The sequence below is a fragment of the Bradyrhizobium tropiciagri genome, from assembly GCF_018130505.1.
In the GTDB taxonomy this organism is placed as follows: domain Bacteria; phylum Pseudomonadota; class Alphaproteobacteria; order Rhizobiales; family Xanthobacteraceae; genus Bradyrhizobium; species Bradyrhizobium tropiciagri_B.
Genome location: NZ_JAFCKH010000006.1, coordinates 1 through 115,343 on the forward strand (window position 1 = coordinate 1; position 115,343 = coordinate 115,343).

A 115,343-nucleotide genomic window follows, 5' to 3' on the forward strand; every position below is an offset into this window, starting at 1 on the left:
GTCCCCCTTGTTCCGGGGCACCGAAAACACGACACTTCACGAGCTACAAACAGGCGACAGATCACGAGCTACTGACACCGCTCGGCCAGGCCACTTGACACGTCGGGCAACTCAGCGATACACTTCCAATATTCCGAAATTGTGCCGGGCTGACCCATCCGGTTCCATTGCATCTTGAGATGCATGGGCTGAATTGCTGCATTGCGTTGAGATCAGAAGAAATCGCGGGGTCCGTGCGTTAGCGGCCGGCAATGCTGGAGCAGGCGGATTCATGCAAGAGTTTATCGATGGGTTGGAACACAGTCTTCGTTGGGTCCCGGACTGGGTTGTCGGCCTTGGCCTGATTACGGGCGCGCTCCTCATCGCGCTCCTGATCCATTCCGTTGCGCGGCGACTGGTGCGCCGCGTCCTGGTTCCGAGAAGTCCGGTCGCGACGATGCTGCTCGACCGCACCGCGGGGCCGACGCGGCTGGCGTTGTGTCTCGCCGCGGTTGCGCTGGTGTTGCCGCTGGCGCCGCTCAGCGATGTGCTGCGTCTGACACTCAGCCATTTCTTCGGCGTCGCCGTGATCGCGCTGGTCGGCTGGATTTCGATCCGTGCCGTCGACATGGCCTCGACGAGATATGTCGACAAATTTCGCCACGACGTCGCCGAGAATTTTCTGGCGCGCAAGCACGTCACCCAGGTTCGTGTCTTCAAGCGGGTGACCGATACGCTGATCGTCATCATCGCGGTGTCGACCGCGCTGATGACGTTCGACTCGGTCCGGCAATATGGCGTCAGCCTGTTCGCCTCCGCCGGTGCCGCCGGCCTCATTCTCGGTCTCGCCGCAAGGCCGCTGCTCAGCAATCTGATCGCCGGCGTGCAGATCGCGGTCACCCAGCCGATCCGCATCGAGGACGCCGTTCTCATCGAGAACGAATGGGGTTGGGTCGAAGACATCGCCTCGACCTATGTCGTGATCCGGCTCTGGGACTGGCGGCGCATGGTGGTGCCGCTGGCCTATTTTATCGAGCGCCCATTCCAGAACTGGACCCGCGACGCGCAATCGCTGATCGGCGCGATCGCGCTGCATGTCGACTACAGCGCCGACGTGCCGGGCATCCGCAAGCGCCTGGAGCAGGTGGCGAAGGAGTCGAAGCTGTGGGACGGCGCGGTGGTCAATCTGCAGGTGATCGACACCCACCCGCGCACCATCGAGCTGCGCGCGCTGGTCAGCGCGCGAAACGCGCCGCAGTCGTGGGACCTGCGTTGCGAGATCCGCGAGAAGCTGCTGGCGTTCATTCGCGACGAGATGCCGGATGCGCTGCCGCGCGACCGGGCGATCCTGGCGCCCGCGGATCATGACGGCTTAGGCCGGAATTTCCTGCGCCGCGCGCCGGCCCGCGATCGCCCGGTTGCGCCGTCGCCCAACTGAGACGAGGCCGCTACGATCGGCGGCCTCGTTCATTATCAAAGAAAAGGCGGAGCCCGTTGCGGACTCCGCCTAGGTTCCAGATTAGCTTACGCAGCACGTTCCTTGCTTGCCTGCTCCTCGACGGTGGTCGCGGTTTCTTCGACGCCCTTTTCGACATTGCCCGCAAGCCTCTCGATGCTGTCGGCCCACATTCTCAGCATGGTGACCTGAAGGTGCATGATTGGCCTCAAGGCGCTCATGCCCATCGCCGTCGTTGCGACCATGCGCCCTTGGGTGTTGCGCATGAATTGGTTCGTGTAATCGATCTTGTCCGTCATGCTGTTCGCTCCTTCGATCTGAAGTTATGGCCGCGATTGTCGGGTCGTGCCGTGCGTGCTTCCAGGCACTGGGCCAACGCGTGATCTGCCGCTAGTCTCGCACTTCGCTCGTCATGCATTTCGTCCAGGCTTTTCAAGTAAGCGACTGCCGCAATCTGCAAGAGATCGAAGTCGAATTGGCCGGCATCACAAAGGTTGTTGACGTAGCGGCGGAGGGCAGAACGCCTGTTATCGTTCTCGCTGACACCGCTGTGGAGCAGCAAATAGTTCCGCCAAGCGAACGCGCACGCACCTTCTCTTGCCTGGGCATTCATGGGCACCTCCCTTAAGGTCAGAGAAGGACCGACCGGCCCTTTTCGTTCCTCAATTTTTAGACGTGTTGTTCTTCCGAGGCCGCGCTGCCGGCGCGGGAACGAGTCGGCGCGGTCATAAAGACACGGTGCGATTCCAGGACATTACGTCCAGCCGCGATGGTTTCCTGTCGTCTATTTATGCCTTGCGATCGATCGAAGATACGCCCGAGCGTCCATCTCCTTGAACCGATCCAGCTTCGCTCGCAGGTGGGACGGCAAAGGCGATTGATCCCGATCGAGGATAAGGCGAAGCCTTTCGCCTATCTCATGGCAGATGGCCCGGTAGTGTGCTGTGTTGAGCTGCGCATGCGGCTCTACCAATGGGACACCTCTCATATCAGTCCCAATGCAACCGCAACGAATATTTCCGCGAGGAACGCAGAGCCGGAGAGGGCGATAATGATGACTGCTTCTACGAGCGACAAGTGCATGGCTCACCTCGCAGTTTCTGCGAAGCCCCATTGGTAAATTCGCATATGTTAAGTTGGTTTCGGTGCCGACGGGATTTTTCCGTGCAGATGGAACTCTGTCCATTCTCGTTTCGCTGCTACGCCACCCACGGCGTCGTCCCGGCGAAAGCCGGGACCCATAACCAAGGAAGGTCATTGTTGCGCGACGCTGGGGCCACAGCTCGTTTCAACAACCCCACCCTGTGGTTATGGGTCCCGGCTTTCGCCGGGACGACGCATGGGGGGATGTCGCAGATTCAAGCGATCTCAATGCCCGGCCATGTGCCGGCCGATCTCGGTGAGATCCGCCTCGCTGGCGCGGGCCTCGTGGACGAACTCGCCGTGGAACATCACGACCAGGCGATCCGACAGTTCCAGCAGTTCGTCGAGGTCCTCACTGACGAGCAGCACCGCGGCGCCGCGGTTGCGCGCGGCCATGATCTCGGCGTGGATCTGCGCCACCGCGGCGAAGTCGAGCCCGAAGCAGGGGTTGGCAGCGATCAGCACTTCGACATCGCCGGACAACTCGCGCGCCAGCACCGCGCGCTGCACATTGCCGCCCGACAGCGCGGCGATCGGCGTCTCCGGCGTGCGGGTCTTGATCTTGTATCGGTTGATCTTGCGCGTCGCATCGCTGCGGAAGGCCGACCGGTTCAGCCACCAGCCGCCGCGCGCAAACGGGGCGCGGTCGAACTCGCGGAACGCGATGTTGTCGGCGACGCTCATGCCGCCGACGCAGGCGTTCTTCAGCGGTTCCTCCGGCAGCAGCGACATCCGGTGCCGGCGCATCTCCTCGCGGCTCGCCGAGTAACTCTCGCCCTGGACGCGGATCACGCCGCTCTCGGCCTCGCGCTGGCCGGCCAGCACCTCGACGAGCTGGCGCTGGCCGTTGCCGGAGACGCCGGCGATGCCGACGATCTCGCCGCTCTTCACGGTCAGCGACACGCCGTGCACTGCGATCGCGCCGGCATCGTCGCGCGCGGTGAGGCGGTCGAGCTCGAGCCGCGGCGCGCCGGTCTCGCCGGTGCGCGGCGGCTGCACGGTCAACTGCTCGGCGCCGATCATGGTGCGCGCCATCTCGTCCGGCGTGAGGTCGGCGACGCGGCCGGTCCCGGCAAGCTTGCCGCGGCGCAGGATCGTCACGTCATCGGCAAAGGCCATCACTTCGCGGAACTTGTGCGTGATCATCAGGATGGTCAGCTCGCCCGCGACCACCATGGCGCGCAGCATGCCGAGCACCTCGTCGGCTTCGCCCGGCGTCAGCACCGAGGTCGGCTCGTCCAGGATCAGGAAGCGGCGCTTCAGATAGAGCTGCTTGAGGATCTCGCATTTCTGCCGCTCGCCGGCGGAGATGTCGGCCACCTTGGCGTCGAGCGGCACCTTGAACGGCATCCGCGAAAGGAACGCTTCGAGCGCCTTCTTCTCCTTGCGCCAGTCGACCACGGCGGGGACGTCGTCGCGCGCGAGCACCAAATTCTCGGCGACGGTCATCGCCGGCACCAGCGTGAAGTGCTGGTAGACCATGCCAAGCCCGAGCGCATGGGCGTCCTTCGGGTTGGCGATGGCCTGCTCGCGGCCGCCGACCAGGATGTCGCCCTCGGTGGCGTGGTAATAGCCCATGATGCATTTGACGAGCGTGCTCTTGCCCGCGCCGTTCTCGCCGAGCAGCGCGTGGAACGAGCCGGGCCGCACCTTCAGCTCGACATTGTCGAGTGCGAGGAAATCGCCGAACCGCATCGTCATGGCGATGGCGTCGACGCCGAACGCGCCTGCGGGTAGCGGCGGCTCGCCGATGATCACGACAGCGCTCCAATCAGATCGGTGGATGTCGTCACCGCGCCGAACACGCCGCCCTGCATCTTGATCATCTTCAGCGCGTGGTCGTGATTGCCCTTGTCGGTGGCGCCGCAGCAGTCCTCGACCAGCACGCATTCGAAGCCGCGGTCGTTGGCCTCGCGCATCGTGGTGTGGACGCAGACATCGGTGGTGATGCCGGTCAGCACGATGTTCTCGATGCCGCGCACCCGCAGCATCAGTTCGAGGTCGGTGGCGCAGAACGAGCCCTTGCCGGGCTTGTCGATGATGGGCTCGCCCGGCAGCGGCGCGAGATCGGGAATGATCTCCCAGCCGGGCTCGCCGCGCACCAGGATGCGGCCGCAGGGACCGGGATCGCCGATGCCGGCGCCGATCTGCCGCGAGCGCCAGCGCTTGTTGGCGGGCAGGTCGGTGAGGTCGGGCCGGTGGCCTTCGCGGGTGTGGATGATGTGAAAGCCCTGCGCGCGCATTACCGCGAGCAATTTCTTGATCGGCTCGATCGGCGCGCGGGTCAGCGACAGGTCGTAGCCCATCTTGTCGACATAGCCGCCGACGCCGCAGAAATCGGTCTGCATATCGATGATGACGAGCGCGGTGTTTTGCGGGCGCAGGTCGCCATTGTAGGGCCAGGCATAGGGCTCGGACTTGATGAAGCGCTCGGGCATTTGGCGATCTCGCAAGACTATCTTGTGATGGACAATTCGGCCGGCGCGCCGGTCAGCGTGCGCTTCGGCGAGCAGGTGATGATCATGATCGCCAGCGTCAGGATGTAGGGCGCGGCGTTGAACAAGTGATAGCCGGAGGTGATGCCGACCGATTGCAGCGCCGGCCCGAGCGCCGCGGCGCCGCCGAACGCGAGCGAGGCCCACAGGCAGAGCAGCGGGTCCCAGCGCGCGAAGATCACCAGCGCCACCGCCGTGATGCCCTGTCCCGAGGAGAGGCCTTCGTTCCAGCTGCCGGGATAGAACAGCGACAGGAACGAGCCGCCGATCCCTGCGAGGAAGCCGCCGACCATGGTGGCGCGCAGGCGTATCAGCAGCACCGAATGACCCATCGCGCGCGCCGCGTCGGCGCTTTCGCCGGCAGTGCGGATCAACAGGCCCCAGCGCGTGGTCTTGAACGCCCAGTACAGCAACGGCGCGGTGGCGACGCCGATCAGGAACAGCGCGTTGATGCGCAGCGCCGCGCGTACCTGCGGCACGTCGCTCCACCAGCCGAAATCGATCGCCGGCAGCCGTGCCGCGGTCGGCTCGATCAGCGGCTTGCCGAGAAAGAAAGCGAGGCCGGTGCCGAGCAGCATCAGGGCGATGCCGACGGCGATGTCGTTGACGCGCGGCAGCGAGCAGATGCCGGCATGCAGCGCGCCGAACAGGGCGCCGGTGATGCCGGCGGCGAGCACGCCGAGCCACGGCGAGCCGGACAGATAGGAGATGCCGTAGGCGCTCATCGCGCCCATCACCAGCGTGCCCTCGAGGCCGAGATTGATGCGGCCGCTTCGCTCGGTGATGCATTCGCCGAGGCTGACGAACAGAAACGGCGTCGAGACGCGGATGGCACCGCCGAGCACGGCGAGCGGAACGGTCCAGAGCCCGAGCGAGGTATCAGCCATGTCAGGACTTTCCCTTCAGGAAGCCGATGCGTCCGTAGAGCGCGTCGCTCGCCAGCACGAACACGAAGATGATGCCCTGCAGCACCAGCACCGATGCGTCGGGCAGACCGAGCCGGCGCTGCAGCAGGCCGCCGGAGGCGCTGATGCCGCCGAGCAGGATCGCTACCGGAATGATCGCAAGCGGATTCTGCCGCGCCAGGAACGCGACGAGGATGCCGGTGAAACCGTAACCGGCCGCGAGGTTGGCGTTGGTGCGGCCCTGCACGGCGGCGACCTCGATCATGCCGGCGAGCCCGGCGCAGCCGCCGGCAAGGAAGCAGACGGTCAGGATCAGCTTGCCGACGCCGAGGCCCACGATCTTCGCGGCGCGGATGTTGCCGCCGGCAACGCGCGCGGCGAAGCCGAAGGTGGTGTGATAGATCAGGATGTAGGCGGCAACCGCCGCGACGAGGCCGAACACCAGGCCCCAATGCACGTCGGTGCCGGGAATGCTGCCGATCATGTTGGCGGCGCCGATCTCGCGGGTCGACGGCTTGTTGAGGCTGGCCGGATCGCGCAGCGGACCCTCGACCAGGTGGTTGAGGATCGCGAGCGCGATATAGACCAGCAGCAGGCTCGAGATCGTCTCGTTGACGCCGCGGTACTGCCGCAAGCCGCCTGACAGCGTGATCCAGAGGCCGCCGCCGATCACGCCCGCGATCACCATCGCAATCTGCACGACGATCGGTGCCGCGCCTTGCAGCGCCAGCGCCGCCGATGTCGCCGACAGCGCGCCGATCAACAGCGCGCCTTCGCCGCCGATGATCACCATGCCGAGCTGCGCCGGCAGCGCCGTGCACAATGCGGTGAGGATCAAGGGGGCGGCGCGGGTCAGCGTGTTCTGCCAAGAGAACCACGTGCCGAACGCGCCGTAATACATGTAGAAATACAGATCGAGCGGGTTCTTGCCGTAGAGCGCGACGAAGCCGCCGAACACCGCGAGCGCGCCGATCAGTGCGGCGCATGGAATCAGGACGTACTCGATGCTGGTGCCGTAGCGCTGGAGGAATCCGGGATCGGCGGCCGGAGCAACTCCGGCCGCGTCCACCGTTTCCGCCGTCTCCGCCGTCACGCGGTGGCTCCGATCACGCCCTCGACGAGGTAATCCATCTTCTCGAGCTCGGGATCCTGCTGGCCGCGGTCGGTGCCGGCGGCGATCACGGTCTTGCCCTTGTTGTCGGCGATCGGGCCCTTGAAGATCGCGAAGTCGCCGGCCATGAACTTGGCCTTGACGTCGTCGGCACGCTTGCGCGCTTCCGCCGACACCGCCTCGCCATAGGGCGAGACCTTGACGATCTCCTCCTTCAATCCGCCGCGATAGAAGTTCGGGATCGGCTGGCCCGATGTGATCATCTTGACGAACTTCGGATACAGCGCCTCCCAATTCCATTCGGCGCCGGTGAGATAGGCCTTCGGCGCCAGCGGAGACTGGTTGACGTGATAGCCGCACACCATCGCGCCGCGCCGCGCGGCGTTCTCGACCATCGTCTTCGGTCCGTCGACATGGCAGGTCAGCACGTCGACGCCCTGGTCGATCAGGCTGTTGGTGGCCTCGGCTTCCTTGACCGGCATCGACCAGTCGCCGGTGAAGATCACCTGCGTGGTCGCCTTCGGATTGGCGAGGCGTGCGCCCAGCGTGAAGGCGTTGATGTTGCGCAAGACCTGCGGGATCGGCTTGGCGGCGACGAAGCCGAGCTTGCCGCTCTTGGTCGAATAGCCGGCGACGATGCCTGAGATGAACTGCGCCTCGTCGATATAGCCGAAATAGCTGCCGGCGTTCTTGGGGTCCTTGTCGGACCACAATCCGCCGCAGTGCTCGAAATGCAGCTTCGGAAACTTGCTCGCCATCTTGACGACATGCGGGTTGTAGTAGCCGAACGAGGTCGGAAACAGCAGCGTGGCGCCGTCGAGGTTGATCATGGACTCGATGGTCTTCTCGACCGCATCGGTCTCCGCGACCTTCTCTTCCTCGATCACCTTGACGCCGGGCAGTTTCTTCACCGCCGCGGCGCCCTGTGCGTGGGCCTGGTTGTAGCCGTAGTCGTCGCGCGACCCGACATAGATGAAGCCGATCGTGGTCTCGGCGGCGGCCGCGCCGCGGACACCCAGCGCGCTGCCGAATGCCAGCGCCGCGCTTCCCTGCAACAAATGCCGACGTGAAATCCTGCCAAAATCCATTTGCCTGCTCCCCTCCGGCGGTCTGCCGCCTGTCCTTGTCGCAGCCGCCTGAAACGACGGAGCCGATGGGAGGTGTCGCAAGCTTCGTGCCAGAGCACGTCCAGCGATCATGGCGAGCTAACGCTTTGAAATTGATGGGGATCGGGTGCGGGTCCCGGACGGTCGACAGCCCGCCTTGCCACCGTTTGCTTATATCTTAGGCGATCAATCGCCGTTGTATGCAATGCCGTTAAGCAGCCGCTAACCGGGATGGCACCGCTGGAGCCTCGATCGGAAGCCGGCGCGCAACCTGCCATTTGCCGGCTGGTGAATCGGATCGGGCCTGCTACGAGTGGGCGATTGTGCGACGGGGTGGGACTGAAAGAGCATGACCGAGATGAAACCGTCATCCCTTCGCGAATCCCTTGGTGTCTCACTTGGCGATGAGATCGTGGCGCGGATCGATCAGCTCGCGGCGATTTCCGAGACACCGGAGCACCTGGCGCGGATCTTCCTCACCCCCGAGCACCGCAAGGCCGCCGACGTGATCCTGTCCTGGATGCGCGAGGCCGGCATGAGCGCGCATCTCGACGCGATCGGCAATGTCTGCGGCCGCTACGAAGGCGAGCGGCCGGGCCTGCCATGCCTGATGCTCGGCTCGCATTACGACACGGTGCGCGACGCCGGCAAATGGGACGGGCCGCTCGGCGTCATCACCGCGATCGCCTGCGTCGCCGATCTCAACCGGCGCGGCAAGCGGCTGCCGTTTGCGATCGAGATCGTTGGATTTGCCGATGAGGAGGGCGTACGCTTTGCCTCGACGCTGCTCGGCAGCCGCGCGCTGGCCGGAACGTTCGATGCGGCCGCGCTCGATGCGCGCGATCGCGCCGGCCTGTCGATGCGCGAGGCCATGGTGCAGTTCGGGCTCGATCCCGATCGCATCGGCATCGCGGCTCGCGCCCGCCGCGAACTGCTCGGCTATGTCGAGCTGCATATCGAGCAGGGGCCGGTGCTGGAGGAGAAGGGCCTGCCGGTCGGCGTCGTCACGGCGATTGCGGGCGCAACGCGGCTCGCAGCCAGTCTCGTCGGCACGGCCGGCCATGCCGGCACGGTGCCGATGCCGCTGCGCCGCGATGCGCTGGCGGGCGCCGCCGAATGCATCGTCGCGATCGAGGAGTTTTGCCGCAGCGATCAAGCTGGCCTCGTCGGCACCGTCGGCGTCATCAACGCCTTGCCCGGCGCCACCAACGTGATCCCGGGCAAGGTGTCGTTCACGATGGACATCCGTTCGCAGGACGACGCGCATCGCAAGCGCGCGGTGGCCGATATCGTGCGGCAGGTCGAGGCGATCGCGCAGCGGCGCGAGCTGGCGCTGCAGATCGACGTCACCCACGAGAACCGCAGCGTGCCGTGCGCGCCGTGGCTGCAGGCGCAGCTCGCGGACGCTGTCGCCGCCGAGGAATTTGCAACCTTCGAGCTGCCGAGCGGGGCGGGGCATGACGGCATGGCGATGGTCGACGTCGCCGACATCGCCATGCTCTTCGTGCGCTGCCGCGGCGGGGTCAGCCACAATCCGGCCGAGCATGTCGAACTCGCCGACGCCGACACCGGCGCGCGCGTGCTGTTGCGCTTCATCGAGAATTTCCGGCCGGGCGGCGTGGCCGACACCTGAAGCGATCGGCAGGCGGCGCTGCGACCGCATCGTGCCGGGCGCAACGCTGATACCGCGCGCGCGGCCTTGATCTGCATCAAGGTTTGCCGTGCCAAATCCGGACGGCTCCGGCCGCATCCGGCTTGGCTCGGGCTATTGCGGGCCGGTCGTGAGGCGCTAGACTTGCCCCCAGGGGGAAGGACATGCGGTCATCCGTCGTCCAGGACGTTCAGTTCCCAAAACAACCGGCGCTGCAGTTGATCTACGACACTGCGCCGATCGGCCTTGCCTACCTTTCTCCCGACTGCCGCTATCTGCAGATCAACCAGCGTCTCACCGAGATCTGCGGCATCTCGGTCGAGGGCCATCTCGGCCGCTCGGTGCGCGATTGCGTACCTGCACTGGCCGGCGCGGTCGAGGATATCGTTCGCTCGATCATGGAGACCGGACAGCCCGTGACCGGCGTCGAGGTCTACGGCCAGCGTCCGGGCCACAATGACGAGCGCTGCTGGATCACGCATTGGCATCCGCAACTCGGGCCGAACGGCAACATCGTCGGCGTCAACGTCGCGGCCGAGGAGATCACCGAGCGCAAGCGGAACGAACGCGAGCTCCGCGCCGCGCGGGACGCCGCCGAGCGGGCCTTGCATCATCTGCAGGAGACCCAGGCGTCGCTGATCGAGGCGGAGAAGCTCGCGGCGCTCGGCCGGCTGGTGGCCGGTGTCGCGCACGAGATCAACAGTCCGGTCGGCACCAGCCTCACGGTGGCCTCGGTGCTGGAGCAGAAATGCGCCGACTTCGCCGCCGAGGCGGCGCGCGGCAGGCTGATGCGGTCGAGTCTCAGCGATTTCATCGAAGTGGTCGAAAGCGCATCATCGCTGCTGGTCGGCAATCTCAAGCGCGCGGCCGACCTGGTGCAATCGTTCAAGCAGGTGGCGGTCGATCGCAGCTATTTCGACCGGCGCGAGTTCGATCTCGGCGAGGTGACCGAGCAGGTTCTCTCCGGCCTGCGTCCGGCGCTGCCGAAGAACAACCTCGCGCTCGAGGTCGATTTTGCGCGCGGCCTTGCGATGAACAGCTATCCCGGCCCCTACGGTCAGGTGCTGACCAATCTGTTCGTCAATGCGGTCGCGCACGCGTTTCCGGACGGCAAGGGCGGCACCATCACGATCCGGCTGCGCGCGTCGGGCCGGGACCGCGTCGAGGTGCTGTTCGCCGACGATGGCTGCGGGATGGACTGCGAGGTGAGGCGGCAGGCCTTCGACCCATTCTTCACCACGCGCCGCGACAACGGCCGGATCGGGCTCGGCCTGCATATCGTCCACAACATCGTCACCAACCGGCTCGGCGGCGAGCTCCATCTCGACAGCACGGCGGGTGTCGGGACGACCATGCGGATCACGCTGCCGCGCCTGGCGCCGCAGCGCGCAACCGGCGCCTGACGGGCCCAATTCGGGGGTCCAAGAAGAAAATACTCTCCGGCTTTTGCGCCGGAAAACGTCCTTCCAGGGAGCTGCCGCAAAAGGCACGGCGCTTCCCTTGCTTCCGCGCCAAATGTCGCGACATTTAGGGGCGTCAGCAACGGTTACGTCCCATGAGCCAATCCGCATTCGATCCCTTCGGCGAGCCGGTCCCCGCGATCGATCAATCGGTCGCCAGCACCCGTGCGTCGCAATGGCTGAAGACCGCCGGTACCAGTGTTTTCTGGGTGCTGGTCGTGGGCATCGTGCTGGCCCGCGCCGCCTATTTCGAGCCCGGCGTGTTCAGCTTCGACAACGCGCTCGCCTGGGCGCAGGGCCTGTTCGCGGCACTCTGAGGGCCGAGAACCACCCGCGGCGATGCGGGGAATGGCACCACGCCGTCAATTCCGGGGATAGAACTTCCATGCATCCGGCCAATCCGAAAATGGATTGGTCAACGGGCGCAATCTGGCGCATAAAATCTTCTCCGAAGAAGAGGATTTCGTGCCGGACCCATCGAAAAGTCAGGGGAAGCAGCCAACTGCGCTGAAGCGGGTGGTCCTGCTCATTCCCGGTATCCTGCTCTGCGGGGTGATCACGGTCATATCGCTCGGCATCCAGACCGCCGAAGAGCACGTTTTCGACCATCCCTATATCGAGGCGCTGGTGGTTGCGATCCTGCTCGGGATGGCGGTGCGCACCGCCTGGCAGCCGTCCGAGCGCTGGCGCTCCGGCATCGCCTTCAGCGCCAAGCAACTGCTCGAGGTCGCCGTGATGCTGCTCGGCGCCTCCATCAGCTTTGCGGCGATCGTGGCCTCGGGCTGGCTGCTGATCGGCGCCATCGCGGTGACCGTGGCCATCATGCTCGCGGTGAGTTTCGGGCTCAGCCGGATGCTCGGGCTGAAGACCAAGCTCGCGATCCTGATCGCCTGCGGCAATTCGATCTGCGGCAATTCGGCGATCGCGGCGGTGGCGCCGGTGATCGAGGCCGACGGCGACGACATCGCCTCGTCGATCTCGTTCACCGCGATCCTCGGCGTGCTGATGGTGCTCGGCCTGCCGCTGTTGATTCCACTGCTCAAACTGTCGGCCACGCAATACGGCATCCTCGCCGGGCTCACGGTCTATGCCGTGCCGCAGGTGCTGGCCGCGACGGTGCCGGCCGGCATCGTCTCGACCCAGATCGGCACGCTGGTGAAGCTGGTGCGCGTCCTGATGCTAGGCCCGATCGTGGTCGGCCTCTCGCTGTTCGTCGCGCGGCGCAAGCGCAAGGCGGGCAACGCCAAGACGGTGGCGATCAGCCCGTTCAAGCTGGTGCCCTGGTTCATCATCGGCTTTTTGGTGCTGGCCGCGCTGCGCTCGCTGCAACTGGTGCCGGACATCGTCATCGCGCCGGTGACCAAGACCGCGGCGATCCTCACCGTGCTGTCCATGGCCGCGCTCGGGCTCGGCGTCGACGTGCGCGTGCTCTCGACCGTCGGCGGCCGGGTGACGGCCGCAGTGACGCTGTCGCTGATGCTGCTGCTCGGCCTCAGCATCGGGCTGGTGCATTTCTTCAAGTAGGTTCGTAGGGTGGGCAAAGCGCGAGCGTGCCCACCATCACGAGCAGGTCGTGGATGGTGGGCACGTCGCTACGCTCCTTTGCCCACCCTACGGACTATGGCCCGGATTGTACGCTGGCACATCGCTTGCTTTACTGACCCCGCAGCGCGCAGGGGACATCATGGCGAACACAGGCACGATCGCGGCGGAGCCGGAGCCGATCACGCTCGACTGGAGCCGGACCGCGCTCGTCATCATCGACATGCAGCGCGATTTCCTCGAGCCCGGCGGCTTCGGCGAGACGCTCGGCAATGACGTGAGCCAGCTCGCCCGGGCGGTGCAGCCGATCGCTGCGGTGCTCGCGGCGGTGCGCGACGCCGGGCTGCTCGTGATCCACACCCGCGAGGGCCATCTGCCCGATCTCTCCGACGCGCCGCCCGCAAAAGTCGAACGCGGCGCGCCGTCGCTTCGGATCGGCGATCCCGGGCCGATGGGACGGATCCTGATCCGCGGCGAGGCGGGGCACGACATCGTCCCCGCGCTCTACCCGCTCGAGAGCGAGATCGTGATCGACAAGCCCGGCAAGGGCGCGTTCTACGCCACCGAATTCGGCGACATCCTGCAAAAATACGGCATCGAGAACCTGCTGGTGTGCGGCGTCACCACCGAGGTCTGCGTCAACACCACGGTGCGCGAGGCCAACGACCGCGGCTATCGCTGCGTCGTGATCGGCGACGGCTGCGCCTCCTACTTTCCGGAATTCCACGAGATGGGCCTGAAGATGATCAAGGCCCAGGGCGGCATTTTCGGCTGGGTCACCGATTCAGCCGCGGTGCTGAAGGCGCTCGGCGCCTAACCGCCCTTCACCGCGCCCGCCGTCAGTCCCGCCACGATCTGCCGCTGCGCCAGCACGGTGAGCAGCAGCACCGGCGCGGTCACGATCAGCGCGGCGGCGGCGAGGGGGCCCCAGCTCAGCTGGTCGAATGAGATCATGTTGTAGACCGCGACCGGCAGCGTGCGGGTCTCGCGTCCGGCCAGCACGATGCCGAACACGAAATTATTCCAGGAGAAGATCACCGCGAGGATGAGCGCGACCGCGAGGCCCGGCTTGGCGATCGGCAGCGCGACATGGCGGAACACCTGCCAGCGCGTTGCGCCGTCGATCAGCGCGGCTTCCTCCAGCTCCAGCGGCGTGGTCTCGAAATAGCCGATCATGATCCAGATCACGATCGGCACCGTGACCACGAGATGGATGATGATCTGCGGCACCAGGGTGCCGAGCAGGCCGAGCCACTGGAACAGCAGGAACAGCGGGATCAAATACGACAGGCCCGGCGTGATGCGCGCGATCAGGATCACCACCGCGGATTTATGCGCCGCCATCCGTGCGATGCCGTAGCCGGCGGGCACGCCGACAAGCATGGCGAGGCCGGTGGCAGCACCGGTGACGATCAGGCTGTTGGTGAAGTATGTCAGGAAGCGGTTGGACGCGAACACGTCGGCATAGTTCTTCCAGGCGATGTGCTCGGGGAAAAACACCGGCGGGTAGGCGGCATTGTCGATCTCGAACTTGAGCGACAGCGAGGCCATCCAGAGGAAGAACAGGATCGCCGGCGAAACGATGACCAGCACCGACAGCCACAGCCCGATCTGGCCGAGAATCTGACGCGGATTCATGCGCCACCTCCGAGCTCGGAGGTCCACAGCATCCGCTTGCGCATGTAGAGCAGCAGCGCGGCGAGCGCGACGATCAGGAGGAAGAACACCACCGCGATCGCCGAGCCGTAGCCGAGGTCGTAATAGACGAAGGCGACGCTGTAGAGATAGACGTTGATGGTCTCCGACGCCGAACCCGGTCCGCCTTGCGTGATCGCGAAGATGATGTCGAAGCTCTTCACCGCGTCGATCATCCGGATCATGCCGGCGATGAACAGGAACGGCATGATCAGCGGCAGCGTGATGAAGCGGAACACCTGCCAGAAATTGGCGCCGTCGATCTGCGCGCTCTCATAGGGCTCGGTCGGAATCGCAGCCAGGCCGCCGAGCACGATCAGCATCACCAGCGGCGTCCACTGCCAGGTCTCGACCAGCACCAGCGAGGGGATGACGGTGGTCGGGTTGAACACCCAGAGCTGCGGCGGCAGGCCGACCAGCGACAACAGATAGTTCAGCACGCCGAGCTGCGGGTGGAACATCATGGTCCACACCAGCGCGATCGCGACGGGCGTTGCCATCATCGGCATGATGAAGATGCCGCGCAGGAATCCGCGCGCGGCGAACTTCTGGTGAAACACCACCGCCGCCAGCGTGCCGAACACCAGCGGCAGCACCACCGACAGCGCGGTGTAGGACAAGGTATGCCCGACCGCCTCGACGAAACGCGGGTCGGTCGGCAGCCGCAGATAATTGGCGAGGCCGACGAAGGTGGTGGGCGAACCCACCTTCCATTCGTTGAAGCTCATCCAGATCGTGAACACCCACGGGAAGATGATCACGGCCAGCACCACGACGAGCGCCGGGATCACGAACGGCCAGTAGGACGGCGGACGCCATTCACGCTCCGGCGCGGCGTCTTGCGCCGTCACCGGAGAGGCTTCGGTTACTGCGCTCACGCTTTTTCGCTACGCTCCAGGATCGGGCGGAACTGCTCGTGCGCCTTCTTCAGCTCGGTGGCGGGATCGGCGCCGGAGAGCGTCGCGGTCAGCGCCGCACCGACGATGTCGCGGAATTCGGCAACCGGGATAATGACGGGCAGGCCGAGCTTGGAGATCTTCGCGGAGTCGATGACCGATTGCAGCCATTCCTGGGTCTTCACGCCCTTCTTGATCTCGGCATCGTCGACCACCGAGTTGCGGAACGGCACGCCGCCGCCGGCCTGCAGCAGCCGTCCGCCCTGGCCCTTCGAAACCACCCATTGGCAGAGCAGATAGGCGGCCTCCTTGTTCTTGCTCGCGGCGGCGATGCCGATGCCGTCGCCATAGGTCGAGGAGAATTTGCCCTTGGGGCCGGCCGGCACCAGCGTGTAGCCGACCTTGCCGACGATGCGCGAGGCGTTCGGGTCTTCCAGCGGCGGCGCCCAGCCGTCGGCATCGATCCACATCGCGGACCGTCCTTGCGTGAAGGAGGCCATCGATTCCATCCAGTTGAAGCCGGCGACGCCGGGCGGCGCGCACTTGGTCAAGAGGCGCTGGTACAGCTTGGTCGCTTCGACCGCCTCGGGGCCGTCGGTGAGGATGTTGCCCTTGGCATCGAGGAATTCGCCGCCGTAGTTGAGGTAGAAGTTGGTCCACATCGCCATATTGGCGTTGCGCAGGCCACGGCCGACGAAGCCGTAGATGCCTTCCTTCGGATCGGTCAGCTTCTCGGCGGCGACCGCCATTTCGTCCAGCGTCTTGGGCACCTCGACGCCCTTCTTCTGGAACAGCTCCTTGTTGTAGTAGAGGATGAAATAGTCGACCGACCACGGCAGCGACAGCATCTGGCCCTTGTCGTTGCGCGCATATTGCAGGCCGGCTGCCGAGAAATCATTCTCGACGAGGTCAGGCAGCGTCATGCTCGGGTCCTTGAGAAAACCCGACATGTCGGCGAGCCAGCCCGCCTTCTCGAACTGCCGCTTCTGCACGTGGTAGCTGAGATGGACGACGTCGAAGCTCGGCTTGCCCGACGACAGCTCGATCACGCATTTCTGCCGCTGCTGCTGCTCCGGGACCTGCTCCGACTCGACCTTGATGCCGGTCAGTTCGGTGAATTCCTTGATGTATTTTTGCAGGTTGTCGCCGCGTGGTCCCTTGGCGAGGCTGACCTCGAGCGTGGTGCCGGAATATTTCTTCCAGTTCACCTCGGCGCGGGCCGGAAATCCGCTCAATGCGACCGCGCCGGCGGCCGCCGTGCCGGCCAGCATCTGGCGGCGCGAGATCAGGTGATGCGACATATTTCTCTCCCTGGGACGGTTTTTGTTTGGGAGAGATACTAGCGTTTGAACTCCGTCTGCCTAGTCCCAACCTGCGCGGCGCCGCTGCATAACGCGGAGCCGCGCAGAATGGCAGCTATGCCTTGACGAAGGCGAGCAGGGTGCCGTTGCCGGCGGCCGGCGGCACGCAGATGCTGCTGCCGCTCTTCACGCCGGTCGCACCCAGCGCCTGCTCGCTCTTGGCGAGATCGGCGGCAATCACGAGGCCGGCGCCGCCGCGCTCCGGCAGGCCTGCCAGCGACACGCCCGGGTAGCGCTTGCCGAGCTGATCCCTGCTCAGGAAGACGAAGTCGGCGCGGTCACCGCCTGACGGCACCGCAATAGCGCCGTCTGCCTCGTTCCGAACGGCGACGTCGATCATCTTCGACAGATGCGCGGCGTCGGTTGCCGGATCAGGCGAGACGATCAGCACCTGCCTGAGGCGTTTTGCCCCATTGGCGTGCGTCATCAGCTCGGGGATCCACACCGTCTCGCGCGTCTTGTGCTGGCAGGCGAAGATACGGACGCCGCCCGGCGCCTCGGCGGTCGGCCACTGGAAGGTGCGGAATTTTGCCGCGGAGATCGTGCCGTCGGGCATCGTGACCGGGCGCTCGAAGTCCGTCGGCCCAATCGGCGTGTAGCCGCGGGCGCTGATCTCTTCAGCACCTTTAGCGGAATCCACCGCAGTGAACGCAATCCGCTCGATGCCTTCGCCGCGCTTCTCCAGGAAGGCGCGCGCCGGAGCATTATGTTCTGTCGGCGTCAGCACGCCGAGCAATTCCATGTAGTCCGGGTCGAACATGATGGTGTAGTTGCCCGAACCCATATGCGCGCTGTGGGTGCCGCGCGGCGACACCGTGAAGCCGAGCCGCTTGTAGTTCTCGGCGGCCTTGTCGAGGTCCTTCACCATGACCACGGCGTGGTCGATTCCGATGACGTTCTTGAGTGCCACTTCTTGTCTTCCCGGCTGGAATAAGGGAGTAAAGCTAACCAGATCGATCAGCTGCCCGCAAGAAAGGAACATGATGGACAGCAATGCCGTACGCTGGCCTCCTTCGCTCTGGGCGGCTGTGACGCCTAAAGGCCCCGATTGCCCCGAGCTGACCGGCGCGCAGCAGGCCGATGTCGTCATCATCGGCGGCGGCTTCACCGGGCTGTCGACCGCGCTGCATCTGCGCGAGGCCAATGTCGATGTCGCGATCGTCGAGGCTGCCGAGCCGGGCTGGGGCGCGTCGGGCCGCAACAACGGGCAGGTGATCCCGACGCTGTCGCGGCCGGATCCGGAGGACATCATCGCGAAGCACGGCGCGGCCGGCGAGCGCTTCGTGGCGATGCTGCGCGACAGCGCCTCGTATCTGTTCGACGTCGTCAGGCGCTACAACATCGACGCCGAGCACGAGCAGGCCGGCTGGGTGCAGCCGGTGCATTCGCCGGGCCGCATCAAGATCGCGGAGCGACGGGTGCGGCAATGGTCGAAATTCGGCGCACCGGTGGAGCTGCTGTCGCGCGAGCAGGTCGGCGACATGCTCGGCTCGGACGCCTGGTACGGCGGCTTCTGGAACAGCACCGGCGGCCACATCAACCCGCTGGCGCTGGCGCGCGGTCTTGCGCGCACCGTGCTCGGTCTCGGCGCGCGCATCTACGGGCGCTCGCCCGCGCTGAGTTTCGAGCGTCGCGGCGACAGATGGGTGGTGAAGACGGAGAAGGGCGAGATCTCCGGCCGCGCGCTGGTGGTGGCGACCAATGCCTATAGCGGCGAGTTCGCGAAATCGCTGGTGCCGGAGATCGCGACCGAGGTGATGCCGGTGCTGTCGTGGCAGATGTCGACGCAGCCGCTGTCGGACAATGTCCGCAAGACCATCATCCCCGGCCGGCAGGCGATGTCGGACACCCATGGCGAGCTGTATTTCGCGCGCTACGACGCCCGCAATCGTCTGGTCACCGGCGGCGCCGTGCTCGGCCCCGGCAACAAGGTCGGACGGATCAAGGCGAGCGTGACCGAGCGTTTGCAGCGGCTTTGGCCGCAGATCGGCGACGTTCAGTTCGACTATGTCTGGAACGGCTATGTCGGGATGACGGCGGATTTCCTGCCGCGCATCCACCTGCTGGGGCCGAACGCCTACGGCTGGACCGGCTGCAACGGCCGCGCCGTCGCGCTGACCATGCCACTCGGCCGCGAACTCGCCAGGGCAGTGCAGGGCGTGCCGGAGAGCGAGCTGGCGCTGCCGTTCAGCGCGCCGGTGCAGTACATGGCGCACGGTCTGTTGCGCAAGCTCGCGCCGTGGATGCTCGTGCTGTACCGCCGCCGCGACGCGCAGGAGCTTTCCGGCGGCGATAATTTCGAGCTGCTGCGCTGGGCCGAGCGTCTGCTCGCTTCGCGTCGCTAGCGCTTCTTGCAGGCAGGCGAGATTGTGAGCGCAGTGCTCTCATCCATCATCTCGCCCGGAGCCTACCTCTCTCCCCAACCCTGTCCCGCAAGGGAGAGGGAGCCTGACTAGGGCGGGTACTCATAAAACGGCATTCGCGGCAGGACAGGTGATGTTCGGTTAGGCTTCGAAAACGGACATCAGACGCGGATCAAGGCATGTCCGCTAAGGCCCACAAGCGGACACCATACGGATCATTTGCGCTGCGCGCTCTCCGTGTGTGCCTTGGCTCGTGCTGCGAAATCCAGGCACCGCACGCTCCCAAACAATGTGTCTGGTCTTCGGAGACAGGCTTGCTCAAGCCGCGCGTTGAATTCCGGCGTGTAATGCCACTCGTAATAAACGATGCGTCCGTTCTTGACCAAAGTCGAACTGTCCCATTCGCCGGGTTCGACGCCCAGATCGACGTATGGGACATAGCCCCAGGTCTTGCCGTGAGCAACTACCCTGTCGCCGTCCAGCCGCACTTCATACTCACGATTCTGCAAACCCTTAAGACGACCAATAACTTGGCGCACCGACACCTCGTCAGCATACTTCGCTCCGCTGCTGCCCACCACGACCGCGTCTTTGGCCATAAACCCCATAAGGTCATCTACGCTACTTGCAGCCCAAGCTCCCAAAAACGCTCTCGTAACTTCGACAGGATCGCTCTCGCGTGCATCTTCCGCATGCGATGCTGTCAAACTGCACAAGGCAACAATCGCGCCCATCAGGGTAATGCCGTGTTTCATGTCGCGCTCCTCCTCATCGCACTGCCGCAATCGTACGCAGGGAGCAGTCCGGCGTTCCGCTCTCAGCAGCCTTCCACGTTGGGGTTCTGGTTGCAACGTCCGCTTAGGGTCATTTGCAGACGTTCCCGGCCGGTGAGAAGCATGTCTGCGCTAGCCCAGGGAGCGGACGATTCCGGATTTATGAGTACACGCCCTAGCGTGCTCGCCTCACGGCGACGACACACAGTTGAAGCATTGCACCGTCATGGAGCCACCGACGGATGAGTTCCCTCTCCCCTTGCGGGGGAGGGATAGGGAGAGGGGTGGCCACACGGCGTGCGCTCTCAAATATGTGTCGATGACGTGGGTGCCGCGTCGCGCTTGCGGGTGAAGTCGCCGCCGGGGATCGCTGCCAGCAGCGCCTGCGTGTAGGGATGCTGCGGGTTGCCGAACACCTCGGCTGTGATGCCTTGCTCGACCACGACGCCATCCTTCATTACGGCGACGAGGTCGCAGATCTGCGCGGCGACGCGCAGATCGTGGGTGATGAAGATGATGGAGAGGCCAAGCTGCTGCCGCAGCCCGGCCAGCAACTTCAACACCTGTGCCTGCACCGAAACGTCGAGTGCCGAGACCGGCTCGTCGGCGACCAGCACGTCAGGCTTCAGCGCCAGCGCGCGGGCGAGGCCGATACGCTGGCGCTGGCCGCCGGAGAATTCGTGCGGGTAGCGATCGCCGGCGGAAGGGTCGAGGCCGACCAGTTCGAACAGCTTTCGCGCCTCCGCGACGGCTTCCGCGCGCTCGGTGCCGTGCACGATCGGCCCCTGCGCGACCAGCTCGGCGGCCTTACGGCGCGGGTTGAGCGAGGCGAACGGATCCTGGAACACCATCTGGATATGGCGGGTCTCGCGCCTGACGTCGTCGCGCGACAGCTTCGCCCAATCCTTGCCGTCGAGCAGGATCGAGCCGGTGTCGGGATCGATCAGCCGGACGATGCAGCGCGCCAGCGTCGATTTGCCCGAACCTGACTCGCCGACGATGCCGAGTGTCGCGCCGCGCGGCAGATGCAGCGAGACGTTCTTCACCGCCTCCGTCACGCGCGCGCCGCGGCCGAGGAAACCGCCGGTGCGGTAGGTCTTCGAGACACCGTCGATGGTCAGGATGTCCTTGCCGGACAGCAGGCGCGGCGGCGGTGCCTTCAGCGGTGGCACGGCAGCGATCAGCTGTTTGGTGTAAGCGTGCTGCGGATCGTTCAGCACCTTGTCGGCCGCGCCCTGCTCGACGATCGCGCCGTGCTGCATCACCACGACGCGGTCGGCGATCTCGGCGACCACGCCGAAATCATGGGTGATGAACAGCACCGCGGTCTTCTTGCGCTGCTGCAGGTCGCGGATCAGTTTCAGGATCTGCGCCTGCGTGGTGACGTCGAGCGCAGTCGTCGGCTCGTCCGCGATCAGCAGTTTTGGATCGAGCGCCAGCGCCATCGCGATCATGGCGCGCTGGCGCTGGCCGCCGGAGAGCTCGTGCGGATAGGCCTTTGCGGCGGATTTGGGATCGGGAATGCGGACGTCCTCGAGCAGGGCCTGCACCCGTGCTGCGATCTCGGCCTTCGAGAGCTTTGTGTGGATCGCAAACATCTCGCCGATCTGGTCGCCGATGGTGCGCAGCGGATTGAGCGCGGTCATCGGCTCCTGGAAGATCATCGCGATGCCGGCGCCGCGCACCTCGCGCATCTCGGCCGGATCGGCGGCGCAGAGGTCGCGGCCGTCGAACATCATCCGGCCGCGTTCGATGCTGACCTCGTTCGGCAGCAGCCGCATGATGGCGTTGGCCATCATCGACTTGCCGGAGCCGGATTCGCCGACAACGCAGAGGATCTCATTGGAGGCAACCGACAGCGAGACATCGGCCAGCGCATGCGGCCGGTCCGCGCCTCGGGGCAGGCGCACGGTCAGGCCGTCGAGCGAAAGGACGGTCTCGTTCATCGGCTCTTCAGCCTCGGATTGAGCGCGTCGTTCAGCCCCTGGCCGACCAGCGACACCGCGAGCACGGTGACGAGGATCGCAATGCCAGGGATCGCCGAGACGTACCACTGCACCCGCAGCACATCGCGGCCGAGCCCGATCAGGTTGCCCCAGGAGGCGACGTTGGGATCGGACAGGCGCAGGAAGGCGAGCGCGCTTTCCAGCAGGATCGCGACGGCCATCACCACGCTGGCATAGACGATCACGGGCGGCAGCGCGTTGGGCAGGATTTCGCCGAGGATGAGCTGGATGTCCTTCATGCCGAGCGTCTTGCCGGCCTGGACGAATTCGCGGTTGCGCAGCGACAGGAACTCGGCGCGGGTCAGCCGCGCCGGCGCCGGCCATGACACGACGCCGACCGCGATCGTCACCGTGGTCAGCGTCGAGCCGAATACCGCGACCAGAACGAGCAGCAGCACGAAGTTCGGCAGTGTCTGGAACGCCTCGGTGATCCTCATCAGGACATTGTCGACCCAGCCGCCGTAATAGCCGGCGAAGGCGCCGACCAGGATGCCGATCAGGATCGCGATCGCGGTGGCGACGCCGCCGATCAGGAGCGAGATCCGCGCGCCGTAGAAGATCTGGGCGGCGATGTCGCGTCCGGAATTGTCGGTGCCGAGCAGGAAGCGCGGGTTGGAGAACGGCCAGATCAGCGGCCGGCCCGCCAGTGCCAGCGGATCGCGCGGATAGAGCAGGCCGGCGCTGATCGCCATCGCGATCACGAGCAGCAGCAGGATCAGGCCGATCACCGCGGCAGGGCTGCGGAAGTAGCGTTTCACCGCGTCCATCGTCAGCCCTCCGCCGCGATGCGCGGGTCGAGCCGCGCGTAGAGCAGGTCGACGACGAAGTTCACGGTGATGACGAGCAGGGCGGAGACGAACACGATGCCGAGCAGGGTGTTGAGGTCGCGCTGCACCACCGATTCATAGGCGAGGCGGCCGAGGCCGGGCAGCGAGAACACGCTCTCGACCACGACCGAGCCGCCGAGCATGGTGCCGGCCTGCAAGCCGATCAGCGTCACCATCGGCAGCAGCGCATTGCGCAGTACGTGGCGGGTGATGACGTGGGTCTCGTCGAGTCCCTTGGCGCGGGCGGTGCGGACGAAATCGAGGTTCAGCACCTCCAGCATCGAGGCGCGCATGATGCGCAGGTAAATCGCAAGGAAGATCAGCCCGAGCGTCAGCGTCGGCAGCACGAGGTGCGCCGCGATGTCGAGCACGCGCCAGATCCCGGTCTGCACTCTTCCGATGTCCTCGAAGCCGCCCGGCGGCAGCCATTGCAGATAGACCGAGAACACCACGATCGCCATCAGGCCGAACCAGAACGACGGCGTGGCGTAGAAGATCAGGCCGAGCGTCGAGATCATCGTATCCGGCCAGCGATTGACGCCGCGCGCGGCGATCACGCCGAACACCAGGCCGAAGAAGAACGCGAATGACAGCGAGGCGGTCATCAGCAGGATGGTCGGCGGCAGCCGCTCCAGGATCACGGTCGCCACCGGCTTGCCGTAGATCGAGGAGAAGCCGAGATCGAGCCGCACCAGCCGCCACAGATAATTGGCGAGCTGCGCCGGAACCGAGAGGTCGAGGCCGTAGAACTCGCGCAGCTGCTTGGCGGTCGCCGCATCGCCGCCACCCATTTGCGCCATCAGCGCATCGACGGTGTCGCCCGGCGCGAGCTGCAGCAGCAGGAATACGCCGATCAGGATCAGGAACAGGGTCGGGATCGAGGCGGCCAGCCGCCGCCCCGCAAGGCTCAGGATGCGCATGGGGTATCTATAGCGGTTTCAGGCGAGGTGGACACGGGGGCGTGTCGCGCCGGCTTCTCTTCACCTCGCCCCGCTTGCGGGGAGAGGTCGGATCGCATCGCCAGATGCGATCCGGGTGAGGGGGTACAGGTCTATCGATGGAGCGCCGTGGCGGAGAGAGCCCCTCACCCCGACCCTCTCCCCGTGAAGAACGGGGAGAGGGGGAAGTCAGCAGCGCCGCACCTCACGCCGTCAGCCAGAGATCGTGCCAGCTGGTCGAGCCCCAGCGCGGGGTGTTGGAGTGGTTGCGCGCTTTCGCGGTGATCACCGTGACGAAGATCTGCTCGATCGGCATCCAGACCGGCAGCTCGGTGTTTACCTCCTTGACGAACTGGGCATAGAGCGCCTTGCGCTTGGCCGGGTCGAGCTCGGTCAGGGCGTTGTCGATGGTGCCGTCGACGGTCTTGTCCTCCCAGCCCCATTGGTTGGTCCACGGCGCGCCCTTTGGCTGGCCGGAGCGGTACCACACCGTGGTCGAGACCGCGGGGTCGTTGCGGTACTGGTGCCAGCCGGTAGCGAGGTCGAAGGCGTGCTCGTCATAGACCTGCTTGAGGAAGCCACCGCCGTCGTTGCGCACGATGTCGACCTGGATGCCGACTTCTCCCAGCGACTGCTGGATGAAGGTCGACCACAGCGAGATGTCCTCGCCCCACGGCGCCGGCAAGAGCTTCAGCGAGAAGCGGTTGCCGCCGGAGGCCTTGAAGCCGGCCTCGTCGAGCAGCGCGATCGCCTTGGCCTTGTCATAAGGATATTGCGGCGTGTTTGGCCCTGGATAGAAGTCGGTCGAGGTCGAGGGGATCGGCCCGGTGCCGAGTTTTGCAAAGTCGCCGAGGAAGTTGTCGATGAAGAACGGCACGTTGATCGCGTGAGCGATGGCGCGGCGGACGCGGATGTCCGACAGCTCCTTGCGGCGGAAGTTGAACTCGATGGTGTTGGTGCGGGCGTTGCCCTCATTGCCCTTGGTCGAGACGATGAAGCGCTTGTCCTTGCCGAGCCGCGCCATGTCCGAGATGGTCAGCCCCGAGAACGGGCTGTAATGCAGCTCGCCGGCCTCCATCTGCGCCGCGGCGGCGGCGCGGTCGGTGATCACCTTCCAGACGATGCGGTCGAGATAGGGCGCGTTCGGCCGCCAATAGTCGGCGTTGCGGTCGGCGATGATGTATTGGCCGCGCTCATATTTGACGAACTTGAACGGGCCGGTGCCCACCGGCGCGAGGTTGGTCGGGTTCTGCCTGATGTCGCCGCTCTCATAGAGATGTTTTGCGGAGACGTAGCCAAGGTCGGGCAGGGCGCGCAGCAGGAGGCTCAGCGGCATCGGCCGCTCGTAGCGGAAGATCGCGGTCTGCGGATCGGGGGTGTCGACCGCGGTCAGGAACAGCTGCAGCGTCGAGCCGTAGTTGAGGATCTTCTTCCACATGTTCATCGCGGTGAAGGCGACGTCGTCCGACGTGAACGGCTTGCCGTCGTGCCAGGTGACGCCCTTGCGCAGCTTGAAGGTGACGGTCTTGCCGTCAGGCGTCGCCTCCCAGCTCTCGGCGAGCACGCCGACCGGCTGGCCGTTGGCGTCGAGGTCGACGAGGTTCTCCTGGATCTTGCCGCCGATGATGTAGACGCCCGTGGAAGCCTGGATGCTCGGATTGAGCTGGCGCTGCTCGGCACCGTAATGGACGTTGAAGACGCCGCCCTTGCGCGGGGTCTCCTGCGCGAAGGCCCGCATCGGATTGATGACGTTGGCCGCGATCGCGGCCGAGGTCAGAAGGGCCGTGCGGCGGTTGATCTCGAGGCGGGGCAGATCCATACGCGGGTCTCCAAAGCTTACTGGAACGAGGCTCATATAAAGGCCCGCCGGCTGGCGCGGCGGGCTTTGGCCGATGTTACCTTGGAATGCGAACCCAAGTCATTTTCAAATGGCGCGGCGTTTTGGACGATCATTTTCGAAACCTGAAGTGGCGCCGCTCCGCCGCGCAACTCGCCGCTACGCGGCTCGATGGTGCGCGTGACGCATTCTGATTCGGCTAAAAGCGCATCTCCTGCGCGCCTCGAAGGCGCGCAAACCCTGTAATTTCAGGGGTCGGAAGTGCCTTGACTTGGGAAAACCCGGTAAAAATCGCTGATTCGGAGGCTGTCCACAGCGATATTGCTGTGGGGAGTGCAGAAAACCCTGTTTTTTTCGGCGTTTTCCGCCATATCGTGCGAACTCCAGAATCAATGGAGCAACCATGGCTACCCAATTGTCGAAGTCGCAAGTGATCGAGAAGATCGCGACCACCACCGAACTCTCCAAGCGCGACGTCAAGAACGTCTTGGACTCACTGGTCGATGTCGGCCACAAGGAGCTGAAGAAGAGCGGGGTGTTCCTCGTTCCCGGCTTCGCCAAGTTCGTCGTGGTCAAGAAGCCTGCGACCAAGGCGCGCAAGGGCACCAACCCCTTCACGGGCGAAGAGATGATGTTCAAGGCCAAGCCGGCCCGGAAGATCGTCCGCGCACGGCCGGTCAAGGCCGCCAAGGACGCGGTTTAAGATAGAAAGGCCTCCGGTGACGGAGGCCTTTTGCTTTTGAGCCTGTTTGCTTTTGAGCCTGGCTTCCCGCCGAAGGTTGCCTGCCCGCGAGCGCGTCTTCGGGCGCAGTGGACAGCGGTTCGTGTGAAGCCACGCGCCGAAGCAGGATCTGGAGCTCCGGTTCCGGCGGACCGGAGCCGGAGCTCTAGACCACCGGCGACCGGCCGCCATCGACATTGATCGCGGTGCCGGTGATGTAGGAGCCCTGCTCGGAAGCGAGCAGGCAGGCGAGGTTGGCGAACTCCTCCGCCGTGCCGATGCGGCCGAGCGGCGTGCCCTTGGCGAGACCCTTCGCGAATTCCTCGAAATCCATGTTCGGCGACTGCGCGGCGTGGCGCTTGACCCATTGGTCGCTCATGATCAGGCCGACCAGCAGCGCATTGACCAGGATGTTGTGCTCGCCGCCCTCGTTCGCCATCACCTTGGTCAGCGCCATGCCGGCCGCGCGCGACACCGAGGTCGGCGCCGAATTGCCCGCCGGCGCCTTCGCAAAGGTGTTGAGCACGTTGATGATGCGGCCCCATTTGCGCTGCTTCATCCCGCCCCAGACCAGCCGGCTGAAGCGGATCGCCGCGAACAGCTTCAGGTCGAGATCCTCCTGCCAGGCTTCGTCGCTGATGCTCTCGAACGCCAGCGTGCGTGCCGTGCCGGCGTTGTTGACGAGGACGTCGATCTTGCCGAAATCGGCGATGATCCGGTCGTGCGCCGCCTTGATGTCGGCGGCCTTCGCGACGTCGCAGACGTAATCGCGCACCGCGAGCCCGTCCCTGGCGAGCGCCTCGCGCGCCGCGGCGAGGTCGGCCGCGCCGCGAGCGAGGATCGCGACCTTGGCGCCGGATTCCGCAAAGCGCCGCGCCACCGCGATGCCGATGCCCTTGCTGCCGCCGGTCACCACGGCGACGCGGTCCTTCATGGATAGTTGCATGCTTCTCTCCCTGTTGTCGTTGCGGGCGGCGTCAAAGAAATTCTTCCGCGCCGATGCTGCGTGAAAGGCTTGAGCCGGAAACGAACGATCTTTGAAATTGCTGCGATCTGCAAAATCTAACACGCTCTGCGCTCCGATATGGTCCTCAGAACGGGAAGGCGCGCATGCGAAAATTGCTGGGTCGAACTCTTGCGCTGGCGATCGCCGGCGTGCTCGTGGGCTGGAATGCGCTGCCGCCGGCGCAGGCGAGAGACAAGGTGTTTCGCGTCGCGTACCAGAAGGGCGGCGGCAACCTGATCTTCCTGAAAGAGCGCGGCATCCTCGAGCAGAAGCTGGCGCCGCTCGGCTGGACCGTGAGCTGGAACGAATTCCAGGCCGGTCCGCAGCTGCTCGAATCCCTCAACATCGGCGCTGCGGATTTCGGCCCCGTCGGCGAGGCACCGCCGATCTTCGCGCAGGCGGCCGGCGCCAGCATCGTCTATGCCGGATACGAGCCGGCCTCGCCGCGCAACGAGGCGATCATCGTTGCCAAGGACAGCCCGATCAAGACGATTGCCGACCTGCGCAGGAAGCGCGTCGCCCTGAACAAGGGATCGAACGTCAACTACTTCCTGGTGCGTGCGCTGGAAGCCAACGGGCTGACCTATCAGGACATCGAGCCGGTCTATCTCGCGCCGGCGGATGCGCGGGCGGCGTTCGAGCGCGGCGCGGTCGACGCCTGGGTGATCTGGGATCCCTATTACGCCGCGGCCGAGACCAGCCTCGGCGCGCGCAGCGTTGCGGACGCGACCGGGCTTGCGGCCAACGTATCCTTCTACATCGCCTCGCGCGCCATCGCCGAGGAGAACCCGAAAGTGCTGACGACGGTGCTGGCCGCGATCGACGAGGTCGATGTCTGGATCAGGGACAACCGCAAGCAATATGCCGCCGAGCTCAGTCCGAAGATCGGGCTTCCCGCCGAGATCATCGAGCGCTCGGTCAACCGCGCCGAGCTCGGCGCCCGGCGGGTCGACAGTGCCGTGCTCGCCGAGCAGCAGAAGATCGCCGACGTCTTCACCCGCCTCAAGCTGATCCCGAAGGCGATCAACGTGTTCGATGCCGAATGGAAGACGGAGTGATTGGCGAGGCGCGCCAGAACATCCCGCGTCGTCCTGGCGAAGGCCAGGACCCATTACCCTACTTGGCTGTTGTTGTACGACGCCAGCGGCCACGATCTCGCTCACGATCAAGATTGGTGGTTATGGGTCCTGGCGTTCGCCAGGACGACGGGCGTGGAGAGGGCGCGCACATCGCTGACGAAGTCGTGATCTCCAAAACATCCATTCGTCGGCTGGCCGAAGCCCGGCAAGGATTTTCTCCGTTCCCGGCCATCCAAAACCGCAACGTTGCTATTTTCGCCGCGGCCTTGCCGCGTCCTCTCGCGCTGCCAAGATCAAACAGACGAACAATCGAGTCCGGGAGATCACCATGGGCCTTCAAGAAACTCGCATCGAGTCGCTGCCGTTTGTTACCGCTGAAGTCAACTACCTCGCGCCGACACCGGGCAAGCCGCGCACCTACGCCTTCGATCCGCCGCCCGGCGAACCCAAATCCACCGCGCTGCCCGAGCCGCACAACGTTCCGATCTTCGACGGCCGCCTGATCGCCGACAGCTTCTCGCTCGATCGCGAAGGCTTTGCGCTCGTCAAGCATCCGACCTTCATCAAGGATTTCTACGACGACAACGAAGTTCGCAAGGTCTACTATCCGGCCGTCGAGGCCTTCCTGAAGGCGACGCTGAAGGCCGATCGCGTCCTGATCTTCGACCACACCGTGCGCCGGCGCGTCGATGGCGCCGCCGATGTCAGGGGCGCCGGTCCGCGGCAGCCCGCCACCCGCGTCCATGTCGACCAGACCGATATCTCCGGCCGCAACCGGGTGTTCGAACATCTGCCCGATGAGGCCGAGGAGCTGCTGAAGGGCCGCGTCCAGGTCATCAATCTGTGGCGGCCGATCCGTGGGCCTTTGCGCGATTCACCGCTGGCGATGGCCGACGGCACCACGATCGCGCCGGAGGATCTGATCGCCTCCGACCTAATCTATCCGAACCGCAGCGGCGAGACCTATTCGGTGAAGTACAATCCGAACCACCGCTGGTTCTACATTCCCGAGATGACGCCGGATGAGGCGATCCTGCTGAAGTGCTACGACTCGGCCACCGACGGCCGCACGCGGTTTGGACCGCACACGGCGTTCGTCGATCCGACCACGCCGGCCGATGCCGCGCCGCGCGAGAGCATCGAGCTGCGCACGCTGGTGTTTCATAGGGAGTAGAAGTCACCTCGCCCCGCTTGCGGGAAGAGGTCGGATCGCATCGGAGATGCGATCCGGGTGAGGGGGAGTCTCCGCGCGTATGACTGTCGCCATTTATGAGGAGACAGCCCCTCACCCCAACCCTCTAAGAGCGAGCCTCGCTCGTCTCGACCCCGCAAGAGCGGGGAGAGGGAGCTAACGAGTTGGCACCGTCAGCCGAATAATGTTACGCCGTTCCCGAGACGCTCGGGGAACGGACGATTCATGGACGGCGCGGTGACGACGGAAGAGGCGGGGATCGGTTTCCGCGCCTTGGTGTTTGCTCTTCTGGCATTGGCCTGCGGCCACATGCTGTCGACGCTGTTGCGCACCATTCCGGCGATCAGCCTCGATCTGATGGCGTCCGATTTCGGCACCTCGCCGCAGGCGCTGGCGAGCCTCACCTCGGTCTATCATTTCGCGTTTGCCGCCTCGCAGGTGCCGGTCGGCGCGGCGATGGACCGTTTTGGCGTGCGTCCGGTGGCGCTGAGCCTGCTCGCCGGCACCGTGGTCGGAACGGTGGTTTCTGCACTCGCCACCGGCCCTGCCAGCTTCGTGCTCGGGCAGCTGATGCTCGGCGTCGCCACCTCGGGCATGCTGATGTGCCCGATGACGCTGGCGGCCAAGCAGATGTCGGCGGCGAAATTCGGCCTGTGGTCCGGCCTGATCCTGTCGATCGGCAATATCGGCATGCTGCTGTCGGCGAGCCCGCTCGCCTTCGTGGTCGATCAGTTCGGCTGGCGCGCCGGCTTCTGGGTCTCGGTCGGCTTCGGCGTCGCCGTGCTGATCGCGGTGTTCGCGCTGGTGCCGCGGCAGCCGGCCGCGCATGCCGACGATTCATCGCCGTTGCATCAGATGGCCGAGGTCCTGCGGCTCGGCCTGTCGCGCGGCCTGCGCGGCTTGATCGCGCTGTCGCTGGTCTCGCTCGGCGCCTCGCTGGCGCTCCGCGGCCTGTGGGGCGGGCCGTGGCTGATGGATGTCAAAGCGCTAAACCGGATCGAGGCCGGCAACGTCCTCGGCCTGTTCACGCTGGCGATGATCGTCGGCCCGATCTGCATCGGCGCCTTCGATCGCAAGTTCGACCACCGCCGCACCATGATAGCGGTCTGCCACGCCATCGCCGCGCTGCTGCTCGCGCTGCTGGCGGCGGGCGCGCCGCATTTCCCGGTCTCGGACCTGTTCGGCGTCGCCGTGATGCCGTCGCAATATGATCTCGTGCTGCTGGTCCTGATCGGGCTGGCGACCTCGGCGCAGCCGTTGATCTTCGGCATGACGCGGCAGCTGGTCGATGCGCAGAATACCGGCAAGGCGCTGTCGGCGGTCAATCTCGCCTTCTTCCTCGGCGCCGCGCTGATGCAATCGATCACCGCGGGCGTTGCCGCGTTGTTCGGGCTGGCTGCGGTGCTGCTCTACATGGCGGGCGCGCTGGTGATCGGGGTCGTGCTGTTTCTCGTCTTTACCAAGGCCTAGAGCGCGACGAGTTTTGGTCGAATCGTCATCGCGCTCTAGCTCTTTGTTTGAGCATGATCTTTTCGGAAAACCGCTTCGCACTTTTCCGGATCATGCTCTAGATCGACCGCGCCTGTTTGCGGATCTCGTTGGCGAGTGGCCGCAATGTTTCGGCGCTGCCCGGGCCGACGAGACTGTAGCCCATGCCGTCGTCCGCCCAGGAGAAGCCGCCGACATTGCCGCTCGCATGCGGGGCCATCGGCGCGTTCTGGTCCGACGTCATCGGACGCGTCAGCACCACAAGCCGGTCGCCGCGGTCGTCGTCGTACATGTACATCGCCGCGGGACCGTGCGCGGTCGGCACCACGCGTCCGCCCATGAAGCGATAGCCCGACTTCGACAGGTCCGGCAGCTTGACCGGCTGGCGCAATCGGCTGGAGACCCACGCCGCGAGCTCGGTGCTGTCGCGCAGTTCGACCGGCCGGGTGCGATCGGAGGCGTAGACCTGGTAGGAATCGCTGGCCTCCTGGCTGAGTGCGGCGATGCCGCCAGCCGGCAACTGGGTCGCGCCACGGATCACCCAGCCACCGATGCCGCCGATCGCGAGCATCAGCATCGCCGCGATCGCCCAGCGGAACGACGAGGGGCGGCGGTGCTGGCCCTGGATAATCCGGGACAGATTGAGTTGCGGCGGCAGCGGCTCCTCCGCGAAGGGGGCCAGGGCAGAACGCAGCCAGCAGCGCTGGTCCGAGTAATTGGCAACGCGCTTCGCCACATCCGGATGGTCTTTCAGATAGGCGGCGACCTCGGCTTCGCGCTCGGGCTCGAGGGCCCGGTCGACATAGGCGTGCAGATCGTCTTCCGCGATAGGGCGTTGGCTCATGGGCTGCTCCGCAACTGCACGACGTTGCTTGAGGGAATGTCGGCGGGCCGGTCGAGTTCCTGCTGCAGCCGCTCGCGCGCCCGCGACAGGCGCGACATCACGGTGCCGATCGGAATGTTGAGCACGTTGGCGGCCTCGGCGTAAGAGAGGTCCTCGACGGCGATCAGCAGCAGCACGGCGCGCTGCTCATCGGGCAGCTTCGCGAGCTTGCCGAGCACATCCTGATAGATCAGTTTCTGCTCCTGCGCCGCTTGCTGCCCGATCTCGTGCTCGCCGGCCTCATCAATCGTGACGTGTTTGCCGCGCGTCGCCGCGCGGCGGAACTGGTTGACGGCGAGGTTATGAAGGATCGCGAACAGCCATGGCCGTGGGTTGCCGTCGTCGCGGCGCTGCTGCCAGTGCCGGACGGCGCGCTCCAGGCAGTCCTGCACCAGATCGTCCGCGGCCGCGCGATTGCGGACCAGCGCGCGCGCGTAGCGGCGGAGCGCTGGAATCACCGGTTCGATCTGGCGCAGCATGTCGCTCATGGTGTCTGCACCTGCACCACCGCACCAGGCTTCGAGGGCTCGCCGGTTGATATCACGAGGTAGCGCCGCTCGGCCTTGCCGGAGGTTTGCACGATCTGCCTGATCGGACCAGTGGCATTGACGATCGCGGAACCGGCGGGATTGGTCATGAAGGCCGCCAGCGGCTCCAGCGTGCCGCTGCCGTCGGCGTGCTCGGCCAGCCCCAGCACGTAATGCTGCTTCGGCTCGAGGCCGGTGACGGAAGCCTGCAGGATCTGGATCAGGCCCTGGTCGAACAGCGAAACGCTGGTCGGCGGCTTTTCGCCCTTGGCTTCCTTTTTCGGTCCGAGCGTGAGATGCGCGGCCTGGCCGGCGACGCCGAGGCCCTGCAGGTTCTGCCGGTCGTCCGGATTCGGCGCAGCGTTCGGCACATAGGCGATCGCCTGCGGCGCCTGGCCGATCGGGATATTGGCAATCACCTTGTTGGTCGCGGTGTCGATCGCGGCGAGCGCATCGGCATTCTCGAGGCCGACATAGATCCGCGTGCCGTCGCCGGACGGCCAGACGCCGTGCGGCAGATTGCCGACCGGAATGGTCGCGACTTGCGTGAAATCGCTGGTGTTGAACACCTTGACTTCGTTGGTGCCGCCGATCGTCACATAGGCGAAGGTGCCCTTGGGCGTCTTGGCAAAATTGACGTGGTTGGTGATCGGTCCGGTGTCGATGGTCTTGATCGGATTGAAGGGCGGTTTGGCGTTGAACACCTGGGTCTTGCCGATGTCCTTCAGCGTGAACCAGACCTGATCGCCATCCGGCGAGGCCGCGATGTTGGGGCAGAACGGGCTCTCCTGCTTCACCTTGGCGACGATCTTGTGGTCGGCGACCTCGACCACGTCGGTCTCCGGATTGAACGACGAGCAGATGTAGCCGTACTTGCCGTCGGGCGAGAAGATCTGCATGCCCGGCCCGGGCGGCACCTCGATGCGCGTCGTCTCCTTGAACGTCACGGGGTCGATCACCGAGATGTAGTTCTCGCCGCGGACGGTGACCCACACCTCCTTGCCGTCGGGCGTGAAGAACGCCTCATGCGGCGAGCGCCCGACATAGGTGATGTGCTTGACCGTGTTGGTCGCGGTGTCGATGAAGGTCACCGAGTTCGAGCCGATCGACACGACGGCGAGGGTGCGGTGGTCGGGCGAATAGCCCATGCCGTGCACCAGCACCTGGCCCTTGTAGAGCGGGCTGAAATTGCCCGGCTGCGGATCGCCGAGCCGGATGACGCCGAGCAGCTTGTTGTCGACGGGATCGGTGACCGAGACCGTGTTGGAGAACTGCTCGGCGGCGTAGACGCGATCGTGATGGCTGACCGGGACGTCGGGCGCGGACGCCGCGCCCGGCGCCTGTCCGGCGAAGGCGGCAGTCGACATCAGGGCGACGGTCGAGGCCAACAGGGTCGTGAGGAATTGACGGTTCATTGGTCGTGCTCCTGCTACTTCATCTCGTGGGACATGTTCATGTGATCGTGCGCGGCCGGCGGCGTCGCCGGGCTCGGCTGCGTCGGGGCTGGCGCGGATGGCGTGACCGGCTCGCCGATCGCGAGCTTCATGGCGTCGATCTCCTGCTGCTGCTCGACGATGATCTCCTGCGCGATGCGGCGCAGCTGTTCGTTCTTGCCGTAGCGGAGCTCGATCACCGCCATGTCGATCGCGCCCTGGTGATGCGGCATCATCATCTGGACGAAGTCGCGATCGATGTCGCCGGTCGGCCTTGCCGCCATGTCGTTCATCATCTTGGTCATCGCGGCCTCGTTCTCGGCGAGGAACATGCTTTCGTCTGATGATGCCGGCATGGTCTCGGCCAGCTGATGCGCCTCATGCGCGAGCACGACGGGAGAGACGGCAAGGGCAAACAGCACGCGCGCGCCGAACAGCGCGGCACCGATGCCGGGTTTTAGGAATCGCAGGTTCATCGCTTTTCATCCTGAAAGTCAGCGCGCCGCCGGGGCTGGTGCGCGCGAGCCGCCTTGCGGCCATTGGCTTGCATGGGTGGGACGCGGCGCGGCGTCTTCTATTCCGCCGCAGCATCGCAGAATCGCGCCGATCACGAATTACTGAACGACGCGGCTCATCCGCGGCTCCCGCGGCGCCGGTTTGCGCTTCCGAAGCCGCTGGTTATAAAGGGGGAATCCCGGCTCCGATCGGCCGCTTCCGCGGCCGCCATCAGCGCAATCGCGGCGCCAGCAAGGCAAAGATGTCCAGCAAGATCGATCCGATCACCCGTTCCGTCGTCCAGCACCGTCTGTCCTCGATCGTGAGGGAGATGGGCGAGGCGATGCTGCGCACCTCCTATTCGCAGATCCTCAATTCCAGCCGCGATTTCTCGCTCGGCATCTGCGACACGCGCGGGCGGCTGATCGCGCAGGCCGATCACATCCCCGTGCATGTCGGTGCGCTGCCCTGGGCGACGCTCGCGGTCGAGGAGCGTTTCAAGGACGTCGCGCCCGGCGACGTCATCCTGCTCAACGATCCCTATCAGGGCGGCGGCAGCCATCTGCCCGACCTCACCGCCTTCGTGCCGGTGTTCGACGGCGGCAAGCGGCTGCTCTGGACCATCGTGCGCGCGCATCAGAGCGACATCGGCGGCGCCACCCACGGCGCCTACAATCCCGGCGCCACCGAGATCTATCAGGAAGGCATCCGCATTCCGCCGATCAAGCTCTATGAAGCCGGCAAGCCGCGCGAGGACCTGCTCGACCTGCTGGCGCTGAACATCCGCAACCCCCGTGAATTCCGCGGCGACCTCGCGGCGATGCTGGGCGCGGCGCATCTCGGCGAGCGCCGGGTTGCGAAACTGTTCAGCGAGTTCGGCGCCGATACTGTCGAAGCTGCGATCGAAGCCATTCTCGATGCCACCGAGCAGCAGACGCGCGCGGTGGTGTCAACGTGGAAGGACGGTGTGTTTCACGGCGAAGCATTCCTCGACGATGACGGCCACGGCCGTACCGACATCAAGATCGCGGCCAAGGTGACGAAAAAGGGCAGCGACATCGAGGTCGATCTCACAGGCTCCGATCCGCAGTCGACCAGCTTCGTCAACTCGTCGCATGCCAACATGCAAGCCGCGGTCGCGATGGCGTTCGCCTATCTGATCGACGCCGACATTCCGAAGAACACCGGCGCGCTGCGGCCGCTGAAGGTGATCGCAAAACAAGGCACCATCGTCTGGGCCGATCCGGGCCGGCCCGTGACGCTCTGCACCAGCCATCCCTCCAACGAGATCGTCGAAGCCATCATCAAGGCGATGTCGGCATCCTGTCCGGACCGCGTGATGGGCGGATGGGGCCGTCGGTTCCGCATCGCCATCCAGGGCGAGGATCCGCGCAATGGGCGCAACTTCATCTGGCACATGTTCCAGGCGCGGCCCGGCGGCGGCGCCTCGATCGGCGGCGACGGCTATTCGTCGATCGGTGAGTGGCACACCGTCGGCGGTCTGAAGTTCGGCAGCATCGAGGTCGCCGAGGTGCGTTTTCCGCTGCATTTCCGCCAGCACGAATTCCGGCCGGATTCCGGCGGCGACGGCCAGCATCGCGGCGGTCTCGGCGTTTCGCTCGACATGGTGCTGGAGACGGCAAAGCCGGCCAAGGGCAACACTGCCGGCGACGGCGCGCGTCACGGTCCCTGCGGCATGCTCGGCGGCGAGGACGGCGAGCCGCACCGCTACCGCCTGCTGTCCGAAGGTCGCGCGCCGCGGGTGGTGAAGACCAAGGAGGTCGGCATCGAGCTCAACCCCGGCGACTGCCTTGAGGTTCGCTCCTCCGGCGGTGGCGGCTGGGGCTCGCCGGAGAAGCGATCTGCGGAGGCGCGGGCGCGCGACGTCGCGCAGGGTCTGGTTTCGAAAGCGGTGTAGGCGAGCGATGTATACGATTGGGATAGATGTCGGCGGCACCTACACCGACCTGGTTGCATCAGATCAGTCCGGGCGCACCGTGTTCGCGAAATCGCCGTCCACGCCGGCCGATCAGTCGATCGGCGTCATGGCGGGCCTGGAAGAGCTGGCACGCCGCCTCGGCGTGACGCGCGCGGCGCTGCTCGGCGCCACCGATCGCCTGGTGCATGGCACCACCGTTGCGACCAACGCGCTGCTGGAGCGCAAGGGCGCGAAGGTCGCGCTGCTCACCACCGAGGGCCATCGCGACGTCGTCGAGATGCGCGAGGGACTGAAGCCGGACCGCTACGATCTGCGCACGCCGCCGCCCGAGCCGCTGGTGCCGCGCGAGCGCCGCTTTGGCGTGCGCGAGCGGCTGAAGGCCGACGGCAGCGCGGCCGTTGCGCTCGATGCTATGGCGCTCGGCGATGTCATCGCCGAGGTGAAACGGTCGGGCGCGAGTTCGGTCGCGGTCTGTTTCCTGCACGCCTATCTCAATCCGGAGCACGAGCTTGCCGCGGTCGAGCGCCTCGCGAAGGAATTGCCCGATGTCAGCGTGTCGCGTTCCAGCGACGTGCTGCCGCAGATCAAGGAATATGAGCGCGTCTCGACGACCATTGTGAACGCCTATGTCGCGCCGACGGTGCGGCGCTATCTCACCAATCTGGAGACGAGCCTCGGCGAGGCCGGCTTCAAGGGCTCGCTGTTCGTGGTGCTGTCGCATGGCGGCATGGCGCCGGTGGAGGAGGCCTCGCGGCTTGCCGCGGGCACCGTGCTGTCCGGTCCGGCCGGCGGCATCTCCGGCAGCCGCCGCTGCGCCGAGATGCTCGGCATTCCCGATCTCGTGCCGTTCGACATGGGCGGCACCTCGACCGACATCTCCCTGATTGCCGACGGTGCGGCCTCGCTCTCCGCCGACGGCATGCTCGCCGGCCAGCGCATCGCGCTGCGCAGCCTCGACATCGCCAGCATCGCGGCCGGCGGCGGCTCGATCGCGAGCGTCGACGGCGGCCGCACGCTGCGGGTCGGCCCGGAGAGCGCGGGCTCGGTGCCGGGCCCGGCCTGCTACGGCAATGGGGGCACGGCTGCCACCGTCACCGATGCCAATGTCGTGCTCGGCTATCTCGATGCCGCCGCCTTCATGGGCGGCGCGCGGCCACTCGATCGCGCGGCCTCGGATGCCGCGGTGGATCGCATCGCCGAGGCGCTCGGCCTGTCGCGCATCGAGGCGGCGGCCGGCATCTACAAGATGATCAACCTGAAGATGGCCGACGGCATCCGCCTGATGACTTTGCGCCGCGGCGTCGATCCGCGCAAGTTCGCGCTGCTCAGTTTCGGCGGCGCCGCCGGCATGCATGCGGCGGAAGTCGCGCGCGAGCTCGAGATCAGGCGCATCATCGTGCCGACGGTGGCCTCCGTGCTGTCGGCCTGGGGCATGCTGACCAGCGATCTGCGCTACGAGGTCAGCCGCACCCATTACGGCACGGGCCGGATTTCCGCGGGCGAGGTGCGCAGCCTGTTCGCCGCGCTGGAGGAGCAGGCCGCCGGCCGGCTGCGCTCCTGGTTCAAGGGCGACATCGCGATCGAGCGCTCGGCCGAGATGCGCTATGGCGAGCAGGTGTTCGAGATCGACGTGCCGTTCGGCGAGCTCGATCTCGACGCTGCCGATCTGGTGGCGCAGATCGAGGACCGCTTCCACCGCCGCCACGAGGAACTCTACACCTATGCCTCGCGCGGGCAGGAGGTGGTGTTCGTCAACGCCCGAGTCGCCGCGGTCGGCAAGGTGGCGCCCGCTGGCCGCGATGTCGGCGAAGCCACGTCCGCGACAGGCTGCACGCCGCGCGGCAAGCGGCAGGCCTGGCTCGGCGCCTGGCGCGAGGTGCCGGTCTATGCGCTCGACGATCTCGGGCCCGGCCACACGCTCACAGGTCCCGCGATCATCGAGGCCGAGACCACGACGGTATTGGTCGATACAGATGACCGCGTGACCGTCAATCCGCTGGGCTGGCTCGATATAACATTGCGCTGAGGCGGGCCGCCGCCATCAACATTTCATTTTTCCGACGTTGGCTTGGGCGATAAGGTTGGATCGCTCGGGAGGAGCGCCGGCAGCGCCGGCGTTTTGGCGATGTTGATGCAAACAAGACGACAAACCTTGTTTTCGACCCTTCTTGTCGGCGTCTCGCTGCTGCTCGCTGCGCCGTTGCACGCACAGCAGGCGCAGAGCCCGGCCGACACCGACATCCGCATCGGCAATGTCATGCCCTACACCGGGCCGCTGGCGGCGTTTGCGACCATCGGGCGGGCCGAGTCGGCCTATTTCGACATGGTCAACGAGCGCGGCGGCATCAACGGCCGCAAGGTCAAATTCATCTCGGTCGACGACAGCTCCAATCCGAAGACCGCGCTGGAGCAGACCCGCGATCTCGTCGAGCAGCAGAACGTGCTGATGATGTTCGGCTCGTTCGGCACGCCGGGCAATCTGGCGGTGCGCAAATATCTCAACGAGAAGAACGTCCCGCAGCTGTTCGTCGCGTCCGGCGACGAGGAGTGGGCGCACCCCAAGGCCTGGCCGTGGACCATGGGCTGGCAGCCGACCTTCCGTGCCGAGGGGCGGATCTACGCCAACTACATCCAGGCGGCCTATCCCAATCGCAAGATCGCGGTGCTGTGGCAGAACGACCAGTTCGGCCGCGACCTGTTCCGCGGCTTGCAGGAAGGGCTCGGCGACACCGCCGGCATGATCGTCGCCGATCTCGCATTCGACGCCACGGAGACGCGGATCGAGAACCAGCTCGGCATCCTGAAGGCCTCCGGCGCTGACATCCTGGTATTCGACGGCGCCCCGGCGATCGCCGCCCGCGCGATCCGGGTCGTGGCCGGGATGGACTGGCATCCGGTGTTCATCCTCGACAATGCCTCGGCCTCGATCGCCAGCGCCCTGCAGCCGGCCGGGCTGCAGAACTCGCTCGGCGTGATCTCGACCTCGTTCCTGAAGGACGCCGGCGATGCTGCCTGGAAGGACGATCCGCACATCAAGGCGTGGGACGCCTTCATGGACAGATATTTCCCCGATGGCGACAAGGACGACATCTACGCCGTGTTCGGCTACGCCGCCGCCGACACGCTGCTCCAGGTGCTGCGCCAATGCGGCGACGATTTCTCGCGCGAGAACATCATGCGGCAGGCTGCCTCGCTGAAGAATTTTCAGAGCCCGATCGCGCTGCCGGGGATCGTGATCAACACCGGGCCGAACGATTTCCGCCCGATCAAGCAGATGCGCCTCGTACAGTTCGACGGCAACGCCTGGCAACCGATCGGCGACGTGATCGAGAGCGCGTTCACGACCGTGCGCGAGGATAATTAGCTTCCGTCGTCCCGGCGAAGGCCGGGACCCATTACCCCAACTGTCAGTTGGTGTGCCTCGCTGGGGCAACGATTTGCTTTTCACACCACGCAGCGGTGGTTATGGGTCCCGGCCTTCGCCGGGACGACGATGTTGTGGGAGTGGGCTCAACAACCGCCTACTTCTTCAGTCCGTAGTTCAGCAGCCCGCCCTTGTTCTTCGGCGGATGGGCACGCAGGCCTTCCTCGTTCGGCTCGGTGCCCCAGCCCGGGCGATCCGGAATCACCAGATGGCCGTCGACGAATTCCGGCACGTGCGTGAACAACTCGTGGTCCCAGGCCAGGCGGTCGATATCCGTCTCCATGATCCGCAAATTCGGCACCGCCGCGCAGAAATGCGCGTTCATCATGGTGCAGAGGTGGCCATAGAAATTATGCGGCGCGACGTTGACCTCGAAATGCTCGGCGGCGGCCGCGATCTTCATCGACTGCCAGACCCCGTTCCACGGCGTATCGATGATCGCGACGTCCATCGCCTGCTCGGTGAAATAGGGCAGGAATTCGCGCAGGCCCAAGAGCGTCTCGCAGGATGAGATCGGATGCGGGCTCTGGCGGCGGATATAGCCGAGTGCCTGCGGGTTGAAGGTGTCGATCTCGACCCAGAACATGTCCATCTTCTCGATGGCGCGCAGGATCTTCAGGTAACCCTCGGTCTTGGCGTTGAAGTTGAGGTCGAGTAGCAGGTCGACATCCGGCCCGGCGCCGTCGCGGATGGCTTCCAGGTGCATGCAGAGATTGCGCAGCACATCGCGGTCGACGTTGATCTCGGGCTGGAACGGCGAGCCGAAGCCGGGGCGCCAGCCCTGCGGCTTGCCGTCGGTGTAGAGGAAGATGTTGGTCTTCATCGCCGAGAATTTCTTCTCGCGCACCTCGGCCCCGATCGCCTTGACGCCGTCGAGATCGGTAATGGCCGGCTTGTACCAGTCGGGATGATTGATGCGCCAGGTCGCGCAATGCGACCAGTAGACCCGGATGCGGTCGCGGATCTTGCCGCCGAGCAGATCGTAGCAGGGTACGCCAAGCGCCTTGGCCTTGACGTCGAGCAGCGCGTTCTCGATCGCGCCTAACGCCAGCGCCACCACGCCGCCGGCGGCCGGACGCGTCGCGGCGAACAGGTCGACGTAGATCCGCTCATGCTGGAATGCGTTCTTGCCGACCACCCGTGCCGACAGGCGTTCGATTGCCGCGGTCACGCCGGGCGCGCCGAAGCCCTCGTCATACTCGCTCCAGCCGACCAGCCCGTCCTCAGTCGTCACCTTGACGAAATGATAATTCCGCCAGCCGGCATCGCAGGCGAGCGTTTCGACGGACTTGATTGTGGTAGCCTTGCTCATGTGTTCCCCCGACGCGCAGTGTTGTTTGTTGAGGGATACAATAGCGCATCGAGCAATGCATCATCCGCACGGCGCCAGACCGCCAGCGCAGATGAGCGGGACGCGCGGTACAATTGGTCATGCTCACGACCTCCCGACCGTCGCCGTGAGGAGCGCGCTCTTGCGCGCGTCTCGAAGGGTCGACGGCCCGGCATTCTCCACGCGGATATGGACTTTCTCCGCGCGGACGCAGCACGGCCGTGCATCCTTCGAGACGGCCGCGTTGCGGCCTCCTCAGGATGAGGGGAGGAGAGCGTAGTCTCCATTTCGCGTATTCCGTCGAGCGGAAGAAATTTCCACTTGCATCACACTGTCAGCGCGGCTTCAAGTTCAGGCAACAAGAAACTGAATCAGCCATCGTCATCGGCTGGTCATTTTGTCGCGAGGGAACGTGATGGGCGCGTTGTCGCATCTGCGGATCATCGAGGTCGGAAGTGCGGCCGCGACCAGCTATTGCGCGCGGCTGTTCGCCGATTTCGGCGCCAACGTGCAGAAGGTCGAGCCGCCGCACGGCGATCCGTTGCGCCGCACCGCGCCGCTGACGCCGAAGGGGCAGAGCGCGTGGTTCGCGTTCCTCAACTTCAACAAGTCGAGCGTCGTGCTCGGCAAGGATGACGCAGCGCGTCTGCACGAGCTGATCGCCGGCTGCGATATCCTGCTCGACGGGCGCGGCATCGATGCGGCGGATTGTCCCGCGATCGATCTCGATGCGATCAAGCGAGACAATCCCGGCCTGATCCATCTCGATCTTTCCTGGTTCGGCGATCGCGGCCCCTACGCCAATTTCGCTGCGACCGACTCCACGATCCGCGCGTTGACCGGGCTGATAAAACTGGTCGGACCTGAAGAGGGGCCGCCGATGCACGCGCCGGATTTCCAGACCGGCATCCTGGGCGGGCTGTGGGGCTTCATTGCCGCGGGCTCCTCGGTGCTCGGCCGCATGCAGGATGGGCGCGGGCGAACCAGCCATCTCAGCCTGTTCGAGGCCAGCATCGCCGTCACCGAATACATCATGTTCGAGGCGTTCCAGCGCGGCGACATCATGCGGCGGATCGGCGTCAACCGGTTCTGGCCGACTTTCCCAGTCGGTATCTATGAGACGAAGCAGGGCTGGCTCGGCGTCACCACGGTGACCCCGGCGCAGTGGCGCGCGTTCTGCGAGATGCTCGGGCTCGCCGAGCTGGGCAGCGATCCTTCGCTGGTCATGGGCGTCGACCGGCTCAAGCATGTCGCCGAGATCGAAGCGAAAATCCTGCCGAGGCTGAAGCAGCGCACCGCGCAGGAATGGTTCGCCGAGGGGTTGAAGCGCAAGATCCCGATCGTGCCGGTGCCGGAGATATCCGATCTCATCGCCGACGAGGAGAAGCGTGCCCGCGGCGCCATCGTGCCGGTTTCGATCGGCGAAGAGACCGGTTTCAGCGCCGGTACCATGCAGCGGCTGACGGCAACGCCGCCGCTGCGCGGCGGGCGCGTTCCCACCATCGGCGAGCAGCAAGCTAAGCGCGAGGTCACACCGCGTGCGCCGATGCCGAAGCCGGCCGCAACCAGCCGCCTGCCGCTCGAAGGTGTTCGTGTCGTCGATTTCTCGATGGGCTGGGCCGGGCCGATCTGCACCCGCACGCTGGCCGATCTCGGCGCCGACGTCATCAAGATCGAGGCGATCCAGTATCCGGACTGGTGGCGCGGCGTCGACCGCCGGCCGGCCTATGTGCTGGAGCAGATGTACGAGAAGTCGGTGCGTTACTGCATCATGAACCGCAACAAGCGCGGCATCACGCTCGACCTGACCCGGCCGAAGGGTCTCGCGCTGGCGAAGCGCCTGCTCGCCGATGCCGACCTCGTGGTCGACAATTATTCGGTCGAGGTGCTGCCGAAGCTCGGCCTCGGCTATGAGGTGCTGAGCAAGATCAATCCGAAGCTGGTGATGATGTCGATGTCGGCGTTCGGCGCCGGCAGCGTGCATCGCGACTGCCGCGCCTATGGCTCGACGCTGGAGCAGGGCTCGGGCCTGCCGAGCGTGGTCGGCGACCCCAGTGGGCCGCCGGTGATGAGCCACACCGCCTTTGGCGATGCTGTCGGAGGCCTCAACGGCTGTACGGCGGTGCTCACCGCGCTGATCCACGCCAGGCTCACCGGGCAGGGCCAGTTCATCGATCTCGCGCAGATCGAATGCATGATGCCGTTCGCCGCGCCCTGGATCGTGGCGCATTCGATCGACGGCAAGCCGCCGGCGAAATACGGCAACCGCCATCCGGATCTGGTTCCACATGGCTGTTTCCGCTGCGCCGGCGAGGACAACTGGATCGTGGTCGCGGCCTCCGATGACGCGATGTGGCCGCAGTTGGCGCGGCTGCTCGGCCGCGCCGACTGGGCGGCCGACGGCGCGCTTGCGACGGCCGCAGGCCGCCGCGCGATCGAGTCCGAGATCGAGGCCGCGATCACCGCCTGGACTTCGGCGTGCGATCCTGACGATGCGATGGCCGCGCTGCAGGCCGCCGGTGTCGCGGCCGGCGTGGCACGGCTGCCGATCGAACTGTTGGATGACCCGCAGCTGCGTGCGCGCGGCTTCATCCAGGAGGTCGACCGCGCCTTCATCGGACCGCATCCGCAACCGTCGGTGCCGTTCCGCGAGGGCGTCGCGCCGTTCGCGATCCGCTCGGTGCCGCCGACGCTCGGCGAGCACAATCGCGAGATCCTCGGCGGCATGCTCGGCCTCTCCGACGCCGAGCTTGCAGAGCTGGCGCAAGAGGGCATCATCGGCACCGAGATGCTGATGGAGGAGCAGCTGGTGAGAGAGAAGCAGCGGGCGGCAGGCTGATGGGGATAGGCCAGCCGGCACAGCGTGGGGCGGAGGGTGCGCGCGACGGCGCGCGGCCGCTCATGTCGGTGCGCGGGCTCGGCATCCGCTTCAAGACCGCGCAGGGTGTCTGGCAGGCGACCCGCAAGATCGACTTCGACATCGCGCCCGGCGAGCGGGTCGGCATCGTCGGCGAGAGCGGCTGCGGCAAGACCATCACGGGTCTGTCGATCCTGCGGCTGTTGCCGGGCAATTTCGCCGGCCTCGACGGCAAGATCCTGTTCGACGGCATCGATCTCGCCTCCTGCAGCGCGCGGCAGATGCGCGCCATCCGGGGAAAACGGATCGCGATGATCTTCCAGGAGCCGATGAGCGCGCTCGATCCCGTCTTCACCGTCGGTCACCAGATCGCCGAGACGCTGCGCGTTCACACCGATATCAGCTACGATGAGGCGCGGGCGAAGACGCTGGAGATGCTGCGCCGGGTCGGCATCGCCTCGCCGGAGCGACGGATCGACGACTATCCGCACCAGCTCTCCGGCGGCATGCGCCAGCGTGTGATGATCGCCGCCAGCCTGATCTGCGGGCCGCAGTTGCTGATCGCCGACGAGCCGACCACGGCGCTCGATGTCACGGTGCAGGCACAGATCCTCGAACTGCTGCGCGATATCAGCCAGACCTCGCACACCGCGTTGATGCTGATCACGCACGATCTCGGCGTCGTCGCCGAGATCTGCACGCGGATGATCACGATGTATGCCGGCGAGGTGATCGAGGATGCCTCGGTGGATGAAGCGCTGGTGCGGCCGCTGCATCCCTACACGTCGGGGCTGCTGCGCTCGCTGCCGCATTTGTCGCCGCGGCACGGCCGGCTGCCGTCGATCCCGGGCCGGGTGCCGTCGATCGCCGAGATGCCGAATGGTTGCCGCTTCCGCGCCCGCTGCTCGCATGCCGTGAAGGGCTGCGAGGCCGAGCAGCCGTTGCAGGAGGCCGGCGGCGGCCGCCGCGTGCGCTGCTGGCGCTTTGCCGAGCTCAATCTGCCCGGTGCGCTGCATCCGCCCGAGAGCGCGGCCCCCGCGATGGTCGCGCGACAATGACCGCAGCACCCGCCGAGCCCCGCCGCGAGCCCATCGTCTCGGTGCGCGACCTCCAGGTCCGCTTCCAGACCACGGACCGCCGCGCCACCGTGAAGGCGGTCGACGGCGTCAATTTCGACGTCCGCCGCGGCGAGACGTTCGGCATCATCGGCGAGTCAGGCTCCGGCAAGACCACGATCGGCCGCGCGCTGGTGTTTCTCTTGAAGCCGAGCGCCGGGGCGATCCTGCATGACGGCATCGATCCGACGGCATTGTCGCGCAGCGCGTTCCAGAGCCACCGCCGCGACTACCAGATCATCTTCCAGGATCCCAACGCCGCGCTGAATCCGCGCATGACCATCCTGGCCTCGGTGCTGGAACCGCTGGAGCTTGCCCGCGTCGGCAGCCGCGCTGAGCGCGAGCGGCAGGCGAGGGAGGCGCTGGAGCGCGTCGGCCTGCCGCAAGAGTTCGGCGAGCGCTATCCGCACCAACTCTCCGGCGGCCAGAAGCAACGCGTCGTGATCGCCCGCGCGCTGACCTTGCGGCCGAAGCTGATCGTGTGCGACGAGGTGGTGGCGGCGCTCGACATGTCGATCCGCGGCGACGTGCTCAACCTGTTCGCCGATCTGCAGCGCGACCTCGGCCTGACTTACGTGTTCATCACCCATGATCTCGCCGTGGTCTCGCATATCAGTGAGCGCGTCGCGGTGATGTATCTTGGGCAGTTCGTCGAGCTCGGCCCGACCGAGGCGGTCGCCGAGCGGCCGCTGCACCCCTACACCATCGCGCTGTTGTCGGCCGAACCACGACCATTGCCATCATCGATGCGGACCGATGCGCGCATCGTGCTGCAAGGCGAGGTGCCGAGTCCCATCGATCCGCCGTCAGGTTGTCGCTTCCGGACCCGCTGCCCGCATGCGCAAGCACTCTGCGCCGAGCGCGCGCCGGACTGGCGCGAGCTGAAACCCGATCACTGGGTGGCCTGCCACTTCGCCGACCGTCCGAATTTTTCGCCGAACTGACAACATTGGAGAACACGCCATGACGATGACGACACGACGCGAGGCCATGGCGCTGATCTCGGGTGCGCTGGCCAGCACCACGCTCGGCAGCCGCGCCTTCGCGGAAGGCGCGCCGAAGAAGGGCGGCATCTTGCGCATCTCCGCGCCCGCCAACCCGTCGAGCCTCGACCCCGCGACCGGCGGCGCCGGCTCCGATCACGCGTTTCTGTTCACGATGTACGACACGCTGACCGAGTGGGAATTCGACACGCTGAAGCCGAAGCCGGGGCTAGCCGAAAGCTGGAAGTTCACCGATCCGACCACGCTGGTGCTCAACATCCGCGCCGGGGTGACCTTCCATGACGGCACGCCGCTCGACGCGGAGGCGGTGAAGTTCAACCTCGAGCGCAACCGGAGCGACGCGAAGTCGAACATCAAGGCCGATCTGTTGTCGGTGTCCTCGGTCGAGGTCACCGGACCTCAACAGGTGACGCTGAAACTGAAGCAGCCGGACACCGCGCTGCCCGGCATCCTCTCCGACCGCGCCGGCATGATGGTGTCGCCGACGGCGCTGAAGGCGGCCGAGGGCGGCGTCGTGACGCGCAAGCCGGTCGGCGCCGGTGCCTATGCGTTCGTCAGCTGGGCCGACGGCGAGAAGATCGTGGTCAAGCGCAACGAGAAATACTGGAAGCCGAACCGGCCCTATCCTGATGGCATCGAGCTTTCGATCATCCCCGAGCTCACCACCGGCGCACGCTCGGTGACGGCCGGGCAGAACGATTTGATCTACCAGCTGCCGCCGCGGCAGAAGGCGATCATCGAGCGCGCCTCGAGCGTCAAGACCGTGAACGGCCCGACGCTCTACGTGTTCCAGATCTTCCTCAACTGGGCCAAGCCGCCGTTCGACAATCTCAAGGTCCGCCAAGCCTTCAACTATGCGATCGACCGCGAGTCGTTCGTCAAGGCCGCGCTCGCCGGCCTCGCCGAGCCCGCCTACATGAACCTGCCGAAGGCGCACTGGGCTCACGATGCCGAGGTAGCAAAGCTTTATCCTTATGATCCCGCCAAGGCGCGCGCGCTGCTCGCCGAGGCCGGCTTCAAGGAGGGCACCACGATCGAGCTCGGCGGCTATCCGGATCAGGATTCGGTGCAGCGCCAGGAGATCCTGATCGAGCAGTTCCGCAAGGCCGGAATGAACGTGCGCTTCGTCAACGCGCCGATTGCCGAAGCTTCCGCCTCGTTCTTCGGCCCGGAAAAGAAAGGTTCCGGCCTGCTCGCGGCCTGGACCGGGCGGCCGGATCCGAGCCTGACCTACTCGCTGATGTTCACCAAGGACGCCTATTACAATGGCGGCCGCGCGCCGGTGCCGCCGGAGCTGGAAGCCGCGATCAAGGAGTCGCGCGCCTCGGAGGACATCGAGACCAGGCGCAAGGCGTTCTCCACCGTGCAGCGGCTGGTGATGGAAAACGCTTTCGTCGCGCCGCTGGCGTTCCAGTTCGAGCTGGTCGCGATGAACAAGAAGGTGCAGGGCTATCGCCCGAACCTGCTCGGCAAGCCGAAATACGACGACGTCTGGCTGGAGAGCTGAGCAAATGGCGCGACGGTCACCGGTCAAGGTCATCGGCAGTCGCCTGCTGCAGGCGCTGCCGGTGATCCTGCTCGCGACCTTCATGGTGTTTGCGCTGCTCAAGCTGGTGCCCGGCGACATTGCCGTGACGCTCGCCGGCGACAACGCCACCGATGCGCGGATCGCCGAGATCAAGAACATCTACGGTCTCGACCGTCCGTTCCTGGTGCAATACGGCGCCTGGCTCGGCCATGTCGTGCAGGGCGATCTCTCGCAGTCGTTGCTGTCGGGCGAGAAGGTCGCGGATTCCATCGGCCGCGCGTTCCCGAACACGCTACTGATCGTCGTGATCGCGCTGGTGCTGGCGCTCGTCACGGGCATCCCGATGGGTGTGCTCGCTGCGATCAAGCCGAACGGCTGGATCGACAAGCTGATCAGCATGCTCGCCTCGCTCGGCGTCGCGGTGCCCGGCTTCTGGCTCGCCATGATCCTGGTCGCGGAATTCTCGCTGAAGCTGAACTGGCTGCCGGCGACCGGCGCCAAATCCTTCGCCGCTTCGCCGATCGATGCGATCAGGCACGCGCTGTTGCCCGGCATCGCGATCGCGGCCTACGGCATGGCCGAGGTCGCACGTCAGCTGCGCGGCGCGCTGCTCGAGGTGCTGTCGTCGCAATATGTCCGCACCCTGCATGCCAAGGGACTGTCGATGTCGCGCATCCTGTGGCAGCACGGGTTGAAGAATGTCAGCGTCAATTTGCTGACCATCATCAGTCTCCTCGTCAACCGCATGCTGGCGGCCACCGTGGTGATCGAGGCGGTGTTCGCGATCCCCGGTCTCGGCAGCCTAATCGTGCGCGGCGCGATCCAGCGCGATTTCCCGATCGTGCAGGGCGTCGTCTTCACCATGGTGGTGGTGGTGATCGTGGTCAACCTGGTCACCGACCTGCTGTGCGCCGCGGTCGATCCGAGGATCGAGCAATGACCGACACCGCGCTCGCTCCGCTCCGGACCCCGGCGAAGCCGACGGCGCTGCGTCGCTTGGTGCGCTGGCTGGTCGGCGATCTCCGCGCCGCGCTGTCGATCCTGGTGCTGCTGGTGCTGGTGATCGTCGCGATCGGCGCGCCGTGGATCGCGCCCTACGCGCCGACCGCGCAGGACGTCAACAACATGCTGGCGCCGCCGGGCCCCGGCCATCTGCTCGGCACCGACGATCTCGGTCGCGATGTGCTGTCGCGCCTGATCTACGGCGCGCCGGCCACCGTCTATGCCAGCCTGCTCGCGGTCGGCGTCGCGGTTCTGATCGGGCTCCCGGTCGGCCTCGTCGCCGGCTATTTCGGCGGCTGGATCGACGACATCATCAGCCGCGTCATCGACACCTTCCTTTCGTTTCCCGCGATCGTGCTCGCGATCGCCGTCACCGGCGCGCTCGGCATTGGGCTCACCAACGGCATGATCGCGGTCGGCATCACGATGTTTCCGGCGCTGGCCCGCATCGTCCGCGCCCGCACCCTGATCGTGCGGCAGGAGCTCTATGTCGACGCTTCGCGCGGCTTCGGCGCGCCGACCTGGCATGTGCTGTGGCGCCACGTGCTGCCGAACACGCTGCAGCCTGTCATCGTGCAGGTGACGCTGCTGCTCGCCGCGGCGCTGCTCGCCGAAGCCAGCCTGTCGTTCCTCGGCCTCGGCATCCAGCCGCCGAATCCGAGCTGGGGCGCCATGCTGGCACGTGCCTATCAATACATGGAGATCGCCCCGGAGCAGATGTACGCCCCGGGCCTCGCCATCCTGTTCGTCTCGCTGGCGTTCAACGCGCTGGGCGAGTCCTTGCGTATCGTGCTCGATCCGACCATGAAGGATCGTTGAGCTAACCCGGAACCGGCCATGTCCTTCAAGAAATTGCTGATCGCCAACCGCGGAGAGATCGCCATCCGCATTGCCCGCGCCGCTGCTGAAAGCGGCCTCGCCACGGTCGCGATCTATCCCGCCGACGATGCAGCCTCGCTGCATGTCCGCTCTGCCGACGAGGCGCGGGAGGTCCCCGGCCACGGCGCGCGCGCCTATCTCGACATCGAGGCGGTGATTGCGGCGGCGAAGGAAACCGGCTGTGACGCGCTGCATCCGGGCTACGGATTCCTCAGCGAGAACGCAGCGCTGGCGCGGCGCTGTGCCGAGGAGAAGATCGCCTTCGTCGGCCCGTCGCCGGAGGCGCTCGATCTGTTCGGCGACAAGGCCACGGCCAAGGCGCTGGCGAAGAAATGCGGCGTGCCGATCATTGCCGGCACCTCGGGCGCAACCGCGCTGGACGAGGCAAGAGCCTTCTTCGCCTCGCTCGGCGCGAACGCGGCCGTGATGATCAAGGCGATCGCCGGCGGCGGTGGGCGCGGCATGCGGGTGGTCGAGGACGGGACAAAACTCGCGGAAGCCTATGCACGGTGCCAGTCGGAGGCCAAGGCGGCATTCGGCAGCGACGCCGTCTATGTCGAGCGGCTGATCCGCAAGGCGCGCCATATCGAGGTGCAGATCATCGGTGACCGCCACGGCGCGACCTCTCATCTCTGGGAGCGCGAATGCACCATCCAGCGCCGCAACCAGAAACTCATCGAGGTGGCGCCGAGCCCGTCGCTCAGCGATGGCTTGCGCGCCCGCATCATCGAGGCGGCCAAGCAGCTCGCGGCCGCCGCGCGCTACGACAATCTCGGCACCTTTGAATTCCTTGTCGATGACGAGGCAGAGGAAAGCAAGGGCGAAGGCGAGGGTGCCTTTGCCTTCATCGAAGCCAATCCGCGGCTGCAGGTCGAGCATACCGTCACCGAAGCGGTGCTCGGCGTCGACCTGGTGCGCGCGCAGCTCGCGGTTGCCGCCGGCGCCACACTGGCCTCGCTCGGCCTTGCGCAATCAACCGTGCCTTTGCCGCGCGGCTATGCCATGCAGCTTCGCGTCAACATGGAGGTGATGGACGAGAAGGGCGTGACCAAGCCGACCGGCGGCACGCTCAATGTGTTCGACCTGCCGTCCGGCCCCGGCGTCCGCGTCGATACGTTCGGCTATTCCGGCTACCGCACGAGCGCCGCCTTCGACTCGCTGCTGGCAAAGGTCATCGTGCATTCGTCGAGCGCGAAATGGGCCGACGTGGTGCACAAGGCATCGCGCACCTTGCGCGAATTCCGCATCGGCGGCGTTGCTACCAACATCCCGTTCCTCGGTGCGGTGCTGGCGCATCAGAGCTTTGCCCGCAACAAGATCAGCACCAATTTCATCGATACCCATGTCGCGGCGCTGGTCGGCGCGGCGAAGGAGCTTGCCGCGCCGCTGGTCGGGGTGAGCGAGGCGGCGGCGACGAAGGTCGCCGTCGCCGAAGCCGCGCCCGAAGGATCGCTGCCGGTGCCGGCGCCACTGCAGGGCACGATCGTGGTGATCGAGGTTGCGGAGGGCGATCTGGTCCGCCCTGGCCAGCAGATCGCGGTGCTGGAATCGATGAAGATGGAGCATCTGGTCGCCGCGCCGCACGGCGGACGGGTGACCAAGATCGCGGGCGGGGCAGGCCTCACGCTGATGCACGGCGAGCCGATCCTGTTCATCGAACCCGCCGAGGTCGACGGCCACACCGCGGAGCAGGAGGCGGCGATCGATCTCGATCACATCCGCCCCGATCTGGCCGAGTTGATCGCGCGAAAGGCGATCACATTGGACGAGAACCGCCCGGCCTCGGTCGAGCGCCGCCGCAAGACCAACCAGCGCACTGCGCGCGAGAACGTCGCGGATCTGGTCGATGAGGGCTCGTTCGTCGAATACGGCTCGCTCGCGATCGCGGCGCAGCGCCGCCGCCGCAAGGTCGAGGACCTCATCAAGAACACGCCGGCTGATGGCCTGATCGCCGGCGTCGCCACCGTCAACGCGAAGGACTTCGGCCCCGAAGGCGCGCGCTGCATGGTGATCGCCTACGATTACACGGTGCTGGCGGGCACCCAGGGCCATATGAACCACAAGAAGATCGACCGCATGCTGACGCTGACCGAGCAGTGGCGGCTTCCGCTGGTGTTCTATGCCGAGGGTGGCGGCGGCCGGCCTGGCGATACCGACCGGCTCGGCATGACCGGCCTCGACGGCCCGTCCTTCGTGCAGTTCGCAAGGCTGTCCGGCCTCGTGCCGGTGGTCGGCATCGTCTCCGGCTACTGCTTTGCGGGCAACGCCGCGATGCTCGGCGTCTGCGACGTCATCATCGCCACCAGGAACGCCTCGATCGGCATGGGGGGCCCCGCGATGATCGAGGGCGGCGGGCTCGGTGTCTATCATCCGGCCGAGGTCGGGCCTGTCAGTTTCCAGTCGCCGAACGGCGTGATCGATATCCTGGTCGAGGACGAGGCCGAGGCGACGACCACCGCGCAAAAATATTTGTCCTACTTCCAGGGCGCGGTGAAGGACTGGAAAGCGCCGGACCAGCGGCTGCTGCGCCGCGCGATCCCGGAGAACCGCCTGCGCGTCTACGACATCCGCAACGTCATCGACCTGATCGCCGACGAAGGCTCGGTGCTGGAGCTGCGGCGCGACTTCGGCGTCGGCATGATCACCGCGTTCATCCGCATCGAGGGCAAGCCGTTCGGCCTGATCGCCAACAACCCAAAACATCTCGGCGGCGCGATCGACGCGCCGGCCGGCGACAAGGCCGCGCGTTTCATGCAGCTCTGCGACGCCTTCGACATCCCGATCATCTCGCTGTGCGATACGCCGGGTTTCATGGTCGGCCCGGAGGCCGAGAAGACCGCGATCGTGCGCCACGTAGCGCGGATGTTCGTCACCGGTGCCAGCATCACCGTGCCACTGTTCGGCGTCGTGCTGCGCAAGGGCTATGGCTTAGGGGCGCAATCGATGATCGGCGGCGGCTTCCACGCCTCGTTCTTCACGGTGGCCTGGCCGACCGGCGAATTCGGCGGCATGGGCCTCGAAGGCTATGTCCGCCTCGGCTTCCGCAAGGAGATGGAGGCGATCGAGGACCTGGTGGAGCGCGAGAAGTATTTCCAGACCAAGGTCGCCGAGCTCTACGCCAACGGCAAGGCGGTCTCGATCGCTTCCGTGCTCGAGATCGACGAGGTGATCGATCCGGCCGACACGCGGCACTGGATCATGGCCGGCCTGCGCTCGGTGCCGAAGGTGGAGCCGCGGGGGACGCGCAAGCGGCCGTGTATCGATGCGTGGTGAGGTGCGTGTAAGACGGTGTCTGGGGCGTACAGCTCCATCACCGTCATCCTGAGGCGCGAGCGGAGCGAGCCTCGAAGGATGAATCGGCCCGGCTGGTGGCCGTCGATCCTTCGAGGCTCGCAAGAGCTCGCACTTCAGGATGACGGGGCTGACAGTGGAGTCACGGACTCGCTGTCGTCCCGGCGAAGGCCGGGACCCATAACCACCGGTGGTCGTTGTCGCGCGACGCTGGGGCCGCGAGCTTTTTTCAACAACACGATCCTGTGGCTATGGGTCCCGGCCTTCGCCGGGACGACAGGTGGAGATAGCTACCCCAACCTCAACTCCGCGTACCCCTTTGCCGCGACCTCGTCGCACCGTGCCCGGTACGCCGGCGCGCTGCCGCTGTAGCGGGCGATGATGCGGGTCTGCTTGCCTTCGACGTTGCGGTTGATGCCGGTCATCCAGGAATCGACCTCGTTGGAGAGCAGGCCGACGCCGAGCGCCTTGACGTGGTCGGTCCAGCCGGCGGTGCCTTCCGGCGTGGCGTCGAGCAGCGTCAGGCCCTTTGCCTGCGCGAAGCGCAGCAGGCCGGTGACCCAGTCGACGCTGTATTCGATGCTGCGCGGGATGTTGCCGAGCGCGGTGTGCGGGCCCATCAGCATCATCATGTTGGGGAAGCCGTCGACCATCAGCCCGAGATAGGTTTCCGGCCCGTGCTTCCACTTGTCCTTCAGCCGTGCGCCGCCGCTGCCGCGGACATCGATCGCATCGAAGCTGCCGGTGATGGCGTCGAAGCCGGTGGCGTAGATGATGATGTCGAACTCGAAATCACGTTCAGTGGTGCGGATGCCCGTCGGCGTGATCGTCTCGATCGGCGTCTCGCTAAGATCGACCAGCTCGACATTGTCCTGGTTGTAGACCTCGAAATAGAAGGTCTCGAGCGGCACGCGGCGGGTGCCGAAGCCGTGGTTTTTCGGGATCAGCTTGTCGGCCACCGCCTGGTCCTTGACCCGCTCGCGGATCTTGCGCGCGATGAAATCGCTGATCGTCGCATTTGCGCTGCGGTCGATCAGGATGTCCTTGAAATTGCCCTGCCAGATGCCGAAGCCGCGCTCGCCATAAAGCTTCTCATAGTTCGCCTCGCGCTCGGCATCGGAGACCTCGAACGCGCCGCGCGGGTCGGGCGTATGGATGAAGCAGGCGAAGGTCTCCTGGCAGCGCGCGAAGATCTCGGGATAGGCGGCCTTGATCTTCGCCTGCGTTGCGGCGTCGATCTTGCCGTTGTGCAGCGGCGCGGCCCAGTTGGCGGTGCGCTGGAACACCGTGAGGTGGCCGACCTCGCTCGCGATGGTCTGGATGGTCTGGATGCCGGTCGCGCCGGTGCCGATCACGGCAACGCGCTTGCCGGCAAAATCCACCTTGTCCTTGGGCCAGCGCGCGGTGTGGAAGGACTCGCCCTTGAAGCTCTCGCGGCCGGCGATGCGCGGCAGCGTCGGCGTCGAGAGCGGACCGATCGCGGTGATCAGGAAGCGGCAGCTATGGCGCGCGCCGCTTTGCAGCGTGACGTCCCAGCTTCGCGTCTCGTCCTGGTAGATCGCGGACGCGACGCGGCACTCGAACTGGATGTCGCGGTGCAAATCGAACTTGTCGGCGACATGATTGCAGTAGCGCAGCGTCTCCGGCTGGCCGGCGAAATGCTCGGACCATTCCCATTCCTGAAGCAGCTCCTTGGAAAAGGAGTAGCCGTAGGAATAGCTCTCGGAATCGAACCGCGCGCCGGGATAGCGATTCCAGTACCAGGTGCCGCCGACGCCGGTGCCGGCCTCGAACACGCGCGCCTTGAGGCCGAGCTCGCGCAGCCGGTAGAGCTGGTACATGCCGGACAGGCCGGCACCGATGATGATGACGTCGTAGTCCAGCGCAGCCGTCTGCGACGGAGTTGTGTCTTGACGCTGTGCGGCCACCTGGCGTTGCTCCCCGGATCAATGATTGCCGACAAGGCTAGCCGGTCTTGCCGTCGCCGACAAACATCGGAAAGCGGGGCTGCCATCGCGATTTGCCGGGGTTTAAGGCCTTTGCGCGACATTCCGTGCGGCGGACCGCGCGCCCCGCGGCTTTACTCCGCCGCCGGATTCCCTCTATCGTCGCGGCGTCAAATCGCCCGCCAAGCGGCGACGGAACCAGCGGGAGGACGCGATGGGAGAGGCGTTGCGCAGGCCGACATCCACAGATGTCAGCGATCCCCACCTTTACCAGGATGACACCTGGCGTCCGCTGTTCGCGCAGCTCCGCCGCGACGATCCCGTGCATTACTGCGAGGCTTCGCCCTACGGCCCCTATTGGTCGGTGACGCGCTACGACGACATCTTCGCCGTCGAGCTGGATCACCAGAATTATTCCTCGGCCTCCGAGCTCGGCGGCATCCAGGTCGCCGACCAGCCGAAGGGGCAGGAGCGGCCGAGCTTCATCCGGATGGACCCGCCCGGCCACACCGCGCAGCGCCGTACGGTGGCGCCGATCGTGGCGCCGTCCAACCTTGCCAATTTCGAGACGCTGATCCGCAGCCGCACTGCCGCCGTGCTGGACGCGCTGCCGCGTGGCGAGACGTTTGATTGGGCCGAGCGGGTCTCGGTCGAGCTCACCAACATGATGCTGGCGACGCTGTTCGATTTTCCTTATCAAGACCGCGCCAAGCTGACCTGGTGGTCGGACGTCGCGATCGCCAATGTCGAGTCGCCTGACGCCGTCGTGCATTCGGAGGCCGAACGCACCGCCGAGCTGATCAAGATGGGAGAGTATTTCCGCAAGTTGTGGAATGCGCGGGTCGACGCACCGCCGACCTTCGACTTGATCTCGATGCTGGCGCATTCAGAGGCGACGCGGAATCTGGAGCCGCGCGAATTCATCGGCACGATCGGGCTCCTGATCGTCGGCGGCAACGACACCACGCGGAATTCGATGTCGGCGGGGCTGCTGGCGCTGTGCGAGAACCCCGAACAGTTCGAGCTGCTGCGCGCCCGCCGCGAGCTGATCCCGAACCTGGTCTCGGAGACCATCCGCTACCACACGCCGGTGCTGCACATGCGCCGCACCGCGCGCAACGATGTCGAGCTGGCCGGCCGCCTGATCAAAAAGGGCGACAAGGTGGTGATGTGGTACATCTCCGGCAACCGCGACGAGGACAAGATCGAGCGCGCCGACGAATTCATCATCGACCGCGCCAAGCCGCGCCAGCATCTCGCCTTCGGCGCCGGCATCCACCGCTGCGTCGGCGACCGCCTCGCCGAGCAGCAATTGCGCATCCTCTGGGAGGAGGTCCTGCAGCGGGACCTGCGCTTCGAGGTCATGGGCCCACCGCAAAGGCTCTATTCCAATTTCATCCGCGGTATACGAAGCTTGCCGGTGAGAATCGTGAATTGATTATGCGTAGGCGTCATTCCGGGATGGTCCGAAGGACCAGACCCGGAATCTCGAGATTCCGGGTTCGATGCTTCGCATCGCCCCGGAATGACGGGATGGTGAGAACAAGGAACAAGAATGAAGAACGATCCCGTTGACGTCCTGATCATCGGCGCCGGCGCGTCCGGCGCCGCGGTGGCCTGGAGCCTTGCCGACACCAAGATGCATATCCTCTGCCTTGATCAGGGCGGCTGGATGAATCCCGCCGAATATCCGAGCACGGGCCGCGACTGGGAGGCGAAGTTTTTCGGCGAATGGTCGTCCAGTCCCAACGTCCGCAAGCGGCCCGAGGATTACCCGATCAACGACGACAATTCGCCGATCAAGGTGGTGAACTACAACGCCGTCGGCGGTTCGACCGTGATGTACACCGCGCACTGGCCGCGGCTGCATCCGTCCGACTTCAAGGTGAAGACGCTCGACGGCGTCGCCGACGACTGGCCGATCGATTACGACGCGCTGACCCCATTCTTCGAGGAGAACGATCGCATGATGGGCACCTCAGGCCTGTCGGGCGATCCGCTGTCGCCGCTGTCGCATCCGCCGATGCCGCCGCAGCCGCTCGGGCTATCAGGCCCGCTGATCGGCAAGGCGATGAACAAGCTCGGCTGGCACTGGTGGCCGTCGGACACCACAGTTGCGACGATGGACTACGAGGGCAGGGCGCGCTGCATCAATCTCGGCCACTGCACGCCGGCCTGCGCGCAGGGCGCCAAGGCCTCGACCGACATCACCTACTGGCCGCACGCGATCCGCGCCGGCGTCGAGGTGAAGACGCATTGCCGGGTGCGCGAGATCCTGACCAATGACGAGGGCATGGCGACCGGTGTCGTCTATTACGACAAGGACGGCGTCGAGCAGTTTCAGCCGGCCGAGGTCGTGATCGTCGCCTGCAACGGCGTCGGCACGCCGCGGCTGCTGCTCAACTCGGTGTCGGGCAAGTTTCCGAACGGTCTCGCCAATTCGTCGGGCCTGGTCGGCAAGAACCTGATGTTCCATCCTTACGCGCAGATCTACGGCTATGTCGCCGAGCCGACCGATTCCAACCGCGCGCCGCCGACCTGCCTGTGGAGCAAGGAGTGGTACGACACTGACCTCTCGCGCGGCTTCGTCCGCGGCTACGGTGTGCAGTTCGTGCGCGGCGCGGGGCCGGTGTTTGAGGCCGTGGTCAGCGAGCAGAAGGGCATCCTGCCCTGGGGCAAGGACCATCACCGCGTCTTCCGCAAGCTGAACGGCCACCGGCTCGGCTTCTCTGCGATCTGCGAGGACCTTCCCGAGGAGCACAACCGCGTCACGCTCGATCCGGTGCTGAAGGACGGTCACGGCATTCCCGCGCCGAGGATCGACTATACGATCAGCGAGAACAGCCGGAAGATGATGGACCACGCGCTGGCACGTGGCCGCGAGGTGCTCGAAGCCGCCGGCGCGACGGACCTCTGCGTCAACTCGCCGATCCCGTGGGGCGGCTGGCATCTGCTCGGCACCGCGCGGATGGGCACCGATCCCGAACGCTCCGTGGTCAATGAATGGGGCCGCTCGCACGACGTGAAGAACCTCTTCATCGTCGACGGCAGCATCTTCGTCACCTCGGGTGGCGTCAACCCGACCTCCACCATCCAGGCCCTCGCGCTCTACATCGCCGATCAGATGAAGCAGCGCCTCGCCAATCTGTTCGATTGAGATCGCCATGTCCGGAAGCAATGAACTGACCGCAGCGCAGCGCGCCGACCTCCGCACCGTCGCCGCGATGATCGTTCCCGAAAGCGCCGAGTACAGGGTGCCGGGCGCCGATGATCCCGCTGTTCAGGCCGACATGCTGGCGACGCTCGGCCGCGACACTGCGCCGGTCGCGCAGGCCCTGGATCTGTTGGCCAAGCTCGCCGGCAAGCCGCTCGCCGAGCTCGATGACGCCAAGCGCGATGCGGTGGCGGAGCAGTTTCGCGCAAGTGGCGGCGCCGCCGCGGCGACGCTCGTCCGCGTGGTGCTGCAATGCTACTACCGCGACGATCGCGTGCTGCGCTCGCTCGGCCTCGAACTGCGTGCGCCGTTTCCGAAGGGCCATGTGCTGCAGGATGGCGACTGGTCGCTGCTCGATCCGGTCCGGGCGCGCGGCGGCACGCTGCGGCGGGCGACCTAGCCTGCCGGGCAGGGGCGGCGCGTAACCACTTGCAGTGGCAGTTCCCGGTCACCATCTGAGGAGACCAAAGGAATCTCGCCATGCTGGATTTTACCTCAGATGCCGCCGGTGACAGGTCGTCACCGCGGACGGCCGATGCTGGCCCGGATGACCGGGCCTTGCTGGATGCCTATTCCAACGCCGTGATCGACGTCACCGAGCGCGTCGGCCCGGCCGTGGTCCGCGTCGAAACCGGTCCCAAGGTCCGCAATGCGCGCGAGCGCGGCGGGCTCGGCTCGGGCATCGTGATTTCGCCCGATGGCCTCGTGCTGACCAACAGCCATGTGGTCGGATCGTCGAAGGAGATCCGCCTGCGCGACACCGAGGGTTTCGTCACCGACGCCCATGTGCTCGGCGTCGATCCCGACACCGATCTCGCGCTGCTGCGCGCCGATGGCGCGCGCGATCTGCCCTATGCCGCGCTCGGCAATTCCAAGACGCTGCGGCGCGGCCAGCTCGTGGTCGCGATCGGCAATCCGCTCGGCTTCGAATCGACCGTGACCGCCGGCGTGGTGTCGGCGCTAGGCCGCTCGATCCGCTCGGTCAGCGGGCGGACCATCGAGGACGTGATCCAGACCGACGCCGCGCTCAATCCCGGCAATTCCGGCGGGCCGCTGGTGGCATCGAATGCGGAGGTGATCGGCATCAACACCGCGATCATCAACGGCGCGCAGGGCATCTGCTTTGCGGTCGCCAGCAACACCGCGCAATTCGTGCTGTCGGAGATCATCCGCCACGGCTACGTCCGCCGCGCCTTCATCGGCGTTGCCGGCCAGACCGCGCCGGTGCCGCGGCGCCATGCGGTGCTCGCCGGGGTCGAGAACAAGATGGGCGCATTGCTGATGCAGATCGAGCCGGACAGCCCCGCCGCGCGGGCCAGCCTGTTGCCGGGCGACGTCGTCATCAAGCTCGACGGCGTCGAGATCAACGGCGTCGACGACCTGATCCGCGCGCTCGATCACAGCCGGATTGATCGGACTTTGTCGATGGACGTGCTGCGGTTAGGCCGCCTCCGCGCGATCGACATCCATCCGATCGAGAGGAAGCCGGCGAAGCAGTGAGGTCAGTCCACATGAGGCGCGCGTTGCGCGTCCTTTGATGGGCTGAACGGCGGAGCATCATATCCGGTGTCGTCCCGGCGAAAGCCGGGACGACACTGTGGAGACGCTACCGCAGCGCGGCCAGCAGCTCGTCCGGTTGCTCGACCATCATCATGTGCCCCGCGCCCGGCAGCACCACCGTGAGCGCGTTCGGTGTCGCCGCCGCGAGCGTCTTGCCGGCCTTGGCGGGGGTCATCATGTCGCGCTCGCCGAGAATGAAGGTCGCGGGCACCTTCACCGCGGCCGCGGCGGCAAGGCCGTTCTGATACGCGTTGCAGGCGTTGAGATCGTTGTACAGCACGCCGGGCTTGGCCTCCTGCAGCACGCGCTGCGCGCCCTGATGCATCCACAAGCCCGGCGCAAGGCTGCCGCCGAGTTCGGCCTTGAAGCCGAGGCCCCAGATCGAGACCATGTCGATCGCGGCGGCATCATTGGCCTCGGCCGCCTTCAGCAGATCGGGGCCGACCGTCATGGTCGCGGCGGTGCCGATCAGCGCGAGGCCGGAGACCTTGTCGGGATGCCGCGCCGAGGTTTCGAGCGCGATCAGCGAGCCCATCGAATGGCCGATCAACCGGGCCTTCTGCGCGCCGGCCGTCGCGATCAGCGCGGCGGTCCAGTCGGCCATTTCGGCAATCGTCGGCAGCAGCTTGCCGGCGGAGCGGCCGTGGCCGGGCAGGTCGGGCGCCAGCACGGCAAAGCCGTGATGGGCGAACCAGCGGCTGTGCAACGCCCAGGTCGAGGAATCGAACCCGGCGCCGTGCAGCATCACGACTACCGGCAGCGATGGGTCGAACGGCTTGCCGCCGGTCGCGATGAAGGTGTCTGCCCCGTTGACGGAAAGCTGCATGTCTCAAGTCCTTTGCGAGGCGCGCAGCGCCTGGCCGAGATCGTCGATGATGTCCTGCGCGCTTTCGATGCCGACCGACAGCCGCACCAGCTCCTCACCGATGCCGGCAGCCTTGAGCTGCGCTGCGTCCATCTGCTGATGCGTGGTGCTGGCGGGGTGGATCACCAGCGTCTTGGCATCGCCGACATTGGCGAGATGGCTGATCAGCTTCAACGACTCGATGAACTTCTTGCCGGCGGCGCGGCCGCCCTTGATGCCGAAGCTGACGATCGAGCCGGCGCCGCGCGGCAGCAGCTTCTTGGCGAGCGCGTAGTCGGGATGCGTCTCCAGCGACGGATGCAGCACCCAGTCTACACCCTTGTTCGCGGCGAGAGCCTCCAGCACCGCGCTGGTGTTGCTGATGTGCCGGTCCATGCGGACGCCGAGCGTCTCGATGCCCTGCAGCAGCTGGAACGCGTTGGTCGGCGACAGGCAGGCGCCGAAATCGCGCAGGCCTTCGGTGCGCGCGCGCATGATGAAGGCGGCCTTGCCGAACTGCTCGTCGAAGACGATGCCGTGATAGCCGGCATAGGGTTCGGTGAGCTGCGGGAATTTGCCTGACGCGCGCCAGTCGAACCGGCCGCCGTCGACGATGACGCCGCCGATCGCGATGCCGTGGCCGCCCATCCATTTGGTCGCCGAGTTCATCGAGATATCGGCGCCGAGCTCGATCGGCTGACTGAGATAGGGTGTCGCAAAGGTGTTGTCGATCAAGAGCGGGATCTTCGCATCATGCGCGATCTGCGCGACGGCGGGGATATCCAGCACCTCGAGGCCCGGATTTCCGATGGTCTCGCCGATCACCAGCCGCGTGTTCGGCTGGATGGCGGCGCGGAATTCGTCGAGTGCGCGCGGCTTCACGAAAGTCGTGGTGATGCCGAACCGCGGCAGCGTGTGTGCCAAGAGGTTGATGGTGCCGCCATAGAGCGAGGCGGAGGCAACGATGTGGTCGCCGGCATTGAGCAGTGTCGCGATGGCAAGATGCATTGCGGCCATGCCGCTCGCGGTGCAGATCGCGCCGACACCGCATTCCAGCGCCGCGATGCGCTCTTCCAGTACCGACGTCGTCGGGTTGGAGATGCGCGTGTAGATGTGGCCGGCGCGTTCCAGGTTGAACAGCGCCGCGGCGTGGTCGGCATCCTGGAACACGTAGGACGTGGTCTGATAGATCGGGACCGCGCGCGCGCCGGTCGCGGGATCGGGGCGCTGGCCGGCGTGCAGGCTCAGGGTTTCGAAGGCAGGCGGCTTGGGTGCGGGCATGCGAAACTCGTCAGGTCAATCGATGAGGTTGGTTCGTTCGCGAAATTATACGTGAACTGCGGTGCGAACGCGGCCGACATTGCCGAACACGCGCAAATAGCGCTCGACCTCGGACGGGATGCCGGTCGCCTTCTCCGGATTGTCGGAGAGTTTGACCGCCGGCCGGCCGTCGACCGACGTCACCTTGCAGACGACCGAGATCGGGTCGAGCTGGGCCGAACCATCGGGCGCGCAGCCGACGAAATCGTTGGTGAGGTTGGTGCCCCAGCCGAAGCTGATGCGGACGCGGCCCTTGAAGTGATGGTAGGTCTCCTCGATCGAGCCGACGTCCATCGCATCGGAGAACACCAGGAGCTTCTCGCGGGGATCGCGGCCCTTCTCCTTCCACCATTTGATGATGTCTTCGCCCGCGGTGATCGGCGGCGCGCTGTCGGGACGAAAACCGGTCCAGTCGGCGACCCAGTCCGGCGCGTCGCGCAGGAACGGCTTGGTGCCGAACGCGTCGGGCAGGGCGATCAAGAGGTTGCCGCCATAGGTGTGGCGCCACTGGTCGAGGATGCGGTAAGGCGCCCAGCGCAGCTCCTCGTCCGAATTGGCGAGCGCCGCGGCCACCATCGGCAACTCATGCGCGTTGGTGCCGATCGCTTCGAGGTCGTTGTCCATCGCCAGCAGCACGTTCGATGTTCCGGTGAAGGACGGGCCGAGGCCTTCCTTCACCGCCTCGACGCACCAGCGCTGCCAGAGGAAGCCGTGGCGGCGGCGCGTGCCGAAATCCGACAGCCGCAGCCCGTCGAGCCTGCGCAGCCGCTCGACCTTGGCCCACAGCTTGGCCTTGGCACGGGCATAGAGCACGTCGAGCGCGAAGCGGCCGTACTCCTTGGTCGCCGCGCGCGATCGCAGCTCGTTGAGGATCGCGAGCGCCGGGATCTCCCACATCGTGGTGTGGGTCCACGGCCCGTGGAAGTGCAGCTCATACTGGCCGTCGACCTTGTGCAGCTCGTATTCGGGCAGGCGGAAGGTCGAGAGCCAGTTGATGAAATCCGGCGAGAACATCTGGGTCTTGCCGTAGAACGTGTTGCCGGCGAGCCAGATCAATTCCTTCTTGGAAAAGCGGATGGTGCGGGCGTGGTCGAGCTGGGCGCGCAGCTCGCCCTCATCGATGACCTCGGCGAGCTTGATATGGGTCGACCGGTTGATCACCGAAAAGGTCGTGCGGGTGTCCGGATAGCATTCCCGGATCATCTGCTGCATCAACAGCTTGTAGAAATCGGTGTCGAGCAGGCTGCGCACGATCGGGTCGAGCCGCCAGCCGTGGTTGTAGGTCCGGGTTGCAATATCTGTGACCGTCATGCGGGAACCTTAGCCTGCCGGACGCCGCCCGCCCAGTGGGGTATTGGCGGAACATGGCAGGTCAGCGCGCTATGGTCTGCCGGATACGGCCCACCGTCTCCGCGACGCCGGTCCATTCGGGCTTGTCAGGGGCAAACTGCCGCCGCAGGAAGCCGACCAGCTCGGCGACCTGGCCGTCGCTCATGCTGTCCTTGAAGGCAGGCATATAGCCGAGATCGGTGACCGCCGGCCTGGCGATGCCGTGCAGGATCACCTGGATCAGATTGTCGGGCAGATCGCTGTGCAGGTTGCTGTTCAGCGCCAGCGACGGCCGGCTGCCGAACAGCGGCGGGCCGCCGACTTCGTGGCAGACCGCACAGGCGCCCTGATAGATCCGCCCGCCCGTCGAAGGCGCGGTGGTCACAGTGGTGGCGGCTTCGAGCTTGGCGGCGAGGGCGTCGTGAGCCGGTTGATCGGCGGCCTCGTTGAACGAGGCAAGATAGACCGCCATCGCGCGGATGTCCTGATCGGGCAGCGCGGCGAGCTCCTTCACCACCGGCGCCATCGGCCCGGCGGCGACGCCGTGCAGACGGGACTCGCCGGTGCGCAAGTATGCGTAGAGCTCATCCTCGCTCCAGGGAATCGGCGCCCTCGACAGCGAGGTCAGCGCCGGCGCCTCCCAGCCTTCGGCAAGGCCGCCGGCGAGATAGGCGCTCTGCCGCTCGGCGCCGAGCGCATTGCGCGGCGAGTGGCAGGCGCTGCAATGGCCGAGGCCTTCGATCAGATAGGCGCCGCGATTCCAGACCTCCGATCGGGTTGGATCGGGTTGGAACGTGCTCGGTTGGTGGAACAGCGCATTCCAGCCGGCAAGTAGCGGACGCAGATTGAATGGAAAGGCGAGCGCGTTCGGCGGCGTCTCGGCGCGCATCGGTGTCTGCGCCATCAGATGGGCGTAGAGCGCCTGCATGTCGGCGTCGCTGGCCTTGGCAAAATGCGTGTAGGGAAACGCCGGATAAAGATGGCGTCCGTCGCGATGGATACCTTCGCGCATCGCGCGCTCGAAGGCGGGATAGGACCAGGCGCCGATGCCGGTGTCGACGTCGGGCGTGATGTTGGTCGCGTAGATCGTGCCGAACGGCGTCTCGAGCGGGCGTCCTCCGGCATTCAGGACGCCGCCATCAGCGGTGTGGCAGACGGCACAGGCACCGAGCGCCGCAAGCTCCTTGCCGCGCGCGATCGTCGCGGCGGAAAAGACTGACGCATCCGGCCGGGTGATCGGCGCGATCGCGCGCCAGGGCAACACCGCCGCGCCGATGCCGATCGCGGCTGCACAAAGCGCTGCGATGCCGGCGATTACGCCGCCGCGTTTGACGAACGGATTTTGCCATTTGTTGAGCTGAACCGGCGCGGCAGGCGGCGGAAGCGGGACAGGCGTCGCGGGCTGCTCGCCGCGCAATCCCTTGAGGATGCGTTCCGGCGTGAACGGCAATTCGCGGAAGCGTACGCCGGTCGCATCATAGATCGCGTTGGCGATCGCGGCGGCGCTCGGCACCGAGGCGGACTCGCCGACGCCGAGCGGCGGCTGGTCCTGCCGCGGGAGCATCAAGACGTCGATCTTGGGGAGATCGGGGAATTTGATGATGGGGTAGGCGCCCCATTCCCGCGCCGTTACCGCGCCGCGCTCGAAGGAGACTTCCTCCATCAGTGCGCGGCTGGTCGACTGGATGACGTTGCCCTCGATCTGGTGCCGCACGCCCTCCGGATTGATCATCAAACCGGAATCCTGCCCGGCGACGACCCGCGTGACGCTGACGTCGCCGGTCGCCTTGTTCACGGCGACGTCGGCGATCCAGGCCGACCATGCCGCGCCATAGCCTGGAAACTTGCTATGCACATAGAGCGCATAGGCAAAGCCGCGGCCGCGCACGATATCGCCGTCCGCTTCAGGCTCCTGCCGCACCGGGCGCGGCGTCCAGCCGGCGCGTTCGGCGACCGCGTTGACGAGGTCGATCGCGCGCTTGTCCTTCAGATAGCGCAGCCGGTATTCGATCGGGTCGACCTCGGCCTCCGCGGCGAGTTCGTCGATGTAGGATTCATGGGCAAAGCTGTTCGGCAGCGCCGAGACGCCGCGAAACCACGACGCGCGCACGATCGGCGGCATGTCGTTGGCGACGACGCGCAGGTTCTCGTAGTCGTAGGGCGGGATCGCGGTGCGGTCGCCCATCTCGAACACGGCCGGCGTCGGTGCGATCCGTCCGGTCAGCAGCAGAGCCAGCGTCGGTGCGCCGTTGGAAGGATAACGCGTGGCAAAGTCGTAACCGGCGATGCTGCCGTCCGCGTTGAGTCCGCCATTGACGTCCATCAATTGCGCGGTGCCTTTCGGCTCCCAGGCATGTTCCTGCTCGCGCGTAAGCTGGACGCGGACGGGACGGCCGACCGCGCGCGACAGCAGCAGCGCATCGGCAGAGACGTCGTCGGCGCAGTTGCGGCCGTAGCAGCCGGCGGCCTCCATCCTGATGACGTCGATCTCGGATTCGGGCCGCTCGATCAGCAGCGCGAGATCGCCGCGCAGGATGTGCGGGTTCTGCGTGCCGGACCAGACCCGGATCGCACCATCGCTGTAATCGGCGACCGCACAGGACGGGCCGATCGAGCCGTGCATCTGGTACGGCCAGACATAAGTCCGCTGCATCGGTTTGGCAGCATTCCTGATCGCAGCGTCGACGTCACCCCTGTCGATCAGTTCCCGTGGCGTCGACGGATTGGCGCGCAGCGCCTTTTCGATGTCGGCGAGATCGGTCAGCGCCGGGCCCGGCTTCCACGTCACCTTGAGCTGCACGGCGGCCTTGATCGCATTCTCCTCGCGCTCAGCGACCACACCGATGAAGTCGCCGATCCGCACCACCGCGACGAGGCCGGGGATGTCGCGCACCGAGGCCTCATCGACCGCGATCAGGCTGGTGCCGACGAACGGGCCGGCATCGACGCCGGCATAGGGCGGGCGGATGACGCGGCCGTGCAGCATGCCGGGAACACGGACGTCGTGGACGTAGACGAGTTCGCCGGTTGCCTTCGCCGGCAGATCGACGCGCGGCACCGATCTGCCGACGATGGAATAGGCGTTCACGTCCTTGACGGAAACGTCGTCGGTCAGCTCGAGCCGGATGGTCTCGTCCGCGATCAACTCGCCATAGCTGATGCTGCAGTTGTCGTGACCACGGATCAGGCCGTCCTCGATGCTGAGATCATCGACCGGCAGTTCAAGGCGCTCGGCAGCGCGTGCGATCAGAAAATGCCGCGCCTGCGCCGCGGCCTTGCGCAGCGGCACGGCGGTGATCTGGATCGTCTCGCTCGCGATCGTCGCGCCCTGGTTCGGCACCACGGCGGTGTCGCCGAGGATCACGACGACACGCGCAAAGGAGACGTCGAGCTCCTCGGCGACGATCTGGCCTAGCGCGGTGCGGATGCCGGTGCCGAGATCGACATGGCCATTATAGGCATTGACGTTGCCGTCGGCTTGGATCGCGATGAAGGTCTCGAACTCACCCTCCGCGCCCAGCACCGCGGGGCGGACGATCGACAGCGAGCCGCGCTTGCCTTGCTCCGAACCCGCCATCAATCGCGTGCCTCGAGCGCGTGGCCGGCAGCGCGCAACGCAGCGCGGATGATCTCGATATGCGCGCCGCAGCGGCACAGATTGTAGCGCAACGCCTCCAGCACCTCACGCTCGGACGGCACGGGGTTGCGCGCGAGCAGCGCCTTGGTGGTGATGATCATGCCGTTGAGGCAGTAGCCGCATTGCGCGGCATGCTCGCGGATGAAAGCGTCCTGCACCGGGTCGGGATGCCCGCGCGAGCCGAGGCCATCGAGCGTCACGATGTCGCGGTCTGCGCAGCCTTCGATCGGGATGACGCAGGAGCGCGCGGCGACGCCGTCGATCAGCACCGCGCAGGCGCCGCATTCGCCGAGGCCACAGCCGTATTTCGGTCCGTTGAGTTCGAGATCGTTGCGCAGCACGTAGAGCAATGCGGTGTCGGGAGCGGCGTCGACATCATGATTCCTGCCGTTCACGGTCAGGCGCATCGCCCTGGTTCTCCCTCGTGTTTTGCGCTGCAATGTGAGCGTCGGATCGCCGGCGAGGATAACGTTTGTATACAAACGTGCAAGCGGCGGCATGCCGCGCTGCAGCGCGTGCCCGCTTTATGAACAGGGCGGCTAGGCAAATGGACTATTATTCGGCAGCTGCGGCTTTTGACTGCGATGGCCGCTTGACAGCTTCCGGGTCCGCGCGCAGGATCATTCGTATACGAACGATATCGCAGGCGGAGGGAAGCGCAGTATGATCGACCGCCGCCACAAGTCCAGGCTGGGTCACGATGGCTGACACAATGACCGTCGCCGCCGGCGACAAGATCCGCTGCGATGCCTGTCCGGTGATGTGCTACATCAAGCCGGGCGCGGCCGGCGCCTGCGACCGCTACGCCAATCATGACGGCACGTTGGTGCGCGTCGATCCGCACGTCGTGCTGGAACGCACGGTGTCGCATGGCGGCAAGCTGGTGCCGTTCCAGGTGAGCGGCGACTGGGACGGCAAGATCGTGCGTCAGCCCGACATCTTCGTCACCGCGATCGGAGCCGGAACCACCTATCCCGATTACAAGCCGGCGCCCTTCATCGTCTCCTCGGAGGTCGACGGCGTCGACATGGTCACCGTGGTGACCGAGGGCATTTTCTCCTATTGCGGCGTCAAGGTGAAGATCGACACCGACCGCTATCTCGGCCCCGAGACCGCGACGGTGCGTGCCGACGGTGAGGCGGTCGGCCATGTCACCACCAGCGAATACGGCTCGCAGATGCTGTCGCTCGGCGGCGTGCATCATCTGACCGGCGGCTCGAAGAAGGAAGGCCGCGTCACCTGCGACACGCTGATGGATCTCTCCAACTGCAAGGCGGTGGAGCTGACCATCGACGGCGGCGCCACCGTCGTCGTGCAGGCCGGCAAGGCGCCGATCGTCAACAGCATCGCCGAAGAGCGGATGCGGGTCGGCTGCGGCTCGGCGACCATCGGCATGTTCGCCAAGCAGTGGCACGGCAAGGTCGACGAGGTCGTCGTGGTCGACGACCACATCACCGGCGTGCTCAGCGAGCACCAGGCCGGCAAGCTGCTCGACATCGCCGACACCGGCATCAAGATGAAGGGCCGGCGTTCGACGCCCGGCCGCTACTTCCAGGTCGCCGAACCCGGCACCGGCTGGGGCGGCACCAACATCTCCGATCCGCTGTCGATCCTCGGCCCGTTCAATGCCAAGGAGGCGCGTCCCGGGCTGACCATGCTGATGGTCTCGACCACCGGTGAGCATGCGTCCTACTACGTGCTCGACGAGGCGCTGCGGCCGGTCGAGACCGAGATGCCGGCCGATCTCAGATTCTCGGTCGAGCGCATCCAGGAGAATTGCGAGCCTGCGCTGTGCACCGTGCTGTTCATGGGCGGTGCCGGCGGATCGCTGCGCGCAGGCGTCACCGACAATCCGGTGCGGCTGACGCGTTCGGTGAAGGACGCGCTGACGCGGGTGACCAGCGGCGGCGCGCCGGTCTATGTCTGGCCCGGCGGCGGCATCACCTTCATGGTCGATGTGACGCAGATGCCGGCCGGCGCCTTCGGCTATGTGCCGACGCCGGCGCTGGTGGCGCCGATCGAGTTCACGATGCGGCTGTCGGACTATGCGGCGCTCGGCGGCCACATGGACTATGTCCGGCCACTGTCCTCGCTGCGCGACAGCGCCGAGGTCCGGCCGATGCCCCATATGCCCGGGCGACGCGCATGAGGCGGCTCCCGCAAATCGCGCTTCTTCCCGACGGCAAGCGGCTGCATTTGCAGGACGGTCCCATTGATCTGGTCATCGAGGCGAAGGGCAGGGATGCCGATATCAGCGCCGCCTATCGGGCGGCGGCGGAGCGCTTCACCGGTCTGCTGGATGAACTCTGCGCGGAGCTGTCTCTGCTGCGCAGTGCGGCCGATCCGGGTCGCTGTGCGCTGAGCGGCGTGGTAGCGCGGCGCATGCATGCCGCGGTCGCACCGTTTGCCGCCGATTGCTTCATCACGCCGATGGCGGCGGTGGCGGGTTCGGTCGCCGAGGAAATCCTTGGCGCGATGTTGCGAGCGGCGACGCTCGACCGGGCCTATGTCAACAATGGCGGCGATATCGCGCTGCATCTTGCCGGTAGCGAGCAGTTCAGCGTCGGCCTGATGGACCGGCCGGATCGCCATGGCGTGATGCGCACGACGACCGTCGATGCCGACATGCCGGTCCGAGGCATTGCGACCAGCGGTCGCCATGGCCGCAGTTTCTCCCTCGGCATTGCCGACGCCGTCACCGTGCTGGCGCGCACCGCGGCGCAGGCGGATGCCGCGGCGACCGTGGTCGCCAATGCGGTCGATCTGCCCGGTCATGCCGCGATCCTTCGTGTTCCCGCCAACGAATTGCAGCCGGACAGCGATCTCGGCGCGCGGCTGGTGACGCGCGACGTCGGGCCGCTGGCGGAACAGGAGATCGAGCAGGCGCTTGACGCGGGGGTGGCGCGGGCGCGCGTTCTCCTGATGTCGGGATTGATCGAGGGCGCGGCATTGCGTCTACTGGGCGAAACGCGGCTGGTCTGTGCAATTGGGCGCGAGGCGCCGGCATCGCACGCGTTTCAAGAACGAACGATACAAAACATGCTGCAGGCATGACCGGGAGCGAGGCTGAAACGATGAGCGCCGTCATTCGCAAGATCGTCACCGTGGTCGAGGAGACCCATCTGGAGATGGGCAAGACCATTACGCCTCCGACCCGCCGGGCGGCCGCGATCGCCGTGATCGAGAATCCGTTCGCCGGCCGGTATGTCGAGGATCTCTCGCCGCTGATCGCGATCGGTGAGGAACTCGGCGACTTGCTGTCGAAGCGGGCCGTGGCCGCGCTCGGCATCGACGGCGCCAGCGCGCATTCCTACGGCAAGGCCGCTGCGGTCGGCGAAAACGGCGAGCTGGAGCACGCGGCCGCGATCCTGCATCCGAAGATGGGCGCTCCGGTGCGCAAGGTGCTGAGCAAGGGCGCCGCGCTGATTCCCTCGTCGAAGAAGCGCTCGGGACCCGGCACCACGCTGGACATTCCGCTCGGGCACAAGGATGCGGCGTTCGTGCGCAGTCATTTCGACGGCATGGAGGTGCAGATCAACGATGCGCCGCGCGCCAACGAGATCATGGTCGCGGTCGCAGTGACCGACAGTGGCCGGCCGCTGCCGCGGGTCGGCGGGCTGACGGTGAACGAAATCAAGGGCGAAGACGGATTGCGATAATCTCTTTGTAGGACAACTGGAGGTACGGGATGCGTGGTTATTTCGTAGGGGCGAGTTTGGCGATCGCGGTCGCGACCATGGCGGGCAGTGCCATGACAACGCAGGCCATGGCGCAGGAGATCAAGATCGGCGAGATCAACAGCTATTCGCTGCTGCCGGCGTTCACCGAGCCCTATCGCAAGGGCTGGCAGCTCGCGGTGGAAGAGATCAACGCCGCCGGCGGGATCGGCGGCAAGAAGCTCGTCGTCGTCTCCAAGGATGACGGCGGCAAGCCGGCGGATGCGCAGACCGCGGCCAACGAGCTGGTCTCGAGCGAGAAGGTGGCGATGCTCACGGGCACCTTCCTCTCCAACATCGGCCTTGCCGTCAGCGATTTCGCCAACCAGAAGAAGGTGTTCTTCCTCGCGGCCGAGCCGCTGACCGACGCCATCACCTGGTCGAAGGGCAACCGCTACACCTTCCGCCTGCGTCCGTCGAACTACATGCAGGCCGCAATGCTGGTGGAGGAGGCTGCAAAACTGCCGGCGAAGCGCTGGGCGACGATCGCGCCGAACTACGAATACGGCCAGTCGGCGGTTGCGGTGTTCAAGAAGCTGATGTCCGAGAAGCGGCCCGACATCCAGTGGGTCGACGAGCAGTGGCCGCCGCAGGGCAAGATCGACGCCGGCCCGGTGGTGCAGGCGGTTGCCGCGGCCAACCCCGAGGCGATCCTCAACGTCACCTTCGGCGCCGACCTCGTCAAGCTCGTGCGCGAGGGCAACACCCGCGGCCTGTTCAAGGACCGCAAAGTGGTGAGCTTCCTGACCGGCGAGCCGGAATATCTCGATCCGCTGAAGGACGAGACGCCGGAGGGATGGATCGTCACCGGCTATCCCTGGTACTCGATCAAGACGCCGGAGCACGACGCGTTCCTGAAGGCCTACCAGGCCAAGTACAACGACTATCCGCGGCTCGGCTCGATCGTCGGCTACCAGACCATCAAGGCGGCGGCCGCGATCCTCGCCAAGGCCAATTCGACCGATCCGGAGAAGTTGATCGCGGCGGCCGAAGGCATTTCGATGCCGTCGCCGTTCGGCGAGATCACCTTCCGCAAGATCGATCACCAATCGACGCTCGGCGCCTTCACCGGCAAGACCGCGCTCAAGGACGGCAAGGGCATCATGGTCGACAGCGCCTATCGCAAGGGCTCGGACTATCTGCCGAGCGACGCCGAGATCGAGAAGCTGCGGCCGAAGGATTGAAATCTTGGTTTCCCCTCTCCCCGTTCTTACGGGGAGAGGGTCAGGGTGAGGGGCTCTTTCCACGAGTGAGCTGGTGGAGAGTCCCCCTCACCCGGATCGCTTCGCGATCCGACCTCTCCCCGCAGGCGGGGCGAGGTGGAAGAGAAAACGCGGCGATCTGATCGACGCACGAACACCAACGCGGACCGCCCATGGCTTTTTACGTCGTCCAGTTCCTGACCGGTCTTGCCAGCGCGGCATCGCTGTTCCTGGTCGCATCTGGCCTGTCGATCATCTTCGGCGTGACGCGGATCGTGAATTTCGCCCATGGCGCGTTCTACATGCTGGGCGCCTATGTCGCCTTCACGCTGACCGAGCGCTTTTCCGGCGCGCTCGGCTTCTGGGGCGGCATCGTCGTGGCGGCGCTGGCGGTCGCGGTGATCGGCGTGCTGGTCGAGATGGTGTTGCTGCGCCGGATCTACCATTCGCCCGAGCTGTTCCAGCTGCTTGCGACCTTCGGCCTGACGCTGATGGTCGAGGATCTCGTGGTGCTGATCTGGGGGCCGGACGATCTGGTCGGCCGCCGCGCGCCGGGCTTCAAGGGTGCGATCGATTTCTTCGGCCAGAACATCCCGAGCTACGATTTGTTCCTGATCGCGCTCGGGCCGGTCGTGCTCGGCATCCTCTGGCTTTTGTTCCAGCGCACGCGCTGGGGCATCCTGGTGCGCGCGGCGACGCAGGACCGCGACATGGTCGCGGCGCTCGGCGTCAATCAGAAATGGCTGTTCACCAGCGTGTTCGCGCTCGGCGTCTTCCTCGCCGCGCTCGGCGGCGCGCTGCAGATCCCGCGCGATGCCGTCAATCACGCGATGGACCTGCGCATCATCGTCGAGGTCTTCGTCGTGGTCGTGATCGGCGGCCTCGGCAGCATCATTGGCGCCTTCGTCGCCGCGGTGCTGGTGTCGGAGCTCAATGCCTTCGGCATCCTGATCTTCCCGAAGATCTCCATCATCCTGGTGTTCCTGGTGATGGCGGTGGTGCTGATCGTCAGGCCGTGGGGCCTGTTCGGCAAGCCGGAGGCACCGGCGCGGCGTACGCCGGGCCTCACCGTCAATCCGTGGCGACCGCTCACCACGAACGAACGCTTTGCCGCGATCGCCGCGCTGCTGGTCGCCGCGGCGCTGCCGGTGCTCAACAATCCCTATCTGCTTACGGTCGGCTCGGAGATCGCGATCTTCGTGATCTTCGCCGCCAGCCTGCATTTCCTGATGTCGGTCGGCGGGCTGGCCTCGTTCGGCCACGCCGCCTATTTCGGGCTCGGCTCCTACGGCGTTGCGCTGCTCGCCACCAAGGCGGGGCTGCCGATGATCGTGTGCCTGCTGCTCGGGCCGATCGTCGGACTGCTCGGTGCCGCCGTATTCGGCTTCTTCGCCGTGCAGCTCTCCGGCGTCTATTTCGCGATGCTGACGCTGGCCTTCGCCCAGATCGTCTGGTCGATCGCATTCCAGTGGGTGTCGGTGACCGGCGGCGACAACGGCATCCTCAGCGTCTGGCCCTCGAGCTGGGTGGCGAGCCCGGCGAATTTTTACTGGTTGTCGCTCGGCGTTGCCGCGTTCGCGGTCGTGATCCTCCGCATCATGGTGTTCTCGCCGTTCGGTTTTGCGCTGCGTGCGACCCGGGACTCGCCGCTGCGCAGCGAGGCCATCGGCATCAACAGCAAGCGTATCCAGTGGACGGCTTTCGTGATCGCGGGCACCGTGGCCGGTGTCGCCGGCGCGCTGTTCGCCTACCTCAAGGGCAGCGTTTTCCCGGACAATATGGGCATCTCGTTGTCGGTCGATGCGCTGGTGATGGTGCTGCTCGGCGGCGTCGAGACGGTGTCGGGCGCGGTGATCGGCGCCATCGTCTACAAGGCGCTCAACATCTGGCTGGTCAGCCAGACCGACCTCTCGAAACTGGTGCTCGGCGGCTTTGTCGTGCTGATCGTGGTGGCGTTCCCGAAGGGCATCGTCGGCACGCTGGAAGCGTTGATGCATCGCCGGCGGAAATCATCGTCGTCGGCTTCGCCACTGCTGTCCTCACGCATCGAGACCGCCGAATGAGCATGGTCCCCACATTGCTGTCGGTCGAGAACCTGACCAAATCCTATGGCGGCGTGCACGCCATGCGCGGCGTCACGTTCGATCTGCGCGCCGGCGAGATCCTGGCGCTGATCGGGCCGAACGGCGCCGGCAAGAGCACCTGCTTCAACGTGCTCAACGGCCAGATCATTCCTGACAGCGGCCGCGTCCGGCTGCTCGGCGAGGAGATCACCGGCAAGAAGCCGCGCGTGATCTGGCGGATGGGCGTCGGCCGCACCTTCCAGATCACTGCGACGTTCCCGACCATGACGGTGCGCGAGAACGTACAGGTCGCGCTGGTCTCGCATGGCGGCGAGCTGTTTAACCTGTGGTCTTCCACCGCAAGCCACGCGCGCGACGAGGCCGGGCGGCTGCTCGACCTGGTCGGCATGGGCGCCTATGCCGAGCGGCCCTGCGGCGAGCTCGCCTATGGCGACCTCAAGCGGCTCGAGCTTGCGATCGCGCTCGCCAACCAGCCGAAGCTGCTGCTGATGGACGAGCCGACCGCCGGCATGGCGCCGCGCGAGCGCGTTGAGCTGATGCGGCTGACCGCGCGGATCGCGCGCGAGCAGTCGATCGGCGTGCTGTTCACTGAGCACGACATGGACGTGGTGTTCGAGCATGCCGACCGCATCCTGGTGCTCAACCGCGGCAGCCTGATCGCCGAAGGCTCGCCGGAGGAGGTCCGCGGCAACACCCAGGTGCAGGCGATCTATCTCGGCGAAGGTCTGGTCTACGACGCGCGGCATCGTGAGGGAGCTTCGGCATGAAGCTCACGGTGAACGACCTCAACAGCTTCTACGGCCCGGCGCATATCCTGTTCGATATCGCGCTCGAGGTCGGCGAGGGCGAGGTGGTGGCGCTGCTCGGCCGCAACGGCGCCGGCAAGTCGACCACGTTCCGCTCCATCGTCGGCCTGGTCGAGAACCGCTCCGGCCGCATCGTGTTCGAGGGCAGGGACGTCTCGCGCGAGCCGACCCATGCGATCGTGCGCGGCGGCCTCGGCTACGTGCCGGAGGAGCGCCGCATCTTCACGGATTTGACGGTCGAGGAGAATCTCGAGGTCGGCCGCCAGCCGAAGCGGGCCGGCGCGCCGCAATGGGATCGCGACAAGCTGTTCAAGCTGTTCCCCAATCTCGGCGAGATGCGTAATCGCCCCGGCGGGCGGATGAGCGGCGGCGAGCAGCAGATGCTGACGATCGCGCGCACGCTGATGGGCAATCCGTCGCTGGTGCTGCTCGACGAGCCGTCGGAGGGCCTGTCGCCGAAGATCGTCGAGCAGATGGTCGATGCGATCCTCGCCATGAAGAAAGAGGGCGTCAGCATCGTCGTCTCCGAGCAGAACCTGCATTTCGCCCGGCTGATCTCCGATCGCGCCTACATCATCGAGCGCGGCCGCATCTGCTTCGGCGGCACCATGGCTGAACTCGACGCGCGTCCGGATATCCGCGACGCGCATCTGTCGCTGTAAGGGCAGGGTGGAACCATGGCCAAGGGTGCTGCACAGAAGCGGAATGGAAAACCGGCGAAGCCTGGTTATGTGCTGGACGAGCAGATCGGCTTCATCCTGCGCCAGGTGTCGCAGCGCCACGCCACGATCTTTGCCCGCGAGATCGGCATCAATTTGACGCCGACGCAATGGGCCGCGCTATCCAAGCTCGCCGAGGTCGGCGCGTGCTCGCAGAACCAGCTCGGGCGGCTGACCTCGATGGATGTCGCGACCATCAAGGGCGTGATCGACCGCCTGACCGCGCGCGGCCTGACCGAGACCTCGCCCGATCCCGACGACGGCCGCCGCCTTCAGGTGAGCCTGACCCGCGCCGGCCAGCAGATGGCCGAAAAAGCTGCGCCGCATGCCCACGCGATCTCGAAGGAGACGCTGGCCCCGCTCGACGCCAAGGAGCGCGAGACGCTGATCGCGCTGCTCGGCAAGCTTCGGTGATTCCAGAGATCGGTAGGATGGGCACGCTACGCTTTGCCCATCCTACACTTCTGGAATGACGGACACGATGTCGTAGGATGGGTGGAGCGAAGCGATACCCATCATGCGGGCCGCGGACTGTGAATTGATGGGTTTCGCTTCGCTCTACCCATCCTACGCGGCAAGCCCAAGCGCCAGCGCAACGACTCCTACCAGCACGAGACTGGCGGCCCAGACGGTCTCCAGATTGAACCAGCTCCGCGATACGAACTTCAGACCGAGATAGCGGTAGACCAGCCACGCCAGGCCTCCACCGGTAGTGATCATCGCGCCGGCATGAACCACGGAGACCAGCACCGCCATCGTGAGATTGCTGCCGATCAGTGCACCGGCCGCCTCGTGGCCCTTGTCGGCATCGGCCGTCTCGCACAGTCCGAGATAGATCGGCACCAGCATCAGCGCCGCGCCGTGCGCAATCGCCACGGCGAACGACCACAGGCCCAGTTGCGCCGGCGGGATACGCGCCAGCGCCCGCGGATGACGCCGGTCGACTAGCCGGTAGATGCCGAAGGCGATGACGAGCAAGCTGGCGGCGATCCGGATCGGGCGTTGCCATTCGACCAGCGCGATCAACATCGCGAAGGGCAGGATCACCAGCAGCATCGCCAGCAGGTGACCGATTGCAAGCGGCCCGAGCGCACTGACCAGCGCGCGCGGGCTCCGTTGCATCAATCCGGCCGACACGGCAAGCGGCCAGCCCATTCCCGGGTTGATCCCGTGGTAGAGGCCGCTCGCGATCACCGCCAGCCACAGCCAGGCCGGCGTCCAGTCGGCCGCACTCACATTCAGACCGACGGATAGCAGAATGAATCCGTCGAGCAGTCTCCGCCGTCGAGCCGGATCTGGTGCGCGCGGTAGCCGTCGGGCAGGCTGACCCAGAAGTCCTTGGCCAGTTCGAGGCCACCGTTCGGGCCGACATTCGCCATCACCTCGGCGCCGGGAATGCCTTGCGGATAGAACTGGTCGTCCCAGGTCGAGTACAGCGAATTGGTCCAGTACACCCGCTTGCCGTCGCGGCTGATCTCGACCATCTGCGGACCGCCCGCAAAAGCCTGTCCGTTCGGATGCGGCGCGCGGCCGACGATGCCGCCGATCCGGACCGTGCCGGCAAGCTTCGGCTTGCGCGGATCGGAAACATCGTACTGCCGCATCTCGCCGGTGCCCCAGCAGGAGACGTAGAGGAAGCGGTCGTCCATCGACAGGTCGATATCGGTGACCAGCGGCGGCACCGCGCCGAAGCCCTGCAGCAGCGGTGGCAGCTTTTCCTTCGGCGCGGCCTCGGGCGGGATCGTCGCCGTCTTCTCGATGTGAAACTTGCCGCCCTCGCGCCACCAGGTCCAGATCGAGCCCTCGAGGTTGGTGGTGTCGACCACGACGCCGACAAAGCCATACTCCTTGATAGGATCGTGCGCCGGCCGCACCTCGAGCGCCATCTGATGATTGGCGCCGAGATCGAGAGTCTGGACATTGCGGCGGGCGCGCAGGTCCCAGAAATGCAGCCGATGGCCGTATTTGTTGGACAGCAGATCCTCCGGCACGATGCCGTTCTCGAACTGCGGCGGCAGTGCCCATTCGCTGCTCACCATGTAGTCGCGCGGCAGGTTCCACCAGAAGTCATAATGCTTGGTCTGCGAGCCGCGATCGATCTCCCAGCGGCCGAGCACCTCGAAGGTCTCGCAATCCATGATGAAGATGCCGGGGGGGCCATCGGTGCCGTCCTTGCCGCCGCCGCCGAGCGTGGAGACATAGATGCCTTCCGGCCCGCAGTGAATCGTGTGCGGGCGCGAGTAGCCGGTCTTCTTGAAGACCTCTTCGGGTTCGATGATCTTGTGGATCTTGGCCTGTGTCGGGTCCGGCTTGGTGTCGATGATGTAGATCCGGGACGACCGCATGCCGGGGATGATGAGATAGCGGCGCTCGAGGAAGGCGTGGCCGGCGAGTGGCGACAGCGCCGACGAGCAGGCGTTCCAGCCGAAATGGTGGAACTCGTCGCCCTTGTTGGGCATCGTCACGGTGTGGACGATCTTGCTGTAGGTCGGCGAGCCGCGCTTGACGTCGATCACGGCGAGCGCATCGGGCTTCGAATGGTCCGGGCTGAGCAGCACAGTGTAGGCGAAATTCTCAACCGGCGCTTCCATCGCCAGCTTCGGCGAGGCGTGGAACGTGGGATCTGGCCTCATCGTCATCGGCTGCCCTCCTTGGTTGTGTGATGTGGATCAACACGGCATGGCGGCACGCAGCAGCAAGAACTTAAATCCGGATCGAAACAAATGCCTCTTGCGAGTGCTGCCGGCTAAGGTTCGCTTGCGAGCAGACTACACCGCAACGGTGACAGCTGAAAACAAGGTTCGGTGACGGCCGCGGCGCGGCAAAGCCGCGCGCCGGCTTGCCCTCGCGAACTGTAGCTCTCTAGGGCCGAACTGGCACAAAATGCATCACCGTCGCCCTGAGGAGGTCGCGAAGCGACCGTCTCGAAGGGCGACGGCCCGGCTCGCGCCGAGGCAATAGCCTGGCCGTGCATCCTTCGAGGATCGCAAGAGCTCGCGCCCCAGGATGACGGGTCGGTGTGCTCGCTTCCTACTTCGCCACGATCTCCGGCACCTTGCCCGCGGGCGGTGTGTTGCGGCTGCGCTGGGTGCGGACGATGCCGTCGATGATGGTCATGCCGATGCCGGGGCGATCGCCGAACTGCACCTGTCGAGGATGTTCTTGCCGGGCGATTGCTGTGCCTTGTCCATCAGCACGAAGTCGGCGGAGCGGCCGACCTCGATCAAGCCGCAATCGAGGGCGGGCGGTGGACGTCGTTGCGGGCTTCGCCGCGATCTTCCGGCTAATTCTCCAGCTCTCGATGCTCCGGAGATGGTGCTGCCGTTAGGACGCCTTGGCAGGGATGACTTCCGGAAAATCGATCGGGGTCTGCACCGCGTTGTTCATGAAGTTGGTCAACAGGAACTGGGCTGTCAATGCAATCATCTCGACGATGTTCGCATCGGTCCACCCGGCGTCCTTGACTGCCGCGAACTGGGCGTCGGAAACCTTACCGCGCGTCTCGATGAGGGCCTTCGCGAACGCCACAGCAGCCTGCCGCTTCGGGTCGCCTGAACGGCCTTGCCGATTCAACGCGATCTCCTCCAGGGGAATCTTCGCCAAATTTGCCGAGACGAAGCTGTGCGCGGCAAGGCAGTAGTCGCAGCCGTTAGCCTCAGAAACCGCCAGCGCCATCCCCTCTCGCGTCTTCAGGTCGAGAGTCTTCGACGCCGGCGCCATCAGGCCCGCCCAGCCACTGAGGGCGTTCGGGCTAATCGACATGAGGCGATAGTGGTTCGGCACGAAGCCGAGCGTCTTCTTGATTTGGTCTAAAATCATCTGCGACTCGGCGGATGACTCACCCAACCCCGGGATAGCGATGCGGGACATTTTTTCTCCATTGAACTCGGATCAGTTCAAGCCTTGAAGTAGAGTAGATATCCCCTATCGAAGCCCGGCATTAATCCTGAAACGCTCGCGTCTCTGGTTCCTCACGAACGAACGCGGATGATCGTCTTCCCGCTGGTCCGTTTGGACGGATTGAAGGCGATGACAGCATCGTCGAGGGTTGCGATGTTACCGATGTTCATCCGCAGTCGTCCGTCCCGCACCCGCTGGATGATCTCGCCCAACTGTGCGCGATCGGGCACGAGAACAAAGTCGATCGCTATGCCGTCAGCGGGCCGTGCCTCGGTCGGGCCGGCGATGGTCACCAGCGTTCCTCCGGCTCGAATCAGGCCTGCAGACCGGGTCGCGATGTCGCCGCCGAAGACATCAAAAACCAGATCGACACCGCCGACGTCTTCGAGGGCGTCGTTGTCTAGATCGACAAACTCCTGCGCGCCGAAGTCGAGCGCCGACTGACGGTGAGCGGCGCGCCCGGTGCCGATGACGTAAGCGCCGGCCAATCGTGCGAGCTGAGTCACCATCGACCCGACAGCGCCGGCCGCGCCGTGCACGAGAATGCTCTGCCCTGCCTGAAGGCGACCGTGCTCGAACAGTCCCTGCCACGCGGTCAGGCCCGGCATCGCCACGCTCGCTCCCACCGTGAAGTCGACATCGCCCGGCAGCGGCGCGAGGTTGCGTGCCTCCACGGCCACATATTCGGCCAGCGTACCGCCGCGATACGAGTCCGTGAGGCCAAACACCCGTTGTCCCACCGACAGCCCCCTCGTGCCATAGCCAAGGGCGGTGACCACTCCGGCCAACTCTTGCCCCGGAATCACCGGCGCCCGGTCACGGCCGAGTCGATCGGTCCAGGTCGAAGGCCAGGTCAGCTCATCCCAGGTGAATCCCGACGCATGAACCTGAACGACGACGTCGTTGATCGCCGCGTGCGGCTCGGGCTGCTCCATCAGCCTCATCCCCGCCGTTCCCGCGGCCTGGTCCGCTACTACGATCGCCTTCATGTGAATCGTCTCCTCGGTATTCTTGACACGTTTATGCTGCCTAACGCGGTCTACAACAAAAACGACACGCTCAAGTCGAACTAGAAGTTGGTCTTTCTGCGCTACCGCTCGTCACGTCGCCCGCCAAATTGAGTGAGCCTTCGTCCTGCGGGGCTCGTCTTGAGCCACGCAGGTTGAAGATCAAATGCGAGAACATGATCCATAGGCGAGGTGCAAGCGGACCCTGCGCCTATGCCCGATAGGTTTCATACCGTACTTCTGATGGTAGGTGCTCGGCTGCCGCGCATGTCAGGCGGGCTCCCGTACTGCCGTCCCTTGATTGTTATCGATTATGAACCGCCAGCGCCCATCCGCGCCGCGGCGCACGATATCCGACGCCGTGCCGTTGAGGTGCACCTCATTGCCGTCGCGATCCGTGCCATCGATCCACCAGTCATACACGAGCTGGGCGATATCGTCGGCGGCGAACACATGGCGCATCTTGGTCACGAGCGGAACGCCAGGCTTGACGAAGCGCTCGAGTCGGACGGTGATGTCTGCGTGACCAGTGACGGTTCGCCCGTCATCCTCGACGAACACGCACTTCGGGTCGAACATTTCAATCAACGCGCTGACCTTGCCGGAGTTGAGTCGCTCGATGAGCGACGGGACAACGCCTTCAGGTTCAGTAGGGAGAGGAAAGGACTCAGACATCATTGATCTCCTGTTCGTGCTGGTTGAAACGGTGGTCCTGTGTGTTGCTCGAATGCGCGACAGTAGGACGTCACCTTTCCAACACCTTGTACTAGCGGTAAGCATCGGCAACTAAGGCCTCGCAGGGAGTTAAGTACGCTCGCCGACCAATCGTCACAATCGGTGATTTCCGATCGGTGAGTTCGGTAGGACCGAAGGAAAAGAGTTGCGCCTCGCGGCGAACGAAGTGAAGCAATCCATGCTGCAGCCCGGTTGGCGGCCGCGGGCTGTTAGGCAAAACCCGCAGGGTGGGCAAAGCGAAGCGTGTCTACCTTCACGCGCAGTGCTCTCGATGGTGGGCATCGCGTTTGCGCGCCTTTGCCGACCCTACGAATTGAGGATGACGGATCACCTGAATCCACTGCTCACTTCGCCACGATCTCCGGCACCTTGCCCGCGGGCGGTGTGTTGCGGCTGCGCTGGGTGCGGACGATGCCGTCGATGATGGTCATGCCGATGCCGGGGAGATCGCCGAGCTGCACGCTGTGCAGGATGTTCTTGCCGGGCGAGTGCTGCGCCTTGTCCATCAGGACGAAATCGGCGGAGCGGCCGACCTCGATCAGGCCGCAGTCGAGCTCGCGCATCCGCGCGGTGTTGCCGGTGGCGAGGCAGAATGCCAGCTCCGCCGGCAAATCGCCGAGCGAGGACAATAGCGACACCATGCGCAAAATCCCGAGCGGCTGCACGCCGGATCCGGCGGGCGCATCGGTGCCGAGGATGACGCGGTGCAGATCGCCCATCTCGCGCGCGGTGCGCAGGGTGAACAGCGCCGAGCGCTCATTGCCGTTGTGCACCAGTTCGAGGCCGCGCTTGCAGCCCTCGCAGATGCAGCGGATCTGATCGTCGGGCAGGGCGGTGTGGCCGCCATTGATGTGGCCGACCACGTCGGTGTCGGCCTCCAGCACCACGTCCTTGTCGATCAGGCCCGAGCCCGGGATCGAGGGGCCGCCGGTATGGATTGTGCTCTGAATGCCGTATTTGCGCGCCCAGCCGACCATCTTGCGCGCGGTGGGCCCATCCTTGACGCCGCCGAGGCCGACCTCGCCGAGCAGCTTGACGCCGGCGGCCGCCATCTCCTTGAAATCGTCCTCCACCATCTCGCATTCGATCACCGGCGCGCCGGCATGCACCTTCACGCCGCCGGGCCGCAGCGTCCAGAACGCGCGCTGCGCGAAGATCGCCATCGCCTTGACGCCGACCACGTCGCGCGGGCGGCCGGGCATGTGGACCTCGCCGGCCGAGATCATGGTGGTGACGCCGCCATGCAGATAGCTGTCGATCCAGTTGATCTGGTTCTGCCGCGGCGTCCAGTCGCCCGCAACGGGATGGACATGACTGTCGATCAGGCCGGGCGCGACCGTGGTGCCGTTGGCGTCGACGATGGTGGTGGCGCCTTCGGTATCGACGTCCTTGAGGCGGCCGATCGCGGTGATCTTGCCGTTCTCGGCGACGATGGTGTCGGCATCGAGGATCGGCTTCTCCAGGGCTCCCGACAGCAGAAGCCCGATATTGCGGATCACCAGCTTGCTGGGGCCGCTGGCCTGGGGCGCGTCGTGAGCCATGGGTGGTTTCCTTCTGTTCTGAAATTGCTCGGGAATTTGAGCCCGGCTTGACTTTCGGATCAAGCTGGATTATTCGTTTGTATACGAATGATCGTATACAAACGATCCGGCCGGTCAACAGGGTTCAAATCCTTATCCGCGCAGCACAAATCAGGGATTGGTGCGATGAGCAATTTCAACCAGGAAAGCGTCCTCAGCGTTCATCACTGGACCGACACGCTGTTCTCGTTCAAGACCACCCGCAGCCCCACCTTCCGCTTCCGCAACGGCGAGTTCACGATGATCGGGCTCAAGGTCGGCGAGAAGCCTCTGCTGCGGGCCTACAGCGTCGCCAGCGCGAATTACGAGGACACGCTCGAGTTCTTCTCGATCAAGGTGCCGGACGGCCCGCTGACCTCGCGCCTGCAACACCTGAAGGAGGGCGACGAGATCATCGTCAGCCGCAAGGCCACCGGCACGCTCGTGATCGACAACCTCGAGGATGGCCGCAACCTCTATCTGGTCGGCACCGGCACCGGTCTCGCGCCGTTCCTCAGCGTCATCAAGGATCCGGAGACCTATGACCGGTTCGAGAAGGTCGTGTTGCTGCACGGCTGCCGCCGCGTCAAGGAACTCGCCTATGGCGAGATGATCACCGAGAAGCTGCCGCAGGACGAATTGATCGGCGAATTGGTGCGCGACCAGCTGATCTACTATCCGACCGTGACGCGCGATCCGTTCCGCAACCGCGGCCGCATCACTGACCTCATCACCACGGGCAAGTTGTTCGACGACATCGGCCTGCCCGCGCTCGATCCCGCGCATGACCGCGTCATGATCTGCGGCTCGCCGGCGCTGGTCGCCGACACCCGCACGCTGCTCAATGGCCGCGGCTTTGTCGAAGGCAATCACGGCGAGCCCGCGCAGTTCGTGGTCGAGAAGGCGTTCGCGGAGCGCTGAGCCCGTCCCTCCGTCATTGCGAGGAGCTCGCGACAAAATTGCAGAGCAATTTTGCGCTGAAGCGACGAAGCAATCCATCGTTCCGCATATGCGGTGCGATGGATTGCTTCGCTTCGCTCGCAATGACGTGGATGGGACTTGTGCCTAAGGCCTGACCGCCGGCGTCTCGATCTTCATCCCGCGCGCTCGCGACATCAGATAGGCCTCCAGCTCGACCAGCTCCGGCGATCCGAAGTCGTAGGCCTGCGCGCGAATGCCGGTGATGCAGGCGCGTAATCGCCGCTGCAGCGATCCGAGCGACTGCCACTCCAGCCGGTAGAGCGGATAGCCGGTCGGCTGTCCCTGCGTGATCGGCGCGCCGGCCAGCTTCTTGTCCCAGTTGTCGTCATGGCAGTTGGCGCAAGCGAGATTGAGCTGGCCCTGCCGCTGCGTGAACAGCTCGTGTCCCTTGGCGACGAATGGCGCGAGATCGGGATCGTGACCCGCTTCGATCGGCATGCCGCGTGACTGCTCCGCGACATAGGCCGTCAGCGCCAGCAGTTCGCGGCTTTCGTAGCGCAGCGGCGTCGCCTGCTGGTGATTGCTGCGGCAGAGATTGATCCGCCCTTCGAGATCGACCGGCCTCCCAAGTGTCTTGTCGAACGCCGGATAGTGCGCCGCGACGCCTCTCATGCTGACACGTGCGTCGCTGTGGCAATCGGCGCAGGCCTTGTCCGCGGTGCCTGCCTTGCGCGTCCACAGCGTCTCGCCGTCGAGCACCCAGAGCATGCCGGGATTGGCGGTGTCGTCGTCCTGCATCGCTCTTGTGTCGGGGCCCATGAAGCTGGCTCCGGAACGGTGTTCGCCTTGCGGAATCTCGGTGGCGAGCGCCGCGCCGGCCAACGCCGTCAGGATCGCGATGCAACCGAAAAGCTTCATTCGACGGTGATCGAAGCCGACGCGGTCTCCGAAAACCCCTTGTCGCCGATCCACTCGAACTCGAACTTGCCGCTTTCGGTCACCGTGGTGAAGAAGGTGAGGAACGGGTTGGCGGCAATCGCCGGATAGAGATCGGCGCGAAAAATCTCCGCGCCGTTGAAGCGGCATGTGAAGCTGGTGATGATGTCCCGCGGCACCACGTCGCCCGACGCCGTGTGGCGATAGCCGGTTTCCATGATGTGCGACATCAGCGTCTTGATCTCGATGATGTCGCCGCGCTTTGCCTTGGCCGGCACGTTGATCAGGGCGGACGGCATCAGATCGCCTCCTCGGTGCAGGCGGCGAGCGTCACCACGACGTCGGCGGTCGCCGACCAGAACGTGTCGTCGGACAGGCGCGCGATCGCGGTGACCTTCTGGCTGTCGGCGAGCCGGATGCGGGTCGAGACCTGGGCGCGGCCGGCGCGTGGTCCGAGATAGAAATTTCCGATGTTCGGTTGCGGGTTCTTCTCGTTGAAGACGTGGATGCTCTTCACATAGTCTTCCGCCGTCATCGGGCTGGCAACGCTGACCGTCATCGGCACGGTGTTGCCATTCTCGACCAGCGGCGGGATGTCGAGCTTGACCTTTCCGGTCCGCACATTGGCTTCGCCGACGATGTTGCGGATCGCGGCCGACAGCATCGCCGGCGACGCTTCGGCCGGCCGCACGATCACGACCGGAACCGCGCCGAGTACGGCTGCGCTACCGGCGATGCCAAGGAATGTGCGGCGTGTGGTGTGATCCGAATGCGCCATCAATTTCAGTCCCGCAGTGTCACTAAATAAGCCACGATATCTTCGATCTGTTCCGCCGACAGAATCGGCCTGTCCCGCCATGCGTTGCCGACGCGCGTGAGCCCATCGAGGCGATAGTAGGACGGCATGATCGTCGCCGGATTAAGGTGCGAGGCATCCACCAGCCGCAGCCGCAATTGCCCTTCCGACCAGCGGCCGCCGCTGCCGGATAGATTTGGCGCGAGGTCGCCCTGAAAGGCCTGCTCGGCAAATGGGCCGCTGTGGCAGAGGATGCAAGTCGAGGAACGCTCGACGATCAGCGCGCGTCCGCGCGTAGCGTCACCTTTGGTTCCCGTCAGCGACTCCGGGATCGCATCGTCGACGATAGTGTAGGGATTCAACCCTTCGGCGCGCACCGCGGGGCAGGCCGCAAGTGCGGTGGCGAAGAGTAATGCGATGAGGACGAACCTAGCCAAAGGCGTCCTCCGTGATGGTGTGAAACCATGTCTTCGCCGCCTTGGCCTTCGCCTCGCTCGGCAGTTCAGCCGAATTGTCCAAACCTCCGATTGCCCATTCCTGCACGAAGATGTCGCCCTTGGGTTGGTAGACGCCTCCCTGAGAGAGAGCATAGTCCGGCGCCAGCGCGCTATAGCAGACGCCTTCCAGAACCGGCGGTGCCGGCACCTCGCCAGCGAGCAGCTTCGTGATCGTCAGTGCGCAAGCTTTGCCCTGCGCGCTTGCGGCCGAGGCCGACTTCGGAATGCCGCCACCAAGGCAGGCGTCGCCGATGACGTGAATATTGGGAACCAGCTTCGATTCGAAGGTCCCAGCATTGATCGGACACCATCCGGTATGGTCAGTGGCGCCGGCGATCGCGGCGATGCGGCCGGCCCGCTGCGGGGGGATCACATTGGCGACAGCGGCGGTGTAGTTGCCGAAGTCGGTGACGATCTCATTGGTCGCTGGATTGGCCGAGGTCACCCGCCCGCCTTGCGACAGCCCGATCCGCTCGATCATGCCGGGATAGAGGTCCTGCCACGCCTTCTCGAACAGCTTCTGCTGTGAGTAGGCGTCCTTGGCGTCGAGCAGCAGGATTTTCGACTTCGGCTTCTTCGCTTTCAGATAGTGCGCGATCAAGCTGGCGCGCTCATAGGGCGCCGGCGGGCAGCGCATCGGAGCGGCGGGGACGGCGATCACGACGAGGCCGCCGTCGTCCATAGCCTCGAGCTGCCGGCGCAGCAGCAGCGTCTGCTCGCCCGCGTTCCAGGCGTGTGGCATCTTCGTGGATGCCGCCTCGTCGTAGCCGGAGAGGGCGTCGAAGCGCAGCTCGATGCCGGGCGCCAGCACAAGCCGGTCGTAGGACAGCGTGGTGCCGTCGGCGAGGCCGACCGTGCGCGCTTGCGCGTCGACTTTTGTCGCTGCCTGCGCGGCGAAGGTGATGCCGTCGGCGGCAACCTTGTCGTAGCTGAACTGCTGCTCCGAAAGTTCGCGCAGGCCCGCGATCACCTCGTTGCTGAACGGGCAGGCGGTGAAAACCTTGTTCGGCTCGACCAGCGTGACCTGCAGCTTCGAATCGAGCCGCCGCAGCGCCCGCGCGCAGGCCGCACCGCCGAAGCCGCCGCCAATCACCGCAACGCGCGCCGCGCCTTGCGCCAGCGACGGACGCGCCAACGCCGCCGCTGCGACGGCAGCGGCGCCACGAATGACATTCCTGCGCGTCAGGCGACGCGTGTCGGCCATGCGGAAAAATCCGGAAAGGGACGCGGCGGCCATTTGCAGGCCGCCGCGTGTTGCTTCATCAGGCGAAAGTGATGTTCTGGGTCCGCAGCGGGAACGAGCGGATCCGCTTGCCAGTGGCGGCGAAATAGGCGTTGAGCACCGCCGGCGCCGCGACGCCGATGGTCGGCTCGCCGACGCCGCCCCAGAACCCGCCGCTCGGCACCATCACCGATTCCACCTTCGGCATTTCGTTGATCCGCATCGAATTGTAGGTGTCGAAATTGGCCTGCTCGATGCGACCGTCCTTCACGGTGCAGCCGCCGTAGAACAGCGCGCTGAGGCCATAGACGAAGGAGCCCGCGATCTGCCGCTCCACCTGCGCCGGGTTGACGACGTAACCCGGATCGGTGGAGGCGACGATGCGATGCACCTTGATCTTGCTGCCGTCGGTCACCGAGATCTCGGCGGCGCCGGCAACATAGCTGCCATAGCCCATCACCTGCGCGATGCCGCGATAGACGCCCTTGGGCGCCGGCGTGCTCCAGCCGATCTTCTCGGCCACGGCATTGAGCACTGCAAGATGCTTCGGATGCTTGCCCATCAGCTTGCGACGGAATTCGAGCGGGTCCTGGCCTGCGGCCAGCGCCAGCTCGTCCATGAAGCATTCCATGTAGATCGCGTTGTGGTTGACGTTGACGCCGCGCCAGAAGCCGGGCGGGACGTGCGGGTTGCGCATCGCATGCTCGACCAGCAGGTTCGGCACCGAATAGCCGATCGAGGCCTCGCCGGACTGCGCGACGCCCTGGAACGCGGCGGGATCCATGCCGTTCTGCAGCGCTTCGGGGCGCACCGAGAACAGGATGGATTGGCCCGACAGGCGATAGTGCAGGGCGATGAGGTTGTTGTCGGCATCGAACGCACCGGTCAGCTTGCACTGCGTGATCGGGTGATACTTGCCGTGCTGCATATCCTCTTCGCGCGACCACAGCAGTTTTATCGGCGTGCCCGGCATCTGCTTGGCGATCGCCACCGCCTGGCGGACATAGTCGGTCATGCCGCGCCGGCCGAAGCCGCCGCCGAGCATCAGCTTGTGGACGTCGACCTTCTCCGGCGGCAGGCCGGAAGCCTCGAGCGCCGCGGCGAACGCCGCCTCGCCGTTCTGCGTGCCGCACCACACCTCGCATTTCTCTGATGTGTAGAGCACGGTGGCGTTCATCGGCTCCATCGTAGCGTGGTTCTGGTAGGGATAGCTGTAGACCGCTTCGACCTTCTTGGCGGCGCCGGCAATTGCCGCCTTCGCGTCGCCGTTCTGGTTGCCGACATAGGCCGGCTGCGCATTGTCGAGGCCCTCGGCCAGCCACTTCGCGATGGTCTCGCTGGAGACCTTGGCGTTGTCGCCTTCGTCCCAGACGATCGGCAGTGCGTCGAGTGCGGTCTTGGCGTGCCACCAGGTGTCGGCGACGACGGCAACCCCGCTGTCGCCGACCTGCACCACTTTCTTGACGCCCTTCATGTTGGCGATCTTGGCGGCGTCGAAACTCTTCACCTTGCCGCCGAACACCGGGCAGTCCTTGATCGCGGCGTTCAGCATGCCCGGCAGCTTGATATCGGCGCCGTAGATCATCTTGCCGGTGGTCTTGTCGACGGTGTCGAGCCGCTTCAGGCCCTTGCCGGCGATGGTCCAGTCCTTCGGGTCCTTCAGCTTGACGTCGGCCGGCGGCTCGATCTTGGCGGCTGCTTCCGCAACCTTGCCGTAGGTCGTGGTTCTGCCGGTCGGCGTGTGCGTGATCACGCCGGCGGAGACCTTGCACTCGGTGGCCGGCACCTTCCACTCGTTGGCAGCGGCCTGGATCAGCATCACGCGCGCGGTGGCGCCGCCCTTGCGGACATAGTCCTGCGAGGTGCGGATGCCGCGGCTGCCGCCGGTGGAGAAATCGCCCCAGACGCGCTTGCGGGCGACACTCTGGCCGGGGGTGGGGTATTCGGTCGTCACCTTCGACCAGTCGCATTCCAGCTCCTCGGCGACGAGCTGGGCGAGGCCGGTGAGCGTGCCCTGGCCCATCTCGGAGCGAGCGATCCGGATCACCACGGTCTCATCCGGTTTGATCACGACCCAGGCGTTGACTTCGGGCGAGCCGTCGGCCGCGCGGACCACGGCGGGGCCGCCGAAGGGAAGGTCGAGGCCGATCGCGAGGCCCGCGCCGGCAGTCGCCGCGCCGATCACGAAGGAGCGGCGGTTGATCTTGACGTGCTGATTCATGGCTGCCCCCTTACGCGTTCGCGGCAGCATGAATCGCCTCGCGCACCTGCTGGAAGGTGCCGCAGCGGCAGATGTTGGTGATGGCGTCGTTGATGTCGTCGTCGGTCGGCTTCGGATTGTCCTTCAAGAGCGCCGCGACGGCCATGATCATGCCGCTCTGGCAGTAGCCGCATTGCGGCACGTCATTGGCGATCCAGGCCGTCTGCACCTTGTGCAGCACGCCGCCAGCGGCGAGGCCCTCGATCGTGGTGATTTCCTTGCCGGCGGCTTCGCCGACCGTGACGCCGCAGGAGCGCATCGCGACGCCGTCCATATGCACGGTGCAGGCGCCGCATTGCGCGATACCGCAGCCGTATTTCGTCCCTGTCAGTCCGACGTTCTCACGAATCGCCCACAGCAGCGGCGTGTCGTCCTCGACGTCTACAGTAATTGTCTTGCCATTGATTTTGAGGCTTGCCATCGCGGTCCCCTGATTGGTCCAATCCATCGATTGAACTGCGCGGCAATCTGGCCTCGAAAATGGAACGGTTCAAATCAAGAAACCGCGTTTGCAACCAGAGATAAATTGAGGACGCGCGGTGTTTGGCCGCGGCTGCGAATAACACATGCCTGTCATGCTTTTTTCGGTGAAGCGACAGCCATCCGCAAGAAGCTCATGACACTGCCGAGCGCCGCGAAGCCGGCGCCGAGCGCGAGCGCCACGGTCGCGCCTTCGCGATCGGCCAGTGCGAAGCACAACGCGGCCAGCGCCGCTCCGGTGGTCTGCCCGATCAGCCGCGCGGTGGCGACGATGCCGCTGGCGCTGCCGCTGCGATGCGGCGGCGCACTCGACATGATCGCCTTCATGTTCGGCGTCTGGAAGAAGCCGAACCCGACGCCGCAGATCATCGTGCGCCAGACGATGTTGGCGACGCTCGGCTCGGCCGGCAGGGTCGCGAGCAGCACCATGCCGAGCCCGAGCAGCAGCATGCCGATGCCGCCGAGGATGCCGGCCGGATAGCGATCCGACAGCCGCCCGCCGATCGGCGCCATGAAGGCGACCACCAGCGGCCACGGCGTCATGAAGAAGCCGGTCTCGACCTGCGAGCGGTGCAGGATGTCCTCGAAGTAGAACGGCAGCGACACGAAGGCGAGGCCCTGCACAGCGAATGAGCAGACCGCGGTCGCGGCCGACAGCGCGAACACCGGCCGGCGGAACAGGTCGATCGGCAGCATCGGCGCCGGATGATCGGCATGCCGTCGGGTCAGGATCCAGCCGAACAGCAGCGCGCCGATCAGCTCCGCGATGACCAGCGCGGGCGCCGCCTTATGCGCGGCGCTGCCGATCCCGATGATGAACAGGCCGAGGCAGGCGGAAGCCAGCGCCGCCCCGGTGAAGTCGAAACTGTGGGTGGCGCGCGGCGTCGGCGGCAGCGTCTTCAGGCCGATCAGGATTGCAATGATGCCGAAGGGAATATTGCCGGCGAACAGCCAGGGCCATGGGCCGAGCGCCAGGATGCCCGAGGCGATCGTCGGCCCCAGTGTGAAGGCGGTGGCGACCACCAGCGCGTTGTGACCGAAGCCGCGGCCGTGCATCTTGCTCGGATAGACGAAGCGCACCAGCGCGGTGTTGACGCTCATCAGCCCGCTGGCGCCGAGCCCTTGCAGGGTACGCGCCACGAGCAGGCTCGGCAGCGACCATGCCATTGCGCAGCCCAATGACGCCAATGTGAACAGCAGCAGGCCGCAGAGATAGATGCGCTGGTGGCCGATGATCTCGCCGAGCGCGCCGAGCGGCAGCAGCGTCGCGACCAGGGCGATCTGGTAGACGTTGACGACCCACACCACCTCGGCCGGGCTGACATTGAGATCGGTGGCGATCGCGGGCAGGGCGATGTTGGCAATCGCCGTATCGAGCGAGGCCATCGCCAGCGCGGTGAAGATCGCGGCCACCGCCCAGCGCCGCCGTTCCCACGGCAATCCATCGGTCACGGGCGCCGAAGCTGCGGCGGTCGGGGTCTTTTCGAGCATATCGAGACGGTCTCCAGCGCAGCATGTACTACGCCGCCATCCCGTTCCCCAGCCGTGCCGCTGCATGATGCGTATGCGAAGCGGCCTTGTCCGGGGCGGTGCGCGAAGGTCCCCAGCCTCCGCCGTGTGGCGCGAACGCGCGCCCGACGACTGGCTCCGCGAGAACGCGAAGCTGTGTCCCCACCCACCGCCGTCATCGCCCGGCTTGACCGGGCGATCCAGTACGCCGCGGCCTCCCGGCTCAACAATGACTGCCTCTGGAATACTGGATCACCCGGTCAAGCCGGGTGACGACACCGAACAAGTTGTTTGACGTGTGAGTCCGAACCCGTTCCGCGGCACCAGCACGGCCAATTCGTCACTGTGTCACATTATCGCCGACAGCCGACTTTCGAATAGCTTGCATCGCGTGTGCGATCGACTACCCTTGGCATACAAGCAGGCCCGACGTGAGATCGCGCCGCAAAAGGGGAAGCGCATTGCACGGACAGGCCGACCGGCGCAGCGAAGTCGTGCGTGGCGCCAGTGAAGGCGCGCGCCGGCGCATGTTCACCGGCCTGTGGGTCGCGGCGTTGCTGGTGATCCTCGCGTTCCTGGTTATCTACCCCGTCCTCATGCTGCTGCTCGGCGCGCTCACCGACACCAATCCGGTGGTCGACGGCCTCAGCCGCAGCCTCAGTCACCTCTCGGTTGCGAATTTCCTTACCGTGCTCGCCAATCCGAATGTCGGCGAGGCGTTGCTTAACACCCTGATCGCCTGCGGCGGTGGAACCGCGATCGCGGTGGCGATCGGGCTGTTCTTCTCCTGGATCGTGGTACGCACCAATACGCCGTTCAAGGGCTTCATCGCCGCGGCGAGCATCCTGCCGCTGTTCGCGCCGCCGCTGGTCGCGGGCGTCGCCTGGGCCATTCTCGGTTCGCCCAAGACCGGCCTGATCAACACGATGTTCAAGTGGATAGGGTCGGATCTCCGCGTCGATCTTTATTCGATGTGGGGCCTCGTCTTCGTGTTCGGCATCTACTACGCGCCCTATGTCTACATGTTCACCGCCTCGGCGCTGCGCAACATGGATCCGAGCCTGGAGGAGGCCGCCGAGATTTCCGGCGCCAGCGCGTTCTCGACGCTGTTCACGGTGACGTTCCCGCTGATCATGCCGGCGATCGTCTCGGGCATGCTGCTGTCGTTCATCGTGATGCTAGGCATCTACGGCATTCCCGCGGTGCTGGGCGCGCCGACCAATCTCAACGTGCTCACCACCTACATCTTCAAGCTGACCAACTGGTCGCCGCCGCTCTACAACACCGCGGCCGCGGTTGCGATCATCCTGATGGTGGTGACGGGACTGCTCGTTTATCTGCAGCAGCGGGTGCTGAGCGGACGCAGCTACACGACCGTGGCAGGCAAGGCGTTCCGGCCGCGCAGCCTCGATCTCGGGCCATGGCGCTGGTTCACCTTCGCGATCGGCATGCTCTATCTCCTTGTCGTCGTGGTGCTGCCGTCGCTGGCGCTGATCGTTGCCGCGTTCCGCAAGTTCATGTTCATCCGGGACGTCGCCAGCCTGTTCGACATGCGGCAATACTCGCTGGTGCATTTCGAGAGCATCTTCGACAATCCGCTGACGATGCGATCGATCTACAACGCGGTCGAGGTCGGCGTCATCACGGCTGTCGTCGGCGGCGCGCTCGCCTTTGCGATCGGCTACACCATCCACCGCACCCGGGTCGCCGGGCGCGGCACCATCGACCTGATCTCGACGCTGCCGGTCGCGATCCCCGGCCTCGTGGTCGGCGTCGCCTATCTGTGGGCCTGGATCGGCATCCCGGGCGGACTCTACGGCACGATCTGGATTCTGGCGCTGGCCTTCATCGCACGCTTCATGCCGGACACCGTGAAGGCGCTATCGACCTCGTTCCTGCAGATCCATCGCGAGCTCGAGGAGGCCGCCTGGGTCTGCGGCAAGGGCATGCTCGGCACCATCAGGACCATCGTGCTGCCGCTCGCGAGCCCGGGCGTGCTGGCGGCGATGACGCTGCTGTTCGTGCTGGCGATCCGCGAGCTCGGCTCGTCGCTGTTCCTCTACACCAGCAACACCATGGTGATGTCGGTGCTGCTGCTCGACTATTACGAGGGCGGCAATATCGGCAAGACCGCGGCGTTCAGCCTGGTGCAGACCGTGCTGCTCGGCGTCCTGATCGGCGGCGCCAACTGGCTTTCGCGCGGCGCCGCGCAGGGCAACGTGGCCCGCACCGGATAACAACAAACATGGGAGAGATTGGCGATGGATAGACGGACCTTCACGACACTGGCCACGACCTTGGCCCTGGCCGGCGTCGCGACGCTTGTGCTGGCGCCTCGCGCGCAGGCGCAGGAGTTCGGCTCGCCCGAGCTGATCGCGGCGGCCAAGGCCGAAGGCAAGCTGGTCTATTACACCGCGAATTTCGCCGAGATCGAGCAGCAGGTGATCAAGGCCTTCAACAAGCGCTTTCCCGAGATCAAGATCGAGATGGTGCGCGCGCCGGGCGGCCAGCTCATCACCCGCGTGAAGACCGAGGCCGCCGCCGGCAAGCTGATCGCCGACGTGGTCGATCATTCCGACCGCGCGCTGATGCAGCCGCTGGAGGATCTGTTCCAGGACTACGCGCCGCCGAACGCGGCGGACTACGATACGCACGCGCTGATTTCGCCAAAGTTCTGGCCGCGCGCGACCATCGCCTGGTCGATCGGCTACAATACCGAGCTGGTGAAGGATCCGCCGAAAACCTGGAAGGACCTGACCAAGCCGCAATATGACAAGCTGATCGGCCAGGTGTTCGCGCAGTCCGGCGGCACCACGTGGACGCGGATCATGTTCGAGCGCCAGGTGCTGGGCGAGGATTACTGGGCCAAGCAGGCCGCGACCCATCCGGTGCTCTATCCCTCCGGCGCGCCGACAGCCGATGCGCTGGTGCGTGGCGAGGTCGCGATCGCGCCGCTGCTCTACAACGTGATCTACCAGAAGAAGAAGGACGGCGCGCCGATCGAGATCTTCTTCCCGCCCGAGGGCTCGCCGGTCAATCCCTATGCTACCGGCATTCCGAAGACCGCTGCGCACCCGAACGCCGCAAAGCTGTTCCTGAACTGGTGCCTGTCGAAGGAAGGCCAGACCTTCATGATCAAGGAGCTCGGCAATCTCACCTCGCTGAAGCAGCCGCCGGCCTATCCGGAAGGGTTCGATCCCAAGGTGGTGAAGCTCTGGTATCCGGACTTCGACGAGTACAAGAAGCTGCACACGGCGTGGGTGGCGGACTGGGACAAGACCTACGGCTATCGGCAGTAAGTGGCGGGTGAAGCGATGACGGCGACGCTCGAAGTCACCGAGCTCAGGAAACAGTTCGCGATCGGCCGTCCGGCGATCGATGGCGTGAGCTTCAGCGTGCCGGCCGGCGAGATCGTGGTGCTGCTCGGTCCGTCCGGCTGCGGCAAGACCACGACCTTGCGCTGCGTTGCCGGGCTCGAACATCCGACCGGCGGCGAGATCAGCATCTCCGGAAAGGTGGTGTCGTCGCCCGAACGCGGCGTGCTGGTGCCGCCGCGCTCGCGCGATCTCGGCATGGTGTTCCAGTCCTATGCGGTGTGGCCGCACATGACGGTGCGGCAGAACGTGATCTATCCGCTGAAGCACCGCAACATCAGTCGCGCGGACGCCAACCGCAAGGTCGAGGAGGCGCTGGCGCTGGTCGGGCTGTCGGAATATGCCGACCGTCCGGTGGTCGCGCTTTCCGGCGGACAGATGCAGCGCGTCGCACTGGCGCGCAGCATGGTGTACCGGCCGCAATTGTTGCTGCTCGACGAGCCGCTGTCGAACCTCGACGCCAAATTGCGGTTGCGGCTGCGCGATGATCTCCGCGTCATCCTCAAGCAAACCGGTATGACGGCGCTCTACGTCACCCATGACCAGGCCGAGGCGGTCGTGCTCGGCGACCGCATCGGCGTGATGCGCAACGGCAAGCTGCTGCAGATGGATTCGCCGGATGCGATCTACAATCGCCCAGCCGATCTGTTCGTCGCCAATTTCACCGGCGCCACCAACGAGCTCGCGGGCACGCTGGTGACATGCAACGGCCAATATGGCGTGGTCGATTTCGGCGACGGCAGGCAGGGCGAGGTCGCGCTCTTCCATGAGCTGGCGCCCGACCAGAAAGTGCGCGTCGCGCTGCGGCCCGAGAACATCGCGATCGGCCGGCCGAATGGCGTCAATACGTTCTCGGCCAAGGTGCTCGACCGCCGCTATCAGGGCACCCAGACCGCCTATGGTATCGAGCTGTTCGGCAAGCGGCTGGAGGCGATCGAGCTCGGCACCGCTGCGCGGCACCAGGTCGGCGTCGAGGCGCCGGTCTCGCTGCCGCGCGAATGCCTGTGGGCCTATCGTGACAGCGGTCCCGTATCACACGAATAGCGGCGGAGTCCGGCCCCTTCCGGAAATCGTGTTGACATCGGCTCACCTGCGGCGGAACAAGATGGAAAACCGCTGGAGCGAGGCACCCGCCGATGACGATGACCGACCAGACCCGGGATGCGAATCCGGTTGCGATCGACAAGGAGCAGCTCCGCCGGAAATATCTCGCGGAGCGAAATAAGCGGCTGCGTGCCGATGGCAACGACCAGTATCTGCAGATCAAGGGGCAGCTCGCGCATTATCTCGACGATCCCTACACGCCACGCACCGAGCGTGCGCCGAAGACCGATCACGTCACCTTCGCCTTCATCGGCGGCGGATTTGCCGGGCTCGCGACGGCGGCGCGGCTGACCGAAGCCGGCATCAAGGATGTCCGCATCGTCGAGAAGGGCGGCGATTTCGGCGGCACCTGGTACTGGAACCGATATCCCGGCGCGCAATGCGACACGGCCTCGATGGTCTACATGCCGCTGCTCGAAGAGACCGGGCACATGCCGTCGGAGAAGTATGCGCATGCGCCCGAGATCCTCGCGCATTGCCAGCGCATCGGCGAACATTTCGGCCTCTACGACAACGCGCTGTTCCATACCGAAGTGACCAGCCTCGATTGGGACGAGACGCAATCGCGCTGGCTGGTCCGCACCACGCGCGGCGATGCCTTCACCGCGCAATATGTCGGTATCGGCACGGGCCCGCTGCATGTGCCGAAGCTGCCGGGCATTCCGGGCCTGGAGAATTTCAAGGGCCACTCGTTCCACACCAGCCGCTGGGATTACGACTACACCGGCGGTGATCCGAACGGCGCGCCGATGGACCGGCTGGCCGACAAGCGCGTCGGCATCATCGGCACCGGCGCAACGTCCGTGCAGTGCATTCCGCACCTCGCACGGGCGTGCAAGGAGCTCTACGTGTTCCAGCGCACGCCGTCATCGGTCGACGTGCGCGCCAACGCGCCGATCGATCCGACATGGTTCGCGGAGATCGCAACGCCCGGCTGGCAGCAGCGTTGGCTGGAGAACTTTACGGCCAACCAGGCCGGCGGATCGGCCGAAGAGGATCTGGTGCAGGACGGCTGGACCGATCTGTCGAAGCGTATCCGCGCCAAGGTCATGCTGCTGCCGCGCGAGCAGCGGACCGTGGCCAACATGCGGGCCGCCTTCGAGGACTCCGACTTCGAGAAGATGGACGAAATCCGCAACCGGGTCGACACCATCGTCACCGACGCTGAGACTGCGAAGAACCTCAAGGCCTGGTACGGCCAGCTCTGCAAGCGGCCGTGCTTCCATGATTCCTATCTGCAGGCGTTCAACACGCCCGGCACCCATCTGGTCGATACCGACGGCAAGGGCGTCGAGCAGATCACCGCAAACGGGATCGTCGCTGGGGGCAGGGAATACGAACTCGACTGCATCATCTATGCGTCGGGGTTCGAGGTCGGCACGGAATATCGCCGCCGCGCAGGCTTCGACCTGACCGGGAGGGGCGGCGTCAAGCTGTCGGAGCATTGGTCGGAGGGCATGCGCACCAAGCACGGCATCCACGTGCACGGCTTTCCGAACGTTTTCTTCGTGCAGCCGACGCAGGGCGCCAACCTGATTTCCAACGTGCCGCACAATCTGACCGAGGCAGCGCGAACCATCGCCCTGATGGTCTCCCATGCGCGGGACAACGGCTTCAACCAGATCGAGGTCGGCAAGGAGGCCGAGGACCGCTGGGTCGAACTGCTGCTGACCGGCGTCGGCCGGATGATCGGCGGGCCGGATTGCACGCCCGGCTACTACAACAATGAAGGCCGCGAGCCCGGCCCGGCCGCCAAGCTCAATGTCGGCCACCCCTCGGGCGCGCTGGCCTATTTCAAATATATCGACGCCTGGCGCAACAGCGGCCAGTTCGAGGGCGTGCAGTTTCGCTAAGGCAATCGCGACCCCGATGTCCGCCAAGTAAGGGAGTGCTTGAGGATGACCCAGTCAGTCGCAGGTGAAGCGTCACAGCAAGGCCCGAAACCCGCATCGCCGTCCGTCGTGGCGCAGCATGCGGCAACGCTGAAGGCGCTGCCGTTCTCCGACGTCAGCGATTTCGACGATGCCGCGCGCGGCTTCCTCGGCACCATCGAAAACGCGAAGGTCACCTCGGCGCAGGGCCGGACGGTCTGGAGTCTCGAACCCTACGGCTTCCTGTCCGAGGAGTCCGCGCCGCCGACCGTCGATCCCAGCCTGTGGCGGCAGTCGCGGCTCAACATGCACCATGGCCTGTTCGAGGTGGTGCCGGGCGTCTACCAGGTGCGCGGGCTCGACATCGCCAACATGACGCTGATCGAGGGCGACAAGGGCGTGATCGTGGTCGACACGCTGACCTCGATCGAAGGCGCGCGCGCCGCGATGGAGCTCTACTTCCTGCACCGCGGCAAGCGGCCGGTCGCCGCCGTGATCTTCACCCACACCCACACCGACCATTGGGGCGGCGCGCGCGGCGTGGTCGATGATGCGATGCTGGCGGCCGGCGTGCCGATCATCGCGCCGAACTTCTTCATGGAGCACGCGGTCTCCGAGAACATCATCGCGGGGCCGGCGATGCTGCGCCGCGCGCAGTACCAGTTCGGTCCGTTCCTCGCCAAGGGCGTGCGGGGCCATGTCGATTGCGGGCTCGGCAAGACCATGGCGGCCGGAGGCGTGGCGCTGCTGCGGCCGACCGACCTGATCATCGCGACCGGCGACAGGCGTATCATCGACGGCGTCGAATTCGAATTCCAGATGGCGCCGAACAGCGAGGCGCCGGCGGAGATGCATTTCTTCATCCCGCGCCACAAGCTCTTGAACCTTGCGGAGAACTGCACGCACAATTTCCACAACCTGCTGCCGTTCCGCGGCGCTGATGTCCGCGATGCGCTGGCCTGGTCGAAATATCTCGGCGAGGCGCTGCAGATGTGGGGCGGCAAGGCGGATGCGATGTGCGGCCAGCATCACTGGCCGGTGTGGGGGCGAGAGCGGATCGACACGATGATCCGCGAGCAGCGCGATCTCTACAAATACGCCCACGACCAGACCATCCGGCTGATGAACCACGGGCTCAATGCCGCCGAGATCGCCGAGGCGATCCGCCTGCCGCAGAGCCTGGAGGGCGCCTGGCACGGCCGCGGCTATTACGGGCATATCCGGCACAATGTGAAAGCGATCTATCAGAAGTATCTCGGCTGGTACGACGCCAACCCGGTCAATCTCGACCCGCTGCCGCCGGTTCAGGCCGGCAAGAAGTATGTCGAGTACATGGGCGGCGCCGATGCAATCCTCAAACGTGCGACGGCGGATTTCGCCAAGGGCGAATTCCGGTTCGTCGCGCAGGCATTGAGCCATCTGGTGTTCGCCGAGCCGGACAACCCGGCGGCGCGCGCGCTGTTGGCCGACACCTTCGAGCAGCTCGGCTACGCCGCTGAGAGCTCGACCTGGCGCAACGCCTATCTGTTCGGCGCGCAGGAGCTTCGCCTGGGCATGCCGAAGACCCCGCCGCGCTCGCCGATGCCGCGCGAGACGCTGGCCGCGCTGCGCACCGAGCAGCTCTGGGACGTGCTCGGCATCCGCCTCAACGGCCCCAAGGCCGAAGGCAAGAGAATCGTGCTGAACTGGAGCTTTACGGATACCGGCGAGACCTTCGTCCTCAATCTGGAGAATTCGGCGCTGACCTATGTCAAGGGCGCGCAGGCCGCGGATGCGCAGGCGAGCTTCGCCCTGGGGCGCAGCGTGCTGGACGAGGTGATCGCCAAGCTGACCACGTTCGCGGACGCCGTCGACGCCGGCAGGATCAAGGTGTCCGGAGAGCCGCGGCGGCTCGATGAACTGATGACGCTGATGGACGAATTCCCGCGCATGTTCGAGATCGTCGAGCCGAAGCGCACGGCGGTGACGTAGGGCGGCATGCTCAGAGGGATCACCGTCACCCTGAGGAGCGCGTAGCGCGTCTCGAAGGGTCGACGGCCCGGCTGGTGGCCGATTCATCCTTCGAGGCTCGCTGCGCTCGCGCCTCAGGATGACGGGTCTTTGAGCGCAGCCTCAAATCCCGAGATACGCGGCCTGCACCTGCTTGTTGTTGGCGAGCTCGGTGCTGGTGCCGTGCATGATGACGTTGCCGCTCTCCAGCACATAGGCGCGCTGCACCAGCGACAGCGCGCGGCTGACGTTCTGCTCGACCAGCAGGATCGCGGTGCCCATCTTGTGGATCTCGCCGATCTTCTCGAAGGTCACATCGGTCATCACGGGGGCGAGGCCGAGCGAGGGCTCGTCGAGCATCAGAAGCCGCGGCTTCAGCATCAACCCGCGGCCGACCGCGAGCATCTGCTGCTCGCCGCCGCTCATGGTGCCGGCGAGCTGCTTCTTGCGGTCGGCGAGGCGCGGAAAGATATCGTAGACCAGCTGCATCGTGCGCTGGCGGTCCGGCTTGGCCCGCGGCGTGAAGGCGCCGATCTCGAGGTTCTCCTGCACCGTCATTTCCGGAAATACCTGGCGGCCCTCCGGAACGTGGGCGATGCCGAGCTCGGGGATGCGGTAGGGCGGCAGCGTGGCGAGGTCGACGCCGTCGAACGTGACCTTGCCTCCGAACAACTTCACCAGGCCGGAGACGGCACGCAGCGTCGTGCTCTTGCCGGCGCCGTTGGCGCCCAGCAGGCCGACGGCTTCGCCCTCGGCAATGGAGATATTCACGTCGGTGATCGCCGGCACCGAGCCGTAGCTGGCGCTGACGCGGGAAAGCTCAAGCATGGGCGTCTCCCTGCGCCGGCGGGTGCACATAGGAGCCGAGATAGGCGCGGATCACTTCGGGATTCTCCACGATCTCCTTCGGCGCGCCCTCGGCGATCTTCTGGCCGTGGTCGAGCACCACGATGTGGCGCGCCACCGCCATGATCGCGCGCATCACGTGCTCAACGATCACGATGGTCAGGCCGCTGGCGGACAGCTTCTTGACCAGCGCCACCGCCTGGTCGATCTCCGACGGATTGAGCCCGGCCATCACCTCGTCGAGCAGCAATATCTTGGGCTGCGTCGCCAGCGCACGGGCCATCTCCAGCCGGCGCTGGTCGATGGTGGTGAGATCCTTGGCCGCAGTCTGCTCCTTGGCGCCGAGCCCGACGAACTCGATTGCCTCGAGCGCCTTCTTCTCGGCGGCAGCAACGTGCCGGTCGCGCAGGAAGGCGCCGGTCATCACATTGGCGAGCACCGTCATCGCGCCGAACGGCTTGGCCACCTGGAAGGTGCGCGCCATGCCGAGCGCGCAGACATCATGCGGCTTGAGGCCGACGACCTCCTGGCCGAAGGCGAGCACCGAGCCGGCGTCCGGCCGGTGAAACCCAGTGATCAGATGAAAGCTCGTGGTCTTGCCGGCGCCGTTCGGCCCGATCAGCGCGAGCGTCTCGTTCTCCTGCACGGTGAAGCTCACGTCCTGCACCGCGCGCAGGCCGCCGAAACGCTTGCTGAGACCCTTGATGACCAGTGCTTCCGCCATCGTGATGGCCTCAGGCGTGCGCCGGCTTGCGCCGGGCGTAGCGGTGATAGACATCGGTCGCAAAGCCGATCAGCCCGGTCGGCCGCCACAGGATCACCGCCATCAGGATCAGGCTGTAGACGGTGAGCTGGATGCCGCCGACCGAGCTGCCGAGCCAACTCTGCAGCAGCGCCGACGTCGTCTCCAGCAGCACGGTGCCGATCACAGGACCCCACAGCGTCCCGATGCCGCCAACGATCGACACCAGCGCCGCCTCGATCGAGACGTTGAAGCTGAAGGCGGTCGCGGGATCGATGAAGTAGATGTACTGGGTGTAGAATGTGCCGGCCAGCGCAGTCAGGAACGCGCTGAGCATGTAGATGTCGCGCTTGATCTTCGGCGCGTTGACGCCGATCGCTTCCGCCGCATCCTCATCCTCGCCGATCGCGACGAGGTAGTAGCCCATCCAGGATTTTTCGATCTTGTGGGTGACCCAGAGCCCGACGACGAGCAGGCCAAGTACGACGTAGTAATACGACGACTTCTCCTCGAACTGCATCATCAAGGGCGCGCTGCCGAGATTGGGGATCGTGGTGCCCTCGGCGCCCCAGGCGAAATCGCGGAACTTGAGGAAGATCAGCATCAGCACCTGTGCGGTGGCGATGGTGGCGATGGTGAAATAGGGGCCGCGCAGGCGGAAGCAGAGCCAGCCGATCGGCAGGCTCGCCAGCATCGCGACCACGCCGCCGGCAACCATCCCGATCCAGGGCGAGATGCCGTAGTTCACCTGCATGATCGTGGAGGTGTAGGCGCCGAGCCCGAAATAGGCGGCGTGCCCGAGCGAGAGCTGTTTTGCATACCCGCCCATCAGGTTCCAGGCGACGCCGATGAACGAAAACAGCAGGATGCGGATGAAGATGTCGATCGCGAACGACGAGGTCACGATCTGGGGCAGGGCGAGCATCACCACGGCTGCCAGCGCGATCCAGAGCCATTTCATCTTGCCGAGCGTTTCCATCAGCGGCCCCTCTGTGCACCGAGGCCGCTCGGCCGGAAGGCCAGCGTCAGCAGCAGCAGCGCGAACACCACGATCAGGCCGGAATCGGCGCCGACGAACTGGATGCCGAGCGATTCCGCGACGCCCATCATCAGGCTCGCGATCAGCGCGCCCATCACATTGCCGAGCGTGCCCATCACGACGGCGACGAACGCCATCAGCACGAACACCTGGCCGACGAACGGGTAGGCCGAATAGAACGGCATCAGCAGCGAGCCGGCGGCGCCGGCCAGCGCCAGCGCAGTGCCGAATGCGACCGCGAACACGCGGTTCGGATTGATTCCCATCAGCATCGCGACGTCGCGGTTCTGCGAGGCGGCACGCATCGCCTTGCCGAGGTCGGTGGTGTGCAGGAACACCCAGAGCAGGGCGCTGAGCCCCATCGCGACCACAAAGGCGATCAGTTTCGCCACCGGAATGTAGAGCCCGCCGAAATGCAGCGCCTCGTCGGAATACCAGGTATGAACCGTGCGGTAGTTCGCCGTGAACAGCATCAGCGACAGGTTCAGCAGCAGCAGCGACAGCGCGAAGGTCAGGAAGATCTGCGGCATGTCGTTCGGACCGAGCACCCTGCGGATCAGGAAGTGCTGGATCAGCATGCCGGCCACGAACAGCACCGGCATCGAGACCACCAGTGAGACCAGCGGATCGATGCCGAACTGGGTGGCGAGGAAGAACGAGATGTACATCCCGATCATCACGAATTCGCCCTGGGCGAAATTGACGATCTTGACCACGCCGAAGATCAGCGTGACGCCGATGCTGACAAGCGCGTAGATGCCGCCGATGAGCAGGCCGTTGATCACGGCCTGGGCCAATGTCTCCAACATAGGTTCGGGCCGATCGTCAGGTCTTCATCAGCGGCGCGCGGGCGTCTTCCTTCGGGAAGACGCTGACGAGGTCGGTGTTCTGCCACTGCACGCCGACCGGCTTGCCATAGACGTTCTTGCCGTCGGGCCCGAACTTCACCTTGCCGCCCGGCGCCATCGCTGCGTAACCCGACGAGACGTCGAGTGTCGACAGCGCTTCGCGCACCTTCTTGGGATCGGTCGAGGCCGCGCGCTCCAGCGCGTCCGCCAGCATGAAGGTCTGCGCCACCAGGCCGCCGGCATATTCGAACGCGAACTCGCCGGTGCGCTTCTTGAACTCGACGTTGACCTTCTGGGCCTCGTCGCTGACGTCGTGATTCCAGTGCGCGACGCCCTGCAGGCCTTCCGCCGCCTTGCCGACATTCTTGTAGAAGTCCGGCATCACGAAGCCGCCGGAGCCGCCGTTGATGGCGATGTTGAGTCCGACTTGCCGCACGGTCCGCACGATCAGGATCAGGTCGTTGAGATAGGACAGCGAGAACAGCGTGTTGGCCCCGGAGGCCTTCACCTTGTTGATCAGCGGGCTCGCGTCGGTGAAGCCGGCCGAGTAAGGCTCGAACATCACGATCTCGACGCCTTCGCCCGGCGCCAGCTCCTTCAGCCCGTTCGAGGTCGAGGTGCCGAACGCGGTGTTTTCGAAGATCACAGCCACCTTGGGCTGCTCGCTGACCAGTTTGGCCATCTGCAATTGCGCCTTGGCGAATTGCGAGGCGCGCGCGAACGGCGTGAACGTGTAGGTCCGGCCCTTGTTGAGCTGGTCCGAGCTCGAGCCGGTGATGATCGGGATCCTGGCGCGCTCGCAGACTTCGCTCGCGATCAGCGTCAGGGCGCTGGCGTAGCAGCCGTGGATCGCCGACAGCTTGTTGCCGGATATCAAGCGGTCGGTCTCGGTGCGCGTCACGGTGGTGTCGCTTTGCACGTCGGAGACGATGATGTTCAGCTTGGCGCCGCCGAGCGACTTGATGCCGCCGGCCTCGTTGACCATGTCGGCCGCGAGCTTTGCTGCGGCAACGCAGCCGACGCCGATCTGCGCCATGCTGCCGGTGGTCGGATAGAGCGCGCCGATGTTGACGGGATCCGCGGCCCAGCCGCGCAGCGGAACGGCGCCGAATGCGCCGGCAGCCATGATGCCGCCGGTGCGGATCAGGAATTTGCGGCGATTGAGTTTCGTCCGTGAAGCTTTGGCCGGCGCGACATTATTAATGGCCGAAGGCTTGCGGTCCCCTGTCATGGCATCCCCCTGTGCGATCGCGGTACGGTTGCTCCGCCCGCTCGCTTTTTGTTCTTGGATCAAGCGGGCCGCATAAGAGCACGTAATTTTGCAATCGCAAAGGCGGTATCGCCCCGCGGCTGTGCAGAGGGGTATGCGAGAGTGCGACGCAGCAATCGCGTCATGGGGTGTTTTGGGAGGCGAGGGGCGTCCGTCACCGCATGTGACTATTATTGACAATCGAATGACCCGACAGGCCGGCCGCACGATGTGGGCCGGCCCGCCGGATCATCCGATCGGCCGCTGCAACTTCTATTCGGCGCTCGCCACCAGCTTGAAGCGCGGCTTGGCTTCCATCAGGCTGCGATAGGCGGCGAGATAGTCGAGCGCCATCCGGCGTGCGGTGAAGCGGGTCTCGAACTGCTTGCGGATCGCGCCGCGATTCAGCGTCTCGAGGCGACCGACCGAGGACACGGCGCTGATCTCGTCCTCGACGATGAAGCCGGTCAGGCCCTCCTCGATGATTTCAGGCACCGAGCCGCGGTTGTAGGCGATCACAGGCGTGCCGCAGGCCATCGCCTCGATCATCACGAGGCCGAACGGCTCCGGCCAGTCGATCGGAACCAGCAGGCCGAGCGCGCCGCTCAAAAACTCCGGCTTTTCGCGGTCGCTGATCTCGCCGATGAATTCCACCAGCGGATTGCCCGTGATCAGCGGCTTGATCAATTCGTCATAGTATTCCTGGTCGGCGCGATCGACCTTGGCCGCGATCTTCAGCGGGATGCCGCAGCGCGTTGCGATCTTGATCGCGCGGTCGACGCCCTTTTCCGGCGCGATGCGCCCGAGCACGGCGAGATAGGACGGCTTGACCGGCTGCGGCGTCAGCAGGTTCTCGGGCAGCCCATGATGAATGGTGCGCACCCAGTTGGCCTGCGGCACCGGCCGGCGCTGCGCGTTGGAGATCGAGATCACGGGGATCTTGGAGAACGTATTGAAGACCGGCTGATGCTCGGGAAGGTCGAGCCGTCCGTGCAGCGTGGTCACGAAGGGCGTCGGCTGTCGTGCGAACAGCGACCACGGATAGTAGTCGAGGTGGCAGTGCAGGAAGTCGAACTCCTCGTCATCGGCCTTCTGCCGCACGCGCTCCAGCATCACCATGTGCAGCGCATTGGGATCGCGGACCGAGCCGTCGAGGCGCAGCGCCTTCGGCCATGTCGCATCGAGCTTCGCGGAGGTCTTGGAGTCGCCGCTGGCGAACAGCGTGACATCGTGTCCGAGCGTAACAAGTTCTTCGGTCAGCCAGTGCACGACCCGTTCGGTGCCGCCGTAGAGTTTGGGGGGAACAGCCTCCGTCAGCGGGGCGACCTGCGCGATGCGCATTTCCGTCTCCTGTATGTGATGTGGATGGATTGACCCTCAGCCCTCTGTGGCACCCGGCATGCCGAAGACGGGAACGTTCTCGCACGTGCGTAGTTCCCTAGATGCGCGCGAACTCTCGCTTCTTTCTTCCATCACACTCCGGTCTTGGTGATGCCATCACGCTCCAACACGTTTTTGCCGATGCCGGCGGTGCAAAATTGTCGCGCAGTGGTGGCGACACCAAGAAAACAATCAGCCGCTCTTCACGTCATCGTGCACGGGAAACCGAAATAGAAGAATCCCGTTCACCCCCAACAGGTTTTGCAGGGACGTCATGGACCATCTGTCAGGATATGCGCATCGCCCGTTTCCCTTTGTGCTGCGCTATCTGCGCCGGCGTTTGCCCTCGCACGTCGTCATATTGTCAGCGGTGGTCGGGGCGGTTGCCTGCTCGGTAGGCACGCAGTACGGCGTGAAAAGCCTGGTCGACGCCTTGTCGGCCGGAACGTCGGCAGCGACTGGCGTATGGCTGGCATTCGCTCTGCTCATGTCGCTGATCGCGGCCGACAACTTTCTGTGGCGGATCGCGAGCTGGACCGCGAGCTACACCTTCGTTAGCGTCACCGGCGACCTGCGCCGCGACATGTTCCGTCATCTCACCGGCCACGCGCCGAGCTACTTCACGGACCGCCTGCCGGGCATGCTGACCAGCCGCATCACGGCGACCTCGAACGCAGTGTTCACGGTCGAGAACATGTTCGTATGGAACGTGTTGCCGCCCTGCATCGCGACGTTCGCCGCGATCACGCTGGTTGGAACCGTCAGCGTGACAATGTCAGCCGTGCTGATCCTTATCGCGGGAACCATGGTGGTGGCGATGTTCCGCATGGCGGCAGCCGGCCGGCCGCTGCATGACGATTTCGCCAACCGGGCCGCGGCGGTCGACGGCGAAATGGTCGACGTCATCAACAATCTGCCGCTGGTCCGCGCGTTCTGCGGCCTCGGCTATGAGCATGATCGCTTCGATGCGACCGTGAACCGGGAACTTATCGCGCGGGGGCGTTCCCTGCGCTACCTTGAGAAGCTGCGCCTCGTTCACGCCGGTGTGACCGTTATTCTCACCATCGCGATGCTGGCCTGGGCGCTCAATCTCTGGCAGCAGGGCGCGGCGACCACCGGCGACGTCGTGCTGGTGTGCACGCTCGGCATTTCGATTCTGAGCGCCACCCGCGATCTCGCGGTCGCGCTGGTCGACGTCACCCAGCATGTCGCGCGGCTCACCGAGGCGCTTGCGACCTTGTTGCAGCCGCACGAGCTGAAGGATCACCCCGAGGCCGAAGTGTTGGTGAAGAGCGGCGCCGCGATCGCCTTTAATAACGTCTCGTTCCGTTATCCGGGTGGCCTGCAGGTGTTCGAGCGCTTCAGCCTGCGCATCCAGCCCGGCCAGCGGGTCGGTCTGGTCGGCCAGTCCGGCGGTGGCAAGTCAACGCTGTTTACCCTTCTGCAGCGCTTCTACGATGTCGAGAACGGCAACATCACGGTCGACGGCCAGGACATCTCGCGCGTCACCCAGCTCAGCCTGCGTGCGGCGATCTCGGTGGTTCCGCAGGACATCTCGCTGTTCCACCGCTCGATCATGGAGAACATCCGCTACGGCCGGCCGGATGCCACCGACGACGAGGTGCTGCGCGCGGCGATCGCGGCGCGCTGCGACTTCATCGAGACCTTGCCCGAGGGCATGAACACCATCGTCGGCGACCGCGGCGTCAAGGTGTCCGGCGGCCAGCGCCAGCGCATCGCGATCGCGCGCGCCTTCCTGAAGGATGCACCAATCCTGCTGCTCGACGAGGCCACCGCCGCGCTCGATGCCGAGTCCGAGGAGGCGATCCGCGAGGCGTTGTCGCGCCTGATGCGCGGGCGTACCGTGGTGGCAATCGCGCACCGGCTCGCCACGCTGCGCAGCTTCGACCGCGTGGTCGTGCTGCAAGGCGGCCGGATCGTCGAGGATGGTCCGCCCGATATCCTCGTGAAGGGAAGGGGCCCGTACCGCGACCTCGTCGCGCGCGAGATGGGGCGTCTCTCGACCAGCGCGGCCTGACGGCGCGTCATCAAGCCTTGTTCAAGTTGCGGTGCGTGCGTTCGAGCCAAAATTCGAGCTAAGAGAAGTCGTCCGAGGTTCCGATGGCAGCCGACGTCGTTACGCAGATCATCACCACGCGTATCACCGAGCACGTTGTGGAATCCCCGTTCTACATTCCGATGACCGGGCCTGCGGCCCGGCCGCGGCGCTCGCTCAAGCATGACGACACCTTCATTGTGCTCGACAGCCATGGCGATATCGGCGCTTCGGCGGGCGGGCCGGATGGGCTGTTCAACGCCGACACGCGTTACCTCGCGCGGCTGGAGATGGTGCTGGAGGACGTGCAGCCGCTGCTGCTCGGCTCCAATCTGCGCGATGACAATTCGGCGCTGACTGTCGATCTCACCAATTCCGACGTCTACCGCGATGACCGGCTGACCCTGCCGAAGGATACGCTGCACATCGTGCGATCGATCTTCCTGTGGCGCGGCACGGCCTATCAGCGCATCGGCCTGCAGAACCATGGTGAGCATCCAGCCAGCTTCGATCTCACGCTGCTGTTCGACAATGATTTCGCCGACCTGTTCGAGGTGCGCGGCGAACGGCGGGCGCACCGCGGCACCGGCACCAGCAAGCTGCTGGGGCCGACCGACGTCGTGCTGGAGTATCACGGCCTCGACGAGCAGGCGCGGATCACGGCGCTGCATTTCGATCCGCGGCCGACGCGGCTGTCGGTGAACGCGGCGACCTATCATTTCGATCTCGCGCCGGCGCAGGTCACCTCGCTGTTCGTCGCGGTGTCCTGCAACAAGCCGATCATGCAGAAGCCGGTGCCGTTCTTCCGCGGGCTGCTCGCGCATCGCCGCGAGATGCGCAATTCGTCGGGCGGCGCGGCCTCGATCGAGACCTCGAACAACATCTTCAACGAGGTGCTGTGCCAGGCGATGGCCGACCTCAACATGCTGATGACCGAGACGCCGCAGGGCCGTTATCCCTATGCCGGCATCCCCTGGTACTCGACGACGTTCGGCCGCGACGGCCTGATCACCGCGCTGCAGATGCTGTGGGTCGATCCGCGGATCGCCAAGGGCGTGCTGAAGCGGCTGGCCTTCTTCCAGGCGAAGACGGTCGATCCGCTGGCGGATGCTGCGCCGGGCAAGATCCTGCACGAGATGCGCGGCGGCGAGATGGCGGCGCTGCGCGAAGTGCCGTTCGCGCAGTATTACGGCAGTGTCGATTCGACGCCGCTGTTCGTGCTGCTGGCCGGGCTCTATCTCGAGCGCACGGGCGACGAGGCGACGCTGCGCGAGTTGTGGCCCGCCATCGAGGCCGGGCTGCAATGGATCGACGGTCCGGGCGATCCCGATCGCGACGGCTTCCTCGAATATCAGCGCGCGACCGAAGAGGGGTTGCGCAATCAGGGCTGGAAGGATTCCTTCGACGCCATCTTCCACGCCGACGGCAGGCTCGCCGAGGGCAACATCGCGCTCGCCGAAGTACAGGGCTATGTGTTCATCGGCAAGCAGCTTGCCGCCCGCGCGGCGCAGCGGCTCGGCATGGCCGATAAGGCGGCAAAACTCGAGGCCGAAGCCGAGCGGCTGCGTGAGCAGTTCGAGCAGGCGTTCTGGTGCGAGGAGATCGGCACCTATGCCGTGGCGCTCGACGGCGACAAGCGGCAGTGCAAGGTGCGCACCTCCAATGCCGGCCAGCTTCTCTTCACCGGCATCGTGCGGGAAGACCGCGCGCGGCTGGTCGCGGCCGGCCTGATGAGCCAGAAATTCTTCTCGGGCTGGGGCATCCGCACCGTCGCGGTGGGCGAGGCGCGCTACAATCCGATGTCCTATCATGACGGCTCGATCTGGCCGCATGACAACGCGCTGATCGCGCTCGGCCTTGCGCGCTACGGCCTGAAGCATTCGGTGGCGCATCTGTTCAAGGGGCTGTTCGACGCTGCAAGCTACATGGAGTTGCGGCGGCTGCCGGAGCTGTTCTGCGGTTTCCGCCGCGAGCGGCGGCGCGGACCGGTGCTCTATCCCGTCGCCTGCGCGCCGCAGGCCTGGGCGAGCGCCACGCCGTTCACCTTGCTCGAGGCCGCGCTCGGACTAGAATTCGACGTGGCGCGCGGCGAGATTCGCCTGCGCGATCCGTGCCTGCCGGAATTCCTCAACGAGGTGGTGCTGCGCGACCTCCGGCTCGGTGCGTCCAGCGTCGATCTGAGGCTGCGCCGCCACAACGGCGAAGTGTCGCTCGAAGTGTTGCGCACGCGCGGCCAGATCCAGGTGTCGATCGTGCTGACGCACTGAGCGTCGCGCAGCCTCGCGTGAGGCAACAATATCGTGGGGAGAGTTTGATGCGTTCGAGGATCATAGTCACGCTCGTGGCGGCGGTGCTGGTCACCGCGGCGGGCGTCCGCGCGGCCGACGATACGGCGCCGGCGCCTTCGCCGTCACCGCCGCCGGCGGCCCAGGCTGCTCCGAAGGAGCAAGCCAAGGAGCAAGCCAAGGATCCTGCCAAGGAGCCGTCGCCGCCGCCGTCGGTGACCGTGATCGGCGCCCGCGACGCGCACGGCATTCTCGGGCGCGACGTGCGCAGCTCCGCCAATGAAGACATGGGCCGCATCGTCGACGTCATCGTCGACCGCGACGGCAAGGTCCGCGCCGCCGTGATCGATTTCGGCGGCTTCCTCGGCGTCGGCAGCCGCAAGATCGTGGTCGATTGGAACGCGCTGCGCTTCGCCGGCGTTTCCAGCAAGACCGACAGCATTACGCTGGACCTGAACAAGCAGCAGGTGAGCGCCGCCCCTGAATACAAGGAAGATACGCCGGTGATTGTGCTCGGGGCCGCAGGCAGCCTCCATCCATGGGACTACGAACATTAGGGGATTGAAGCTGGTCGCGCGTCCGAACTCCACCTTCGAGACGGTTGGCGACGGTCGTGACGAGCGATCAGCCGGCGGCGCCAGTGCTGTGCCGCCTGCTCCCGATCAGCAGAAGCCGGAAGAGCCGCGGGCACCGTCGCTGCAGAGCCAGCGCGGGCTTGACTGGTTCATCTTCTTCCTGGCCGATGTGCAGACCGGCTTCGGCCCGTTCATCGCGGTTTATCTGACGACTCAAAAATGGACCCAGGTCGAGATCGGTTTCGTGCTCTCGATCGGTGGCATCATCGGCCTGCTCGGCCAGATGCCGGGTGGCGCGATCGTGGACGCGGCGCGCTCGGAACGGATTGTCGCCGGCTGCGCGGTGGCCACCATCGGCGTCTGCGCGCTCGCTTACGCGCTCTGGCCGATCCTCCCCGTAGTGATGGTGGCCGCGACATTCCACGCGCTGGCAAGCTGCGTGCTGGGACCTGCGATCGCCGCGATCAGCCTCGGCCTGGTCGGGCCGCATGCGATCGGGGAGCGGCTCGGCCGCAATGCGCGCTTCGCCTCGCTCGGCAACGGCTCGGCCGCGGCGCTGATGGGGGCGGTCGGCTATCTGCTGTCGAACCGGTCGGTGTTCCTCGTCACCTTCCTCCTCGCGATCCCGACGCTGCTGTCGCTGGCGCGGATCCGCGAGCGCGAGATCGACATCGCGCAGGCCCATGGCGAGGTGAAGCGCGACAAGCCCGACAAGAAGGCGACCAGCGTCTTCAGCCTGGTACGGCAGCGCTCGTTGTTGATCTTTGCCGGCGCAATGCTGCTGTTCCAGCTCGCCAACGCCGCGATGCTGCCGCTGATGGCGGGCGTGGTGACGACGCGCTCGAGCCAGTGGGCGCCGGTGCTGATCGCAGCCTGTATCATCGTGCCGCAGGCGATCGTCGCGCTGTCCTCGCCCTCGGTCGGCCGCAAGGCGCAGACCTGGGGCCGGCGGCCGCTGCTGTTGATCGCGTTCGCCGCGCTGGCGATCCGTGGCCTGCTATTCGCGACGGTGCGCGATCCCTATCTGCTGGTCGCGGTGCAGGTCTTCGACGGCATCACCGCGGCGATCTTCAGCGTGATGGTGCCGCTGGTCGTGGCCGACGTCGCCTATGGCAGCGGCCATTTCAACCTGGCGCAGGGCATCGTCGGCACCGCGGTCGGCATCGGCGCCTCGCTCAGCACGGTGCTGGCCGGTTATGTCAGCGACAAGCTCGGCAGCGGCACCGCGTTCATCGGGCTCGCCTGCGTCGCCGCATTCGGGTTGCTGATGATCTGGCTGGTGATGCCGGAGACACGGCGGACGGCGCCGCTCGCTACGCCGCCCGCGGCGTGATCAGCCTCCGGTAGAGCGCGCTGTAGCACGCCGCCGACAAATCCCAGCTGTAGGACTTGGCCATCGCGCTGGCGCGCATGGCGTGGAGACGATCCTTGCTGTGATAGGCGCCGAAGGCGCGCCTGACGCCGCCGAGGAACGATTCCGCTGATGGCTGCGCAAACAGGAAACCGGTCTCGCCGTCGGCGATGGTTTCCGCAAGGCCCCCGGTCTGGTGGCCGATCGGAAGCGAGCCGAAACGCTGCGCATACATCTGGCTGAGGCCGCAGGGCTCGAAGCGCGACGGCATCAGCGTGAAATCGCTGCCGGCGAAGATCCGGCGCGCCTGCGCGTCGTTGAAACCGATCACGACGCCGATCGCATCCGGCCGGCGGCGGTGTGCCGCCACCAGCGCATCCTCGATCTCGGGCTCGCCGGTGCCGATCACGACGATCTGGCCGCCGGTCTCGATGATCTCGTCGGCGGCCGACAGCACGAGGTCGACACCCTTCTGGTGCACGAGGCGCGCGACCAGGCCGAAGATCGGCCCGCGCGAGATCGCGAGGCCGAACTGGCGGCGGACATAGTCGGCATTGGCCTGCTTGCCCTTCCAGTCGCCGGCGCCGAACGGCTGCGCGAGCTGTGCGCAGTAGCGCGGGTCCCAGCTCTCGTCGATGCCGTTCAGGATGCCGGTGAGCTGGTCTGCCGCGGAGCGGACGCGCAGCAGTCCTTCGAGCCCGCAGCCGAGCTCCGCGGTGGTGATCTCCCGGGCATAGGTCGCGCTGACCGTGGTCAGGTGCGAGGCATAGACGAGGCCTCCCTTGAGGAAGGACAGCTTGCCGTAGAATTCGAGCCCGTCGATGTGGAAGGAGCTTTCGGGCGCGCCGATCCGACGCAACGAGCCCCTCGGAAACAGGCCCTGATAGGCGAGATTGTGGATGGTCAGGATCGACGGAATCCGCAGATCCCGCCAGGCGAGGTACGCCGGTGTGAGCGCGGCCTGCCAATCGTTGGCGTGCACGAGGTCGGCTGCCCAATTCTTGTCCAGCGTGCCGGCTGCAAGTTCGGCAGCCGCCGAGGCGAAGCGGCCGAAGCGGATGTCGTTGTCCGGCCAGTCGCGACCGGACTCGTCGCCATAGGGATTGCCCGGCCGCTCGTAGAGCTGCGGGCACAACAGCACGTAGACCGGCAGCCCGTCCCTGGTCGCTGCGCGCCCGAGCGTGCAGGCCGGCATCTCGGCGCGTTCGGCGCACTGCCCGACGATCTCGATGTGCGTGAGTTGTTCGACCACATCCCGGTAGCCGGGAAGCATGATCCTGACGTCGCTCCAGGAGCGGAGCGCCCGCGGCAGTGCTGCGGAAACGGCGCCGAGCCCGCCCACGCGGACGAAATCGTCCATCTCGGTCGTGACGAACAAGACCCTCAACAAACGCGCCCTCGTTCCAACCCATCACGGGCCATGCAAGATCGGGTCCAACCTGCCTTTGACTAAAATGCAGGACGGCCCGCGGGTCCGGTCTGGACGAGACGCTTTCCTGTAGGGACGGCTCACTTTAGGGTCGCGCAGCGAACAACAAGAACGCGCGATGGAGGAAGCCTTGGCAACGACAGTAGCAGGCATCGATGAGGGCAATTTGACAGGGAGCCTGTCCGGCCTCCGCGTGCTGGATTTCTCGACCACGATCGCCGGACCTCATTGCACGCGCATGCTCGCCGATCTCGGCGCCGAGGTGATCAAGATCGAGCCGGCCGAGGGCGAGACCATGCGGACGCGGCCGCCGGTGCGCAACAACTGTTCGACGGTGTTCGGCCAGCTCAATGTCGGCAAGCAGAGCCTGGTGCTCGACCTGAAGTCGCCCGCCGGCGTCGAGGCGGTGCGGCGGCTGATCGCGACCGCCGACGTGCTGGTGGAGAACTTCCGTCCCGGCGTGATGCGGCGGCTCAAACTCGACTACGCCGCCGTCCGCGACATCAACCCGAAGCTGATCTATTGCTCGATCTCCGGCTACGGCCAGACCGGCCCGTCGGCGGAGTTGCCGGCCTATGCGCCGGTGATCCATGCCGCCTCGGGCTACGAGATGGCGCATCTGGCCTATCAGCGCGGTCGCAGCCGGCCGGACTATTGCGGCATCTACCATGCCGACGTGCTGACCGGCACCTATGCCTTCGGGGCGATCTCGGCTGCGCTCTATCAGCGCAGCGCCAGCGGCAAGGGGCAGCAGATCGACGTCTCGATGCTGGAATCGATGCTCAGCCTGACCCTGAACGAGCTGCAGTGGTCGCAGTTCGAGGTGAAGCCGAGCCAGCGCCCGATGTTCGGGCCGATCGAGACCACCGACGGCTACGTGATGGTGGCGATCGCCAGCGAGAAGACGTTCCAGAATCTGATGCAGGTGATCGGCCGTCCCGAATGGGTATCCGATCCGCGCTTCGCCAAATATTCCGACCGGCGGGAGAACTGGCCCAGCCTGATGGAGGGCGTCGAGGCGTGGTCGCGCGCGATCAGCACGCAGGCCTGTCTCGCGGCGCTCAACGAATACGGCGTGCCGTCGTCGGCCTATCGCACCGTGAGCGAAGCGCTGGCCGATCCGCAGCTCGCCCATCGCGGCGCGCTGGCCGAGGTCGCGGACGGCGGCGGCAGCTTCAAGGTGCTCAACCCGCCGTTCCGGATGTCCGCCGCGTCCGTCGCCGTCGGCAAGCGGATGTCGACGCTCGGCGAGCACACGCTGTCCTATCTGAAGGAGATCGGCCTCTCCGAGGAAGAGATCGCGGGTTTCGCGGCGCAACCCAAGACAGTGCGGGGCTAATACCCGCGACCATTTCATCCGTCTTACGGTCTTGCCGCGCGCGGCGATTCCGGACAATGTTATGCTCAATCACAACGATCCGGAACGCCGGACGTTGCATCTCGGGAGGGAGCACGGATGAAGCCGGTTGGCCGCGCGCATGCGCTTGCGCATTTATTTCTTGTCGCGGGATTTGTTTCTGCAACATTCGCGACGCCAGCCAGCGCGCAGAAGGCGGGCGGCACGCTGACCGTCGGCCAGGAACTGGATATCCCCGGCTTCGATCCGCTCAAGGTCGGCGTCTACGACACCTCGGCCAACACGGCAGCGGCCGCGATCTTCGACACGCTGGTCACCCTCAACGACAAGGGCGAGCCGCAGCCGAAGCTCGCACTGTCATGGTCGCATTCAGACGACTTCAAGACCTGGACCTTCAAGCTCCGGCCGGGCGTCAAATTCCATGACGGCACGCCGTTCAATGCCCAGGCGGTGAAGGAAAACTTCGACCGCCAGAAGGATCCCGCCAACAAGTGCCGCTGCGCATTCTACATCTCGAGCATCATCAGCGTGCAGACCACCGACGATCTCACCGTCGTCTACAATTTCAGCGATCCGTCGGTGAACTTCCCGGCGACGCAGACCATCCAGAGCTCCAACAACGTGATGCAGTCGCCGACCGCCTGGAAGACCAAGGGCGACGACTACAATCGCAATCCGGTCGGCACCGGTCCCTACATCCTGAAATCCTGGACCGCAGGCGACCGCATGGTGCTGGAGAAGAACCCGGACTATTGGGACAAGGGCAAGCCGTACCTCGACCGCATCATCTTAAAGCCGCTGCCGGACGCGCAGTCGCGGTTCGCCTCGCTGCAATCGGGCGAAGCCGACGTCATCTGGGATGACGAGGCCGACGCCGACAATATCTTGAAGGCGCAGAAGGACAGCAATCTG

The 115,343-nt window shown here is 65.6% G+C and carries 94 protein-coding genes and 1 pseudogene (1 of these 95 running past the window's edge); 45 read left to right on the forward strand and 50 right to left on the reverse strand.

What is annotated here, in order from left to right; translation table 11 throughout:
* The first annotated feature begins 271 nt into the window (after positions 1-271).
* Complete coding sequence (locus JQ633_RS16370) at positions 272-1,417, forward strand: mechanosensitive ion channel family protein (RefSeq protein WP_211986087.1); 1,146 nt, start codon at positions 272-274, stop codon at positions 1,415-1,417.
* 86 nt (positions 1,418-1,503) lie between these two features.
* Here the strand turns inward: JQ633_RS16370 and JQ633_RS16375 are convergent, their stop codons facing one another.
* The 7 genes from JQ633_RS16375 to JQ633_RS16405 all read right to left on the reverse strand — a co-directional run bounded on the left by JQ633_RS16375 (position 1,504) and on the right by JQ633_RS16405 (position 8,177).
* Positions 1,504-1,734 (reverse strand): hypothetical protein, encoded by a 231-nt coding sequence (locus JQ633_RS16375; RefSeq protein ID WP_211986088.1) that lies wholly within the window; start codon positions 1,732-1,734, stop codon positions 1,504-1,506.
* Positions 1,731-2,048 (reverse strand): hypothetical protein, encoded by a 318-nt coding sequence (locus JQ633_RS16380; protein ID WP_211986089.1) that lies wholly within the window; start codon positions 2,046-2,048, stop codon positions 1,731-1,733. The genes JQ633_RS16375 and JQ633_RS16380 overlap by 4 nt, the downstream gene beginning before the upstream one ends.
* Positions 2,049-2,803: 755 nt before the next feature.
* Positions 2,804-4,336: an ABC transporter ATP-binding protein gene (locus JQ633_RS16385; RefSeq protein WP_211986090.1), complete on the reverse strand. Its 1,533-nt coding sequence runs from the start codon at positions 4,334-4,336 to the stop codon at positions 2,804-2,806.
* Positions 4,333-5,016, reverse strand: a complete 684-nt coding sequence (biuH, locus tag JQ633_RS16390) for a biuret amidohydrolase (RefSeq protein WP_211986091.1) — start codon at positions 5,014-5,016, stop codon at positions 4,333-4,335. Before biuH ends, JQ633_RS16385 begins: the two co-directional genes overlap by 4 nt.
* Positions 5,017-5,033: 17 nt before the next feature.
* Positions 5,034-5,960 carry an ABC transporter permease gene (locus JQ633_RS16395; protein ID WP_211986092.1) on the reverse strand — a complete coding sequence of 309 codons (927 nt, stop codon included), beginning with the start codon at positions 5,958-5,960 and terminating at the stop codon, positions 5,034-5,036.
* Position 5,961: 1 nt separating this feature from the next.
* Positions 5,962-7,071, reverse strand: coding sequence for an ABC transporter permease (locus JQ633_RS16400; RefSeq protein ID WP_211986093.1), 1,110 nt, complete (start codon positions 7,069-7,071; stop codon positions 5,962-5,964).
* Positions 7,068-8,177: a BMP family ABC transporter substrate-binding protein gene (locus tag JQ633_RS16405; protein ID WP_211986094.1), complete on the reverse strand. Its 1,110-nt coding sequence runs from the start codon at positions 8,175-8,177 to the stop codon at positions 7,068-7,070. The genes JQ633_RS16400 and JQ633_RS16405 overlap by 4 nt, the downstream gene beginning before the upstream one ends.
* Positions 8,178-8,544: 367 nt before the next feature.
* On the opposite strand from JQ633_RS16405, the gene JQ633_RS16410 reads away from it, so the two are divergent.
* From JQ633_RS16410 to JQ633_RS16430, 5 genes are all read left to right on the forward strand, one after another.
* Complete coding sequence (locus JQ633_RS16410) at positions 8,545-9,828, forward strand: allantoate amidohydrolase (protein ID WP_433995659.1); 1,284 nt, start codon at positions 8,545-8,547, stop codon at positions 9,826-9,828.
* 182 nt (positions 9,829-10,010) lie between these two features.
* Positions 10,011-11,249 carry an ATP-binding protein gene (locus JQ633_RS16415; protein ID WP_211986095.1) on the forward strand — a complete coding sequence of 413 codons (1,239 nt, stop codon included), beginning with the start codon at positions 10,011-10,013 and terminating at the stop codon, positions 11,247-11,249.
* Positions 11,250-11,401: 152 nt separating this feature from the next.
* The gene (locus JQ633_RS16420; protein WP_211986096.1) at positions 11,402-11,623 is read left to right on the forward strand and encodes a hypothetical protein; all 222 of its coding nucleotides are present in this window, start codon (positions 11,402-11,404) and stop codon (positions 11,621-11,623) included.
* 148 nt (positions 11,624-11,771) lie between these two features.
* Complete coding sequence (locus JQ633_RS16425) at positions 11,772-12,830, forward strand: YeiH family protein (RefSeq protein WP_211986097.1); 1,059 nt, start codon at positions 11,772-11,774, stop codon at positions 12,828-12,830.
* Between the two features lie 160 nt (positions 12,831-12,990).
* Complete coding sequence (locus JQ633_RS16430) at positions 12,991-13,665, forward strand: cysteine hydrolase family protein (RefSeq protein ID WP_211986098.1); 675 nt, start codon at positions 12,991-12,993, stop codon at positions 13,663-13,665.
* Here the strand turns inward: JQ633_RS16430 and JQ633_RS16435 are convergent.
* From JQ633_RS16435 to JQ633_RS16450, 4 genes are all read right to left on the reverse strand, one after another.
* On the reverse strand, positions 13,662-14,486 hold the full coding sequence (locus JQ633_RS16435) for a carbohydrate ABC transporter permease (protein ID WP_211986099.1): 825 nt from the start codon (positions 14,484-14,486) through the stop codon (positions 13,662-13,664). The genes JQ633_RS16430 and JQ633_RS16435 overlap by 4 nt on opposite strands.
* The gene (locus JQ633_RS16440; protein WP_211986100.1) at positions 14,483-15,421 is read right to left on the reverse strand and encodes a carbohydrate ABC transporter permease; all 939 of its coding nucleotides are present in this window, start codon (positions 15,419-15,421) and stop codon (positions 14,483-14,485) included. The genes JQ633_RS16435 and JQ633_RS16440 overlap by 4 nt, the downstream gene beginning before the upstream one ends.
* Positions 15,418-16,740, reverse strand: coding sequence for an ABC transporter substrate-binding protein (locus JQ633_RS16445; RefSeq protein ID WP_211986101.1), 1,323 nt, complete (start codon positions 16,738-16,740; stop codon positions 15,418-15,420). Before JQ633_RS16445 ends, JQ633_RS16440 begins: the two co-directional genes overlap by 4 nt.
* Before the next feature lie 115 nt (positions 16,741-16,855).
* A complete protein-coding gene (locus JQ633_RS16450; protein WP_211986102.1) occupies positions 16,856-17,710 on the reverse strand; it encodes a VOC family protein in 855 nt (284 codons plus the stop codon).
* Between the two features lie 73 nt (positions 17,711-17,783).
* Here JQ633_RS16450 and JQ633_RS16455 point away from each other — a divergent pair, with 73 nt between their 5' ends.
* Positions 17,784-19,145, forward strand: coding sequence for an NAD(P)/FAD-dependent oxidoreductase (locus JQ633_RS16455; protein WP_211986440.1), 1,362 nt, complete (start codon positions 17,784-17,786; stop codon positions 19,143-19,145).
* Positions 19,146-19,378: 233 nt separating this feature from the next.
* On the opposite strand, the gene JQ633_RS16460 is transcribed toward JQ633_RS16455, so the two are convergent.
* From JQ633_RS16460 to JQ633_RS16480, 5 genes are all read right to left on the reverse strand, one after another.
* The gene (locus tag JQ633_RS16460; protein ID WP_211986103.1) at positions 19,379-19,918 is read right to left on the reverse strand and encodes a hypothetical protein; all 540 of its coding nucleotides are present in this window, start codon (positions 19,916-19,918) and stop codon (positions 19,379-19,381) included.
* Between the two features lie 323 nt (positions 19,919-20,241).
* A complete protein-coding gene (locus JQ633_RS16465; RefSeq protein WP_211986104.1) occupies positions 20,242-21,882 on the reverse strand; it encodes an ABC transporter ATP-binding protein in 1,641 nt (546 codons plus the stop codon).
* On the reverse strand, positions 21,879-22,709 hold the full coding sequence (locus JQ633_RS16470) for an ABC transporter permease (RefSeq protein WP_211986105.1): 831 nt from the start codon (positions 22,707-22,709) through the stop codon (positions 21,879-21,881). Before JQ633_RS16470 ends, JQ633_RS16465 begins: the two co-directional genes overlap by 4 nt.
* Before the next feature lie 2 nt (positions 22,710-22,711).
* Positions 22,712-23,689 carry an ABC transporter permease gene (locus tag JQ633_RS16475; RefSeq protein WP_211986106.1) on the reverse strand — a complete coding sequence of 326 codons (978 nt, stop codon included), beginning with the start codon at positions 23,687-23,689 and terminating at the stop codon, positions 22,712-22,714.
* Between the two features lie 223 nt (positions 23,690-23,912).
* Positions 23,913-25,526, reverse strand: coding sequence for an ABC transporter substrate-binding protein (locus JQ633_RS16480; protein WP_211986107.1), 1,614 nt, complete (start codon positions 25,524-25,526; stop codon positions 23,913-23,915).
* A 421-nt stretch (positions 25,527-25,947) separates the two neighbouring features.
* Between JQ633_RS16480 and JQ633_RS16485 the strand changes: the two genes are divergently transcribed.
* Positions 25,948-26,247, forward strand: a complete 300-nt coding sequence (locus JQ633_RS16485) for an HU family DNA-binding protein (protein ID WP_139481669.1) — start codon at positions 25,948-25,950, stop codon at positions 26,245-26,247.
* 184 nt (positions 26,248-26,431) lie between these two features.
* Here JQ633_RS16485 and JQ633_RS16490 read toward each other — a convergent pair whose 3' ends face one another.
* On the reverse strand, positions 26,432-27,211 hold the full coding sequence (locus JQ633_RS16490) for an SDR family oxidoreductase (protein ID WP_211986108.1): 780 nt from the start codon (positions 27,209-27,211) through the stop codon (positions 26,432-26,434).
* A gap of 164 nt (positions 27,212-27,375) precedes the next feature.
* Here JQ633_RS16490 and JQ633_RS16495 point away from each other — a divergent pair, with 164 nt between their 5' ends.
* From JQ633_RS16495 to JQ633_RS16505, 3 genes are all read left to right on the forward strand, one after another.
* Complete coding sequence (locus JQ633_RS16495; protein ID WP_249159418.1) at positions 27,376-28,329, forward strand: sulfonate ABC transporter substrate-binding protein; 954 nt, start codon at positions 27,376-27,378, stop codon at positions 28,327-28,329.
* 349 nt (positions 28,330-28,678) lie between these two features.
* Positions 28,679-29,524, forward strand: a complete 846-nt coding sequence (locus JQ633_RS16500; RefSeq protein ID WP_211986109.1) for a CmcJ/NvfI family oxidoreductase — start codon at positions 28,679-28,681, stop codon at positions 29,522-29,524.
* Positions 29,525-29,767: 243 nt separating this feature from the next.
* Positions 29,768-31,012 carry an MFS transporter gene (locus tag JQ633_RS16505; RefSeq protein WP_211986110.1) on the forward strand — a complete coding sequence of 415 codons (1,245 nt, stop codon included), beginning with the start codon at positions 29,768-29,770 and terminating at the stop codon, positions 31,010-31,012.
* Positions 31,013-31,109: 97 nt separating this feature from the next.
* On the opposite strand, the gene JQ633_RS16510 is transcribed toward JQ633_RS16505, so the two are convergent.
* The 4 genes from JQ633_RS16510 to JQ633_RS16525 are packed head-to-tail and all read right to left on the reverse strand — an operon-like array spanning position 31,110 to position 34,349.
* Positions 31,110-31,874, reverse strand: a complete 765-nt coding sequence (locus JQ633_RS16510; RefSeq protein WP_211986111.1) for an anti-sigma factor family protein — start codon at positions 31,872-31,874, stop codon at positions 31,110-31,112.
* On the reverse strand, positions 31,871-32,401 hold the full coding sequence (locus JQ633_RS16515) for an RNA polymerase sigma factor (protein WP_211986112.1): 531 nt from the start codon (positions 32,399-32,401) through the stop codon (positions 31,871-31,873). The genes JQ633_RS16510 and JQ633_RS16515 overlap by 4 nt, the downstream gene beginning before the upstream one ends.
* On the reverse strand, positions 32,398-33,855 hold the full coding sequence (locus JQ633_RS16520) for a YncE family protein (protein WP_211986113.1): 1,458 nt from the start codon (positions 33,853-33,855) through the stop codon (positions 32,398-32,400). Before JQ633_RS16520 ends, JQ633_RS16515 begins: the two co-directional genes overlap by 4 nt.
* A 14-nt stretch (positions 33,856-33,869) precedes the next feature.
* On the reverse strand, positions 33,870-34,349 hold the full coding sequence (locus JQ633_RS16525) for a DUF305 domain-containing protein (RefSeq protein WP_211986114.1): 480 nt from the start codon (positions 34,347-34,349) through the stop codon (positions 33,870-33,872).
* Between the two features lie 281 nt (positions 34,350-34,630).
* Here JQ633_RS16525 and JQ633_RS16530 point away from each other — a divergent pair, with 281 nt between their 5' ends.
* The 3 genes from JQ633_RS16530 to JQ633_RS16540 all read left to right on the forward strand — a co-directional run bounded on the left by JQ633_RS16530 (position 34,631) and on the right by JQ633_RS16540 (position 39,671).
* On the forward strand, positions 34,631-36,286 hold the full coding sequence (locus JQ633_RS16530) for a hydantoinase B/oxoprolinase family protein (protein WP_211986115.1): 1,656 nt from the start codon (positions 34,631-34,633) through the stop codon (positions 36,284-36,286).
* A 7-nt stretch (positions 36,287-36,293) separates the two neighbouring features.
* Complete coding sequence (locus JQ633_RS16535; protein ID WP_211986116.1) at positions 36,294-38,333, forward strand: hydantoinase/oxoprolinase family protein; 2,040 nt, start codon at positions 36,294-36,296, stop codon at positions 38,331-38,333.
* Between the two features lie 105 nt (positions 38,334-38,438).
* Positions 38,439-39,671, forward strand: a complete 1,233-nt coding sequence (locus JQ633_RS16540; RefSeq protein ID WP_211986117.1) for an ABC transporter substrate-binding protein — start codon at positions 38,439-38,441, stop codon at positions 39,669-39,671.
* 157 nt (positions 39,672-39,828) lie between these two features.
* On the opposite strand, the gene JQ633_RS16545 is transcribed toward JQ633_RS16540, so the two are convergent.
* Entirely contained in the window at positions 39,829-41,043 is a 1,215-nt protein-coding gene (locus tag JQ633_RS16545) for a mandelate racemase/muconate lactonizing enzyme family protein (RefSeq protein WP_211986118.1), read from the reverse strand.
* Between the two features lie 433 nt (positions 41,044-41,476).
* Between JQ633_RS16545 and JQ633_RS16550 the strand changes: the two genes are divergently transcribed.
* The 7 genes from JQ633_RS16550 to JQ633_RS16580 are packed head-to-tail and all read left to right on the forward strand — an operon-like array spanning position 41,477 to position 52,719.
* Positions 41,477-43,900, forward strand: a complete 2,424-nt coding sequence (locus JQ633_RS16550; protein WP_211986119.1) for a CaiB/BaiF CoA transferase family protein — start codon at positions 41,477-41,479, stop codon at positions 43,898-43,900.
* Positions 43,900-44,976 carry an ABC transporter ATP-binding protein gene (locus JQ633_RS16555; protein WP_211986120.1) on the forward strand — a complete coding sequence of 359 codons (1,077 nt, stop codon included), beginning with the start codon at positions 43,900-43,902 and terminating at the stop codon, positions 44,974-44,976. The genes JQ633_RS16550 and JQ633_RS16555 overlap by 1 nt, the downstream gene beginning before the upstream one ends.
* A complete protein-coding gene (locus JQ633_RS16560) occupies positions 44,973-45,977 on the forward strand; it encodes an ABC transporter ATP-binding protein (protein ID WP_211986121.1) in 1,005 nt (334 codons plus the stop codon). Before JQ633_RS16555 ends, JQ633_RS16560 begins: the two co-directional genes overlap by 4 nt.
* 19 nt (positions 45,978-45,996) lie before the next feature.
* Complete coding sequence (locus tag JQ633_RS16565; protein ID WP_211986122.1) at positions 45,997-47,544, forward strand: ABC transporter substrate-binding protein; 1,548 nt, start codon at positions 45,997-45,999, stop codon at positions 47,542-47,544.
* 4 nt (positions 47,545-47,548) lie between these two features.
* Entirely contained in the window at positions 47,549-48,505 is a 957-nt protein-coding gene (locus tag JQ633_RS16570) for an ABC transporter permease (RefSeq protein WP_211986123.1), read from the forward strand.
* Positions 48,502-49,386: an ABC transporter permease gene (locus tag JQ633_RS16575; protein WP_211986124.1), complete on the forward strand. Its 885-nt coding sequence runs from the start codon at positions 48,502-48,504 to the stop codon at positions 49,384-49,386. The genes JQ633_RS16570 and JQ633_RS16575 overlap by 4 nt, the downstream gene beginning before the upstream one ends.
* An 18-nt stretch (positions 49,387-49,404) precedes the next feature.
* Positions 49,405-52,719: a carboxyl transferase domain-containing protein gene (locus tag JQ633_RS16580; RefSeq protein ID WP_211986125.1), complete on the forward strand. Its 3,315-nt coding sequence runs from the start codon at positions 49,405-49,407 to the stop codon at positions 52,717-52,719.
* A 308-nt stretch (positions 52,720-53,027) separates the two neighbouring features.
* Here JQ633_RS16580 and JQ633_RS16585 read toward each other — a convergent pair whose 3' ends face one another.
* A complete protein-coding gene (locus tag JQ633_RS16585; protein WP_211986126.1) occupies positions 53,028-54,665 on the reverse strand; it encodes a flavin-containing monooxygenase in 1,638 nt (545 codons plus the stop codon).
* A gap of 232 nt (positions 54,666-54,897) precedes the next feature.
* Between JQ633_RS16585 and JQ633_RS16590 the strand changes: the two genes are divergently transcribed.
* The 4 genes from JQ633_RS16590 (at position 54,898) to JQ633_RS16605 (ending at position 59,397) form a co-directional block, all read left to right on the forward strand.
* Positions 54,898-56,121 carry a cytochrome P450 gene (locus JQ633_RS16590; RefSeq protein ID WP_211986127.1) on the forward strand — a complete coding sequence of 408 codons (1,224 nt, stop codon included), beginning with the start codon at positions 54,898-54,900 and terminating at the stop codon, positions 56,119-56,121.
* A gap of 117 nt (positions 56,122-56,238) precedes the next feature.
* The gene (locus tag JQ633_RS16595) at positions 56,239-57,840 is read left to right on the forward strand and encodes a GMC family oxidoreductase (RefSeq protein ID WP_211986128.1); all 1,602 of its coding nucleotides are present in this window, start codon (positions 56,239-56,241) and stop codon (positions 57,838-57,840) included.
* A 7-nt stretch (positions 57,841-57,847) separates the two neighbouring features.
* Positions 57,848-58,297, forward strand: a complete 450-nt coding sequence (locus JQ633_RS16600) for a hypothetical protein (RefSeq protein WP_211986129.1) — start codon at positions 57,848-57,850, stop codon at positions 58,295-58,297.
* 80 nt (positions 58,298-58,377) lie between these two features.
* A complete protein-coding gene (locus JQ633_RS16605) occupies positions 58,378-59,397 on the forward strand; it encodes a S1C family serine protease (protein WP_211986130.1) in 1,020 nt (339 codons plus the stop codon).
* A 106-nt stretch (positions 59,398-59,503) separates the two neighbouring features.
* On the opposite strand, the gene JQ633_RS16610 is transcribed toward JQ633_RS16605, so the two are convergent.
* From JQ633_RS16610 to JQ633_RS16630, 5 genes are all read right to left on the reverse strand, one after another.
* Entirely contained in the window at positions 59,504-60,283 is a 780-nt protein-coding gene (locus tag JQ633_RS16610) for an alpha/beta fold hydrolase (RefSeq protein ID WP_211986131.1), read from the reverse strand.
* Between the two features lie 3 nt (positions 60,284-60,286).
* Positions 60,287-61,582 carry an O-acetylhomoserine aminocarboxypropyltransferase gene (locus JQ633_RS16615; RefSeq protein ID WP_211986132.1) on the reverse strand — a complete coding sequence of 432 codons (1,296 nt, stop codon included), beginning with the start codon at positions 61,580-61,582 and terminating at the stop codon, positions 60,287-60,289.
* 45 nt (positions 61,583-61,627) lie between these two features.
* Positions 61,628-62,932 carry a nicotinate phosphoribosyltransferase gene (gene pncB, locus JQ633_RS16620; RefSeq protein ID WP_211986133.1) on the reverse strand — a complete coding sequence of 435 codons (1,305 nt, stop codon included), beginning with the start codon at positions 62,930-62,932 and terminating at the stop codon, positions 61,628-61,630.
* Positions 62,933-62,993: 61 nt separating this feature from the next.
* Positions 62,994-66,527, reverse strand: coding sequence for a molybdopterin cofactor-binding domain-containing protein (locus JQ633_RS16625; protein WP_211986134.1), 3,534 nt, complete (start codon positions 66,525-66,527; stop codon positions 62,994-62,996).
* Complete coding sequence (locus JQ633_RS16630; RefSeq protein WP_211986135.1) at positions 66,527-66,994, reverse strand: (2Fe-2S)-binding protein; 468 nt, start codon at positions 66,992-66,994, stop codon at positions 66,527-66,529. Before JQ633_RS16630 ends, JQ633_RS16625 begins: the two co-directional genes overlap by 1 nt.
* Positions 66,995-67,287: 293 nt before the next feature.
* Between JQ633_RS16630 and JQ633_RS16635 the strand changes: the two genes are divergently transcribed.
* The 8 genes from JQ633_RS16635 to JQ633_RS16670 all read left to right on the forward strand — a co-directional run bounded on the left by JQ633_RS16635 (position 67,288) and on the right by JQ633_RS16670 (position 75,528).
* Positions 67,288-68,736, forward strand: a complete 1,449-nt coding sequence (locus JQ633_RS16635) for a 6-hydroxynicotinate reductase (protein ID WP_211986136.1) — start codon at positions 67,288-67,290, stop codon at positions 68,734-68,736.
* Positions 68,733-69,641 (forward strand): UPF0280 family protein, encoded by a 909-nt coding sequence (locus JQ633_RS16640; protein ID WP_211986137.1) that lies wholly within the window; start codon positions 68,733-68,735, stop codon positions 69,639-69,641. Before JQ633_RS16635 ends, JQ633_RS16640 begins: the two co-directional genes overlap by 4 nt.
* 20 nt (positions 69,642-69,661) lie before the next feature.
* Positions 69,662-70,246 carry an amino acid synthesis family protein gene (locus JQ633_RS16645; protein ID WP_211986138.1) on the forward strand — a complete coding sequence of 195 codons (585 nt, stop codon included), beginning with the start codon at positions 69,662-69,664 and terminating at the stop codon, positions 70,244-70,246.
* 29 nt (positions 70,247-70,275) lie between these two features.
* The gene (locus tag JQ633_RS16650; protein WP_211986139.1) at positions 70,276-71,487 is read left to right on the forward strand and encodes an ABC transporter substrate-binding protein; all 1,212 of its coding nucleotides are present in this window, start codon (positions 70,276-70,278) and stop codon (positions 71,485-71,487) included.
* A 191-nt stretch (positions 71,488-71,678) separates the two neighbouring features.
* Positions 71,679-73,568: an ABC transporter permease gene (locus tag JQ633_RS16655; protein ID WP_211986140.1), complete on the forward strand. Its 1,890-nt coding sequence runs from the start codon at positions 71,679-71,681 to the stop codon at positions 73,566-73,568.
* Positions 73,565-74,356, forward strand: coding sequence for an ABC transporter ATP-binding protein (locus tag JQ633_RS16660; protein WP_211986141.1), 792 nt, complete (start codon positions 73,565-73,567; stop codon positions 74,354-74,356). The genes JQ633_RS16655 and JQ633_RS16660 overlap by 4 nt, the downstream gene beginning before the upstream one ends.
* The gene (locus JQ633_RS16665) at positions 74,353-75,057 is read left to right on the forward strand and encodes an ABC transporter ATP-binding protein (RefSeq protein ID WP_211986142.1); all 705 of its coding nucleotides are present in this window, start codon (positions 74,353-74,355) and stop codon (positions 75,055-75,057) included. The genes JQ633_RS16660 and JQ633_RS16665 overlap by 4 nt, the downstream gene beginning before the upstream one ends.
* 15 nt (positions 75,058-75,072) lie before the next feature.
* Positions 75,073-75,528 carry a MarR family winged helix-turn-helix transcriptional regulator gene (locus JQ633_RS16670; RefSeq protein WP_211986143.1) on the forward strand — a complete coding sequence of 152 codons (456 nt, stop codon included), beginning with the start codon at positions 75,073-75,075 and terminating at the stop codon, positions 75,526-75,528.
* Between the two features lie 153 nt (positions 75,529-75,681).
* On the opposite strand, the gene JQ633_RS16675 is transcribed toward JQ633_RS16670, so the two are convergent.
* The 7 genes and pseudogenes from JQ633_RS16675 to JQ633_RS16705 all read right to left on the reverse strand — a co-directional run bounded on the left by JQ633_RS16675 (position 75,682) and on the right by JQ633_RS16705 (position 82,297).
* Complete coding sequence (locus JQ633_RS16675) at positions 75,682-76,350, reverse strand: hypothetical protein (RefSeq protein WP_211986144.1); 669 nt, start codon at positions 76,348-76,350, stop codon at positions 75,682-75,684.
* A gap of 2 nt (positions 76,351-76,352) precedes the next feature.
* Positions 76,353-77,753 carry a selenium-binding protein SBP56-related protein gene (locus tag JQ633_RS16680; protein ID WP_211986145.1) on the reverse strand — a complete coding sequence of 467 codons (1,401 nt, stop codon included), beginning with the start codon at positions 77,751-77,753 and terminating at the stop codon, positions 76,353-76,355.
* Between the two features lie 391 nt (positions 77,754-78,144).
* Positions 78,145-78,353 (reverse strand): annotated as a pseudogene (locus JQ633_RS16685) (amidohydrolase family protein); the annotation flags it as partial.
* 85 nt (positions 78,354-78,438) lie between these two features.
* A complete protein-coding gene (locus JQ633_RS16690; protein WP_211986146.1) occupies positions 78,439-78,984 on the reverse strand; it encodes a carboxymuconolactone decarboxylase family protein in 546 nt (181 codons plus the stop codon).
* A gap of 101 nt (positions 78,985-79,085) precedes the next feature.
* Positions 79,086-80,003, reverse strand: coding sequence for an NADP-dependent oxidoreductase (locus JQ633_RS16695; protein ID WP_211986147.1), 918 nt, complete (start codon positions 80,001-80,003; stop codon positions 79,086-79,088).
* Between the two features lie 288 nt (positions 80,004-80,291).
* The gene (locus JQ633_RS16700) at positions 80,292-80,699 is read right to left on the reverse strand and encodes a YybH family protein (RefSeq protein WP_211986148.1); all 408 of its coding nucleotides are present in this window, start codon (positions 80,697-80,699) and stop codon (positions 80,292-80,294) included.
* Between the two features lie 401 nt (positions 80,700-81,100).
* Complete coding sequence (locus JQ633_RS16705; RefSeq protein ID WP_211986149.1) at positions 81,101-82,297, reverse strand: amidohydrolase family protein; 1,197 nt, start codon at positions 82,295-82,297, stop codon at positions 81,101-81,103.
* 165 nt (positions 82,298-82,462) lie between these two features.
* Here JQ633_RS16705 and JQ633_RS16710 point away from each other — a divergent pair, with 165 nt between their 5' ends.
* Positions 82,463-83,236, forward strand: coding sequence for a ferredoxin--NADP reductase (locus tag JQ633_RS16710; protein WP_211986150.1), 774 nt, complete (start codon positions 82,463-82,465; stop codon positions 83,234-83,236).
* A 144-nt stretch (positions 83,237-83,380) separates the two neighbouring features.
* Here the strand turns inward: JQ633_RS16710 and soxA are convergent, their stop codons facing one another.
* The 8 genes from soxA to JQ633_RS16750 form a co-directional block, all read right to left on the reverse strand.
* Positions 83,381-84,154, reverse strand: a complete 774-nt coding sequence (gene soxA / locus JQ633_RS16715; protein WP_211986151.1) for a sulfur oxidation c-type cytochrome SoxA — start codon at positions 84,152-84,154, stop codon at positions 83,381-83,383.
* Positions 84,151-84,471 (reverse strand): thiosulfate oxidation carrier complex protein SoxZ, encoded by a 321-nt coding sequence (gene soxZ, locus JQ633_RS16720; RefSeq protein ID WP_211986152.1) that lies wholly within the window; start codon positions 84,469-84,471, stop codon positions 84,151-84,153. The genes soxA and soxZ overlap by 4 nt, the downstream gene beginning before the upstream one ends.
* Entirely contained in the window at positions 84,471-84,950 is a 480-nt protein-coding gene (locus JQ633_RS16725; RefSeq protein ID WP_211986153.1) for a SoxY-related AACIE arm protein, read from the reverse strand. The genes soxZ and JQ633_RS16725 overlap by 1 nt, the downstream gene beginning before the upstream one ends.
* 5 nt (positions 84,951-84,955) lie before the next feature.
* Entirely contained in the window at positions 84,956-85,405 is a 450-nt protein-coding gene (gene soxX, locus JQ633_RS16730; protein ID WP_211986154.1) for a sulfur oxidation c-type cytochrome SoxX, read from the reverse strand.
* Positions 85,398-86,669 carry an NAD(P)/FAD-dependent oxidoreductase gene (locus tag JQ633_RS16735; RefSeq protein WP_211986155.1) on the reverse strand — a complete coding sequence of 424 codons (1,272 nt, stop codon included), beginning with the start codon at positions 86,667-86,669 and terminating at the stop codon, positions 85,398-85,400. The genes soxX and JQ633_RS16735 overlap by 8 nt, the downstream gene beginning before the upstream one ends.
* Before the next feature lie 58 nt (positions 86,670-86,727).
* On the reverse strand, positions 86,728-88,908 hold the full coding sequence (locus tag JQ633_RS16740) for a xanthine dehydrogenase family protein molybdopterin-binding subunit (protein ID WP_211986156.1): 2,181 nt from the start codon (positions 88,906-88,908) through the stop codon (positions 86,728-86,730).
* Positions 88,909-88,918: 10 nt separating this feature from the next.
* Positions 88,919-89,368, reverse strand: coding sequence for a (2Fe-2S)-binding protein (locus tag JQ633_RS16745; RefSeq protein ID WP_211986157.1), 450 nt, complete (start codon positions 89,366-89,368; stop codon positions 88,919-88,921).
* Between the two features lie 152 nt (positions 89,369-89,520).
* Complete coding sequence (locus JQ633_RS16750; protein WP_211986158.1) at positions 89,521-90,918, reverse strand: MFS transporter; 1,398 nt, start codon at positions 90,916-90,918, stop codon at positions 89,521-89,523.
* Positions 90,919-91,397: 479 nt separating this feature from the next.
* Here JQ633_RS16750 and JQ633_RS16755 point away from each other — a divergent pair, with 479 nt between their 5' ends.
* From JQ633_RS16755 to JQ633_RS16775, 5 genes are all read left to right on the forward strand, one after another.
* Positions 91,398-93,173, forward strand: coding sequence for an ABC transporter permease (locus tag JQ633_RS16755; protein ID WP_249159421.1), 1,776 nt, complete (start codon positions 91,398-91,400; stop codon positions 93,171-93,173).
* Between the two features lie 24 nt (positions 93,174-93,197).
* The gene (locus tag JQ633_RS16760; protein WP_249159423.1) at positions 93,198-94,235 is read left to right on the forward strand and encodes an ABC transporter substrate-binding protein; all 1,038 of its coding nucleotides are present in this window, start codon (positions 93,198-93,200) and stop codon (positions 94,233-94,235) included.
* Between the two features lie 15 nt (positions 94,236-94,250).
* The gene (locus JQ633_RS16765) at positions 94,251-95,354 is read left to right on the forward strand and encodes an ABC transporter ATP-binding protein (protein ID WP_211986159.1); all 1,104 of its coding nucleotides are present in this window, start codon (positions 94,251-94,253) and stop codon (positions 95,352-95,354) included.
* Positions 95,355-95,446: 92 nt separating this feature from the next.
* Positions 95,447-97,267 carry a flavin-containing monooxygenase gene (locus JQ633_RS16770; RefSeq protein WP_211986160.1) on the forward strand — a complete coding sequence of 607 codons (1,821 nt, stop codon included), beginning with the start codon at positions 95,447-95,449 and terminating at the stop codon, positions 97,265-97,267.
* 45 nt (positions 97,268-97,312) lie between these two features.
* Complete coding sequence (locus JQ633_RS16775; RefSeq protein ID WP_211986161.1) at positions 97,313-99,256, forward strand: alkyl/aryl-sulfatase; 1,944 nt, start codon at positions 97,313-97,315, stop codon at positions 99,254-99,256.
* A 141-nt stretch (positions 99,257-99,397) separates the two neighbouring features.
* Here the strand turns inward: JQ633_RS16775 and JQ633_RS16780 are convergent, their stop codons facing one another.
* The 6 genes from JQ633_RS16780 to JQ633_RS16805 form a co-directional block, all read right to left on the reverse strand.
* Positions 99,398-100,102: an ABC transporter ATP-binding protein gene (locus JQ633_RS16780; RefSeq protein ID WP_249159424.1), complete on the reverse strand. Its 705-nt coding sequence runs from the start codon at positions 100,100-100,102 to the stop codon at positions 99,398-99,400.
* Positions 100,095-100,844, reverse strand: a complete 750-nt coding sequence (locus JQ633_RS16785; protein ID WP_211986163.1) for an ABC transporter ATP-binding protein — start codon at positions 100,842-100,844, stop codon at positions 100,095-100,097. Before JQ633_RS16785 ends, JQ633_RS16780 begins: the two co-directional genes overlap by 8 nt.
* 10 nt (positions 100,845-100,854) lie before the next feature.
* A complete protein-coding gene (locus JQ633_RS16790; protein ID WP_211986164.1) occupies positions 100,855-101,841 on the reverse strand; it encodes a branched-chain amino acid ABC transporter permease in 987 nt (328 codons plus the stop codon).
* The gene (locus tag JQ633_RS16795) at positions 101,841-102,710 is read right to left on the reverse strand and encodes a branched-chain amino acid ABC transporter permease (RefSeq protein ID WP_211986165.1); all 870 of its coding nucleotides are present in this window, start codon (positions 102,708-102,710) and stop codon (positions 101,841-101,843) included. The genes JQ633_RS16790 and JQ633_RS16795 overlap by 1 nt, the downstream gene beginning before the upstream one ends.
* Before the next feature lie 16 nt (positions 102,711-102,726).
* Positions 102,727-103,980 (reverse strand): ABC transporter substrate-binding protein, encoded by a 1,254-nt coding sequence (locus tag JQ633_RS16800; protein ID WP_211986166.1) that lies wholly within the window; start codon positions 103,978-103,980, stop codon positions 102,727-102,729.
* A gap of 291 nt (positions 103,981-104,271) precedes the next feature.
* Positions 104,272-105,339, reverse strand: a complete 1,068-nt coding sequence (locus tag JQ633_RS16805) for a glycosyltransferase family 4 protein (protein WP_211986167.1) — start codon at positions 105,337-105,339, stop codon at positions 104,272-104,274.
* A gap of 313 nt (positions 105,340-105,652) precedes the next feature.
* Here JQ633_RS16805 and JQ633_RS16810 point away from each other — a divergent pair, with 313 nt between their 5' ends.
* The 4 genes from JQ633_RS16810 to JQ633_RS16825 all read left to right on the forward strand — a co-directional run bounded on the left by JQ633_RS16810 (position 105,653) and on the right by JQ633_RS16825 (position 111,627).
* Complete coding sequence (locus JQ633_RS16810) at positions 105,653-107,416, forward strand: ABC transporter ATP-binding protein (RefSeq protein ID WP_211986168.1); 1,764 nt, start codon at positions 105,653-105,655, stop codon at positions 107,414-107,416.
* Between the two features lie 83 nt (positions 107,417-107,499).
* Positions 107,500-109,701, forward strand: coding sequence for an amylo-alpha-1,6-glucosidase (locus JQ633_RS16815; protein ID WP_211986169.1), 2,202 nt, complete (start codon positions 107,500-107,502; stop codon positions 109,699-109,701).
* A gap of 47 nt (positions 109,702-109,748) precedes the next feature.
* Positions 109,749-110,276 carry a PRC-barrel domain-containing protein gene (locus JQ633_RS16820; RefSeq protein ID WP_249159425.1) on the forward strand — a complete coding sequence of 176 codons (528 nt, stop codon included), beginning with the start codon at positions 109,749-109,751 and terminating at the stop codon, positions 110,274-110,276.
* A 4-nt stretch (positions 110,277-110,280) separates the two neighbouring features.
* Positions 110,281-111,627, forward strand: a complete 1,347-nt coding sequence (locus JQ633_RS16825) for an MFS transporter (protein ID WP_433995660.1) — start codon at positions 110,281-110,283, stop codon at positions 111,625-111,627.
* On the opposite strand, the gene glgA is transcribed toward JQ633_RS16825, so the two are convergent.
* Entirely contained in the window at positions 111,608-113,032 is a 1,425-nt protein-coding gene (gene glgA / locus JQ633_RS16830) for a glycogen synthase GlgA (RefSeq protein ID WP_211986446.1), read from the reverse strand. The genes JQ633_RS16825 and glgA overlap by 20 nt on opposite strands.
* A gap of 160 nt (positions 113,033-113,192) precedes the next feature.
* On the opposite strand from glgA, the gene JQ633_RS16835 reads away from it, so the two are divergent.
* Both JQ633_RS16835 and JQ633_RS16840 read left to right on the forward strand, forming a co-directional pair.
* Positions 113,193-114,413, forward strand: coding sequence for a CaiB/BaiF CoA transferase family protein (locus tag JQ633_RS16835; RefSeq protein ID WP_211986170.1), 1,221 nt, complete (start codon positions 113,193-113,195; stop codon positions 114,411-114,413).
* A gap of 117 nt (positions 114,414-114,530) precedes the next feature.
* Positions 114,531-115,343 carry the 5' portion of an ABC transporter substrate-binding protein gene (locus JQ633_RS16840; RefSeq protein ID WP_211986171.1) on the forward strand. Its footprint extends 729 nt past the window's final position, so 813 of the gene's 1,542 nt are visible here — the first part of the coding sequence; its start codon is at positions 114,531-114,533; the stop codon falls past the right edge of the window.

Bases quoted from the DNA above. Each gene is read 5' to 3' on its own strand.
- JQ633_RS16500 (WP_211986109.1), top strand. From the start codon at position 28,679: ATGGGCCTTCAAGAAACTCGCATCGAGTCGCTGCCGTTTGTTACCGCT.
- JQ633_RS16645 (WP_211986138.1), top strand. From the start codon at position 69,662: ATGAGCGCCGTCATTCGCAAGATCGTCACCGTGGTCGAGGAGACCCAT.
- JQ633_RS16555 (WP_211986120.1), top strand. From the start codon at position 43,900: ATGGGGATAGGCCAGCCGGCACAGCGTGGGGCGGAGGGTGCGCGCGAC.
- JQ633_RS16780 (WP_249159424.1), bottom strand. From the start codon at position 100,102: ATGCTTGAGCTTTCCCGCGTCAGCGCCAGCTACGGCTCGGTGCCGGCG.
- JQ633_RS16660 (WP_211986141.1), top strand. From the start codon at position 73,565: ATGAGCATGGTCCCCACATTGCTGTCGGTCGAGAACCTGACCAAATCC.
- JQ633_RS16790 (WP_211986164.1), bottom strand. From the start codon at position 101,841: ATGGAAACGCTCGGCAAGATGAAATGGCTCTGGATCGCGCTGGCAGCC.
- JQ633_RS16525 (WP_211986114.1), bottom strand. From the start codon at position 34,349: ATGAACCTGCGATTCCTAAAACCCGGCATCGGTGCCGCGCTGTTCGGC.
- JQ633_RS16470 (WP_211986105.1), bottom strand. From the start codon at position 22,709: ATGGACGCGGTGAAACGCTACTTCCGCAGCCCTGCCGCGGTGATCGGC.
- JQ633_RS16805 (WP_211986167.1), bottom strand. From the start codon at position 105,339: ATGCGCATCGCGCAGGTCGCCCCGCTGACGGAGGCTGTTCCCCCCAAA.
- JQ633_RS16480 (WP_211986107.1), bottom strand. From the start codon at position 25,526: ATGGATCTGCCCCGCCTCGAGATCAACCGCCGCACGGCCCTTCTGACC.
- JQ633_RS16370 (WP_211986087.1), top strand. From the start codon at position 272: ATGCAAGAGTTTATCGATGGGTTGGAACACAGTCTTCGTTGGGTCCCG.
- JQ633_RS16655 (WP_211986140.1), top strand. From the start codon at position 71,679: ATGGCTTTTTACGTCGTCCAGTTCCTGACCGGTCTTGCCAGCGCGGCA.
- JQ633_RS16740 (WP_211986156.1), bottom strand. From the start codon at position 88,908: ATGAATCAGCACGTCAAGATCAACCGCCGCTCCTTCGTGATCGGCGCG.
- JQ633_RS16670 (WP_211986143.1), top strand. From the start codon at position 75,073: ATGGCCAAGGGTGCTGCACAGAAGCGGAATGGAAAACCGGCGAAGCCT.
- biuH (WP_211986091.1), bottom strand. From the start codon at position 5,016: ATGCCCGAGCGCTTCATCAAGTCCGAGCCCTATGCCTGGCCCTACAAT.
- JQ633_RS16560 (WP_211986121.1), top strand. From the start codon at position 44,973: ATGACCGCAGCACCCGCCGAGCCCCGCCGCGAGCCCATCGTCTCGGTG.
- JQ633_RS16605 (WP_211986130.1), top strand. From the start codon at position 58,378: ATGCTGGATTTTACCTCAGATGCCGCCGGTGACAGGTCGTCACCGCGG.
- JQ633_RS16600 (WP_211986129.1), top strand. From the start codon at position 57,848: ATGTCCGGAAGCAATGAACTGACCGCAGCGCAGCGCGCCGACCTCCGC.
- JQ633_RS16595 (WP_211986128.1), top strand. From the start codon at position 56,239: ATGAAGAACGATCCCGTTGACGTCCTGATCATCGGCGCCGGCGCGTCC.
- JQ633_RS16775 (WP_211986161.1), top strand. From the start codon at position 97,313: ATGACCCAGTCAGTCGCAGGTGAAGCGTCACAGCAAGGCCCGAAACCC.
- JQ633_RS16810 (WP_211986168.1), top strand. From the start codon at position 105,653: ATGGACCATCTGTCAGGATATGCGCATCGCCCGTTTCCCTTTGTGCTG.
- JQ633_RS16785 (WP_211986163.1), bottom strand. From the start codon at position 100,844: ATGGCGGAAGCACTGGTCATCAAGGGTCTCAGCAAGCGTTTCGGCGGC.
- JQ633_RS16745 (WP_211986157.1), bottom strand. From the start codon at position 89,368: ATGGCAAGCCTCAAAATCAATGGCAAGACAATTACTGTAGACGTCGAG.
- JQ633_RS16690 (WP_211986146.1), bottom strand. From the start codon at position 78,984: ATGTCCCGCATCGCTATCCCGGGGTTGGGTGAGTCATCCGCCGAGTCG.
- JQ633_RS16725 (WP_211986153.1), bottom strand. From the start codon at position 84,950: ATGGCGCATTCGGATCACACCACACGCCGCACATTCCTTGGCATCGCC.
- JQ633_RS16640 (WP_211986137.1), top strand. From the start codon at position 68,733: ATGAGGCGGCTCCCGCAAATCGCGCTTCTTCCCGACGGCAAGCGGCTG.
- JQ633_RS16800 (WP_211986166.1), bottom strand. From the start codon at position 103,980: ATGACAGGGGACCGCAAGCCTTCGGCCATTAATAATGTCGCGCCGGCC.
- JQ633_RS16445 (WP_211986101.1), bottom strand. From the start codon at position 16,740: ATGTCGCATCACCTGATCTCGCGCCGCCAGATGCTGGCCGGCACGGCG.
- JQ633_RS16695 (WP_211986147.1), bottom strand. From the start codon at position 80,003: ATGAAGGCGATCGTAGTAGCGGACCAGGCCGCGGGAACGGCGGGGATG.
- JQ633_RS16535 (WP_211986116.1), top strand. From the start codon at position 36,294: ATGTATACGATTGGGATAGATGTCGGCGGCACCTACACCGACCTGGTT.
- JQ633_RS16635 (WP_211986136.1), top strand. From the start codon at position 67,288: ATGGCTGACACAATGACCGTCGCCGCCGGCGACAAGATCCGCTGCGAT.
- JQ633_RS16575 (WP_211986124.1), top strand. From the start codon at position 48,502: ATGACCGACACCGCGCTCGCTCCGCTCCGGACCCCGGCGAAGCCGACG.
- JQ633_RS16680 (WP_211986145.1), bottom strand. From the start codon at position 77,753: ATGACGATGAGGCCAGATCCCACGTTCCACGCCTCGCCGAAGCTGGCG.
- JQ633_RS16545 (WP_211986118.1), bottom strand. From the start codon at position 41,043: ATGAGCAAGGCTACCACAATCAAGTCCGTCGAAACGCTCGCCTGCGAT.
- pncB (WP_211986133.1), bottom strand. From the start codon at position 62,932: ATGACGGTCACAGATATTGCAACCCGGACCTACAACCACGGCTGGCGG.
- JQ633_RS16375 (WP_211986088.1), bottom strand. From the start codon at position 1,734: ATGACGGACAAGATCGATTACACGAACCAATTCATGCGCAACACCCAA.
- JQ633_RS16465 (WP_211986104.1), bottom strand. From the start codon at position 21,882: ATGAACGAGACCGTCCTTTCGCTCGACGGCCTGACCGTGCGCCTGCCC.
- JQ633_RS16550 (WP_211986119.1), top strand. From the start codon at position 41,477: ATGGGCGCGTTGTCGCATCTGCGGATCATCGAGGTCGGAAGTGCGGCC.
- JQ633_RS16485 (WP_139481669.1), top strand. From the start codon at position 25,948: ATGGCTACCCAATTGTCGAAGTCGCAAGTGATCGAGAAGATCGCGACC.
- JQ633_RS16490 (WP_211986108.1), bottom strand. From the start codon at position 27,211: ATGCAACTATCCATGAAGGACCGCGTCGCCGTGGTGACCGGCGGCAGC.
- JQ633_RS16420 (WP_211986096.1), top strand. From the start codon at position 11,402: ATGAGCCAATCCGCATTCGATCCCTTCGGCGAGCCGGTCCCCGCGATC.
- soxZ (WP_211986152.1), bottom strand. From the start codon at position 84,471: ATGCCGTCCGCCCTGATCAACGTGCCGGCCAAGGCAAAGCGCGGCGAC.
- JQ633_RS16815 (WP_211986169.1), top strand. From the start codon at position 107,500: ATGGCAGCCGACGTCGTTACGCAGATCATCACCACGCGTATCACCGAG.
- JQ633_RS16750 (WP_211986158.1), bottom strand. From the start codon at position 90,918: ATGCTCGAAAAGACCCCGACCGCCGCAGCTTCGGCGCCCGTGACCGAT.
- JQ633_RS16405 (WP_211986094.1), bottom strand. From the start codon at position 8,177: ATGGATTTTGGCAGGATTTCACGTCGGCATTTGTTGCAGGGAAGCGCG.
- JQ633_RS16530 (WP_211986115.1), top strand. From the start codon at position 34,631: ATGTCCAGCAAGATCGATCCGATCACCCGTTCCGTCGTCCAGCACCGT.
- JQ633_RS16460 (WP_211986103.1), bottom strand. From the start codon at position 19,918: ATGAAACACGGCATTACCCTGATGGGCGCGATTGTTGCCTTGTGCAGT.
- JQ633_RS16430 (WP_211986098.1), top strand. From the start codon at position 12,991: ATGGCGAACACAGGCACGATCGCGGCGGAGCCGGAGCCGATCACGCTC.
- JQ633_RS16630 (WP_211986135.1), bottom strand. From the start codon at position 66,994: ATGCGCCTGACCGTGAACGGCAGGAATCATGATGTCGACGCCGCTCCC.
- JQ633_RS16770 (WP_211986160.1), top strand. From the start codon at position 95,447: ATGACGATGACCGACCAGACCCGGGATGCGAATCCGGTTGCGATCGAC.
- JQ633_RS16665 (WP_211986142.1), top strand. From the start codon at position 74,353: ATGAAGCTCACGGTGAACGACCTCAACAGCTTCTACGGCCCGGCGCAT.
- JQ633_RS16710 (WP_211986150.1), top strand. From the start codon at position 82,463: ATGAGCAATTTCAACCAGGAAAGCGTCCTCAGCGTTCATCACTGGACC.
- JQ633_RS16540 (WP_211986117.1), top strand. From the start codon at position 38,439: ATGCAAACAAGACGACAAACCTTGTTTTCGACCCTTCTTGTCGGCGTC.
- JQ633_RS16495 (WP_249159418.1), top strand. From the start codon at position 27,376: ATGCGAAAATTGCTGGGTCGAACTCTTGCGCTGGCGATCGCCGGCGTG.
- JQ633_RS16565 (WP_211986122.1), top strand. From the start codon at position 45,997: ATGACGATGACGACACGACGCGAGGCCATGGCGCTGATCTCGGGTGCG.
- JQ633_RS16395 (WP_211986092.1), bottom strand. From the start codon at position 5,960: ATGGCTGATACCTCGCTCGGGCTCTGGACCGTTCCGCTCGCCGTGCTC.
- JQ633_RS16415 (WP_211986095.1), top strand. From the start codon at position 10,011: ATGCGGTCATCCGTCGTCCAGGACGTTCAGTTCCCAAAACAACCGGCG.
- JQ633_RS16820 (WP_249159425.1), top strand. From the start codon at position 109,749: ATGCGTTCGAGGATCATAGTCACGCTCGTGGCGGCGGTGCTGGTCACC.
- JQ633_RS16570 (WP_211986123.1), top strand. From the start codon at position 47,549: ATGGCGCGACGGTCACCGGTCAAGGTCATCGGCAGTCGCCTGCTGCAG.
- JQ633_RS16455 (WP_211986440.1), top strand. From the start codon at position 17,784: ATGGACAGCAATGCCGTACGCTGGCCTCCTTCGCTCTGGGCGGCTGTG.
- JQ633_RS16435 (WP_211986099.1), bottom strand. From the start codon at position 14,486: ATGAATCCGCGTCAGATTCTCGGCCAGATCGGGCTGTGGCTGTCGGTG.
- JQ633_RS16475 (WP_211986106.1), bottom strand. From the start codon at position 23,689: ATGCGCATCCTGAGCCTTGCGGGGCGGCGGCTGGCCGCCTCGATCCCG.
- soxA (WP_211986151.1), bottom strand. From the start codon at position 84,154: ATGAAGCTTTTCGGTTGCATCGCGATCCTGACGGCGTTGGCCGGCGCG.
- JQ633_RS16610 (WP_211986131.1), bottom strand. From the start codon at position 60,283: ATGCAGCTTTCCGTCAACGGGGCAGACACCTTCATCGCGACCGGCGGC.
- JQ633_RS16580 (WP_211986125.1), top strand. From the start codon at position 49,405: ATGTCCTTCAAGAAATTGCTGATCGCCAACCGCGGAGAGATCGCCATC.
- JQ633_RS16590 (WP_211986127.1), top strand. From the start codon at position 54,898: ATGGGAGAGGCGTTGCGCAGGCCGACATCCACAGATGTCAGCGATCCC.
- JQ633_RS16765 (WP_211986159.1), top strand. From the start codon at position 94,251: ATGACGGCGACGCTCGAAGTCACCGAGCTCAGGAAACAGTTCGCGATC.
- JQ633_RS16380 (WP_211986089.1), bottom strand. From the start codon at position 2,048: ATGAATGCCCAGGCAAGAGAAGGTGCGTGCGCGTTCGCTTGGCGGAAC.
- JQ633_RS16700 (WP_211986148.1), bottom strand. From the start codon at position 80,699: ATGATGTCTGAGTCCTTTCCTCTCCCTACTGAACCTGAAGGCGTTGTC.
- JQ633_RS16520 (WP_211986113.1), bottom strand. From the start codon at position 33,855: ATGAACCGTCAATTCCTCACGACCCTGTTGGCCTCGACCGTCGCCCTG.
- JQ633_RS16515 (WP_211986112.1), bottom strand. From the start codon at position 32,401: ATGAGCGACATGCTGCGCCAGATCGAACCGGTGATTCCAGCGCTCCGC.
- JQ633_RS16795 (WP_211986165.1), bottom strand. From the start codon at position 102,710: ATGTTGGAGACATTGGCCCAGGCCGTGATCAACGGCCTGCTCATCGGC.
- JQ633_RS16410 (WP_433995659.1), top strand. From the start codon at position 8,545: ATGACCGAGATGAAACCGTCATCCCTTCGCGAATCCCTTGGTGTCTCA.
- JQ633_RS16510 (WP_211986111.1), bottom strand. From the start codon at position 31,874: ATGAGCCAACGCCCTATCGCGGAAGACGATCTGCACGCCTATGTCGAC.
- JQ633_RS16705 (WP_211986149.1), bottom strand. From the start codon at position 82,297: ATGGCTCACGACGCGCCCCAGGCCAGCGGCCCCAGCAAGCTGGTGATC.
- JQ633_RS16835 (WP_211986170.1), top strand. From the start codon at position 113,193: ATGGAGGAAGCCTTGGCAACGACAGTAGCAGGCATCGATGAGGGCAAT.
- JQ633_RS16760 (WP_249159423.1), top strand. From the start codon at position 93,198: ATGGATAGACGGACCTTCACGACACTGGCCACGACCTTGGCCCTGGCC.
- JQ633_RS16650 (WP_211986139.1), top strand. From the start codon at position 70,276: ATGCGTGGTTATTTCGTAGGGGCGAGTTTGGCGATCGCGGTCGCGACC.
- JQ633_RS16505 (WP_211986110.1), top strand. From the start codon at position 29,768: ATGGACGGCGCGGTGACGACGGAAGAGGCGGGGATCGGTTTCCGCGCC.
- JQ633_RS16625 (WP_211986134.1), bottom strand. From the start codon at position 66,527: ATGGCGGGTTCGGAGCAAGGCAAGCGCGGCTCGCTGTCGATCGTCCGC.
- JQ633_RS16735 (WP_211986155.1), bottom strand. From the start codon at position 86,669: ATGGCCGACACGCGTCGCCTGACGCGCAGGAATGTCATTCGTGGCGCC.
- JQ633_RS16615 (WP_211986132.1), bottom strand. From the start codon at position 61,582: ATGCCCGCACCCAAGCCGCCTGCCTTCGAAACCCTGAGCCTGCACGCC.